Source organism: Kutzneria sp. NPDC052558, assembly GCF_044547355.1.
In the GTDB taxonomy this organism is placed as follows: domain Bacteria; phylum Actinomycetota; class Actinomycetes; order Mycobacteriales; family Pseudonocardiaceae; genus Kutzneria.
In genome coordinates, this window is sequence record NZ_JBIUAG010000001.1 from 181,913 (window position 1) to 291,271 (window position 109,359).

General features: G+C 71.4%; 116 protein-coding genes (2 of these 116 only partly in view). 62 read left to right on the forward strand and 54 right to left on the reverse strand.

What is annotated here, in order from left to right; all coding sequences use genetic code 11:
• Positions 1 to 267, forward strand: the 3' portion of a protein-coding gene (locus ACIG5F_RS00855) for an SCO1664 family protein (protein WP_396515232.1). 528 nt of this gene lie to the left of the window's left edge; 267 of the gene's 795 nt are visible here — the last part of the coding sequence; its start codon lies beyond the left edge, outside the window; the stop codon is at positions 265 to 267.
• Between the two features lie 81 nt (positions 268 to 348).
• On the opposite strand, the gene ACIG5F_RS00860 is transcribed toward ACIG5F_RS00855, so the two are convergent.
• Entirely contained in the window at positions 349 to 1,269 is a 921-nt protein-coding gene (locus ACIG5F_RS00860; protein ID WP_396515234.1) for a cupin domain-containing protein, read from the reverse strand.
• Between the two features lie 87 nt (positions 1,270 to 1,356).
• Between ACIG5F_RS00860 and ACIG5F_RS00865 the strand changes: the two genes are divergently transcribed.
• From ACIG5F_RS00865 to ACIG5F_RS00875, 3 genes are all read left to right on the forward strand, one after another.
• Entirely contained in the window at positions 1,357 to 1,782 is a 426-nt protein-coding gene (locus ACIG5F_RS00865; protein WP_396515236.1) for a nitroreductase/quinone reductase family protein, read from the forward strand.
• Positions 1,783 to 1,847: 65 nt separating this feature from the next.
• Positions 1,848 to 2,312, forward strand: coding sequence for a hypothetical protein (locus ACIG5F_RS00870; RefSeq protein ID WP_396515238.1), 465 nt, complete (start codon positions 1,848 to 1,850; stop codon positions 2,310 to 2,312).
• On the forward strand, positions 2,309 to 3,199 hold the full coding sequence (locus ACIG5F_RS00875) for a hypothetical protein (RefSeq protein ID WP_396515240.1): 891 nt from the start codon (positions 2,309 to 2,311) through the stop codon (positions 3,197 to 3,199). Before ACIG5F_RS00870 ends, ACIG5F_RS00875 begins: the two co-directional genes overlap by 4 nt.
• Here ACIG5F_RS00875 and ACIG5F_RS00880 read toward each other — a convergent pair.
• The 3 genes from ACIG5F_RS00880 to ACIG5F_RS00890 form a co-directional block, all read right to left on the reverse strand.
• Positions 3,196 to 3,651, reverse strand: a complete 456-nt coding sequence (locus ACIG5F_RS00880; protein WP_396515242.1) for a hypothetical protein — start codon at positions 3,649 to 3,651, stop codon at positions 3,196 to 3,198. The two genes, ACIG5F_RS00875 and ACIG5F_RS00880, sit on opposite strands and share 4 nt — an antisense overlap.
• A gap of 71 nt (positions 3,652 to 3,722) precedes the next feature.
• Positions 3,723 to 4,778 (reverse strand): trypsin-like serine peptidase, encoded by a 1,056-nt coding sequence (locus tag ACIG5F_RS00885; protein ID WP_396515244.1) that lies wholly within the window; start codon positions 4,776 to 4,778, stop codon positions 3,723 to 3,725.
• 364 nt (positions 4,779 to 5,142) lie between these two features.
• Complete coding sequence (locus ACIG5F_RS00890; RefSeq protein WP_396515246.1) at positions 5,143 to 5,292, reverse strand: hypothetical protein; 150 nt, start codon at positions 5,290 to 5,292, stop codon at positions 5,143 to 5,145.
• A 181-nt stretch (positions 5,293 to 5,473) separates the two neighbouring features.
• Between ACIG5F_RS00890 and ACIG5F_RS00895 the strand changes: the two genes are divergently transcribed.
• Entirely contained in the window at positions 5,474 to 5,800 is a 327-nt protein-coding gene (locus ACIG5F_RS00895; protein WP_396515248.1) for a YciI family protein, read from the forward strand.
• Positions 5,801 to 5,805: 5 nt separating this feature from the next.
• A complete protein-coding gene (locus tag ACIG5F_RS00900; RefSeq protein WP_396515674.1) occupies positions 5,806 to 7,479 on the forward strand; it encodes a DUF6596 domain-containing protein in 1,674 nt (557 codons plus the stop codon).
• A gap of 98 nt (positions 7,480 to 7,577) precedes the next feature.
• Here the strand turns inward: ACIG5F_RS00900 and ACIG5F_RS00905 are convergent, their stop codons facing one another.
• On the reverse strand, positions 7,578 to 8,228 hold the full coding sequence (locus ACIG5F_RS00905) for a helix-turn-helix domain-containing protein (RefSeq protein ID WP_396515250.1): 651 nt from the start codon (positions 8,226 to 8,228) through the stop codon (positions 7,578 to 7,580).
• A gap of 158 nt (positions 8,229 to 8,386) precedes the next feature.
• Between ACIG5F_RS00905 and ACIG5F_RS00910 the strand changes: the two genes are divergently transcribed.
• A complete protein-coding gene (locus ACIG5F_RS00910; protein WP_396515252.1) occupies positions 8,387 to 8,929 on the forward strand; it encodes a hypothetical protein in 543 nt (180 codons plus the stop codon).
• A 61-nt stretch (positions 8,930 to 8,990) separates the two neighbouring features.
• Here ACIG5F_RS00910 and ACIG5F_RS00915 read toward each other — a convergent pair whose 3' ends face one another.
• Positions 8,991 to 10,160 carry a trans-sulfuration enzyme family protein gene (locus ACIG5F_RS00915; protein WP_396515253.1) on the reverse strand — a complete coding sequence of 390 codons (1,170 nt, stop codon included), beginning with the start codon at positions 10,158 to 10,160 and terminating at the stop codon, positions 8,991 to 8,993.
• Between the two features lie 65 nt (positions 10,161 to 10,225).
• Here ACIG5F_RS00915 and ACIG5F_RS00920 point away from each other — a divergent pair, with 65 nt between their 5' ends.
• On the forward strand, positions 10,226 to 11,647 hold the full coding sequence (locus ACIG5F_RS00920; RefSeq protein ID WP_396515675.1) for a PLP-dependent aminotransferase family protein: 1,422 nt from the start codon (positions 10,226 to 10,228) through the stop codon (positions 11,645 to 11,647).
• Positions 11,648 to 11,825: 178 nt separating this feature from the next.
• Here the strand turns inward: ACIG5F_RS00920 and ACIG5F_RS00925 are convergent, their stop codons facing one another.
• From ACIG5F_RS00925 to ACIG5F_RS00935, 3 genes are read right to left on the reverse strand one after another with little or no spacing between them, the layout of a single operon-like run.
• Positions 11,826 to 12,179, reverse strand: coding sequence for an STAS domain-containing protein (locus ACIG5F_RS00925; RefSeq protein ID WP_396515255.1), 354 nt, complete (start codon positions 12,177 to 12,179; stop codon positions 11,826 to 11,828).
• Entirely contained in the window at positions 12,176 to 13,219 is a 1,044-nt protein-coding gene (locus ACIG5F_RS00930; RefSeq protein ID WP_396515257.1) for a B12-binding domain-containing protein, read from the reverse strand. The genes ACIG5F_RS00925 and ACIG5F_RS00930 overlap by 4 nt, the downstream gene beginning before the upstream one ends.
• Entirely contained in the window at positions 13,216 to 14,811 is a 1,596-nt protein-coding gene (locus ACIG5F_RS00935; protein ID WP_396515259.1) for a PP2C family protein-serine/threonine phosphatase, read from the reverse strand. The genes ACIG5F_RS00930 and ACIG5F_RS00935 overlap by 4 nt, the downstream gene beginning before the upstream one ends.
• A gap of 344 nt (positions 14,812 to 15,155) precedes the next feature.
• Here ACIG5F_RS00935 and ACIG5F_RS00940 point away from each other — a divergent pair, with 344 nt between their 5' ends.
• The gene (locus tag ACIG5F_RS00940) at positions 15,156 to 15,386 is read left to right on the forward strand and encodes a hypothetical protein (RefSeq protein WP_396515261.1); all 231 of its coding nucleotides are present in this window, start codon (positions 15,156 to 15,158) and stop codon (positions 15,384 to 15,386) included.
• Here ACIG5F_RS00940 and ACIG5F_RS00945 read toward each other — a convergent pair.
• Genes ACIG5F_RS00945 through ACIG5F_RS00955 form a run of 3 tightly spaced genes read right to left on the reverse strand, consistent with a single transcriptional unit; the run spans position 15,376 to position 17,343 of the window.
• Positions 15,376 to 16,137 (reverse strand): SDR family NAD(P)-dependent oxidoreductase, encoded by a 762-nt coding sequence (locus ACIG5F_RS00945; RefSeq protein WP_396515262.1) that lies wholly within the window; start codon positions 16,135 to 16,137, stop codon positions 15,376 to 15,378. The two genes, ACIG5F_RS00940 and ACIG5F_RS00945, sit on opposite strands and share 11 nt — an antisense overlap.
• Positions 16,138 to 16,147: 10 nt before the next feature.
• Positions 16,148 to 16,786: a hypothetical protein gene (locus ACIG5F_RS00950; protein WP_396515264.1), complete on the reverse strand. Its 639-nt coding sequence runs from the start codon at positions 16,784 to 16,786 to the stop codon at positions 16,148 to 16,150.
• Positions 16,783 to 17,343, reverse strand: a complete 561-nt coding sequence (locus tag ACIG5F_RS00955; protein ID WP_396515266.1) for an ArsR/SmtB family transcription factor — start codon at positions 17,341 to 17,343, stop codon at positions 16,783 to 16,785. Before ACIG5F_RS00955 ends, ACIG5F_RS00950 begins: the two co-directional genes overlap by 4 nt.
• An 87-nt stretch (positions 17,344 to 17,430) precedes the next feature.
• On the opposite strand from ACIG5F_RS00955, the gene ACIG5F_RS00960 reads away from it, so the two are divergent.
• Complete coding sequence (locus ACIG5F_RS00960; protein ID WP_396515268.1) at positions 17,431 to 17,934, forward strand: GNAT family N-acetyltransferase; 504 nt, start codon at positions 17,431 to 17,433, stop codon at positions 17,932 to 17,934.
• Positions 17,935 to 17,953: 19 nt separating this feature from the next.
• Positions 17,954 to 18,574 (forward strand): hypothetical protein, encoded by a 621-nt coding sequence (locus ACIG5F_RS00965; RefSeq protein ID WP_396515270.1) that lies wholly within the window; start codon positions 17,954 to 17,956, stop codon positions 18,572 to 18,574.
• A gap of 64 nt (positions 18,575 to 18,638) precedes the next feature.
• Here ACIG5F_RS00965 and ACIG5F_RS00970 read toward each other — a convergent pair whose 3' ends face one another.
• The 3 genes from ACIG5F_RS00970 to ACIG5F_RS00980 all read right to left on the reverse strand — a co-directional run bounded on the left by ACIG5F_RS00970 (position 18,639) and on the right by ACIG5F_RS00980 (position 25,024).
• Positions 18,639 to 21,635 (reverse strand): BTAD domain-containing putative transcriptional regulator, encoded by a 2,997-nt coding sequence (locus ACIG5F_RS00970; protein WP_396515272.1) that lies wholly within the window; start codon positions 21,633 to 21,635, stop codon positions 18,639 to 18,641.
• An 11-nt stretch (positions 21,636 to 21,646) separates the two neighbouring features.
• Positions 21,647 to 24,490 carry a GH92 family glycosyl hydrolase gene (locus ACIG5F_RS00975; protein ID WP_396515274.1) on the reverse strand — a complete coding sequence of 948 codons (2,844 nt, stop codon included), beginning with the start codon at positions 24,488 to 24,490 and terminating at the stop codon, positions 21,647 to 21,649.
• 132 nt (positions 24,491 to 24,622) lie between these two features.
• Complete coding sequence (locus ACIG5F_RS00980; RefSeq protein WP_396515276.1) at positions 24,623 to 25,024, reverse strand: hypothetical protein; 402 nt, start codon at positions 25,022 to 25,024, stop codon at positions 24,623 to 24,625.
• Positions 25,025 to 25,219: 195 nt separating this feature from the next.
• On the opposite strand from ACIG5F_RS00980, the gene ACIG5F_RS00985 reads away from it, so the two are divergent.
• A complete protein-coding gene (locus tag ACIG5F_RS00985; protein WP_396515278.1) occupies positions 25,220 to 27,991 on the forward strand; it encodes an AfsR/SARP family transcriptional regulator in 2,772 nt (923 codons plus the stop codon).
• Positions 27,992 to 28,072: 81 nt separating this feature from the next.
• On the opposite strand, the gene ACIG5F_RS00990 is transcribed toward ACIG5F_RS00985, so the two are convergent.
• Positions 28,073 to 28,546 carry a GNAT family N-acetyltransferase gene (locus tag ACIG5F_RS00990; protein WP_396515280.1) on the reverse strand — a complete coding sequence of 158 codons (474 nt, stop codon included), beginning with the start codon at positions 28,544 to 28,546 and terminating at the stop codon, positions 28,073 to 28,075.
• A gap of 42 nt (positions 28,547 to 28,588) precedes the next feature.
• On the opposite strand from ACIG5F_RS00990, the gene ACIG5F_RS00995 reads away from it, so the two are divergent.
• The 3 genes from ACIG5F_RS00995 to ACIG5F_RS01005 all read left to right on the forward strand — a co-directional run bounded on the left by ACIG5F_RS00995 (position 28,589) and on the right by ACIG5F_RS01005 (position 31,043).
• A complete protein-coding gene (locus ACIG5F_RS00995) occupies positions 28,589 to 29,119 on the forward strand; it encodes a TetR/AcrR family transcriptional regulator (protein WP_396515282.1) in 531 nt (176 codons plus the stop codon).
• Between the two features lie 49 nt (positions 29,120 to 29,168).
• Positions 29,169 to 30,197, forward strand: a complete 1,029-nt coding sequence (locus ACIG5F_RS01000; protein WP_396515284.1) for a hypothetical protein — start codon at positions 29,169 to 29,171, stop codon at positions 30,195 to 30,197.
• 87 nt (positions 30,198 to 30,284) lie between these two features.
• Positions 30,285 to 31,043, forward strand: a complete 759-nt coding sequence (locus ACIG5F_RS01005) for an isocitrate lyase/phosphoenolpyruvate mutase family protein (protein ID WP_396515286.1) — start codon at positions 30,285 to 30,287, stop codon at positions 31,041 to 31,043.
• Here ACIG5F_RS01005 and ACIG5F_RS01010 read toward each other — a convergent pair.
• Positions 31,024 to 32,106, reverse strand: a complete 1,083-nt coding sequence (locus tag ACIG5F_RS01010) for a helix-turn-helix domain-containing protein (protein ID WP_396515288.1) — start codon at positions 32,104 to 32,106, stop codon at positions 31,024 to 31,026. The genes ACIG5F_RS01005 and ACIG5F_RS01010 overlap by 20 nt on opposite strands.
• 83 nt (positions 32,107 to 32,189) lie before the next feature.
• On the opposite strand from ACIG5F_RS01010, the gene ACIG5F_RS01015 reads away from it, so the two are divergent.
• From ACIG5F_RS01015 to ACIG5F_RS01030, 4 genes are all read left to right on the forward strand, one after another.
• Positions 32,190 to 33,035, forward strand: a complete 846-nt coding sequence (locus tag ACIG5F_RS01015; RefSeq protein ID WP_396515290.1) for an acyl-CoA thioester hydrolase/BAAT C-terminal domain-containing protein — start codon at positions 32,190 to 32,192, stop codon at positions 33,033 to 33,035.
• 11 nt (positions 33,036 to 33,046) lie between these two features.
• Positions 33,047 to 33,850 carry a DUF3097 domain-containing protein gene (locus ACIG5F_RS01020; protein ID WP_396515292.1) on the forward strand — a complete coding sequence of 268 codons (804 nt, stop codon included), beginning with the start codon at positions 33,047 to 33,049 and terminating at the stop codon, positions 33,848 to 33,850.
• Positions 33,851 to 33,917: 67 nt separating this feature from the next.
• Complete coding sequence (locus ACIG5F_RS01025) at positions 33,918 to 34,349, forward strand: NfeD family protein (protein ID WP_396515294.1); 432 nt, start codon at positions 33,918 to 33,920, stop codon at positions 34,347 to 34,349.
• A complete protein-coding gene (locus tag ACIG5F_RS01030) occupies positions 34,349 to 35,515 on the forward strand; it encodes an SPFH domain-containing protein (RefSeq protein ID WP_396515296.1) in 1,167 nt (388 codons plus the stop codon). The genes ACIG5F_RS01025 and ACIG5F_RS01030 overlap by 1 nt, the downstream gene beginning before the upstream one ends.
• A 133-nt stretch (positions 35,516 to 35,648) precedes the next feature.
• Here the strand turns inward: ACIG5F_RS01030 and ACIG5F_RS01035 are convergent, their stop codons facing one another.
• Complete coding sequence (locus ACIG5F_RS01035) at positions 35,649 to 36,425, reverse strand: class I SAM-dependent methyltransferase (RefSeq protein WP_396515298.1); 777 nt, start codon at positions 36,423 to 36,425, stop codon at positions 35,649 to 35,651.
• 354 nt (positions 36,426 to 36,779) lie between these two features.
• Here ACIG5F_RS01035 and ACIG5F_RS01040 point away from each other — a divergent pair, with 354 nt between their 5' ends.
• A complete protein-coding gene (locus tag ACIG5F_RS01040) occupies positions 36,780 to 37,991 on the forward strand; it encodes a hypothetical protein (RefSeq protein WP_396515300.1) in 1,212 nt (403 codons plus the stop codon).
• A gap of 81 nt (positions 37,992 to 38,072) precedes the next feature.
• Here ACIG5F_RS01040 and ACIG5F_RS01045 read toward each other — a convergent pair whose 3' ends face one another.
• Positions 38,073 to 38,594: a CGNR zinc finger domain-containing protein gene (locus tag ACIG5F_RS01045; protein WP_396515302.1), complete on the reverse strand. Its 522-nt coding sequence runs from the start codon at positions 38,592 to 38,594 to the stop codon at positions 38,073 to 38,075.
• A gap of 59 nt (positions 38,595 to 38,653) precedes the next feature.
• On the opposite strand from ACIG5F_RS01045, the gene ACIG5F_RS01050 reads away from it, so the two are divergent.
• A complete protein-coding gene (locus tag ACIG5F_RS01050; protein ID WP_396515304.1) occupies positions 38,654 to 39,946 on the forward strand; it encodes an MATE family efflux transporter in 1,293 nt (430 codons plus the stop codon).
• Here the strand turns inward: ACIG5F_RS01050 and ACIG5F_RS01055 are convergent.
• Positions 39,933 to 40,787 carry a dihydrodipicolinate synthase family protein gene (locus ACIG5F_RS01055; RefSeq protein ID WP_396515306.1) on the reverse strand — a complete coding sequence of 285 codons (855 nt, stop codon included), beginning with the start codon at positions 40,785 to 40,787 and terminating at the stop codon, positions 39,933 to 39,935. The two genes, ACIG5F_RS01050 and ACIG5F_RS01055, sit on opposite strands and share 14 nt — an antisense overlap.
• Before the next feature lie 70 nt (positions 40,788 to 40,857).
• Between ACIG5F_RS01055 and ACIG5F_RS01060 the strand changes: the two genes are divergently transcribed.
• Complete coding sequence (locus tag ACIG5F_RS01060) at positions 40,858 to 41,805, forward strand: LysR substrate-binding domain-containing protein (protein WP_396515308.1); 948 nt, start codon at positions 40,858 to 40,860, stop codon at positions 41,803 to 41,805.
• On the opposite strand, the gene ACIG5F_RS01065 is transcribed toward ACIG5F_RS01060, so the two are convergent.
• Positions 41,802 to 43,214 (reverse strand): amidase, encoded by a 1,413-nt coding sequence (locus tag ACIG5F_RS01065; RefSeq protein ID WP_396515310.1) that lies wholly within the window; start codon positions 43,212 to 43,214, stop codon positions 41,802 to 41,804. The two genes, ACIG5F_RS01060 and ACIG5F_RS01065, sit on opposite strands and share 4 nt — an antisense overlap.
• A gap of 23 nt (positions 43,215 to 43,237) precedes the next feature.
• Positions 43,238 to 43,630 (reverse strand): DUF1707 domain-containing protein, encoded by a 393-nt coding sequence (locus ACIG5F_RS01070; RefSeq protein WP_396515312.1) that lies wholly within the window; start codon positions 43,628 to 43,630, stop codon positions 43,238 to 43,240.
• Positions 43,631 to 43,755: 125 nt separating this feature from the next.
• On the opposite strand from ACIG5F_RS01070, the gene ACIG5F_RS01075 reads away from it, so the two are divergent.
• From ACIG5F_RS01075 to ACIG5F_RS01085, 3 genes are all read left to right on the forward strand, one after another.
• The gene (locus tag ACIG5F_RS01075; RefSeq protein WP_396515314.1) at positions 43,756 to 44,496 is read left to right on the forward strand and encodes an SDR family NAD(P)-dependent oxidoreductase; all 741 of its coding nucleotides are present in this window, start codon (positions 43,756 to 43,758) and stop codon (positions 44,494 to 44,496) included.
• Positions 44,497 to 44,575: 79 nt separating this feature from the next.
• On the forward strand, positions 44,576 to 45,199 hold the full coding sequence (locus ACIG5F_RS01080; RefSeq protein ID WP_396515316.1) for a TetR/AcrR family transcriptional regulator: 624 nt from the start codon (positions 44,576 to 44,578) through the stop codon (positions 45,197 to 45,199).
• 86 nt (positions 45,200 to 45,285) lie between these two features.
• Positions 45,286 to 45,561, forward strand: coding sequence for a hypothetical protein (locus tag ACIG5F_RS01085; RefSeq protein WP_396515318.1), 276 nt, complete (start codon positions 45,286 to 45,288; stop codon positions 45,559 to 45,561).
• On the opposite strand, the gene ACIG5F_RS01090 is transcribed toward ACIG5F_RS01085, so the two are convergent.
• On the reverse strand, positions 45,562 to 46,446 hold the full coding sequence (locus tag ACIG5F_RS01090; RefSeq protein WP_396515319.1) for a sucrase ferredoxin: 885 nt from the start codon (positions 46,444 to 46,446) through the stop codon (positions 45,562 to 45,564).
• 139 nt (positions 46,447 to 46,585) lie between these two features.
• Here ACIG5F_RS01090 and ACIG5F_RS01095 point away from each other — a divergent pair, with 139 nt between their 5' ends.
• Both ACIG5F_RS01095 and ACIG5F_RS01100 read left to right on the forward strand, forming a co-directional pair.
• On the forward strand, positions 46,586 to 48,121 hold the full coding sequence (locus tag ACIG5F_RS01095) for an acyl-CoA carboxylase subunit beta (protein WP_396515320.1): 1,536 nt from the start codon (positions 46,586 to 46,588) through the stop codon (positions 48,119 to 48,121).
• Positions 48,122 to 48,137: 16 nt separating this feature from the next.
• Positions 48,138 to 51,212: a UvrD-helicase domain-containing protein gene (locus ACIG5F_RS01100; protein ID WP_396515321.1), complete on the forward strand. Its 3,075-nt coding sequence runs from the start codon at positions 48,138 to 48,140 to the stop codon at positions 51,210 to 51,212.
• 76 nt (positions 51,213 to 51,288) lie between these two features.
• On the opposite strand, the gene ACIG5F_RS01105 is transcribed toward ACIG5F_RS01100, so the two are convergent.
• Positions 51,289 to 52,677 (reverse strand): protein kinase, encoded by a 1,389-nt coding sequence (locus ACIG5F_RS01105; protein ID WP_396515322.1) that lies wholly within the window; start codon positions 52,675 to 52,677, stop codon positions 51,289 to 51,291.
• Positions 52,678 to 52,846: 169 nt separating this feature from the next.
• Between ACIG5F_RS01105 and ACIG5F_RS01110 the strand changes: the two genes are divergently transcribed.
• Positions 52,847 to 53,494 (forward strand): VC0807 family protein, encoded by a 648-nt coding sequence (locus tag ACIG5F_RS01110; RefSeq protein WP_396515323.1) that lies wholly within the window; start codon positions 52,847 to 52,849, stop codon positions 53,492 to 53,494.
• Here ACIG5F_RS01110 and ACIG5F_RS01115 read toward each other — a convergent pair.
• Complete coding sequence (locus ACIG5F_RS01115; protein WP_396515324.1) at positions 53,491 to 53,970, reverse strand: GNAT family N-acetyltransferase; 480 nt, start codon at positions 53,968 to 53,970, stop codon at positions 53,491 to 53,493. The genes ACIG5F_RS01110 and ACIG5F_RS01115 overlap by 4 nt on opposite strands.
• Positions 53,971 to 54,060: 90 nt before the next feature.
• Between ACIG5F_RS01115 and ACIG5F_RS01120 the strand changes: the two genes are divergently transcribed.
• A complete protein-coding gene (locus ACIG5F_RS01120) occupies positions 54,061 to 54,795 on the forward strand; it encodes an SRPBCC family protein (protein ID WP_396515325.1) in 735 nt (244 codons plus the stop codon).
• On the opposite strand, the gene ACIG5F_RS01125 is transcribed toward ACIG5F_RS01120, so the two are convergent.
• On the reverse strand, positions 54,782 to 55,588 hold the full coding sequence (locus tag ACIG5F_RS01125) for a phosphotransferase family protein (RefSeq protein WP_396515326.1): 807 nt from the start codon (positions 55,586 to 55,588) through the stop codon (positions 54,782 to 54,784). The genes ACIG5F_RS01120 and ACIG5F_RS01125 overlap by 14 nt on opposite strands.
• A 67-nt stretch (positions 55,589 to 55,655) precedes the next feature.
• Here ACIG5F_RS01125 and ACIG5F_RS01130 point away from each other — a divergent pair, with 67 nt between their 5' ends.
• Positions 55,656 to 56,417, forward strand: coding sequence for a putative protein N(5)-glutamine methyltransferase (locus tag ACIG5F_RS01130; protein ID WP_396515676.1), 762 nt, complete (start codon positions 55,656 to 55,658; stop codon positions 56,415 to 56,417).
• Here ACIG5F_RS01130 and ACIG5F_RS01135 read toward each other — a convergent pair.
• Positions 56,414 to 56,584 carry a hypothetical protein gene (locus tag ACIG5F_RS01135; protein WP_396515327.1) on the reverse strand — a complete coding sequence of 57 codons (171 nt, stop codon included), beginning with the start codon at positions 56,582 to 56,584 and terminating at the stop codon, positions 56,414 to 56,416. The two genes, ACIG5F_RS01130 and ACIG5F_RS01135, sit on opposite strands and share 4 nt — an antisense overlap.
• Entirely contained in the window at positions 56,581 to 56,991 is a 411-nt protein-coding gene (locus tag ACIG5F_RS01140; RefSeq protein ID WP_396515328.1) for a Uma2 family endonuclease, read from the reverse strand. Before ACIG5F_RS01140 ends, ACIG5F_RS01135 begins: the two co-directional genes overlap by 4 nt.
• A 362-nt stretch (positions 56,992 to 57,353) precedes the next feature.
• Here ACIG5F_RS01140 and ACIG5F_RS01145 point away from each other — a divergent pair, with 362 nt between their 5' ends.
• From ACIG5F_RS01145 to ACIG5F_RS01160, 4 genes are read left to right on the forward strand one after another with little or no spacing between them, the layout of a single operon-like run.
• The gene (locus tag ACIG5F_RS01145; protein WP_396515329.1) at positions 57,354 to 57,947 is read left to right on the forward strand and encodes a carboxymuconolactone decarboxylase family protein; all 594 of its coding nucleotides are present in this window, start codon (positions 57,354 to 57,356) and stop codon (positions 57,945 to 57,947) included.
• A gap of 14 nt (positions 57,948 to 57,961) precedes the next feature.
• A complete protein-coding gene (locus ACIG5F_RS01150; protein WP_396515330.1) occupies positions 57,962 to 58,969 on the forward strand; it encodes a tyrosine-type recombinase/integrase in 1,008 nt (335 codons plus the stop codon).
• A gap of 21 nt (positions 58,970 to 58,990) precedes the next feature.
• On the forward strand, positions 58,991 to 59,353 hold the full coding sequence (locus ACIG5F_RS01155; RefSeq protein ID WP_396515331.1) for a YciI family protein: 363 nt from the start codon (positions 58,991 to 58,993) through the stop codon (positions 59,351 to 59,353).
• Positions 59,350 to 60,558: an RNA polymerase sigma factor gene (locus tag ACIG5F_RS01160; RefSeq protein WP_396515332.1), complete on the forward strand. Its 1,209-nt coding sequence runs from the start codon at positions 59,350 to 59,352 to the stop codon at positions 60,556 to 60,558. The genes ACIG5F_RS01155 and ACIG5F_RS01160 overlap by 4 nt, the downstream gene beginning before the upstream one ends.
• Here the strand turns inward: ACIG5F_RS01160 and ACIG5F_RS01165 are convergent.
• Entirely contained in the window at positions 60,555 to 61,142 is a 588-nt protein-coding gene (locus ACIG5F_RS01165; protein WP_396515333.1) for a TetR/AcrR family transcriptional regulator, read from the reverse strand. The genes ACIG5F_RS01160 and ACIG5F_RS01165 overlap by 4 nt on opposite strands.
• 18 nt (positions 61,143 to 61,160) lie before the next feature.
• Here ACIG5F_RS01165 and ACIG5F_RS01170 point away from each other — a divergent pair, with 18 nt between their 5' ends.
• Positions 61,161 to 61,793, forward strand: coding sequence for a class I SAM-dependent methyltransferase (locus ACIG5F_RS01170; RefSeq protein ID WP_396515334.1), 633 nt, complete (start codon positions 61,161 to 61,163; stop codon positions 61,791 to 61,793).
• Here the strand turns inward: ACIG5F_RS01170 and ACIG5F_RS01175 are convergent.
• Positions 61,786 to 62,256 (reverse strand): GNAT family N-acetyltransferase, encoded by a 471-nt coding sequence (locus ACIG5F_RS01175; RefSeq protein WP_396515335.1) that lies wholly within the window; start codon positions 62,254 to 62,256, stop codon positions 61,786 to 61,788. The genes ACIG5F_RS01170 and ACIG5F_RS01175 overlap by 8 nt on opposite strands.
• Before the next feature lie 45 nt (positions 62,257 to 62,301).
• Here ACIG5F_RS01175 and ACIG5F_RS01180 point away from each other — a divergent pair, with 45 nt between their 5' ends.
• From ACIG5F_RS01180 to ACIG5F_RS01190, 3 genes are all read left to right on the forward strand, one after another.
• Positions 62,302 to 62,757 carry a PPOX class F420-dependent oxidoreductase gene (locus tag ACIG5F_RS01180; protein ID WP_396515336.1) on the forward strand — a complete coding sequence of 152 codons (456 nt, stop codon included), beginning with the start codon at positions 62,302 to 62,304 and terminating at the stop codon, positions 62,755 to 62,757.
• Positions 62,758 to 62,897: 140 nt separating this feature from the next.
• Positions 62,898 to 63,659, forward strand: coding sequence for a S1 family peptidase (locus ACIG5F_RS01185; protein WP_396515337.1), 762 nt, complete (start codon positions 62,898 to 62,900; stop codon positions 63,657 to 63,659).
• Positions 63,660 to 63,729: 70 nt separating this feature from the next.
• Positions 63,730 to 64,602 (forward strand): hypothetical protein, encoded by an 873-nt coding sequence (locus tag ACIG5F_RS01190; RefSeq protein ID WP_396515338.1) that lies wholly within the window; start codon positions 63,730 to 63,732, stop codon positions 64,600 to 64,602.
• Here ACIG5F_RS01190 and ACIG5F_RS01195 read toward each other — a convergent pair.
• The 4 genes from ACIG5F_RS01195 to ACIG5F_RS01210 all read right to left on the reverse strand — a co-directional run bounded on the left by ACIG5F_RS01195 (position 64,579) and on the right by ACIG5F_RS01210 (position 68,608).
• The gene (locus tag ACIG5F_RS01195) at positions 64,579 to 65,295 is read right to left on the reverse strand and encodes a class I SAM-dependent methyltransferase (RefSeq protein WP_396515339.1); all 717 of its coding nucleotides are present in this window, start codon (positions 65,293 to 65,295) and stop codon (positions 64,579 to 64,581) included. The two genes, ACIG5F_RS01190 and ACIG5F_RS01195, sit on opposite strands and share 24 nt — an antisense overlap.
• Before the next feature lie 135 nt (positions 65,296 to 65,430).
• The gene (locus ACIG5F_RS01200; protein WP_396515340.1) at positions 65,431 to 66,147 is read right to left on the reverse strand and encodes a hypothetical protein; all 717 of its coding nucleotides are present in this window, start codon (positions 66,145 to 66,147) and stop codon (positions 65,431 to 65,433) included.
• A 25-nt stretch (positions 66,148 to 66,172) separates the two neighbouring features.
• Positions 66,173 to 68,191 carry a putative bifunctional diguanylate cyclase/phosphodiesterase gene (locus tag ACIG5F_RS01205; RefSeq protein ID WP_396515341.1) on the reverse strand — a complete coding sequence of 673 codons (2,019 nt, stop codon included), beginning with the start codon at positions 68,189 to 68,191 and terminating at the stop codon, positions 66,173 to 66,175.
• A 66-nt stretch (positions 68,192 to 68,257) separates the two neighbouring features.
• A complete protein-coding gene (locus ACIG5F_RS01210) occupies positions 68,258 to 68,608 on the reverse strand; it encodes a hypothetical protein (protein WP_211769083.1) in 351 nt (116 codons plus the stop codon).
• 69 nt (positions 68,609 to 68,677) lie between these two features.
• Between ACIG5F_RS01210 and ACIG5F_RS01215 the strand changes: the two genes are divergently transcribed.
• The 17 genes from ACIG5F_RS01215 to hypB all read left to right on the forward strand — a co-directional run bounded on the left by ACIG5F_RS01215 (position 68,678) and on the right by hypB (position 82,539).
• The gene (locus tag ACIG5F_RS01215) at positions 68,678 to 69,460 is read left to right on the forward strand and encodes a glycerophosphodiester phosphodiesterase (protein WP_396515342.1); all 783 of its coding nucleotides are present in this window, start codon (positions 68,678 to 68,680) and stop codon (positions 69,458 to 69,460) included.
• A gap of 135 nt (positions 69,461 to 69,595) precedes the next feature.
• Positions 69,596 to 70,954: an MFS transporter gene (locus ACIG5F_RS01220; protein ID WP_396515343.1), complete on the forward strand. Its 1,359-nt coding sequence runs from the start codon at positions 69,596 to 69,598 to the stop codon at positions 70,952 to 70,954.
• A 108-nt stretch (positions 70,955 to 71,062) separates the two neighbouring features.
• Positions 71,063 to 71,653: an SIS domain-containing protein gene (locus tag ACIG5F_RS01225; protein WP_396515344.1), complete on the forward strand. Its 591-nt coding sequence runs from the start codon at positions 71,063 to 71,065 to the stop codon at positions 71,651 to 71,653.
• Complete coding sequence (locus ACIG5F_RS01230; RefSeq protein ID WP_396515345.1) at positions 71,653 to 71,883, forward strand: HypC/HybG/HupF family hydrogenase formation chaperone; 231 nt, start codon at positions 71,653 to 71,655, stop codon at positions 71,881 to 71,883. Before ACIG5F_RS01225 ends, ACIG5F_RS01230 begins: the two co-directional genes overlap by 1 nt.
• The gene (locus tag ACIG5F_RS01235; RefSeq protein ID WP_396515346.1) at positions 71,880 to 72,533 is read left to right on the forward strand and encodes an SIS domain-containing protein; all 654 of its coding nucleotides are present in this window, start codon (positions 71,880 to 71,882) and stop codon (positions 72,531 to 72,533) included. The genes ACIG5F_RS01230 and ACIG5F_RS01235 overlap by 4 nt, the downstream gene beginning before the upstream one ends.
• Complete coding sequence (locus ACIG5F_RS01240) at positions 72,530 to 73,573, forward strand: hydrogenase expression protein HypE (RefSeq protein ID WP_396515347.1); 1,044 nt, start codon at positions 72,530 to 72,532, stop codon at positions 73,571 to 73,573. Before ACIG5F_RS01235 ends, ACIG5F_RS01240 begins: the two co-directional genes overlap by 4 nt.
• Before the next feature lie 11 nt (positions 73,574 to 73,584).
• Complete coding sequence (locus ACIG5F_RS01245) at positions 73,585 to 75,342, forward strand: nickel-dependent hydrogenase large subunit (RefSeq protein WP_396515348.1); 1,758 nt, start codon at positions 73,585 to 73,587, stop codon at positions 75,340 to 75,342.
• Between the two features lie 21 nt (positions 75,343 to 75,363).
• Entirely contained in the window at positions 75,364 to 76,176 is an 813-nt protein-coding gene (locus tag ACIG5F_RS01250; protein WP_396515349.1) for a NifU family protein, read from the forward strand.
• Positions 76,173 to 76,754 carry a DUF5947 family protein gene (locus ACIG5F_RS01255; protein WP_396515350.1) on the forward strand — a complete coding sequence of 194 codons (582 nt, stop codon included), beginning with the start codon at positions 76,173 to 76,175 and terminating at the stop codon, positions 76,752 to 76,754. The genes ACIG5F_RS01250 and ACIG5F_RS01255 overlap by 4 nt, the downstream gene beginning before the upstream one ends.
• Positions 76,747 to 77,376, forward strand: coding sequence for a DUF6084 family protein (locus ACIG5F_RS01260; RefSeq protein WP_396515351.1), 630 nt, complete (start codon positions 76,747 to 76,749; stop codon positions 77,374 to 77,376). The genes ACIG5F_RS01255 and ACIG5F_RS01260 overlap by 8 nt, the downstream gene beginning before the upstream one ends.
• Positions 77,373 to 78,620 (forward strand): hypothetical protein, encoded by a 1,248-nt coding sequence (locus tag ACIG5F_RS01265; protein WP_396515352.1) that lies wholly within the window; start codon positions 77,373 to 77,375, stop codon positions 78,618 to 78,620. The genes ACIG5F_RS01260 and ACIG5F_RS01265 overlap by 4 nt, the downstream gene beginning before the upstream one ends.
• Before the next feature lie 2 nt (positions 78,621 to 78,622).
• Entirely contained in the window at positions 78,623 to 79,090 is a 468-nt protein-coding gene (locus ACIG5F_RS01270; protein WP_396515677.1) for a hydrogenase maturation protease, read from the forward strand.
• Complete coding sequence (locus ACIG5F_RS01275; protein WP_396515353.1) at positions 79,068 to 79,343, forward strand: HypC/HybG/HupF family hydrogenase formation chaperone; 276 nt, start codon at positions 79,068 to 79,070, stop codon at positions 79,341 to 79,343. The genes ACIG5F_RS01270 and ACIG5F_RS01275 overlap by 23 nt, the downstream gene beginning before the upstream one ends.
• A 3-nt stretch (positions 79,344 to 79,346) precedes the next feature.
• Positions 79,347 to 80,474, forward strand: a complete 1,128-nt coding sequence (gene hypD / locus ACIG5F_RS01280) for a hydrogenase formation protein HypD (protein ID WP_396515354.1) — start codon at positions 79,347 to 79,349, stop codon at positions 80,472 to 80,474.
• Entirely contained in the window at positions 80,471 to 81,544 is a 1,074-nt protein-coding gene (hypE, locus tag ACIG5F_RS01285; RefSeq protein ID WP_396515355.1) for a hydrogenase expression/formation protein HypE, read from the forward strand. Before hypD ends, hypE begins: the two co-directional genes overlap by 4 nt.
• Position 81,545: 1 nt before the next feature.
• Positions 81,546 to 81,899, forward strand: a complete 354-nt coding sequence (locus ACIG5F_RS01290; RefSeq protein WP_396515356.1) for a hydrogenase maturation nickel metallochaperone HypA — start codon at positions 81,546 to 81,548, stop codon at positions 81,897 to 81,899.
• On the forward strand, positions 81,877 to 82,539 hold the full coding sequence (hypB, locus tag ACIG5F_RS01295) for a hydrogenase nickel incorporation protein HypB (RefSeq protein ID WP_396515357.1): 663 nt from the start codon (positions 81,877 to 81,879) through the stop codon (positions 82,537 to 82,539). Before ACIG5F_RS01290 ends, hypB begins: the two co-directional genes overlap by 23 nt.
• Here the strand turns inward: hypB and ACIG5F_RS01300 are convergent.
• The 4 genes from ACIG5F_RS01300 to hypF all read right to left on the reverse strand — a co-directional run bounded on the left by ACIG5F_RS01300 (position 82,536) and on the right by hypF (position 87,437).
• A complete protein-coding gene (locus ACIG5F_RS01300) occupies positions 82,536 to 83,342 on the reverse strand; it encodes an alpha/beta hydrolase family protein (protein ID WP_396515358.1) in 807 nt (268 codons plus the stop codon). The two genes, hypB and ACIG5F_RS01300, sit on opposite strands and share 4 nt — an antisense overlap.
• Positions 83,343 to 83,402: 60 nt before the next feature.
• The gene (locus ACIG5F_RS01305) at positions 83,403 to 83,570 is read right to left on the reverse strand and encodes a hypothetical protein (protein ID WP_396515359.1); all 168 of its coding nucleotides are present in this window, start codon (positions 83,568 to 83,570) and stop codon (positions 83,403 to 83,405) included.
• Positions 83,557 to 84,285, reverse strand: a complete 729-nt coding sequence (locus ACIG5F_RS01310) for a PP2C family protein-serine/threonine phosphatase (protein WP_396515360.1) — start codon at positions 84,283 to 84,285, stop codon at positions 83,557 to 83,559. The genes ACIG5F_RS01305 and ACIG5F_RS01310 overlap by 14 nt, the downstream gene beginning before the upstream one ends.
• Positions 84,286 to 85,127: 842 nt before the next feature.
• The gene (gene hypF, locus ACIG5F_RS01315; RefSeq protein ID WP_396515678.1) at positions 85,128 to 87,437 is read right to left on the reverse strand and encodes a carbamoyltransferase HypF; all 2,310 of its coding nucleotides are present in this window, start codon (positions 87,435 to 87,437) and stop codon (positions 85,128 to 85,130) included.
• Positions 87,438 to 87,483: 46 nt separating this feature from the next.
• Between hypF and ACIG5F_RS01320 the strand changes: the two genes are divergently transcribed.
• Positions 87,484 to 88,212 (forward strand): thymidine kinase, encoded by a 729-nt coding sequence (locus ACIG5F_RS01320; protein ID WP_396515361.1) that lies wholly within the window; start codon positions 87,484 to 87,486, stop codon positions 88,210 to 88,212.
• Positions 88,213 to 88,693: 481 nt separating this feature from the next.
• Positions 88,694 to 89,038, forward strand: coding sequence for an RNA polymerase-binding protein RbpA (locus tag ACIG5F_RS01325; RefSeq protein ID WP_043714016.1), 345 nt, complete (start codon positions 88,694 to 88,696; stop codon positions 89,036 to 89,038).
• 127 nt (positions 89,039 to 89,165) lie between these two features.
• Here ACIG5F_RS01325 and ACIG5F_RS01330 read toward each other — a convergent pair whose 3' ends face one another.
• From ACIG5F_RS01330 to ACIG5F_RS01370, 9 genes are all read right to left on the reverse strand, one after another.
• The gene (locus ACIG5F_RS01330; RefSeq protein WP_396515362.1) at positions 89,166 to 89,927 is read right to left on the reverse strand and encodes a polyprenol monophosphomannose synthase; all 762 of its coding nucleotides are present in this window, start codon (positions 89,925 to 89,927) and stop codon (positions 89,166 to 89,168) included.
• A gap of 30 nt (positions 89,928 to 89,957) precedes the next feature.
• A complete protein-coding gene (lnt, locus tag ACIG5F_RS01335) occupies positions 89,958 to 91,547 on the reverse strand; it encodes an apolipoprotein N-acyltransferase (protein WP_396515363.1) in 1,590 nt (529 codons plus the stop codon).
• A gap of 52 nt (positions 91,548 to 91,599) precedes the next feature.
• Positions 91,600 to 92,682 (reverse strand): hypothetical protein, encoded by a 1,083-nt coding sequence (locus ACIG5F_RS01340; protein WP_396515364.1) that lies wholly within the window; start codon positions 92,680 to 92,682, stop codon positions 91,600 to 91,602.
• A 103-nt stretch (positions 92,683 to 92,785) separates the two neighbouring features.
• Positions 92,786 to 92,992, reverse strand: coding sequence for a hypothetical protein (locus ACIG5F_RS01345; protein WP_396515365.1), 207 nt, complete (start codon positions 92,990 to 92,992; stop codon positions 92,786 to 92,788).
• Entirely contained in the window at positions 92,989 to 93,375 is a 387-nt protein-coding gene (locus ACIG5F_RS01350) for a hotdog domain-containing protein (RefSeq protein ID WP_396515366.1), read from the reverse strand. The genes ACIG5F_RS01345 and ACIG5F_RS01350 overlap by 4 nt, the downstream gene beginning before the upstream one ends.
• Positions 93,372 to 94,118 (reverse strand): OAM dimerization domain-containing protein, encoded by a 747-nt coding sequence (locus ACIG5F_RS01355; RefSeq protein ID WP_396515367.1) that lies wholly within the window; start codon positions 94,116 to 94,118, stop codon positions 93,372 to 93,374. Before ACIG5F_RS01355 ends, ACIG5F_RS01350 begins: the two co-directional genes overlap by 4 nt.
• The gene (locus tag ACIG5F_RS01360) at positions 94,115 to 95,683 is read right to left on the reverse strand and encodes a lysine 5,6-aminomutase subunit alpha (protein ID WP_396515368.1); all 1,569 of its coding nucleotides are present in this window, start codon (positions 95,681 to 95,683) and stop codon (positions 94,115 to 94,117) included. Before ACIG5F_RS01360 ends, ACIG5F_RS01355 begins: the two co-directional genes overlap by 4 nt.
• Positions 95,680 to 97,278 carry an amidohydrolase gene (locus ACIG5F_RS01365; RefSeq protein WP_396515369.1) on the reverse strand — a complete coding sequence of 533 codons (1,599 nt, stop codon included), beginning with the start codon at positions 97,276 to 97,278 and terminating at the stop codon, positions 95,680 to 95,682. The genes ACIG5F_RS01360 and ACIG5F_RS01365 overlap by 4 nt, the downstream gene beginning before the upstream one ends.
• Entirely contained in the window at positions 97,275 to 98,315 is a 1,041-nt protein-coding gene (locus ACIG5F_RS01370) for an L-erythro-3,5-diaminohexanoate dehydrogenase (RefSeq protein ID WP_396515370.1), read from the reverse strand. The genes ACIG5F_RS01365 and ACIG5F_RS01370 overlap by 4 nt, the downstream gene beginning before the upstream one ends.
• Positions 98,316 to 98,417: 102 nt before the next feature.
• On the opposite strand from ACIG5F_RS01370, the gene ACIG5F_RS01375 reads away from it, so the two are divergent.
• From ACIG5F_RS01375 to ACIG5F_RS01385, 3 genes are all read left to right on the forward strand, one after another.
• A complete protein-coding gene (locus tag ACIG5F_RS01375; RefSeq protein WP_396515371.1) occupies positions 98,418 to 99,824 on the forward strand; it encodes a KamA family radical SAM protein in 1,407 nt (468 codons plus the stop codon).
• Positions 99,825 to 99,943: 119 nt separating this feature from the next.
• On the forward strand, positions 99,944 to 100,984 hold the full coding sequence (locus ACIG5F_RS01380) for a GDSL-type esterase/lipase family protein (protein ID WP_396515372.1): 1,041 nt from the start codon (positions 99,944 to 99,946) through the stop codon (positions 100,982 to 100,984).
• 40 nt (positions 100,985 to 101,024) lie between these two features.
• Entirely contained in the window at positions 101,025 to 101,741 is a 717-nt protein-coding gene (locus ACIG5F_RS01385; RefSeq protein WP_396515373.1) for an ArsR/SmtB family transcription factor, read from the forward strand.
• Here the strand turns inward: ACIG5F_RS01385 and ACIG5F_RS01390 are convergent.
• The 5 genes from ACIG5F_RS01390 to ACIG5F_RS01410 form a co-directional block, all read right to left on the reverse strand.
• Positions 101,690 to 102,658 carry a hypothetical protein gene (locus ACIG5F_RS01390; RefSeq protein WP_396515374.1) on the reverse strand — a complete coding sequence of 323 codons (969 nt, stop codon included), beginning with the start codon at positions 102,656 to 102,658 and terminating at the stop codon, positions 101,690 to 101,692. The two genes, ACIG5F_RS01385 and ACIG5F_RS01390, sit on opposite strands and share 52 nt — an antisense overlap.
• A 145-nt stretch (positions 102,659 to 102,803) precedes the next feature.
• A complete protein-coding gene (locus ACIG5F_RS01395; RefSeq protein ID WP_396515375.1) occupies positions 102,804 to 103,709 on the reverse strand; it encodes an MBL fold metallo-hydrolase in 906 nt (301 codons plus the stop codon).
• 159 nt (positions 103,710 to 103,868) lie between these two features.
• Entirely contained in the window at positions 103,869 to 105,194 is a 1,326-nt protein-coding gene (locus ACIG5F_RS01400; RefSeq protein ID WP_396515376.1) for a ricin-type beta-trefoil lectin domain protein, read from the reverse strand.
• A 183-nt stretch (positions 105,195 to 105,377) separates the two neighbouring features.
• The gene (locus tag ACIG5F_RS01405; RefSeq protein WP_396515377.1) at positions 105,378 to 105,827 is read right to left on the reverse strand and encodes an Lrp/AsnC family transcriptional regulator; all 450 of its coding nucleotides are present in this window, start codon (positions 105,825 to 105,827) and stop codon (positions 105,378 to 105,380) included.
• The gene (locus ACIG5F_RS01410; RefSeq protein ID WP_396515378.1) at positions 105,824 to 106,966 is read right to left on the reverse strand and encodes a M24 family metallopeptidase; all 1,143 of its coding nucleotides are present in this window, start codon (positions 106,964 to 106,966) and stop codon (positions 105,824 to 105,826) included. Before ACIG5F_RS01410 ends, ACIG5F_RS01405 begins: the two co-directional genes overlap by 4 nt.
• A 232-nt stretch (positions 106,967 to 107,198) precedes the next feature.
• On the opposite strand from ACIG5F_RS01410, the gene ACIG5F_RS01415 reads away from it, so the two are divergent.
• Positions 107,199 to 107,489: a hypothetical protein gene (locus tag ACIG5F_RS01415; RefSeq protein ID WP_396515379.1), complete on the forward strand. Its 291-nt coding sequence runs from the start codon at positions 107,199 to 107,201 to the stop codon at positions 107,487 to 107,489.
• Here ACIG5F_RS01415 and ACIG5F_RS01420 read toward each other — a convergent pair.
• Together ACIG5F_RS01420 and ACIG5F_RS01425 are read right to left on the reverse strand one after the other, a co-directional pair.
• Entirely contained in the window at positions 107,457 to 108,707 is a 1,251-nt protein-coding gene (locus ACIG5F_RS01420; RefSeq protein WP_396515380.1) for an MFS transporter, read from the reverse strand. The genes ACIG5F_RS01415 and ACIG5F_RS01420 overlap by 33 nt on opposite strands.
• Positions 108,704 to 109,252, reverse strand: coding sequence for an ArsR/SmtB family transcription factor (locus tag ACIG5F_RS01425; protein WP_396515381.1), 549 nt, complete (start codon positions 109,250 to 109,252; stop codon positions 108,704 to 108,706). Before ACIG5F_RS01425 ends, ACIG5F_RS01420 begins: the two co-directional genes overlap by 4 nt.
• A gap of 96 nt (positions 109,253 to 109,348) precedes the next feature.
• Here ACIG5F_RS01425 and ACIG5F_RS01430 point away from each other — a divergent pair, with 96 nt between their 5' ends.
• On the forward strand, positions 109,349 to 109,359 hold the start of the coding sequence (locus ACIG5F_RS01430) for a 5'-3' exonuclease H3TH domain-containing protein (RefSeq protein WP_396515382.1). It continues 931 nt past the right edge of the window; only the first 11 of its 942 coding nucleotides appear in the window; its start codon is at positions 109,349 to 109,351; its stop codon lies off the right edge, out of view.

The following is a 109,359-nucleotide window of genomic DNA, read 5'->3' on the forward strand; positions in this document are numbered from 1 at the left end:
GTCGACCACGGCATCTGCATGCACGCCGAGACCAAGCTGCGGTCGGTGCTGTGGGGCTGGCTCGGCGAGCCCCTGCCGGCCGAAGCCGTGGAGGCGCTGCGCAAGCTGCGGGCCGGCCTGGACGGCGACGTCGCCGAGCAGCTGGCCGAGCACCTCACCCGGCGCGAGGTGTCGGCCCTGATCGCCCGCACCGACCGCCTGCTGGCCGCCGGCGTCTACCCCGAGCCTTCCGGCGAATGGCCCGCCATCCCCTGGCCCGCCTTCTAACCCCTACCGCTCGCCCCCCCATTTGACGCTTGGAAGGGGGCTTTCCTTCACTCGGAGTGGAGGAAAGCCCCCTTCCAAGCGTCAGGGGGTGCGGATCGTGGCGCGGAATTGGCCGGGGGCTTGAGCGCGGGCGCGGCGGAAGGCACGGCTGAAGGCGTACACCGAGGTGTAGCCGACGGAGCGGGCGATGGAGTCGAGGGTGTCGTCGGTGTCGCGCAGGCGGGTCGCCGCGAGGTCCATGCGCCAGCGGGTCAAGTAGTCGGCCGGGGCGGAGCCGATCACGGCGCGGAAGCGGCGGGTCAGGGTGCTGCGGGAGATGGTCAGCTCGGCCGCCAGTGAGTCGGTGGTCCAGGGCCGGGCCGGCTCCTGGTGCAGCTGGGCCAGCGCGGCGCTGACCACCGGGTCGGTCAGGGCGCTGAGGCAGGTTCCGCGCACCTCGTTCGGCTTGCCGGCCAGCCAGGCCCGCAAGGCCTGGACCAGCAGGATGTCGACCACGCGGTTGAGCACGTACGAGGACGCGGCCTGCGGGCTGGCCAGCTCACGGGCCAGCAGCCGCACGGTGTCGTCCAGACCGGTGCCGGCATTGTCGGCCCGGATGTGCAGCACCGGCGGCAGCGCGTTCATGACCTGCGTGGTCACGCTCGGGTCGTACTCGTAGCAGGCGCCGACGACGTGGGTCCGCACCTCGCCGTCACCCAGCCGCAGCAGGCTGCCGTCGGTGAGCTGGCTGGTGTCGCAGCCTTGGTGCGGGACCAGCACCTGCTCTGGGCTGCTGACCAAGGCGTGGGGCGTCCCGCTGGGCAGCAACACCACGTCGCCCGGCATCAGCTGCACCGGCTCTTCGTCGCGCCGGCACAGCCAGGCGGTGCCCGAGGTGACCGCGTAGAACGCCGCGCCGCGCATCTTGTGCCAGGCCAGGCGCCAGTTGCCGCCCGCCTCGATACGCGCCCCCAGCGCCCCGCGCACCCCGCCGACCGCCAGCAGATCACCCAGTAGGTCCATGCGCGCCATCGTAGTGACTCAATCGGATATGGATTTGGGTGATTTGGCTATCGATCGGACCACACCGTGACCCATAGGGTTGATCACATGACCGACTCGATCGACTTCAACGAGATGAACCGGCAGGTCATCGCCAACTTCCGGGTCAACGGCGGCAAGGGCAGCGGCATGGCCGAGGGCTACCCGATCGTCCTCGTGCACCACATCGGCGCCAAGTCCGGCACCGCCCGCGTGACGCCCCTGGTGCCCTACGTCGAGGGCGACCGGATCTTCATCTTCGCCAGCAAGGGCGGCAGCCCCGAGCACCCGGCCTGGTTCCACAACCTGGTGGCCAACCCCAAGACCGAGGTCGAGTACGGCACCGACCGCTTCCCGGTGGTGGCCCGTGTCCTGACCGGCGCCGAGCGCGACGCCATCTACGAGAAGCAGATGGAGCTCCAGCCCCAGTTCCGGGAGTACGCCGACAACACCACCCGGGTCATCCCCGTGGTCGAGCTGGAGCGCGTCAAGTAGCACCGGAGTAACGCACCGCGACGGCAACACGACTGAGGAGACACGTCCTCGAGAAGGTGTTGCCGATGCCGAGGTTCATGTCCGCACGGTTGGCGTCGGCGATGGTCGAGAACGCCGTCGCCGACGACGACACCTACCGCGCGGTTCTCGACGAGATCAGCAGCGTGCTCCGCACCCGCGCGGCGGTGAAACCGGGCCGGAACGTCGAGGAACGACTGGCCTCGGTGCTGGACCTGCTCTCCGCGCGCTCTCCGGCCACGGTGCGGCGGGGTGGGGCCGAGTTGCAGGCCCTGCTCGACGAGAGAGTCGCCGCCGACCGGAGGCTGGAAGAGGCACTGGCCCGCCGCTCACGCGGATGGCATGAACGGCTCACGGCGTTCGGCAGTGGCCGACCCATGCCGGCCGGGGAGGCCCCCGGCGCCCCACGCAATCCGCCTGGCTCACCCATCGCCGGTGATTGGGGTGGGCCGCCGGACATCGCCTACGGCAAGCCACCCGGGCCGTCGCCCGACGAGGACGACGACTGGTGACCGAGCTCGTCAAGGGCATCCTCGGTGGCGGCTGGTCCCTGGTCGCCGGGTGGCTGCTGCCCACCGCCATCAACGGCTTCGTCGTGGTGTTCCTGGTGCTGCCGGGCCTGCTGGCCGGCGCGGGCGCGGTGGAGAACTCGATCGTGTTCGTGCTGGCGGTAGCGGCGATCGGTGTGGCGCTCAGCGCGGTGCAGATCCCGCTGTACCGCGTGTTGGAGGGCTACCTCGGCTGGCCCCAGTGGCTGCACCGGCGGTCCCGCGACCGCCAGCTGCGTCGCCGGCGGTTGTTGCTGGAACGGCGCGCCGAGGACGACCAGCCGACTACGACCCAGCGGGCACTGCTCGGCGAGCAGCTCGCCCGGTACCCCGCTGAGGAGCAGGTCGTCGCCACCCGGCTGGGCAACGCCATCCGACGGTTGGAGGTCTTCGGCTTCGACCGGTACCAGCTCGACTCCCAGACCCTGTGGTACGAGCTCAACGCCGCGGTCAACGAGACCGTCCGGCGCAACGTGGACACGGCTCGGACCGGTGTCGACTTCTTCGTCGCGTTGCTGTGGGGGCACCTCGTCGTCTGCGCGCTGGTGATCGGGCTGGTCTCGGCGGGGGCGCTGGCTGTATGGCCGGCCCTTGGCCTCGTGGTCGTGCTGCTGGTCCTGACCAGAGTCTGGTATCGGATGGCCGTGATCGGCACCGATGAGTGGGCCTCCGCTGTGCAGGCGCTGGTCAACGTCGGCCGCAAGCCGCTGGCCGAGTCGCTGGGCTACCGCCTGCCGGACACCCTGGCCGAGGAGCGGCAGTTGTGGAGGATGGTCGGGCGGCTGTCCCGTCGGCCTTACCACGAGCGCGCCGCTGCCCTCGACGAGTTCCGCGAGCACGGAGACGGTTAGGCGCCGCCGTCGCGGACCGGGCGGTCGCCGAGCGGGGCCTTGAGGGTGACGATGGTCTGGAAGGTGGCCGCGATCATGGGCTGCGGCCCGGAGCAGTCGACTCCCGGGGCCTGGCCCAGCCGCACGGTCACGGTGACGGCGTCATCGGCCTCGACGACGTCGACCCGACCGAGCTTGGCGCACTCGGGGCGGCCGCTCGCGGTGTACTGGACGACGAGCTTGTTGTCCGGGTTGGCGACCGTCTGGTCGAAGCGGACGGCCCGCAGGTTGACCACGCTGGGGTCGGGGACGGCTTGGTTGAGCGGCGGCGGCGCGTTCAGGGTCGGCGGTCCGACCTTCGTCGACATGACCGGGCCGCCGCTCGCGGACTGGGCGGGGCCGCTCGAACCCGGGTGGGCGGCGCCGCAGGCAGTGAGCAGCAGCAGGCCCATCAGGGCGGGAATTCTTCGCATCATGGCTCCGTGACGGCGTCGGCCGGCTTCGCGGTTGCACCCGAAGCCGGCCGACGCCCGGTCGGGCTAAATCACGTGGAAATGTAGCGAACGGTGTTGTAGAGGCTCAGGACCTGGTTCCCGTAATACGGGGAGTACATGTACTGCGGCAACGACGTGTACTTGAAGTCGTTGTGGCCGTTGATGTAACCCCAGTTGCCGTCGAAGGCCATCAGCCAGGCGCCGCCGGAGGAGCCGCCGGTCATGTAGTTGACCATGAATATGGTTCCGCCGCCGCCGTTGTAGGTGTAGCCGTTCTCGGCGTACAGGCAGCAGCCGTTGAACGGCGATGCCTGCGGGTAGCCGAAGGCGTACACGTACTGGCCGATCGGGTAGTTCCAGGCGATGCCCTGCCCGCCCAGGTAGTCGGTGATCCGCCAGCCGTTGTTGCGGTAGATGACCGCGGAGCCGACGTCGTTGGCGAAGTCGCTGTTGTTGTTGAACCACGCGGTGGTGGTCCACAGCTGGTAGGCGTACCAGTAGCCGTAGGGCGCGTAGCCGCTGGCGTAGTTGGGCACGAACGTCCAGTTGGTGTTCCAGGCCCCGCCGTCGGACACGCAGTGGCCGGCCGTCCAGACCTCGGACTTGCCCTCGGAGTTGACCACAGTGGCCGAGCAGACGTAGTTGAGGCCGAAGCTGGTGAAGAACACCTTGCCGGAGGTGCGGGCGACCGGGTGGCCGACCGGGTAGCCCGGCAGGTACGCCGCCGGCGCCACCTCGGAGGAGCCGCCGGTGGCCGACGCCTTGGGCTCGGCCTTGGGCGCGGCCGCCGAGACCGAGCCGGCCGGGCCGGCGGGCACGCTCTGCGCCGCCGAGGTGGAGCCGGTGGAGTTCTTCAGCGCCGGGATCTCGCTCTCGGGTCTGGCCGACTTCATGCGTTCCGGCGTCCAGTAGGCGGCCAGGGCCTGCTCGTGGGCGTCGGCGCCGGAGCCGTGCAGGGTGGCGGCCACGTCCGCGCTCAGGCCGGCCGGCCCGGACACCACGTCGGAGGTGGGGCCGGCGGTGGCGGTGGCGGTGGTCAGGGCCGCGGCGAGCAGGGCGGCCGCCGCGACCGCACCGAATGCGGTGAATTGTTTGCCGAGTTTCATGAATCCCTTCCTGTTTTCATCGAAGGAATTGTGCGCCACCAAGGTAGTCAGGATCTCACCGACCGAAACCCCCTGTTCGGGGGTAGGGGGCGATAACGAGAGTTACCCGCGCCGATCGCGGCAAGGGTCTTTGTCGGGTGGCAAACAATGGGCTCGGCCGTCCGGCGCAGGCGTCACAATTCCCTCGATCGGCCGCCGGGTGCGGAAAACACCGAGGTGCCCCACCACCTACGAACGGCGCGGACCGCCCGGCCGACGGCGGCCCTGGCCATCAGGGTCAAGGGTATGGGCCGGCCGTCTCACGACGAATGGCTGCGGACACGGCGCGGCCGCAGCCGACATCCGCAGCAAGGTGCGGCATCCTTCAGCGAGAATTCAGCGCGAAAAGGCGGTCGACCAACACGACCGGATCGGCCGGCGGCCGCCCCCACAAGGCGCGCAGATACGGCGGGACCAACACGATGTCGACGGGATCGGGCACGAACTCGCCGCAGGCGGCGGCGCGGTCGAACATCCGTTCCTGCATGGTCAGGATTCGGCGCAGCTGCTTCTACCGGGTCGACGACTCCGGCGCGGCCCGGCCGCCGCCGCGTCGACCGGGGTGCGCGATGGGGCGAGGTTCCCGGCGCGAAAGTGTCCGACGGGGGTGGTTCCATTCGACGTGTCGGTGCGAACACCGATCCGAGGAGGGACCCATGCAGTACGCGTTGCTGATCGCCGGTGACCACGAGCCCACGCCCGAGGAGCTGGCGATGGGCTGCGGCGGGTGGTCGGAGGAGATGGCCGCCCGGGGCGTGGTGCGGGGCGGGGCCGGGCTGCGACCGCCGGCCGAGTCGACCACGGTGCGGGTGCGAGACGGGCAGGTGCTGCTGACCGACGGCCCGTTCGCCGACACCAAGGAGCAGATCGGCGGCCTGGTGCTGATCGAGTGCGCCGACCTGGACGAGGCCGTGGAGATCGCGGCCCGGCACCCGGCGGCCGGCTACGGGATGATCGAGATCCGGCCGCTGTTCACGCCGTGACCTCGGTGTCCGTCGACGCGGCCGTTGCCGATGCCTTCCGCGAGGAGTGGGGCAAGGTCGTGGCCACGCTGATCCGGGTCACCGGCGACTGGGACCTGGCCGAGGAGTGCGCCCAGGAGGCGTTCGCGGCCGCGGTCCGGCAGTGGCCGGTCGAGGGCGTGCCGCGCCGGCCGGGGGCGTGGCTGACCACGATCGCCCGGCACCGCGCCACCGACCGGATGCGCCGGGCGGCGGTCGGCGCGGCCAAGCTGCGGGAGGTCGCGGTGATGTCGTTCGACCCGGAACCCGTTGCCGACACCGAGATCGAGGACGACCGGCTGCGGCTGATCTTCACCTGCTGCCATCCGGCGCTGGCCTTCGAGTCGCAGGTGACGCTGGCGCTGCGCACGCTGGCCGGGCTGAGCATGGCCGAGATCGCCCGCGCGTTCCTGGTGCCGGAGACGACCATGGCGCGGCGGTTGGGCCGGGCCAAGGCCAAGATCCGCAACGCCGGCATCCCCTACCGGGTGCCGCCCGCGCATCTGCTGCCGGAGCGCACCACCGCCGTGCTGGGCGTGCTGTACCTGATGTTCAACGAGGGCTACAGCACGCCCGAGCGCCGGCCGCTGTGCGACGAGGCGATCCGGCTGGCCCGGCTGGTGACCCGGCTGATGCCGGACGAGCCCGAGGCCGGCGGGCTGCTGGCGTTGATGCTGCTGCACGACGCCCGCCGGGCCACCCGTCTCGACGAGCACGGCGATGTCGTGCTGCTGGCCGACCAGGACCGGACCCGCTGGGATCGGGTGGCGATCGCCGAGGGCCGCGAGGCCCTGGCCCGGGCGTCGCGGCTGGGCCGGCTCGGGCCGTACCAACTCCAGGCCGCCATCGCCGACAGCCACGCTGCCGGTTCGGACTGGCCGCTGATCGCCGGCCTGTACTCGCGGCTGGCCGAGCTCGTGCCGTCGGCGGTGGTGCGGCTCAACCACGCGGCCGCGGTCGCCATGGCCTCCAGGCCCGAGGCCGGCCTTCGGCTGCTGGACGGCTTGGAGATCCCCGGCTACCACCTGCTGCCCGCGACCCGCGCCGACTTCCTGCGCCGGCTGGGCCGACACGCCGAGGCGGCGGTGGCGTACGAGCAGGCGCTCGGGTTGGCTACCGCCGAGGCCGACCGGCGGTTCCTGACCAAGCGAATCGATGAGACGAGAGGACGGGCCATGCAGCCCACCGTGATCGACCGGGCCGCGCAGCCCTACGTCGGCATCAGGCGCACCGTGACCATGCAGACCTTCCCCGAGATCGCCGACCGGATGGCCGGCATCGCCGGCTGGCTGGCCGCGCGCGGCCTGGAGCCGGCCGGCGCGCCGTTCTTCCGCTACCTGGTGATCGACATGGAGCGGGAGCTGGTGGTCGAGGCCGGCTTCCCGATCGCCGCCCCGGTCCAGGGCGACGGCGAGGTCTTCTCCGACGTGCTGCCGGCCGGCCGCTACGCGTCGGTCAGCCACGTCGGCCACCCGAGCGAGCTGATGGGCGTGACCGCGGAGCTGTTGGCCTGGCTCGATGGCCAGGGCCTGCGTGTGGACGCGGAGTCCACCCCGGCCGGCGACCGCTTCGCCAGCCGCCTGGAGATCTACAGGACCGACCCCCGCGTCCAGCCCGACATGTCCAAGTGGGAGACCGAGCTCGCCTTCAAACTCGCCTGACTTTCGCCACATGTGGCGTAGCCGCCGCAGTTGTGGCATATGCGGTCCGCACGTGCTGCTGGGAGGCCCGCGCGGACCGCATGTGACATCTGCCGTCGTCAGGCGCGGCCGGCGGTTCGCCGGAGGCGGGCCAGGTGTCCGCCGATCACCTGGGCCGCGTGCCGGACCGCCGGGATCATGCCCGGCACCCGCCGCTCGTCGAACACCAGGGCGGACACCACCCCGACGGCTTCTCCCGGGCGCGCCTGCACGGCGACCCCCACCCCGGCCACGCCGTTGTGGCAAGGGGATTGGGGGACAAGGACAACGCCGTCCCCCTCGCGGGCAGCCCGTTGCACCAGCTGCCACGCCTCCCAGACCGCGAACTTGCTCCCGGCCCGCACCGGCATGACCTCGTTGACCTCGCCACGACAGGCCCCGACCACCATGAGGTGCCCGTTGTCGGGCACGCTCACGCTCAATGTGGCGCTCGGCAGCGCGGAGGCCAGCTGCCGCAACGGGTGCAGCGCCGTCGAGCGCAGATCGACGCCCAGCGGCCAGCCTGATCCGAACCGGAACATCGTGACCCCCATCCGGTACCGGCCGTCCCGGCGCTCCACCGCGCCCAGCTGAACAAGCTGGTCCAGCAGTCGGTGCGCGGTCGCTTTCGGCAGTCCGGTCCGGGCCGCCAGTTCGCTGAGTCCGCTCTCCTCGGTGTCGAGAATCTCCTCCAACAACAGGAACGCGCCTTCCAGAACGCCCCGCCCCACGCCGCCTCCCCAGAGTCGATCATGACCGTAACAGCGGTCCGTTGAGTGGAACAAAGTCTTCTCGATCACCGCCCCGGCGCGGCATTCTCCTTTTCGCACGGTTTGAATTGAATTCACTGGAGGGATTTCTCGTGCGATTGACACAATGGGCTTCATTGGTGACGGCGGTGGTCGCGGCGGCGACACTGGCCACCGGCGCGACGGTGGGATCGGCCGCCGCGGCCACGGCGCACCCGGCCGCCACGGCGAGCGTCGCGTCCGCCTCCGACGGGTTCGAGGGCGACCCGTGGGCCCACTGGGAGAAGGGTTCCAGCGGCGAGGCCAACGCCGACGGCAACTACAACCAGGGCACGGCCCACACCGGCCTGAACAACGGCTGGTTGTACGCGGCGCACGGCTGGGCGGCCGAGCGGTACGGCATCGCCATCGACTCCTGGCCGAAGTCGAACTGCCGGGCCAGCATCTGGGCGTACCCGGTCGACTACGATGCGCAGGTCGAGCTCCAGATCTGGGACCCCAACGGCTGGCGCCTGGTGGGCACGACCGCGCCCTATCTCAAGAAAAACAGCTGGCAGCAGATCGTCACGTCGAGTATCAATCTCGCTGGCGTGAACAAGGTGTACGTCCAGGCCATCTACGGAAACGACACGGGCGTCGGACAATTCGTCAGGATTGACGACTTGGCGTTCACCTGCTCCTGATTCCACGCGTAGAAACTGCCCTTTCGGGTCGGGTCACCGACTCGAAAGGGCAGTTCCCTTTTCAGGCCAGCGCCTGGTCGAGGTCGGACCAGAGGTCGTCGACGTGCTCGATGCCGATGGACAGGCGGATGGTGCCCTCGCCGATGCCGGCGGCGCGCAGGGCGTCGGCATCGAGCTGGCGGTGGGTGGTGCTGGCCGGGTGCAGGGTCATGCTCTCCACGCCGCCGAGGGAGGCGGCCAGCTTGACCAGGCGCAGGCCCTTGGTGAAGCGGTAGCCGGCGTCGCGGCCGCCGGCCAGGTCGAAGGTGACGATGCCGCCGAAGTCGGACAGGAGCCGCTTGGCGACCTCGTGGTCGGGATGGGTGGGCAGGCCCGGATAGTGCACGGCCTCGACGGCGGGGTGGGCGTCCAAGAGCGAGGCGATGCGGCCGGCGTTGGCGCAGTGCTGGCGCATCCGCAGCGCCAGCGTCTGGATCCCGCGCAGGGTCAGCCACGCCGCGAAGGGATCGATGGCCGCGCCCATCTCCATGGTGTGGTGCCAGCCGTGCCGGTAGCGCTCCTGGTCGGCGAACACGAGGATGCCGGCGGTGACGTCGGAGTGCCCGCCCAGGTACTTGGTCACCGAGTGCACGACCACATCGGCGCCGTGCTCGATGGGCCGGCACAGCAGCGGCGTGGCGAAGGTGTTGTCCACGACCGTGAGCAGCCCGGCCTGCTTGCCGGCGGCGGCGAACGCGGGCAGGTCCACCACACGGGTCACCGGGTTGGTGATCGTCTCCAGGTACAGCATCTTCGTGTTCGGCCGGACCGCCCGGGCCACCTCGGCCGGGTCCTCGCCGGGGATGTAGCTGACCTCGACGCCGTAGTGCTCACGCAGGTAGGTCAGCGCCGCGTACGTGCCGCCGTACAGGCAGCTGTGGGCGATCACGTGGTCGCCGGAGCGCAGCACTCCCATCAGCGCCGAGCAGATCGCCCCCATGCCCGAGGCCGTCGCCACGGCCGCGGCGCCGCCCTCCAGCGCGGCGACGGTCTCCTCCAGCGCGCGGGTCGTCGGGTTGGCGTAGCGGCTGTAGGCGAAGCCCTGGTCGGGGGCGTTGAGCGCGTCGGCCAGGGCGTCCGGGTCGTCGAAGGCGAAGTTCGACGCCTGGTAGATGGGCACGCTGATCGGGCGCGAGGTGGGCAGCGCGGGCGTGTGCTGGTGGACGACGCGAGTGGCTGGGTGCTGGTCCATGGCATCGAGCCTGGCCGTGGCGGCGGAGTGGGGACAGCGCCAATCCCGGCTAGATTGGTTTGGTGATGGAGCCAATCCCGTGGCCGGCGGACCGGCTGGTGGCGCAGTTGGGTCGGTGGTCGGCCAGCCGAGGACCGCTCTACCTGCTGCTGGCCGAGCGTCTGCGGCTGCTTGTCGACTCCGGCCAGCTGCCGCCGTTGGCGATGTTGCCGCCGGATCGGGTGCTGGCTCAGCTGCTGGCGGTGGGTCGCAGCACCGTGGTCGCGGCGTACGAGCAGTTGCGCGCGGACGGCAAGGTCGACCGTCATCAAGGCCGAGGCACCTGGGTGAAGCCGGCCGTGAGCGCCGGAGTCCGGCCGAACGCGGTGCCGGCAGTGAACCCGCTGTTCTTGAACTACCTGGAGCCGTTCGACGACGTGTTGTCGCTGGGGTGCGCCGCGCCGCAGGATCCGCCGCCGGCGCTGGCCGCCGCCCTGACCAGGGCCATCGGCCGGCTGCCCACCGGCGACATCGGCTACTACCCGCTGGGGCTGCCGGCGCTGCGGGCGGCGCTGGCCGACCACTACTGCCGGCGGGACCTGCCCACGACGTCCGACCAGATCCTGGTCACCACCGGCGGGCAGCAGGCGCTGGCCCTGATCACCCGCCTGTTCCTGGCTCCCGGCGATCACGTGCTGGTCCAGGGGCCGACCTATCCCGGGGTGCTGGAGCTGTTCCGCGACGCCGCCGCCGTGATCCGCTCCGCGCCGGGGGACGAGCTGGCCTCGGCGCTGGCCGAGCACCGGCCGCGGCTGGCCTACGTCAACCCGAGCAACCACAACCCGACCGGCGCCACCCTGTCCGGGCTGGTCCGCCGGCGGCTGGTCGAGGCCGCCGCCGCGGCCGGCGCCGCGCTGATCGACGACGAGGTGCTGGCCGAGCTGTCTTTCGACGGCTCGCGGCCGCCGGGCCTGGCCTCGTACGGGCCGGCGCTGACCGTCGGGTCGATGAGCAAGCTGCTGTGGGGCGGGCTGCGGGTCGGCTGGATCCGGGGCTCGGCCGGCGAGATCGCCCAGCTCGGGCGAATCAAGGCCATCCACGACATGGGCGGCGCGGCGCTGGAGCAGCTGGCCGTCGCCGATCTGCTGCCGTCGCTGGAGCCGATCATCGCCGGCCGGGTCGCCGAGCTCCGCGCGCGGCACGACCATCTGCGGGCTGAGCTGGGCCGACTGCTGCCGGACTGGACGTTCGAGCCCGCGGCCGGCGGGCAGTGCCTGTGGGTGCGGCTGCCGGCCGGCGACGCCTCGGCGTTCGCCCAGGTCGCGCTGCGGCACGGGGTCGCCATCCTGCCCGGCGTCGCCCTCGGCGGCGGGCCCGAGTTCGTGCGGCTGCCGTTCACCGTGCCGGTGGACCAGATGACGGAGTGCCTACGGCGCATCGCCGCCGCCTGGCACGACTACCGCCCCGCCGCCGGTTCCGTGCCGGCCCTGCACGCTCTCGTAGTATAAGGTTAGGCTTACCTAATCAAGGGACGGGCATGGGGGATCTCGGCGGCAAGGGTGACGCCCTTTCTGGTAGGCCGGACGTATGAGGAAGACTCGTTTTGTCGCCGCCACCGTCCTGGCCCCGCTCACCTCCACCACCGCCGTCACCCTGACGGTCGTGAAGCTCGAGGAGATGTGCTGATCAGCTGCTCTGGCTGTGGTCGTCGGCGACGGTGTCGGCGGTGAGGTGCTCGACGGTGCCGGTGAGCTCCAGCATGCGGTCGAGGGCGGTGGAGCGGTTGTCCAGACGGAAGGCGACGCCGGCGGCCAGGGCGCGGCGGTGGGCCATGAGCAGCATCGACAGGCCGTAGGAGTCGCAGTGCGAGAGGCCGGCGCAGTCCACGTGAAGCCCACGCAGCGACGGGTGCTCCGAAAGCCGCGCGGTGACGGTGTCGAGCAGCTGAGCGGCGCAGGTGAAGTCGAGGTCGCCCTGAACGGTGAGCCGGGCTAGCCGGTCCTCGGGCATGGTCCAGTCGAGGCGTAGTGAAGGGGTCATGCGGGTCGTCCTTGGTCCAGCGTGGCGGTGAGCCGGTCACGGGCGGCGGCGAGCAGCCGGACGGCTCGGGGGAAGTCGCGGAGCTCGCCGTGGAGCAGGTCGAGAGTGGGCGTCAGGGAGGCGGCGGGCACGCCACGGGCCGCCAGGATGTCGCCGGTCCAGCCGATGAAGCCGGCGAAGAGCTCGTCGTCGTCGATGTAGAGGGCGGTGGACAGGAACTCCACGATGTGCGCGATGTCCTCGGCGGCGCGGCTGCGCTGGACCTCGGTGTACGCGCGCATCGCGGGATAGCGCTCGTCGAGCCCGGTGAACACCGCCTTGACCAGCTGGGCGGCGGTGCGGGACACCATCGTGTACTCCTGGTCGGCCAGGTGCGGCAGCAGGTCCAGGGCCGTGACGCCGACGCCCGGACGTGGCAGCGGCCCAACGGTCAGCCGGTCGGCGGCGGCGCGGGCGTCCGGGGCCCACGCGTCCGCGCCGAGCAGTGTGGCGTAGCGGCCGTCCGGTCCGAAGGCCGCGCCCCCAGCGAACACCGGGGTGCCAGTTGCCTGGCAGGCAGTGATCGTGGCGTGCGCTGTCGGCAGCCTCGTGGCGATGGAGCTGGACAGCGCCACGGCGTCGGGCCCGGTGCGGTGTAGGTGGGTGATGAGGTGCGGCGTCGGCACCTGCGCGCCGAGGTAGTCCACGCGCAGCCCTCGCAGCGTCAGCACCTCGGCCAGCAGCCGCGCCGGCAGCGCGTGCCATTCGCCGTCCACACAGGCCACGGTGACTCGTCCACGATGTGCAGTGGGTCGGGGATAGGCCTGCGAGAGGACGGTGATGGTCCGGTCGTTGATGGCGGTGGCCGCGTGCTCCTGCGCGACGGAGAGCCGGTTGGCGGCCCACTCCATGCCGACCCGGCGTTGCACGGCGCCGATGACGTCCAGCAGCACGTCCTCCAGGGCCATGCCGCTCTCATGGGCGTCGAGCACGACGTCGCCCGCCGCGTACGGGTCGCCGTCCACCACCGCGGCCCACAACCGGTCCACAGCGTCGGTCATGCGGTGTACCTGCCACGACCGTGACCGCCGACCGCGGTGAGGTGTTGTCCACGCGGGGAGGTGATCGCCAGCACAGCCATGTCGTCGTGGTTCTGGCGGCCCACCCACTGCGCCGCCACCATCTGCACGCGCTCCACCACCGCCTCGGCCGGCATCCCGCCGCATTCGGCCAGCACCGAGTGCAGGCGGGCTTCGCCGAACATCTCCTCGCCGAGCGGTCCGCCGCGGGCCTCGGCGATGCCGTCGGTGTAGAGCAGGCAGGTCTCGCCCGGCGCAAGGGTCGTCGTGGTGGTGGTCGTCCTGATCTCGGGCAGCACACCGACCAGGGTTCCCCGGGTGGCCGCCTCCTCAACCGTCCCGTTCGTGCGAACGATCAGTGGCGGTGGGTGACCGGCGGCGGTCAGCCGCAGCTCCAGGTCGTGGCCGCGGCGGACGGCCGAGGCCATCACCAGGGTCACGAAGCGGGCGCTGCTCGGGTCGAGCAGCGCGCCGTTGAGCAGCGTGAGCATGCGGTGGTGGTCGCCGCCCAGCGGGCGCACCGCGCGCAGCGTGTTGCGGACCTTGCCGTTCAGCACCGCCGCCTCCAGACCCTTGCCGCAGACGTCGCCGAGCACGGCCAGCGTCTCGCCGTCGCCGGGGAACACGTCGTAGAAGTCGCCGCCGACGTGCTCGGTGTCCTTCGACGGCCGGTACCGGGCGGCGAACTCGATGCCGTCGACCCGCGGCATCGCCGGCGGCAGCAGGTCCCTCATCAGCGCGTCGGTGATCGACGCCTGCTGGGCGAACAGCCGCGCCGCCGACATGGCCGTGCCGCTGCGGGCGGCGAACAGCCGGGCGAAGGTCTCCTCGTCCTCGCTGAACGCCTGGTGGTCGGCCCGGCGCAGCAGCACCAGCGCCCCGGCCGGCACGCCGTGGCCCGGCAGCGGCGTGACGACCATGGAGCCGACGTCGCCGAACCCCTCCGGAATCGCCCAGCCGGGGGCCGCCGCCGGGTCGATCCAGCGTGACGGCACCGGCGGGAAGCCCTGCAACGCCTCACTCAGCCCCGGCAACTCGTCCGGGTCCACGTCCAGGAGCTGCTGCGTGACCGCGCCGCCCCGCACGCACACCGCCGCCGGCCAGTGCTGCCGTGACGCCGGGGCGATGACCAGGGCCGCGTCGGCCAGGTGCTCGCAGGCCATCCGGCCCGCGATCTCCATGCATCGTTCGAGGTTCAGCGAGCCCAGCAGCGCCGTCGAGGCCCGGCTCAGGAAAGCCGCCCGCTCGCGCTCCAGCCGAAGAGCCTGCTCGGCCGCGCGGGCCCGCGTGTCCTCGAGCAACCACCAGGTGACCGTGTCGCCGTCGTGCACCGGATGCGCCGTGAAGCTCCGGTCGCCCACGCTTCCGTCCACCGGCCGGCCGGGGTCGGCGAGCCAACCCGACGTCACGGCGGCCAGGTCGGCCCCGGGCGTGCCCTGCGGGAACAGCACCATGGCCAGGTCGTTGAGCTGGAGGATTCGACCGTCCGAGCGGGCGAGGATCGCCGGGCAGGGAGCACCGACCCAACTCCCCAGGGCAGGAGTCCGGGTGCTCATCTCATCGCCATCGATCACGCTGCCGAGCCACCTGCGGCGGCCGTTCTCCTCTCATACCGACGTTCTGTTGACATCTCACCATCTCGCGTCGGCAGCGTAGCCGCAAGTCGTCTGGTCGCCCGGCGATGGCTGTGGGGGATTACTCCGCCGCCTCCACCCGTACGATGGGCTTATCGGGCGCGAAATGCCCAGTTCCTTGCCCAGAGTGACGTTCAGTGCACCTGTCCTGCGTCGTTGGGTGCAGGCATTTGGGCTAGTCGAGTGATCGCCATCGTCACGGAACGAGACGAGGCTGGCCTGACCACGGACCCGCGCACGCCGCGGCGCCGCAGCCGCCGCCTCACGTCAAGGAGCTGTTCGACATGGCCGGGAAGATGCCCAAGGTCGTCCACAAACGGGTCAGCGACATCCAGTGGGAGCTCCCGCTGCTGACCCCGGTCAAGTACCTCGACCACCAGGGCCGCGACGCCGGGATGATCCTGCCCCGCAACTGGACGGTCTGCCATCAGGAGCCCGCGCCCGGCACGAAGATCACCGGCACCGTGACGCTGACCGTGGTCAAGCACGGGGTGAAGTGCCCCGTCAGTCACTGACCGCGCCGGCGGTGATGTTGAGCGAGGTCGAGGTCATCGAGGCGGCCAGGTCGGAGGCGGCGAAGACGGCGACGTTGCCGACGTCGGCGAAGGTGGCGGCGCGCTTGAGCATGGTCTTGGCGACGATCATGTCGGTGATGACGGGGGCGGCCGGCATGTCGGCGGGCAGGCCCTCGGCGATGCCGCCGCAGTGCAGGCCGAGGACGCGGATGCCGTGCTGGCCGAGTTCGGCGGCGAGCTGGCGGCGGAGGAAGTCGACGGCGTTGAGGGCGACCTGGAGACCGCCGATGGAGTAGTCCCGCATGGGCTCGCCGCCGCCGTTGCCGCCGAAGGTAAGGATGACTCCGGAGCGCCGCGGGATCATGTGCCGGGCGGCCGCGCGGGCGGTGAGGAAGGTGGAGCGGACGGCCAGGCGGATGGGCCGTTCGAAGTCCTCCAACGCCATCTCGGCCAGGGGAGTGCCCTGGTGGTCGGCGATGCCGATGACGCAGACGGAGATGTCGACGCTGCCGTCGGCGGCCGCCACGGCGTCGGCGTGGGCGTTGACGGCGTCCTCGTCGAGCGCGTCCACGACGGCGGTCTTGGCCCGGCCGCCGTCGGCGCGGATCTTGTCGGCCAGGGCGTCGAGGGTCGCGGCGGTGCGGCCGGTGAGGTGGACCTTCGCGCCTTCACGGGCGAAGGCGGTGGACATCGCCGTGCCGATCCGCCCGGCGGCTCCGTAGACGATGGCGTTCTGGCCGGCCAGCAGCATGGGGTTCCTCTCAGAGTCGGGTCAGCCATTCCTGCCAGCGCCGGCGTTCCCGGGCGGCGTGGGTGGCGGCGTCGGGGCCGTAGAGACGGCCGGTGACGTTGACGGACAAGGCGATCGCGTCCATGGAGAAGCACGAGATGGCGAACATGCCCGAGGTCGTCCGGAGCAGGGTGAAGGCCGGGCCGCGGTGTTCGATCACGCCCTCGACTGGGAGGTTGTCCGTCAGGTCGACGTGCTTGTCGACCGGGTGGATCAGGTCCACGGCGGCCGAGGGCCGGCCGGCGAAGTGGGCGACGTAGCAGCGCAGGACGTGCAGGGTCATCGCCCAGCCCTTGCTGGCCTGCTCGGCGATGTCGTCCCAGCCTTCGCCCTCGACGCGCAGGCTGCTGACCACCCGTACGACACAACTGCCCTGGTCACGGGCGGTCACGAGGATCTCGGTGGCGAAGGTCGGGTCCTCGTAGGCGAAGCGGTGCGGCGGCTCCCAGGCCGTCACCGTGGCGGTGGCGTCCGGGGCGAACGGCTCCCGGCGGAAACGCGCCGTCTGGTCGTCGACGTCCACCTGGAACGACCACGCCCCGCTGTCGGCGGTGATCGCCGCCCAGACCTCCTCGGGTCCGGCCGGGATCTCGATGTGGTCCTCCGTCACGGCTTCGGGTGCACGCCGATGACGACCCGCTGCCAGCGGCCGTCGGACGCCTGCTCGTCGTGGTACTTGGCCGCCACCCTCGACACCGCGGCGGTCAGCTCGTCGGCGAAGGCCGCCCGGTCGGCCGGGGTGGCGAACCGGATCTCCGTGTCCAGCGCGAACACCGGCACCGCCCGCCCGCCCTCGGCCGCCCGCCGGGCCAGGCGGCCCACCTCCCGGACCATGCGGGCCGCCAGCGCGATGAGGAAGTCCGCTGACCTCGGGTTCGGCCGGGTCGGCGCGCCCACCGGCTCCGGCGCGACCACGAAGCCCGCCGCCGTCGCCCTCAGCAGCCGCTCCGTGAGGCCGCCCCAGGTCCGCGTCTCCGCCACCTCGACCAGACCGTGCGCCTCCAGCTGCTTGAGGTGGTAGTTCACCTTCTGCCTGGTCAGGCCCACCTTCGCCGCCAGTGTCGCCGCCGAGGCCGGCTCCCTCAGCTCGGCCAGCAGCCTCGCCCGCACCGGGTCCAGCGCCACCACCGCCGCCGCCGGCTCCTCGATCACCTCGATGTCCCGCACGAGCCCCACCCAACCCTTGACAACTTTTCTTGTCAAGGCCCGTATTCCGGTTGCCCCGATCGTCTCCGCTGGTTAGACCTGGTCCTCGTGCTGATCCGCCGCGAGACCCCCGCCGACGTCGACGCCATTCGCGCCGTCACCGCCGCCGCCTTCGCCCCCTCGCCCCTGGAGGCCCCTCTGGTCGACGAGCTCCGGGCCTGCGCGGGCTGGCTACCAGCACTTTCCCTCGTCGCCGTCGACTCGTCCGACGCCGTCATCGGCCACGTCGTCTGCACCCGTGGCCACATCGCCGCCGCGCCCGTCCTCGGCCTCGGTCCCCTCAGCGTCCATCCCGACCACCACACCCGTGGTGTCGGCAGCGCCCTCATGCACACCGTCCTCGGCGCCGCCGACGCCCTGTCCGAGCCCCTCGTCGCCCTGCTCGGCGATCCTGGCTACTACCACCGCTTCGGGTTCGTGCTCAGCGACGTCCACGGCATCCTCCCGCCCGACCCCGCCTGGCAACCCCACTTCCAGGTCCGCACCCTGGCGACCTACACCCCCGCCCTACGGGGCGCCTTCGCCTACGCCGAGCCTTTCGACCGGCTCTAACCGGCGGCATCATCACGTCATGACCCAGCGGGCGCCGAGAAGTTTCCTGATTCTGCTGGCGGTTGGCCTCGTGGTGTTCTTCTCCGTCGGCATGTACCTGGAGGAGTGGCAGCTGGCCTGGTTGCAGAACCACCCGATCAGCGTCAACCTGCTCTCCGCCGTGATCGGGTTCTGTGGGGGCTTCCTGACCATCGCCATCGTCTACAACTGGCTGGTGGACGCGGAGTGGATCAAGGTCCGCACCACCGCGGCGATGGAGCAGTGGTACCCGCTGTGCCAGGACATGGCCGACGCCTACGCCGCGTACGCCTCCCATCTCGCCGCATCCAACCTGGCCAATGCGAACTGGGCTCCCATCGATCCAGGCCACGAAGCGTCCCGGTTCCAGGCCCAGCGGCGAGCGGCTGACCAGTTCACCAGCGCGGGCCTGCGGGCCAAGGACGACCTGCTCCACTTCATCGACATCCACGCGCCGGCCGCCAACCAGGCGCCGGGCGCAGCGGCGCTGTTCTTCGGCGCGCTTGAGGACCGTGACGATGTGGAGATCGCACACCAGGCGTTGGACCGGCTGTCGAGGGCCGTCCAGACCGATGTGCGCCGCCGATACCGCGCCGAGCGCGCCAAGGACCCCAACCGGTGAGGTCGAAGCCCGCGAACGTGCGGTCTCAGGCGGAGTCGAGGTCTTCGCGGGACGAACGGGCTGGTCAGCTGGATTGGACGCCGGCGAGGGTGAGGGCTTCGGCGCGGGACAAGGCGAGCCCACGGCGGTGGTCGGCGTCGTGGGAGGGGCCGATGAGGGCGCGGATGCGGGCGATGTGGGTGTCGGCGACGGGCTCGGTGCCGCGGATGACGACGGAGGCGGCGAGCAGGAGGGCGGCCTGGGGGCGGTCGCCTTCCAGAGCGGCGAGGGTGGCGAGGCCCTCGGCGATGTCGGCGGCGGCCAGGAGGAGGCCGGGGGCGGCGGCGAGGAGTTGGGCCCGCAGGGAAGGGATGCGGGAAGGGTCGAGGTGGGCGAGCCCGACGAGCACGGCGCAGTGGACGCCGGAAGCCCCGACGGTGGAGGCGAGGGACGCACCGAGGGCGAGGTCGTAGTGGCGGCGGGCTGCGACGGCGTCACCGGTGAGGCGGGCGATGTCGCCGAGGCCGAGGTGGGCGGCGGCGATGGTCTCGGGGATGCCGGTGCGGCGGGCGAGGGCCTCGGCCCGGGTGTAGTCGGCAAGGGCGCCGGGAAGGTCGCCGGAGCGGAGCAGACGGGAGGCGCGGCGGCAGGTGAGGTCGGCCATGTCCTCCAAGGCCCCGAGCTCGGAGACGAGGGCGATGGCCTCGTCGGTGAGGCGGAGGGCCTCGTCGAAGGAGCCCCGCCACTGGGCAAGCATGGCCAGCGAGTCGACGGCGTTGGAGATGCCCCAGCGGTCGCCGACCGCCCGGTACGAGGCCAGGGAACGTTCGAAGGCCGACAAAGCCGCGGGGATGTCGCCGGCGAACAGGCCGTTCCAGCCGAGGGAGAAGTCCCGAAGGGCCCGCAGCCAGCCGGAGTCGTCGAAGTAGCTCTCGGGCGGGCGCAAGTCGAGGGGCCCGACGGTCAAGGCCCACAGCACGAGGATGGCGGGCAGCCGAGGCGGAGTGGTCTGCACGGAGACGATCCGGCGCGCGGCGGCCATGTGCGGCTGGAGCCAGGCGGCGGTGGCGCCGTGCACGAGGGCGGCGTTGAGCACACAGAGCACGTACTCCTCGGACAGCTCCGCCGGCGGCGTGGTGCCGATGACGTCGAGCAGCGAGGTGGCGATGGGGGCGACCTCGGCCCGTAGCCCACGCAGATACCAGTACGAGGCGAGCTCGCCGGCCAGCCGCAGCGCGGCCGATGGGTCGGTCTGCACGGCCCGGCGAAGGGCGGCGAGCAGGTTGGGGTGCTCGGTGTTGAGCAGCGCGAGCCAGCCCAACTGCTCGGCCTCGCGCAGGTGGGGCTCGGCGGTCTGGGCCAGCTCCAGGAAGTACGCGAGGTGGGCGTCCCGAGCCGCCGTCTCCTCCGCGGTCGTCAGGTGTTCGGCGCAGAAGGCATGGATGGTGTCGAGCATCCGATACCGGCCGTCGGCCACCTCGACCAGGGACTTGTCCACGAGGTCGGCCAGCAGGTCGAGGGTGTCGGGCAGCGCGCAGACGCGTTCGGCGGCGGCGAGGCTGGCTCCGCCGACGAAGACGGTCAGCCGCCGGGCGGCGGCCTGCTCGTCGGGGCTGAGCAGGTCCCAGCTCCAGCCGACGACGGCGTGCAGGGTCTGGTGCCGTTGCGCCTTGGTGCGGTCGCCGCGGGACAGCAGCCGGAACCGGTCGTCCAGCCGGGCGTCGATGTCGGCCAGGGACAGGGTCCGCAGCCGCGCGGCGGCGAGCTCGATGGCCAGGGGCAGCCCGTCCAGCCCGGCGCAGATCCGGTCGACTAGAGGCTCGTCCAGCACGAAGTCGGGGCGCACGGCCCGCGCCCGGTCGGCGAACAGCGTGCGGGCGGCGGAGGCGCTGAGCCGGGTGACGGGGTGGATGGTCTCGCCGGTGATGCCCAGCGCCTCGCGGCTGGTGGCCAGCACCCGCAACTGCGGGCACGCGGCCAGCAGCGTGTGCAGGAGCGCGGCGACTTCGGCGATGACGTGCTCGCAGTTGTCCACGACCAGCAGCAGCGACCGGTCCTCCAGCGCGCCGACGAGGCGCTCGACGATGTCGCCGCTGGGAACGGTCGAGTGCAGCCCGGCGTCGCGCAGCCCAAGCGCGGCGACAACGGCGTGCGCGACCTGGTCGCCGGCAGCCAGTGCGGCCAGATCGACGAAGCAGACCTCGCCGTCCACGATCCCAGCCGCCTCGACGGCCAACCGGGTCTTGCCCGCGCCACCAGGTCCGAGCAGCGTCACGAGCCGGGCGGCGTCGAGCAGCGCGGCGACTTGGTTCCGTTCGTCGGCACGGCCGACGAAGCTGGTCAGCTGGGCCGGCAGTCGGCGGCGGGGTCTGGTGGGCTCGGCGCGCAGCACCGCCAGGTGCATGGAGGCCAGCTCCGGCGAGGGATCGACGCCGAGCTCCTCGGCCAGCAACGCGCGGGCGTCCTCGAACACCTCCAGCGCCTCGGCCGACCGTCCACTGGAGTGCAGGGCCCGCATGAGCAGCGCCCGCGGCCGTTCCCGCAGCGGGTGCCGAGCGATGAGCTGTCGCAGCTCGGGCACGGTGGTGACGTCGTCCAGCGACGCCTCCAGCAGGTCCTCGGTGGCGGTGATCCGCAGTTCATCGAGCCGGGCGCCCTCCTCCGACGGCGCGTCAGCCAGCGCCGGCCCCCGCCACAGGGCCAGAGCCTCCCGCAGCAGCTTGGCCGCCCGCGGGTGATCGCCGCCGGACAGGGCGTGCCGGCCGTCCGCCGCGAGCTGCGCGAACACGTGGGCGTCGACCTCGATGGACGGCACGGCCAGTCGGTAGCCGGTCGGGTGGGCCTCGATCTCGCCGCCCGGCACGACCCGGCGCAGCCGGGACACCTGGGCCTGCAAGGCGTTGAGGGCGTTGGCCGGCGGCTCGTCCCCGTACAGGCCGTCGATGAGCCGCTCGGTGGTGACGATCTGACCGGCGTCCAACGCCAGCAGGGTCAGCAGGGCCCGCACCCGGGGTCCGCCGACGGGCAGCTGCTCCCCGTCGGCGGACCACATCAGGGTCGAACCCAGCACGCCGAACCGCACTGATCCATTATTCAGGAGGCCGACACGGCGAAGATGTGCATCGCCCCCTGGTTGGTCGAGGCCGGCAGGGTGACGCTGCGGACCTGCTTGCCGGCGGTCAGCGCCGCGGGCGTGGTGGCGAACAGGTAGGTCCGCAGGCTGGAGCCGTCGGTGGCGTTCCAGTGGGCCAGGGTCGCGGCCACGGTGTTGCCGGCCTGGGGTGTGGCGACGGCCCAGTCGGTCATGGTGATCGACACCGATGAGGTGGTGCCGTCGGTGTAGGTGACGGTCGCGGCGCCGGTGGCCGGGCCGTTGCTGGCCGAGCCGAGGAACGAGATCCGCGACGCCGACCGTCCGCCCAGGTCGATCACCTGCCCGTTGACCAGCCAGTTGTTCGGCTTGCCGGCGGCCGCCGACGGCCAGGTGAAGCTCATCCCGTTGGCGCTGACCGCGCTGCCGGGGTTGATACCGGCGGCGGCCAGGGCCTGAACCGAGTAGCTGTGGCCGGACGAGTCGAGGTTGGCGGTGGTGGGGCTGCCGTCGGCGGAGGCCCCGATGTTGTTGAAGCCGTTCTGCCCGTCGGAGAACGACGGCGGCGCGTCGCCGGCCCCGCTGCCCCACGAGGTGGGCGAGCCGGTCATGGTGAAGTCGACGGTGCCGCCGCTCGTCACGAACGACTCCGGCAGCCAGGTGCGGGTCTGCCCGACCCCGTTGACCGACAGCGCCGACACGTACTGGTTGCTGTCCGAAGTGGACGGTGCGTTGATCGTGAGCACCCGGCCGTTGTCGCGGGTGATCACGGCCTGGGTGAAGATCGGGCTGGCCACCGTCAGCTCGGCCCGGCCGGTGATCGACGGGTACAGGCCCAGCGCGCCCCAGACATAGCTGGCCGACAGCTCGCCGAGGTCGTCGTTGCCCAGCAACCCGGTGGGGGCGTTGGTGAACAGGCTGGACAGCACCCGGCGGACCAGGGCCTGGGTCTTGCTCGGCGCGCCGACGAAGTCGTACAGGTAGGGCGTGCCGATGGTCGGCTCGTTGGTCAGCCAGGCGTAGGCGCCGTTGACCACGCCGGCGTTGAGCTGGCTGAAGAAGGTGTCCAGCCGCGAGCTCACGGCCGCGTTGCCGCCCATCTTGGCCACCAGCGCGGCGATGTTCTGCGGCACCATCCAGCTGTACTGGGTGCCGGTGCCCTCCACGTACTGGTCGTTGTTGTCGGTGTTGAGGTTGTAGTCGGTGGCGAACTGGCCGTTCTGGTAGCGGGGCGTGATCGACTTGGTGGCCGGGCTGAACAGGTTCTGCCAGTTCTGGGCCCGCTGCATGAAGGCGGCGTAGTTCGCGGTGTCGCCGAGTCGGCCGGCCAGCTGGGCGATGCCGAAGTCGTCGATGGCGTACTCGAGCGTGGTGGCCGCCGGGCCCCACACGTTGCCGGTGCCGCGCGGGATGTAGCCGGTGCCGGCGTACTCGTAGAGGCCGCCGCGGATGGTCCGCGTGGCCGGCAGGGACTGGGTGGCGACCATGCTGGACAGGGCGCCGGCGGCGTCGAAGTTCGTGCCGCCGAAGGAGTAGATGCTGGAGACCACCGACTGTAGCGAGTCGCCGTTCATGATGTTGACGGCCACGTTGGCGTACGGCCAGTTGTACCAGCTGCCGGCCTGGTTGGCGTCGTTGACCAGGGACTGGGCCATGTCGGAGCCGACGCCGGGGAACAGCAGGGTGATCAGCTGGACCTCGGAGCGGTAGACGTCCCAGCCGGAGAAGTTGGCGTACTGGTGGTGGCCGGCGGCGACGGTGTGGGTGGCGCCGTCCATGCCGAGGTACTCGCCGTTGCTGTCGTCGAAGATGTTGGGGTGCAGCAGGGCGTGGTAGAGCGCGGTGTAGAAGACGCTCTGCTGGGTCGCCGAGCCGCCGGTGGTGCGGACCGCGCCGAGCTTGGCCGCCCACACGCTGGCGGCGTTGGCGGCCACGGTGTCGAAGCTGGCCGACGGGTTCTCGGCGGCGACGTTGGCCGTGGCGTTGCCGGTGCGCACGTACGACAGTCCGACCCGGACGGTGACGGTGGAACCGGCCGGGAAGGTCAGGTAGGTGCCGGTGGTCGTGCCCGACGCCGAGGCGCCGCGGGCGGTGACAGTGCCGCCGTTCCAGGTGCCGTAGTTGCTGACGGCCTGGTCGAAGCGGGCCGAGAAGTACACGGTGTAGCTGCCGCCGCCGCAGGTGCCGGTGGTGCGGGCCGAGCCGGTGACGGTGTTGCCGCTGATCGACACCGACGAGGCGCTGGTGCCGTTGGCCGAGCCGCCGGCGTTGATCAGCACCGTGGCGGGGCTGCCGGCCGGGAAGGTGAAGCGGGCCATGCCGGTGCGGGCGGTCGCGGTCAGCTCCACCTTGGCCCCGTTGGCCAGGGTCACGCCGTAGCGGCCGGGGCTGGCGGTCTCGGTGCTGTGGCTGAAGCCCTGCCTGTAGGCGGCGGCGTTGGTCGCGGGGGAGGACGGCAGCGCGCCGCTGCTGGTCAACGCGCCCGTGTACGGCATGAACGGCAGGTCGTGGAAGCCGAACGAGCCCTCGCAGCCGGTGCCGTCGAGGTGGGTGAGGCTGAAGCCGCGGATCTGGTTGGCCGGGTACTCGTAGCCGCCCCAGTTGTCCGCGCCCGACGCGGTGTTGTAGGTGTCGGGGCTGAACTGGACCATGCCGAACGGCGTGGTCGCGCCGGGGAAGGTGTTGCCGTAGCCCTTGCCGAACGGCGGGTAGCTGGCGCTGGGGTTGTTCTGCGTGCCGACGAACGGGTTGACCGAGCCGACCGGGTCGGCGCTCGCCGTCGCCGGCGCCGCGACCAGCACGGACAGGGCTAACAGGACCGAAACGATGAGTGCAGGGGGTCTCATCCGTCACCGCCTTCGCTGACATCGATGTCAGCGGGACGCTACGGCCACTTGATTGGTCTAGACAAGAGCCGAAGGGCGGCCGTCGACGGGCGGGCCGCCTGACCCGCCCGTCGACCTGCGCCCCCGGATGGGTCAGGCGGCCCAGCTCCCGCTGGACTGGGCGTCGGACCGGAAGTCGAACCAGAAGTCGGTGCTGTTGGCGACGTTGGTCGCGATCACGTTCCATTGCCCGCCGGTGGCGAGCTTGTAGGAGCTCTGGCAGTAGTAGCCGCCCGCGTCCGGCAGGAAGCACACCCGGACATAGCGGTTGGTGTTCGGTCTGAGGTTGATGTCGGAGCAGGCACTGGTGGTCGTGAGGTAGCCGGCGCCGGTCGGGTAGGCGAAGCTGCCCGAGGGCTTGGAGTAGGAGTGCGCGTGGTCATAGCAGGCCAGGACACTCGCCGGGCGGGGTTCGGCGTGCGCGGCGGTGGCCGGCAGCAGTCCCGCCCCGGCCAGTGCCGCTCCCGCCAGAATCGCCTTCAGTCGGTGGCTCACAATAAATCCTCCCCTGGGAAAACAACGAGGCACTCAGCCTCGGCGGACGGTGCACAGGTCCGGCACAGACGGCGCACAGACGGGCGCACAGGGATGGCCCGAGCAGCGCTAGAGGAACGCTCGCGGGACTGGGCACACTGGGCGGGCCACGTCCGAATTGGGGGGATCAGCTTGGAGTTTCGACTCCTTGGCCCGATGAAGGTGTGTCACACGGGCGAGCCGGTTGCGACAGGCGGCCGCCGGCAGCGCGCGGTGCTCGCCGCCCTGCTGTTCCACGCCAACTCCGTCGCCTCGGTCGACTATCTGGCCGCATCGGTGTGGGAGAGGCCGCAGGCCGCGTCGAAATCGAATATCCGCACCTATGTCTCCCAATTGCGGCGGACATTTCGCGACTGCGGTGAACCCGACTCCCGTCTGGTCACCGGCTCCGGCGGATACCTGTTGACCGTGCGGCCGTCGGAGCTGGACCTTCAGGTGTTCCGCGATCTCGCCGGGCAGGGTGAGCTGGCGCTGCAGCACCGCGACTTCGCGGCCGCGGCGACACATCTCGGCCACGCGCTCGACCTGTGGAGCGGACAGCCGCTCGCCGGTGAGCCGCTCGCGCCGGGTCTGCGGGCGAAGGTCGTGGGCGTGATGGAGCTGCGCCTGACCGCCGTCGAGCAGCACGCGCGGGCCCGCATCGAACTCGGGCAGCCGCAGTCGGTCATCGGCGACCTGCGGGCGCTGCTCGCCGAGAATCCGCTGCGAGAAGAGCTGTGGGCGCAGCTGATGCTCGCGCTGTACCGGTGCGACCGGCAGGCCGAGGCGCTGGACGCGTTCACCCGCGCCCGCCAGCACCTGGTCGAGGAGCTGGGCATCGAACCCGGCCCCCGCCTGCGACTGCTCCAGCGGGAGATCCTGTCCGGCGGCGCCGGCGCGGACCGGATGCCGACGGGGCCGGTGGGGTCGGACGCGGCCGGCGCGTGGCGGCAGCTGCCGATGGACATCACCGAGTTCACCGGCCGGCACACCGAGCTGAGCACGCTGCGCGCCCTGATCGCCGACGACGACCGCGGCGTGCCGTCGACGGTGGTGATCTCCGCGATCGAGGGCATGGCCGGCGTCGGCAAGACCCGGCTGGCGGTGCACTTCGCCCACGAGATGATCAGCGCCGGCCGCTGTGACGAGATCCAGCTGTGGACCGACCTGCGCGGGTTCGACCCCGAGCACCCGCCCGCCGACCCCGCGTCCGTGCTGGAGAACTTCCTGCGGCTGCTGGGCGTGCCCGGCCACCAGATCCCGCCGGGCCTGGAGTCGCGGGCCGCGCTCTACCGGGATCGCCTCATCGGCAAGCGGGCGCTGATCCTGTTGGACAACGCGGCCCGGGAGGAGCAGGTCCGGCCGCTGCTGCCCGGCGCGGCCGGCAGTGTCGTGTTGATCACCAGCCGCCGCCGGCTGACCGCCCTGGACGGCGCGCACGTCCTGCCGCTGGATGTGCTGCCCGGCGGTCAGGCGATCGCCCTGCTGGCTCGCATCAGCGACGACGGCCGGATCGCCGCCGAACCGGAGGCCGCGGCCACGGTGGTGGAGTTGTGCGGTCGCCTGCCCATCGCGGTCTCCCTGGCCGCCAGGCGACTGCGGAGCCGTCCGTTGTGGACGGTCCGACAGCTGGCCGACCGGCTGGCCCGCGACGAGCACACCCTGGACAGCCTCTCGCCGCACACACACGGCCTGCAGACCATCTTCGACCTGTCCTATCGAGCGGTGCCGGCGCAGCAGCGACGGCTGTTCCGGCTGCTCGGCCTGCACATCGGCGCCGACTTCACCGCCGAGTCGGCGGCCGCGCTGTCCGGCACCCGACCGGAGCACGCCGAACGGCTGCTCGAGGCGCTGCTGGACGAGCACCTGCTGCGGCAGGTCGTCGCGGGCCGGTACTGCTTTCACGACCTCATCAGGCCCTACGCCCGGGATCGGGTGCAGGCCGAGGAAACCACGGTCGAACGCGAGCAGGCGGTACAACGGCTGCTCGCGTGGTATCTGCACACTGCCGAATCGGCTCGCGGCGTGCTGGATCCGCATCGGGTCCGCATCATCGACCTGCATCCGCTGCCGGCGGACTGCGTGGTGTCGGCGTTCCGGGATCACGATGACGGCCTGGCCTGGTTCGAGGCCGAACGGGTCAATCTCGTGGCCGCGGTGCGCGCCGCCGCCCGATGGGGCCTGCCGGCCGTGGCCTGGCAGCTGCCCTGGGTGCTGCTGAGCTTCTTCTACCGGCGCAGCCACTGGCACGACTGGATCGCCACCTACCGGATCGCGCTGGAAGCGACCCGGTCCCTCGGCAAACTGCGTGAGGAAGGCGTCATCTGGCGCGGGCTCGGCGTCGCGCACAGCGATATCCGGGAATTCGACATCGCCATCGACTGCCATCGACGGGCGCAGACGATTCTCGAGGAGACCGGCGACCGGCACGGGCAGGCGTGGAACCTCAACAACCTGGGCGTGGCCTTCGTCGACCTGGATCGATTGCCGGCCGCGGCGGACTGTTTCGGCCGGGCCCTGCCGATGTTCCGGGAAACCGGCGACCGGCAGGGGGTGGGCATCTGCCTGAACAACCTCGGCGACACCCACCGCCGGCTCGGCGCGCCCGCCGTCGCCATCGGCCACCTCCAGGAGGCGCTGGCCGTGCAACGAGACATCGACGACCAGGCCGGCATGCAGTTCACCCTGACCAGTCTCGGCGACGTGCACCGAGATGTCGGGCAGTACGAGATCGCCCTGCGCCACTACCGGGACGCCTTGTCCACGAGCGAACGCATCGCGGACCGACGCGCCGTGGCCCGCACCCTGGCCAATCTCGCGCAGACCTACGACCTGACCGGCGACGCCGACCGTGCGGTCGAGCACCGTCGGCGGGCCTTGGCGATCTTCACCGAGCTCGGGGACACCCAGGCCGACGACATCCGTGTCCTGCTGCGCGGCCGCGACTGACGTCATGAAGGGCCCCATACTGACGTTGAACGTCATGATGGGGCCCTTCATGACGTTCAACGAGAGGTTTGGTCCCTTGATCTAGGCGAGGGCCAGGCGGTAGGTCTGGCCGACGAGGTCGGCGCCGAAGCTGCGATGGGGTTTCTCGTCGACGAGGGTGAAGCCGCGTGCCAGGTAGAGGCGCCGGGCGGCGTCGAGGCAGTCGTTGGTCCACAGCCGCACCCCGCGGAAGCCCTGGGCACGGGCGTGCTCCAGGCACGTGTCGACGAGACGGCCGCCGAGTCCGTGGCCGCGGCCGTCCGGGTGCACGAGCAGGATGCGCAGCACCGCCTCGCCGTCGTCGCCAGCCACACAGAGCACGCAGCCGACGCGGCGGCCGTCCAGCTCGGCGATCCAGCAGGCGTCCCGCTTCGGGTTGATGCCGCCGACGATCTCGGCGACCAGCCGCTCGAAGTCGGTGTCCCAGCCGTACTCGGCGGCGTAGACCTCGCCGTGGGCCTGCACGATCCACCCCAGGTCGCCCGGCCGGCCGGTCGGCCTGATCAGCACGTCCATGATCCCCTCCACTGAAACGACTGTTTCAGTACGATAGCGGCCATGACCGACCGACGCGACGACCTGCTGCGCCAGGCCTACGCCTACGCCCTGGAGCACGGCCTGGCCGACCTGTCGCTGCGCCCGCTGGCCGCGGCGATCGGATCCAGCCCCCGGGTGCTGCTGTTCCTGTTCGGCAGCAAGGACGGCCTGGTCCGCGAGCTGCTGGCCCGGGCCCGCGCCGACGAGCTGGCGCTGGTGGAACGGGTGCGCGGCGGCGGCCTGCCCGAGGTCGCCGAGGCGGTGTGGTCCTGGCTGGCCGCGCCCGAGCACCGGGCGCTGCTGACGCTGTGGCTGGAGGGCTACGGCCGTTCCCTGGTCGCGGGCGACGGCCCGTGGGCGGGGTTCGCCCGAACCACCGTCGAGGACTGGCTGGCCGTGCTCGCCGAGACCGGGGCGGATCCCACGGCGTGCACGCTCGCGCTGGCAGTGCTGCGGGGCGCGCTGCTGGATCTGCTGGCCACCGGCGATGTCGAGCGGACCACCGCGGCGGTGGCCAGCATGCTCCGAGAATTGCCGGTCGCAGGCCGTTGACCACCTGATAGGTTTTGCGACGTTCAGACACTTTTGGGGGGTATTCGCTTTGCGTAGCACAAGCATGTCCATCGGCGCCGTCACCGCGCTGGCCGCATCGCTCCTCGCGGCCGGCACCGCGGCGGCCGCGACCCAGCCGCAGCCGGTGGAGTTGCCGCATCTGACCTCGAACCCGGCCGACGGCGGCGGGGTGCGCGCGGTCAACGACGCCGGCGAGGCCGGTGGCACGGCCCGCACCGCCGACGGTGCGGTGCACGCCGTGCGCTGGGACGCCAGCGGCCGGATCACCGACCTGGGCACTGCCTACGGCTCGGCCTGGAGCAGCGTGTGGGGCATGAACAACGCCGGCGTCGCGGTCGGCGCGCACGACGGCGGCGGCCATCAGAACCCGACCCGCTGGGCGCCCGACGGCACGCCGTCCGATCTGCCGCTGCCGGCGGGCGCGGTGGGCGGGCAGGCGCTGGCCGTCAACAACTCCGGTGTCATCGTGGGCTGGACCAAGGTCGGCGCCGACGACCACGCGCTGCGGTGGGACCCGAACGGCACGGTCACCGACCTGACCGCCGCGGCCGGGGCCACCCGCGCCGACGCGTTCGGCATCAACGACGCCGGCGTGATCGTGGGCAGCGCCGAGGACGGCAAGGCCGAGTTCGGCGACGCGGTGCGCTGGAACCTCGACGGCACCGTCACCAGCCTGGGCACGTTGCAGGGCAACGGAAAGGGCTACGCCACGCCGAGCGGCATCAACGCCGCCGGCACGGTCGTCGGCCAGTCCAACGGCGCCGACGGCCACAGCCACGCGGTGGCGTGGACGGCCGACGGCAAGATCACGCAGCTGGCGGCGCTGGGCGACCCGCACGCCGACAGCCGGGCCACGGCGGTCAACGACGCCGGCGTCATCGTCGGCACCGGCCAGGCGGCCGACTTCTACCAGGTCGGGGCCCGCTGGAACACCGACGGCACGGTCACCGACCTGCGCTTCCTGCCCGGACGGGCCGGCAGCGCCGCCTACGACGTGAACTCCGCCGGCCTGATCGGCGGCGACTGCAACGCCGTGCCCACCAAGTGGATCGGATGATCATGTCCGAATCCGGCCAGACCTGAGGCCGGTGGCTTGGAATCCTCGTCTGGACAGGGAAAACGTGTCCGGAAGGGGATTGTCGAGATGAACGCGCTGCGTGAGCTGCCGCGGCCGCTGGTGCTGCCCAACGCCTGGGACCCGGCGTCCGCGGCGGCCATCCAGGCCGCCGGGGCCAAGGCCATCGCCACCACCAGCGGCGGGGTGGCGTGGTCGCGGGGCGTGCCCGACGCCGGCGGCCTCGGGCGGACCGTCGCGCTGGAGGCGCTGCGGCGCATCGTGCGGGCGGTGACCGTGCCGGTGTCCGCCGACATCGAAGGCGGTTACGGCGACACTCCCGACGAGGTCGCGTGGACGGTCGCCGAGGTGGCCTCGGCCGGGGCGCTCGGGGTGAACATCGAGGACAGCGCCGGCGGCGCGCTGCTGGACGTGTCGGCCCAGGCCGAGCGTCTGGCCGCGGCCCGGGGCGCCGGGGACCTGGTGATCAACGCCCGCACCGACACCTTCCTGATGGGATCGGGCGACGTGGACGAGACGCTGGCCCGGGCCGAGCGGTACGCGGCCGCCGGCGCGGACTCGCTGTTCGTGCCGGGCGTAGTCGACCCGGCAGTCATCAAGGTGTTGGTGGACGGGCCGTTGCCGCTCAACGTGATGGCGCATCCGGGCGCGCCGACGGTCGCCGAGCTGGCGGCGTTGGGCGTGGCGCGGATCAGTGTCGGCACCGGCATCGCCCAGGCCGCGTACGGGTTGGCTGCGGCGGCGGCGCGGGAGCTGGTGACCGCCGGCACCTACGACTCGCTGGCCGACGGCCTGTCGTACGGGGAGCTCAACGACCTGTTGCGGTGAGCCGGCGGGCGATGCGCTGAGCGGCCGGCGCTGGCACGCCGGCCGCCACCAGCTCGGCCGGCGAGGCCTCCTCCAGGCGGAGCCGGCCGTCCAGCACCGCGCGGGCCAGGTCGCCCACGACGCCCGGTTCGGCGGCCAGCGGCTCGGCGGCGGGAAAGGCATGTGTGAGCCCGAATCCGAGCCCGGCGACCGGGGCGCCGTGCCGGCGGACCAGCGCGGCGGTGTCCTCGGCGACGGCATTGACGGCGATCTCCAGCGGGGCCCACGCGCCCGGCGTCCCGGAGTCGATCCCGACCAGCCGCGCCGCCCGCTCGACGACGTGGATCACGCCCTCCCAGTGCGGCAGATGAGCCCGCAGCAGCAGGTGGTCGGCCCCGCCCGGGCCGATCTCCAGCAGGCCCGGGTCCCCGTCCAGGGTGATCGTCCGCCGGTACGTGTCGTCCACAATGGACTCCACACCCGGCACCTCCCCGGCTCGCAACTCCGCCAGCACCGCCGGCCAGTCGTAGGACGGCGCGAACGGCAGCCGCAGCGGCAGGCCGCCGTCGGCGACCAGCCGGTCGGCCTTGCGGCGGCGGGCCCGCAGCTCGCCGGGCGCGGCCTTGAACACCTCCCGCATGGCCCGGTTGAACTGGCGCAGGCTGCCGAAGCCGGAGGCGAACGCCACCTCGGCGATGCCCAGGTCGCTGTCGTCGAGCAGCCGGCGGGCGAAGTGGGCGCGGCGGGAGCGGGCGAAGCCGTCCGGGGTGACGCCGAGGTGGTCGCGGAACAGCCGTCGCAGGTGCCGGGCCGACAGGCCCAGTCGGGCCCCGACCGCGTCCTCGGTCGCCCCGTCCAGCATCCCGTCGATGATCAGCCGAACGGCCCGGCAAACGAGCTCCGGCGCGTCGTCGGGGACCGTGCCGGCCACGCGGTAGGGCCGGCAGCGCAGGCAGGCGCGGTAGCCGGCCGCCTCGGCCGAGGCGGCCAGTTCGAAGGTGCGGACGTTCTCCGCGAGAGGTTTGGCGCCGCAGCCGGGCCGGCAGTAGATGCCGGTCGTGCGCACGGCCGAATACGTCGTCACCCTCTCCATGGTCGGCCGGGGTCTGACAGTTTCGGTCCGGGGGCCGATGATCGGCCGGTTGCCGGACCCGGGAGACTCGGGTGGTGACGGAGAGCCTGCTGCTGACCCAGCCCGTGTCCGCGCCCGGGGTGCTGCTGCTCGGCGGGGCCGAGGGCGGCCTGCACGAACGGGACGCGCGGGCGCTGCACGCCGAGGGCTACAACGTGCTGGCGTTGGCCTACTTCGGGTTGCCGTCGCTGCCGCCGGGGCTGGTGGAGATCCCGTTGGAGTACTTCTTCGCCGCGGTGGACAAGATCGCCTCGTTGTCCACGGGCAGGATCGGCGTGGTCGGCGGGTCGCGGGGTGGGGAGGCGGCGCTGCTGATCGGCGCGCATGACCGACGGGTCGGGGCCGTGGTCAGTGTGGCCGGCGGCGGTCTGCTGACCCAGGGCGTCGACTACCGCGCCGGCGGGCTGCTGGACATCCTCGACACGCCGGCGGCGTCGTGGACGCTGCGCCGCAAGCCGTTGGACTACCTGCCATATCAGGTACGGGACGAGCTGCGGGAGCAGGTCGCCCAGGGCGAGCCGGTGCGGCTGCGGCTGGCGTTCCCGGACGTGCCGGCCGATGTGGCGCGGTACCGGATCCCGGTGGAGCGCATCGACGGCCCGGTGTTGATGCTGTGCGGCAGCGACGACCAGAACTGGCCGTCGGTGGCCTACAGCCAGGCCGCCGCCGACGGGGCCGACAACGTGGAGCTGCGGATCTACGAGGGCGCGGGGCATCCGCTCAACGGCCCGCCCGGGCAGCCCTACACCGACACGCTCTCGCCGGGGCCGGGTGTCCTGTTCGAGATGGGCGGCACGCCGGAGGTCAACACCAAGGCGCGGGCGGCGGCGTGGTCCGCCACGCTGGAGTTCCTCCAAGAGAACACCGGCATCACCCGATAGGGTCCGGCGCTGTGCGTTCCCACGACTACGGCCGCGACGTGCTGGCCGGACCGAAGAAGCGCCGGGAGATCCCGGAGGTGGCGGCCGAGCCGGGGGTGGTGGTCGAGGATGCGGCGTCCGGGTTCTGCGGCGCGGTGGTCCGGTTCGAAGCCGGGAACGTGGTGCTGGAGGACCGGCACGGCCGGCACCGCCTGTTCCCGCTGACCCCGGCCGGGTTCCTGATCGACGGCCGCCCGGTCACCCTCGTCCGTCCGCAGGCAGCCCCGACTCGGCGGTTGTCGGCGTCCGGGTCGGTGAAGGTCGAGGGCCTGCGGGCGCGCACCGCGCGGGACAGCCGGATCTGGGTCGAGGGCCTGCACGACGCGACGCTGGTGGAGCGGGTGTGGGGTCACGACCTGCGGGTCGAGGGCGTGGTGGTGGAGCCGCTGGACGGCGTGGACGTGCTGGCCGACCGGATCGAGGAGTTCGGCACCGGGCCCGGTCGCCGGCTGGGCGTGCTGGTCGACCACCTGGTCGAGGGGTCCAAGGAGTCGCGGCTGGTGTCGTCGATCCGGGACGAGCACGTGCTGGTGACCGGGCACCCCTACGTCGACATCTGGCAGGCGGTCAAGCCGGCCTCGGTCGGCATCCGGGCCTGGCCGGCCGTGCCGCGCGGGATCCCGTGGAAGGAAGGCATCTGCGAGACGCTGGGCTGGGGCGAGCCGGCCGAGGGCTGGCGGCGGGTGCTGGCCGGCGTGTCGGGCTTCCGCGACCTGGAGACGCCGCTGCTGGGGGCGGTGGAACGGTTGATCGACTTCGTGACCGAGCCGACCTAGGTCACGCGCGGGTCACGTGCGGGGCGGTCGCCCGATGGTGTCGCGTCGACCGTGCCACGATGGAGGCATGGCCGCTGTGCTGTGGCTCCTGTTCGGCGTCGCGCTGGTGCTCGCCGAGGTCCTGTCCGGGGATTTCGTCCTCGTGATGCTGGGCGTCGGGGGGCTGGCGGCGGCGCTGGCCGACGTGGTCGGGGGCAGTCTGCTGGCCGACGCCATCGTGTTCGCGGCGACCACCCTGGTCGGGTTGTTCGCGGTCCGGCCGATCCTGCGCAGCCGGCTGATGGCGGGCGGCCACGACCACCGGACGGGGATCGAGGCGCTCAAGGGTGTTCAGGCCGTGGTGGTCTCGACCGTCGACGAGCACGACGGGCGGGTCCGCATCAACGGCGAGGTGTGGTCGGCTCGGACCTTCGAGCCGACCCAGCGGTTGGAGCCGGGCCGCCAGGTGATCGTCATGGACATCTCGGGAGCGACGGCAATCGTGTGGGCGGAGAACTGATGGAGGCAGCGACAGTGACCACGATCATCGTCGTGATCGTCATCATCCTGGTGGTGTTGACGATCGCGGTGAAGTCCGTGCTGATCATCCCGCAGGCGCAGGCTGCGGTGATCGAGCGGCTCGGCCGGTACCGGGCGACCGCGACGCCCGGGCCGAAGCTGCTGATGCCGTTCCTGGACCGGGTGCGGGCCCGCATCGACCTGCGGGAGCAGGTGGTGTCCTTCCCGCCGCAGCCGGTGATCACCGAGGACAACCTGACGGTCTCCATCGACACGGTCGTCTACTTCCAGGTGACCGACCCGCGGGCGGCGGTCTACGAGATCTCCAACTACATCGTCGGTGTGGAGCAGCTGACCACCACGACGCTGCGCAACGTGGTCGGCGGCATGAGCCTGGAGCAGACGCTGACCTCCCGCGACTCGATCAACAACCAGCTGCGCGGGGTGCTGGACGAGGCGACCGGCCGGTGGGGCATCCGGGTGGCCCGGGTGGAGCTCAAGGCGATCGACCCGCCGCCGTCCATCCAGGACTCGATGGAGAAGCAGATGCGCGCCGACCGGGAGAAGCGCGCGATGATCCTGACCGCCGAGGGCCAGCGGGAGTCGGCGATCAAGACGGCCGAGGGCCAGAAGCAGGGCCAGATCCTGGCGGCCGAGGGCGCCAAGCAGGCGGCGATCCTGGCCGCCGAGGCCGACCGGCAGTCCCGGATCCTGCGGGCCGAGGGCGAGCGGGCGGCCCGCTACCTTCAGGCGCAGGGTCAGGCCAAGGCGATCGAGAAGGTGTTCGCGGCGATCAAGGCGGGCCGGCCGACGCCGGAGGTGCTTGCCTACCAGTACTTGCAGACGCTGCCGCAGATGGCGCAGGGCGACGCCAACAAGGTGTGGCTGGTGCCGACCGACTACGGCAAGGCCCTGGAGGGCTTCGCCCGGCTGCTGGGCGCGCCCGGCGAGGACGGCGTGTTCCGCTACGAGCCGCCGGCTCCGGACACCGCCGCGCCCGCGCCGGAGGAGATGGACGAGACGGTGGCCAACTGGTTCGACCCGCCGGCCGAGACCGAGGCCACGCACGCGGTGCGGGCCGCGGAGAAGGCGGCGGCCGAGATCACCTCGGACGAGCCCGGGCCCAACGCCGGTTACACCGAGTTGTCGGACGGTCCGCGGGCCTGAGAGACGACGGAGCCCCCGGACCCGCGTGGGGTCCGGGGGCTCCGCATTTCACCGATTTCGCTTCCGGTTCGCCCTGCCGGCCGCGTGAAAAGCGTTTCGTGAGATTTTCGGCACACTGACCGTGGGTGCGCGACTACGTGTCGACGCGCTCCAGGACGAGCAGGTCCGCCGTTTGGATTACCGGCTCGGGCGGCGTGCCTTCCGCCGCGGCGGCGGCCCGCGCCATCGCCGCCATGCCGGTGGCGATCTCCTCTTCCGACATATGCTGCAACGTCGAAAAGGAGCGGTGTCGAAATCGTTCGAAATAGGCCGGCAGGCTGGCCGCGACCTGCTGGTCGACCTGGTCGAGGCCGACGTAGGCCAGGCCGGCCTCGGCGAACTGCGCGATGACCTCGTCCAGTCGGGGGAACACCAGGTCGTCCACTTCGCGGGCGCGGGCGAAGTAGCGGTACCACACGTGGTCGTGCATCTGGCCGGAGAAGCCGCTGTGCACGCACAGCCGGGCGCCGGGCCGCAGCACCCTGGCCAGTTCCTTGACGCCGAGCATGCGGTGTTCGACGTGGTGCAGGACCAGGAACAGGACCGCCAGGTCGCAGCTGTGGTCGGGCAGCGGGATGGCCTCGGCCCGGCCGTCCAGATAGGTGACGGCCGGGTGCGGGTGGACGGCGGCGGCGACCTCCCGCATCCGGGCCGAGGGTTCTACGCCGTACACCGGGCCGCCGAACGTGTCGGCGATGGCGTCGCTGAACCGGCCGGTGCCCGAGCCCAGGTCCAGCACGGTCAGCGGGCGGTGTTCGGGGGCGTTGCGCGCCAGGGCGGCCATCCACGTGGCGACGGTCTCGGGCGGCAGCGCGCGTCCTCGTTCGTAGACTGCGTGCAGCCCCTCGTCGTAATCCACGCGAATATGCATGGAACAACCCTAGAGATGCCCATATGCGGCCGCACTGCTCCGGACGAGTGATAAGGCGCAATTGGTTGCGTGCGCTTCACCTTCGTGACCGAACGGCAACAATTGACAGTTCTTGGTCCCCCGAAAAACGCGTCACGATCGGCTCACGCGTGCTATCGATGGGTGCCGGCCAATTCGGTGGGCCACTGGGCGGGCGCGGCCACCGTCGGTCACTCCCAGCGGCCTTTCGCGTCCGGGCGGTGACCGCGCTGCTCCGAACGGTTCTTCCGCGTTCACCTGCCGTGTGATGTGGGGTTTGATTGTGCGGTGATCAGCGGCCAACCCGGTGGCGCCGGGGCGGAGGGTGGGGACGCGGTGCGCACGCGCGTCGCCGTGGAGGCCGCGCTCACCGGCGGTGACGATCCGGGGCAGGCGCTGTCGGAGGTGGTCGCGGCGCTGGAGGGTCTGGTGCGGGCGGCCAAGGTCACCGACGCCGTCGAGCTGGCCGAGTACGTGGTGGAGTCGTTGGCCTCGGCGCTGGCGCGGCTGCCGGAGCGGGTGACGGTGTTGCGGGAGCTGGCCGACCGGGCGTTGGCCGCGCACGCCACGGCGTGCCGGCTGCACCAGGGCGATCCGCTGCGGCTGGCCCGGTGGCTGCTGTCGTTGCAGGTGGAGCATCCCGAGGGGCCGCAGGTCCAGTTGACCGACTACGCCGGCGCGCTGGGCGCGGCCGGGCTGGCGGCCTACCGGGAGGCGGCCGAGGCTCTGTGCGTGGCGTTGCCGGTGTTGGAGTTCGCGCAGCGGCCGGTGTTCGACCGGCGCCGGTGGGCGGTGCTGCGCGTGGCCGAGGACCTGGCCGAGCATCTGGGCGACGTGGACCTGCACGTGACGGCGCTGGCCAAGGACCTGTCCTCGGGCTGGCACTACCTGCGCATCGCCACGCTGCTACAGGAGGCCGGGCGGTCCGAGCAGGTGCTGGAGTGGGTGGGGCGCGGGCTGACCGCCAGCGGCTGGCGCGGGGTCGCCTCGCGGCTGGTCGACGTGGCCGTGGACGAGTGCGTGCGGATGGGCTGGTTCGACCGCGCGGTGTCGATGCGGATGCGGATCTTCAGCAACCAGCCGGCGATGGACACCTACCTGCGGCTGCGCACCGTGGCCGAGCACGCCGGCAGCTGGCCCGAGCAGCGCGACCTGGTGCTGCGGCGGCTGGCCGAAGGCTCCGGCGACGTGGCCGTGAACTCCGTGCTGGTCCGGGTGCTCATCCACGACGAGCAGCCCGAGGCCGCGTGGCAGACCGCCGTCGCCCACGGCTGCACCGACGAGGTGTGGGCCGAGCTGGCCCGCGTGCGCTCCGCCGACCACCCCGGCGACGCCATCGCGGTGTACCGCGGCCTGGTGGAGCAGGCGTTGGACGACGACACCCACGCCCACAACGAGGCCCTCGTGGTCGAGTTGCTGGCCCAGCTGCGCACCCTGTTCACGCGCACCGGCCGCCAGGACGCCTTCAACTCCTACCTGGACGGCGTCAAGGGCCGCCACATCGCCGACCGCCAGCTCCTCGACGAACTCACCAAACGCGGCCTCTGACCCTCGTTTTTGTGTCATGAAGGGCCCCATCCTGACGTTCAACGTCAGGATGGGGCCCTTCATGACATCGGACCGGGGTGGTCAGTCGCGTTGGCGGGAGCGGAAGGCGGCGACGTGGACGCGGTTGGCGCAGCGGGCCGAGCAGAACCGCTTGGCGCGGTTGGTGGAGGTGTCGAGGAAGAAGTTGCCGCAGTCCTCGGCGGCGCAGCGGCCCCAGCGCTCGAGTCCGTAGTGGACGATGCCCTGGGCGATGCCCCAGGCCGCGGCGGCGGCGACCTCGGTGGCGGGCGGCTGGCCGGGGTCGGCCACGTGGACGTGCCAGTTCTGCTTCTCGTCGTGGCCGGAGGACAGCTGCGGCCGTAGCGGGTGCGCGGACAGCAGGGCGTTGGCCTCGGCCTGCACGCCGTGGCGGTCGGCGGCGACGGCGGCGGCCAGGACGCGGCGCAGGCCCTCGGCGACCGGTCGCAGCGCGAGCAGGTCGCGGTCCTCGGTGCGCTCGGCCCACCACGGCTCCTCGTAGAGGGCCGCGCGGAGGTCCTCGACTTCGGCCAGGTCGGCGTTGGCCAGCCGCAGAGCGACGTCCAGGTAAGCAGCGTTGTCCACGAGCGGACCTTACCGTAGGCTCCGGCCGTCAGGGGTCAAAGCGGAGAGGAGTCATTACCGTGCGGGTGCTGAGACTGGCCGTGCCGGCGCTGGGCGTGCTCGCCGCCGAACCCCTGTACCTGCTCGTGGACACGGCCGTGGTCGGCCACCTGGGCGCGGTGCAGCTGGCCGGGCTGTCGGTCGGGTCGGTGGTGTTGTCGCAGGTCGCGCAGCAGATGACCTTCCTGAGCTTCGGCACAACGGCCCGGGCCGCGCGTCTGCACGGGGCCGGTCGGCGGGCCGACGCGGTAGCCGAGGGCGTGCAGGCGACGTGGGTGGCGGTGCTGGCCGGGCTGGTGCTGCTCGGTCTGGGGCAGCTGCTGGCGGCGCCGGTCGCCGGGTTGCTGGCCGGGTCGGCGGAGTCGGCGGCGGCCGCGGTGGGGTGGTTGCGGATCGCGCTGTTCGGGGCGCCGCTGGTGCTGATCACCATGGCCGGCAACGGGTGGATGCGGGGCGTGCAGGACATGCGCCGGCCGCTGCGTTTCGTGTTGGCGGGCAACGGGATCTCGGCGGTGCTGTGTCCGGTGCTGGTCTACGGGCTCGGGTGGGGGTTGAACGGCTCGGCCATCGCCAACGTGCTGGCGCAGCTGATCTCCGCCGGCCTGTTCGTGTGGGCGCTGCGCGCGGAGGGGGTGTCGCTGCGGCCGGCGCCGTCCCGGCTGCGGGCGCAGCTGTCCTTCGGACGTGAGGTGGCGATCATGGGGTTGGCGTTTCAGGCGTGTTGGGTGTCCGGCACGGCCGTCGCCGCCCACACCTCGGCCGCGGCGGTCGGCGCGCACCAGATCGTGTTCCAGCTGTGGATGTTCCTCGCCTTTGTGCTGGACGCGCTGGCCATCGCCGCGCAGGCCCTGGTCGGCTCGGCGCTGGGGGCCGGCGACCGTTCCAGCGCGTCCGCCGTGGCCTGGCAGGTCACTCGCTACGGCCTGGTGTTCGGCCTGGCCCTGGCCGCGCTGTTCGCCGCCCTGGCCCCGGTCCTGCCGCACCTGTTCACCAGCGACCCGGCGGTGCTGGCCCAGATCCCGCGGGCCTGGTGGTTCTTCGTCGCCCTGCAACCGGTCGGCGGCGTCGTGTTCGTGCTTGACGGCGTCCTGCTCGGGGCCGGCGACGCCCGGTTCCTACGCACGGCCAACGCCCTGGCGGCGTTCCTCGGCTTCCTGCCGGTGGCGTGGGCGTCGCTGGCCTTGGGCTGGGGCTTGGTCGGCATCTGGTGCGCGTTCACGGTGTTCGTGCTGGTCCGGCTGGGCAACAACCTCGCGCGCCTGCGGTCGGGGCGGTGGGCGGTCACGGGCGCGGAGTTGGCTAGAGCAGCGTGAGCGCCGTGGCCACCGACTGCTCGCTGGCCGGCAGCAGCGGCAGGCGGACGTCGGGTGTGGGGATGCGGCCCTGGGCGTGCAGCACGCCCTTGAGCACCGTGGGGTTGGGCTCGGCGAACAGCGCCGACGCGAGGCGGGCCAGGGCGTGGCCGAGCGGGCGGGCGGTGTCCACGTCCCCCTTCTGCCACGCCGACACGAGCTGCGTGAAGCGGTCGGTGGCCAGGTGTGCCGACGCCGTGATGCCGCCGCGCGCGCCGAGGGCCAGCATTGGCGACAGGTAGGCGTCGTCCCCGGCGAACACGGCGAAGTCGGGGTCGCAGCCGCCGAGTAGCGCGACGGCGTCCTCGGTCATGCCGCTGGCGACCTTCGCGCCGACGACGTTGGGCAGTCGGCTGAGCTGGAGCAGCGTGGCGCCGCTGAGCGGCTGGGCCGTGCGGTGCGGCACGTGGTAGACGAGCAGCGGCACGGGGCTGTCGGCGGCCAGGCGCGTGAAGTGGGCGATGACGCCGGCCTCGCCGGGGCGCACGTAGTACGGCACCGGCACCAGCGCGGCGTCGATGCCTGGGTGCGCGGCCAGCGCGGCGGCGCTGGAGCGGGTGTCGGCCCCGCCGACGCCGAGGACCAGCGCGGCGCCGTGGTCGCGGCACACCCGCGTGCAGACATCGAGCACCAGCCGGCGCTCGTCGGCGTCCAGGGCAAAGGCCTCGGCGGTGGTGCCCAGCGCGACGAGGCCGGTCGCGCCGTCGGTCAGCGTCTGGTCGGCCAGGGCCGCCAGCGCGTCGGCGGCCACGCTGCCGTCCGCGGCGAACGGGGTGATCAGGGGGAGCAGGATGCCGTCCATGCCTCCAGCGTGCCGACCGCGATCGTGCAGGTCCAGTTCGCGTTCGCACGGTAATACGTAAGCTGGGCTGATGCTTGAGGTGCGCCGGCTGCGGCTGCTGCGGGAACTGGCCCATCGCGGCACCATCGCCGCGGTCGCCGAGGCGGTGGCGTTCACGCCGTCAGCGGTGTCCCAGCAGTTGTCGGCGCTGGAACGCGAGGCCGGTGTGCCGCTGCTGGCCCGCAGCGGCCGCCGCGTCGTGCTCACGCCGGCCGGCCGCACGCTGGTCCGACACACCGAGGCCGTGCTGGCCCAGCTGGAGCGCGCCGCCGCCGAGCTGGACGGCGCGCGGCGGGGTCTGTCGGGGTCGCTGCGGATCGGCACGTTCGCCAGCGCCGGCCGCGCCATGGTGCCCGCGGCCCTCGCCGAGCTGGCGCGGCGGCATCCCGGGCTGGAGCCCATGGTCGTGGAGCTCGACCCGGCGCTGGTGGCCGACGCCCTTCGGGCCGGCGACCTGGACGTCGCCCTCGTGCACGAGTACGACTTCGCCCCGGTGCCGCCCGAGCCTGGTATCGCGGTGACACCGCTGTGTCGGGAGGCGATGTTCCTGGCCACCGCCGACCCCGCGCTCACCACCGTCGCCGACTGCCGCGACCAGCCGTGGATCCTGGCCGTGGCCGGCACCCTGTGCCACCGCATGACCGTGCACGCCTGTCAGGCCGCCGGCTTCACCCCGCACGCCCGCCACCAGGTCGACGACTTCGCCACCGTGCTCGCCCTGGTCGCCGCCGGCCAGGGCGTGGCCCTCGTGCCGGAGCTGGGCCTGGTCGACCGCCCCGACGGCGTCACCCTGACCCGCCTGTCGCTGGGGCGGCGCACCCACATCGCCCACCGCCTCGGCGCCGAGGACCACCCCGCCGTCCGCGCCCTCACCACCGCCCTCACCACCGCCGTCCCCGCCGGATTGGCGCTTGGAAGGGGGCTTTCCTCCACTCGGAGTGGAGGAAAGCCCCCTTCCAAGCGGTTGGGTGGGGGTTAGAAGCCGGAGGGGCGCAGGTCGGCCCAGGGGCGGGCGGCTTCGATCTGGGACGAAAGGGACAGCAGTGTGCACTCGTCGTGCGGGCGGCCGACCAGCTGCACGGCCAGGGGCAGGCCCTCGGGGGTGAAGCCGGCCGGCAGTGAGGCGGCGGGGTTGCCGGCGATGTTCCACTGCGGCAGGAACGCGGTGTACCGGTTGGCGGCCAGCAGCGTGGCCAGCGTGGAGCGGCCCTGCCACTCGCCGACCCGGATCGGCGGCCGGGTCAGGGTGGGCGTGAGCAGGACGTCGGCGTGGGTGAAGACGTCGTTGGCGGCCTGGGAGAACCGCTGCCCGAACCGCCGCGACCGCGTGACCAGCCAGCGCGGCACGGCCCGGCCGAGGGCGGCGACCTGGCGGGTGCGGCGCTCCAAGACGTGCGGGCGGTCCAGCCCGGCGGCGGCCTCGGCGGCGCTGGACAGGTAGCGCGGGGCCAGCGCCAGCTGCGTGGTCGGGTCGAGCAGCGTGGGGTCCCGCTCGATGACCTCGTGCCCCAGCTCCCGCAGCAGCTCGACCGTGGCGGCGACGGCCGCGCGCACGCGAGGGTCGATGCGCACGCCGGCGACCCACGGCTTGAGCGACACGGCGACCCGCAGCCGGCCGGGCGGGGTGGCGGCGGCCTCGACGAAGCTCATGCGGGGCGGGATCGCGGCGACCGGGTCGCTGGGCAGCGAACCCCGGATCTGGTCGGCGACCAGGGCCCAGTCCCGCACGTGACGGCTGAGCGGACCGGCCACCACCATGCCCGTCCACAGCTCGCCGTTGGGGTGCAGCGACACCCGCCCACGCTGCGGCTTAAGGCCGAACACGCCGCTGGACGCGGCGGGGATGCGGATCGAGCCCGCACCGTCGGTGCCGATGGCCGCGCCGGCCAGGCCCGCGCACACGGCGCTGGCCGAGCCGCCGCTGGAGCCGCCGGGGGTGTGCGCGAGCGACCACGGGTTGCGGGTCGCGCCCGCGGACGCCGACTCCGTGTACGGCCACAGCCCCAACTCCGGCATGCGCGTGCGGCCCACGATCACCGCCCCCGCAGCCCGCAGCCGACGCACCACCTCGGAGTCGAACGGCTCGGTCCGGTCCACGGCGTAGGTGCCGGTGGTGGTCGGCAGGCCGGCGATCGCCAGGTCCTCCTTCACGGCGATCGGCACGCCCAGCAGCGGCGCGTCCTCGCCGTGGGCCCGCCGCTCGTCGGCCTGCGCCGCCTCCTCCAACGCCCGCTCGACGAACACCAGGCGGTAGGCGTTGAGGTCACGGTCGTGGCGCTCGACGCGCCGTAGCGTGGCGGCCACCAGCTCCCGTGACGACAGCTCGCCGGCGCGCAGCAGGTCGGCCTGGTCGGCGGCGCCGGCGAAACACGCGTCATCGAGGTCCATGTACTCGACAGTAGGGCTGTTGCCTACATCCGGGCAGAGTGTCCCCAGTCGCGCCCGCCCCAGCCGCCCCGCCGGGCCCCGAACTTCAGCGCCACGACGGCCAGCACGATCAGCGGGAAGGCGAAGCCGTGGCTGAGCACGACGATGCCGGTCAACGCGGCCACCACCACCAACACGCGGGGGTCCAAGCCCGGCCCTCGGCGGCGGCCGGGCGCCGGCTCGGGCCGGGGCGGTGGAGTCGGGTCGGGCAGGTCGGCGGTCAACGGCGGCAGGTCGTCGAGGAACCGGGCGGCGTAGGCGGCGGCGATGCGCTCCTCGGCCTCGGGCAGGGTCAGCAGCCCCTTGCCGACAGCCTCGTTGAGCCGCTCCACGACCCGTGCCCGGTCCTCGTCGGACGCTCTCATCTGAGTGGTCATGTCCTCCATGCTCCGCGCCCCTTGGGGCAGAGACGTCGGTCGGGAAGCGGCATATCGGCGTACGTCGGCGGGCGTAGGGCCATGATCGGACCATGGGGCAGACACTTGTCGGGAAGAGAGCGCTCGTGACGGGCGCAGGCCGCGGCATCGGGCGCGCGGTGGCCGTCGGGCTGGCCGCCGAGGGCGCGGACGTGGTGCTGGTCGCGCGCACCCGCAGCGAGCTGGAGGAGACCGCGGCGCTGGTGTCCACGTCGGCCCAGGTCATCCCGGCCGACCTGGGGGACCTGGCGCAGGTGGCGGCCGTGGCCGAGCAGGCCGGGCCGGTGGACGTGCTGGTCAACAACGCCGCCGTGCCTTGGCCGATGGGCCCGACCGCGCAGCTGGACCCGGCCGAGTTCGCGGCCACGCTCGCGGTGAACGTGACGGCGGTGGTGGCGCTGAGCATCGGGCTGCTGCCGGGCATGCTGGCCCGCGGCTGGGGGCGGGTGGTGAACCTGTCCAGCGGGGCCGCGCAGGTGCCGGACTTCCTGCTCGGCGGCAACGCGTACACGACGTCGAAGACGGCGGTCGAGGGCCACACCATCAACCTGGCCGCCGAGCTGGCCGGCACCGGCGTGACGGCCAACGTCTATCGGCCGGGCACCGTGGACACCTCGATGATGGCGTGGGTCCGGGAGCAGGGCGGCGACTACATCGACGACCGGTCGGCGGAGTTTTTCGCCCAGATGAAGGAGCGGGGCGACCTGCTGACGCCCGAGCAGGCGGCCGACTTCCTGATCGCCCAGCTGCCCGGCGCGGACAACGGGCGGATCTGGCACAACGACGACGGCGTGATCGACCGGCTGGCCGAGGAGGAATCGGCCTAGCCGACTGTGATCCACATGGCTGCTGGCCTGCGGCGCGTCGTGATCACCACAGGCGTGGTACCACAGCTATGGTGATCATGTGGGTGATCGACGTCCTGGCAACCGGCGGGCGCTGCTGGGCGACGCCGCCATCGCGATCCTGGCGCGGGAGGGCGGCCGTGGGCTGACCCACCGCGCCGTGGACCGGGAGGCGCAGGTGCCGCAGGGCACCACCAAGAACTACTTCCCGACCAGGGAATCCTTGCTGGAGGCGGCGGCCGCCCGGATGGCCGAGGAGCACCGGGCGGCGGTCGAGCGGCTGCACAGCACCACGCCGGCGCAGGTGTCGCCGAGCCAGCTGGGGGAGCTGTACCCGGCGCTGCTGCACCGGGCTGTCAACGGGGATCCGACGCAGCTGCTGGCCATGGCCGAGCTGTACCTGGAGGCGGTCCGCCGGCCGGGCGTGCGGCAGGCGCTGGGGGAAATGGCGATCGCCAATGCCGAGTCGGCGGTGGCGCTGCACCAGGTCGCGGGGCTGGACAGCTCGACCCGCGATGTCGGGGTGCTCGACGCCTATCTGTTGGGAATCTCGTTGTCCCTGCTGGCTTTGCCGCCGGAAGCGTTGCGCCGGATCGGTCTCGACGACCCCTATTCACTCGGTCTCGGCGTGTTCGCGGCGGCGGTCACGACACCCGCGGAGTCCGCACAGTCGGAATGCTCCTAAACGCGTTTCACCCGGCTGGACGAATTGTTTTCCGGTATTCGTGTGTCATCCTGGCGTTTGTGCGAGACCGGCCGGTGAGCACGTCCGTGCTGGTGGACGTGGTCTACGCGCTGGGCGGGGACGTGGTTGTCAGCCCCTCCGCCCAGCGCTTTGTCGACCCGGCGCTGTGTGATGCCGAGACCGCGGAGCGACTGCTGGCTGCGGCGGCCCTGATGGGCATTGCTCGTCAGATTATGCATGAAATCGTCGTGGCGAACGGTCTGCCGATCGACCAGGCCCGCCGACTGGCCGCCGACGCGGCCGCGGCCGCCGGGTGGATTTCCGGTGACGAGGGCGGAACGGAATGGCAACGCGCCGGCTGATCAGCGGGTGCGAATGACCTCGCCGACGACAAAGGCGCTCGGTACTGTGGGCTCCTTGCCACAACTGGCCGGCCGCGCCGGCAACTGGGGTTGTTCCGTCACGGTGACGGCCCATTCCCGGCCATCCGAATGAGTGACGACGGCGCCGTCGGGGGATACCGACAACAACTCCGGGTGCAGTTCCCCGTGCCGTTCCCGCACCGCCAGCTCCGCCACCTGCGCCGGCCGTGACCAGCACGAACGCCCCCGATTGCCGGCCAGCACCACCTCGTCGGAATCGAGCAGCCGCTGCCCGACCTCCGGCGAAAGCCACCCGTAGAGATAACCGGTCGGCAGCAGCACCGCGGTCGGCGCGAAACGGTGCCCGCCGGTGTGCGTGGTCTCCCAGACCAGCCCCGGGTTGGCCGCCGCCAGCGCCCCGGCCAGCGGACGCCCCTCCACCGCGCAGCACACGTCCCGGCGGCCGTTGGTGCACACCAGCAGCACCCGCTCGTCGATGCGCGTGCCCAGGCCCACGTGCTGCCCCGCACCGGCGGCCCGGAAGTCCAGGTCCAGCAGCTGCTTGGGATCGCTGAGCACCGTCGACTCCAGCCAGCACGCCCCCGGCCGCGTGGACGCCAGGTACACCTGCCGGGGCTGGGCGTGGTGATGGTCGGCGTGCTGGCCCGGCCGCCGGATCAGCACGATCCGCACGCCGCTGTCTTCCGCGCGCTTGGACAGCTCCGCCGCCAAGCCGCCGTCCATGTGGCTGTCCAGGAGGGCGTCACGTCCCCACGGACCAGGCTGCTCGACACACAGCCACGCGGTCGCCTCGGAGGCGGTGCCGGCGGCCGGCTCCCCGAGGGCAGCGGCCAGCGCCGAGCAGCTGCCGGACGTGTCGCGCACCTTCACCACCCTACCTCCGGGCGATCTCCCGCACCGCGCTCCAAAGCCACATGTGGCCCACATTCGACTCCCAGTGCCACATGTGGAGCACATGTGTCAGAGGAATCGGGGTGGGGGCGGGGCGCTTAGGGTGGCGGGCATGATCGAGGACTGGTCGGAGGAGGTCGCCGGGATCCGGCGCCGGCGGGAGCGCGCCGCCGAGCTCGGCGGCACCGACAAGATCGCCCGTCAGCACGCCAGCGGCCGCCTGACCGTGCGGGAACGCATCGACGCCCTCGCCGACCAGGGCAGCTTCGCCGAGATCGGGGCACTGGCCGGCTTCGCCAATCCCGACGGCACGGTCACCCCGGCGAACTTCGTGGCCGGCACCGCGCGGCTGGACGGCCGCAAGGTGGTGCTCGGGGCCGACGACTTCACCGGCCGCGGCGGCTCCGGCGACGCCGCCATCCACGCCAAGCAGGTGTACGCCGAGCAGCTGGCCGGCCAGTTCCGGCTGCCGATGATCCGGCTGCTGGACGGGGCCAGCGGCGGCGGCAGCGTCAAGATGGTCGAGCAGGCCGGCTACAGCTACGTGCCGGTCAACCCGGGTTGGGACCACGTCGTCGACAACCTGTCCACGGTGCCGGTCGTGTCGGCCTGCCTGGGCCCCGTGGTCGGCCTCGGCGCGGCACGGGCGGTCATGTCGCACCTGTGCGTGCTGGTCGAGGGCCTCGCGCAGCTGTTCGTCGCCGGCCCGCCGGTGGTCAAGGGCGGCATCGGCGAGGACGTCGACAAGGAGCAGCTCGGCGGCGCGGAGGTGCACCGCCGCAACGGCAACGTGGACCGCTTCGTCGCCACCGAGGCCGAGGCGTTCGCGGTGATCCGCCGGTTCCTGTCCTACCTGCCGTCCAGCGTGCATGAGCTGCCACCGGTCACGACCAGCGGCGACGCCCCCGACCCCGAGCCGCTGCTGTCGGCGATCCCGCGCAACCCCCGCCGCCCCTACCGGATCGCCCCGATCCTGGACGCCGTGTTCGACGCCGGCTCCGTGTTCCGCTACGCCGACTACGGCGGCGCGACCGTCACCGCCCTGGCCCGCCTCGACGGCCACCCCGTGGGCGTGGTCGCCACCGATCCGTACCGCGGCAACACGCTGTCCGCCGCCGGCGCGCTCGCGCTGACCCGGCTGGTCGACCTGTGCGAGACCTTCCACCTGCCGATCGTCAGCCTCACCGACCAGGGCGGCATGACCATCGGCACCGTCGCCGAACGCGCCGGCACGCTGCGCGCCGGGGCCCGCGCCATCAGCGCCGTCTACCAGGCCCGCGTGCCCCAGGCCGAGCTCATCCTGCGCCGCGTGTACGGCGTGGGCGGGGCCGGCATCGTCAACCGCCACCGCGGCGGCCGCAGCTGGGCCTGGCCCTCAGGCGACTGGGGCTCGCTGCCGGCCAAGGGCGGCATCGAGGCCGCCTACCGGGCCGAACTCGCCCGCTCCGACGACCCCGAACGGGACCTCGACGCCATCCAGCAACGGCTGGCCGCGCTCACCTCCCCGTTCCGCACCGCCGAGCACTTCGGCGTGCAGGACATCATCGACCCCCGGGAGAGCCGGGCCCTGCTGTGCGAGTGGGCGCACGACGCGTACCGACTACTGCCCGCACAGGTGGGACCACCCAACTGGGGAACCCGGCCCTAGTGGCAAGATCGAGCCGGTGCGCTTCTACGCCGACCTGCACATCCACTCGAAGTACTCCCGGGCATGCAGCCGAGACTGCGATCTCGAGCACCTGACCTGGTGGGCCCAGCGCAAGGGCATCAGCCTCGTCGGCACCGGCGACTTCACCCATCCCGCCTGGTACGACCACCTGCGCGAGACCCTGGTCCCGGCCGAGCCGGGCCTGTTCCGGCTGCGCCCCGAGCTCGACCGCGACATCGCCCGCACGCTGCCGGCCAGCTGCGTCGGCGACGTCCGGTTCATGCTCAGCGTGGAGATCAGCACGATCTACAAGCGGGACGACCGCACCCGCAAGGTCCACCACCTGATCTACATGCCCGACTTCGACGCCGCCGCCGAGTTCAACCGGCGGCTGGGCAAGATCGGCAACCTCGGCTCCGACGGCCGCCCCATCCTCGGCCTGGACTCCCGCGACCTGCTGGAGATCACCCTGGAGAGCGGCGAAGGCTCCTACCTGGTGCCGGCCCACGTGTGGACGCCGTGGTTCGCGGTGCTGGGCTCCAAGTCCGGCTTCGACGCCATCGCCGACTGCTACGCCGACCTCGCCGACCACGTGTTCGCCGCCGAGACCGGCCTGTCCAGCGACCCCGAGATGAACTGGCGCGTCTCCGGCCTGGACAAGTACACGCTGGTCAGCAACTCCGACGCGCACTCGCCGCCCATGCTCGGCCGTGAGGCCACCATGTTCGACACCGACATGGACTACTACGCCGTGCGCCGCGCCCTGGAGACCCGCGAGGGGTTCGCCGGCACCGTCGAGTTCTTCCCCGAGGAGGGCAAGTACCACTCCGACGGGCACCGCAAGTGCGACGTGCGCTTCGGCCCGGCCGAGACCATCGCCCACAACGGCCTGTGCCCAACCTGCGGCAAGCCGCTCACCGTCGGCGTGCTCAGCCGCATCCAGGAGCTGGCCGACCGCGAGTTCGGCTACCAGCCGGCCGATCCGGTCGACTTCCGCAGCCTCATCCCGCTGCCGGAGATCATGAGCGAGCTGCTCGGCGTCGGGCCCAAGAGCAAGAAGGTCATGGCCGAGATCGCCTCGCTGACCGCCGCCCACGGCCCCGAGCTGGGGATTCTCGACGACGTGCCGCTGGAGGACCTGACCGCGTCCAACCCGCTGCTCGGCGAGGCCATCGGCCGGCTGCGCCGCGGCGAGGTGATCCGCGAGGCCGGCTACGACGGCGAGTACGGCGTGATCCGGCTGTTCGAGCCGGGGGAGCTGGCCAAGGCCTCCGGCTCGGTGTCGCTGTTCGACGACGACCTGTTCGCCGCGCCGGCCAAGCCCGCCACGAAGCCGGCCGGCAGCGTCCGGCCGCCGGAGCCGGCGGACCTGTTCGAGCCGGAACCCGCTCAACCGGTCTCGCCGGCGCTGGTGCCCGAGCCCGCTGGTGTCGTCGCGTTCGAGGAGCCCGAGCTCCCGCTCATCGACCCCGAGCCGTCCCTGCTCGACGGCCTGGACCCCGACCAGCGCGCCGCCGCGGCCGTCGCCGCCGGGCCGCTGCTGATCATCGCCGGACCCGGCACCGGCAAGACCCGCACCCTGACCCACCGCATCGCCCACCTCGTCACCGAACGCGGCGTGCCGGCCTCGCAGTGCCTGGCCATCACCTTCACCCGCCGCGCCGCCGCCGAAATGGCCGAACGGCTGGAAGCCCTGGTCGGGACACAGGCGCACGACCTCACCGTGGCCACCTTCCACTCGCTGGGCGTGCGGATCCTGCGCGAGCAGCACGCCCGCGTCGGCCTCACCGCACGCTTCGGCATCGCCGACGAGACCGTCGTCCAGGAACTGCGCGACGAACACGGCGAGACGTACAAGAAGGAACTGCACGCCCGCGACCTGGTCGACTTCGACGACCTGGTGGAGATGCCGGTCGAGCTGCTGGCCGGCGACACCGCCCTGATCGAGCACTACCGGACCCGCTGGCCGTGGGTCAGCGTCGACGAGTACCAGGACGTCGACGAGACCCAGTACCGCCTGCTGCGCCTGCTGTGCGCGGCCGACGGCAACCTCACCGCCATCGGCGACCCCGACCAGGCGATCTACCGCTTCCGCGGCGCCGACGTCGGCTTCTTCCTCCGCTTCCAGGAGGACTTCCCGGGCGCGACCCGCGTCCAGCTCGGCCGCAACTACCGCTCCGGCCGGCACATCCTCACCGGGGCCGTGCAGGCCATCACCCCGACCACCCTGGTCGAGGACCGCACCCTCCAGCCCTGCGGCCCGCACACCGAACACGCCCTCATCGGCCTGCACCACGCCATCGACGAGCAGGCCGAGGCCAGTTTCGTCGCCCGCACCATCGACCAGCTGCTCGGCGGCTCCTCGTTCCACTCCCTCGACAGCGGCCGCGTCGCCGGCGACGGCACCCAGGGCCTGTCGTTCAACGACTTCGCCGTGCTCTACCGCACCAGCGGCCAGGCCAAGGCCGTCATGGAAGCGCTGACCCGCTCCGGTCTACCGTTCCAGAAACGCTCCCACGACCGGCTCACCGACCGGCCCGGCGTGCGCGCCCTCGCCCGTGAACTCGCCCTGGTCGGACTGCACGGATCCGTCGTCGAACGCGTCCGCCAGGCTGCTCACGGCCTCGACGACGAGGACGCCTTCACCGCCCTGGAACTGCTCATGCCGCTGGCCACCCGCTTCGGCGACGACGTGGCCGGCTTCCTGTCCGAGCTGGCGCTGGGGGCCGAGGTCGACACCTGGGACCCCCGGGCCGACCGCGTCTCGCTGCTGACCCTGCACGCCTCCAAGGGCCTGGAGTTCCCGGTGGTGTTCCTGGTCGGCTGCGAGGACGGGCTGCTGCCCATGCGCTGGCCGGGGGAGGACCCCGACCCCGAGGCCGTCAACGAGGAACGCCGCCTGTTCTTCGTCGGCATGACCCGCGCGCAGCAGCACCTCTACCTCAGCCACGCCACGTCCCGCATGCGCCACGGCGCCGTCCGCCAGGCCGGCCCGTCCCCGTTCCTGTCGGCCATCAGCCCCTCGGTCACCAACCGTATCGGCGAACCCGTCCCCAAAAAACGCAAACCCCGCCAAGAAAGCCTTTTCTAAGCCCCTTTGGCGCTTGGAAGGGGGCCTTCCTCCACTCGGAGTGGAGGAAGGCCCCCTTCCAAGCGATTACGCGGGGTTAGTGGGAGAGGGGGGTGCAGGTGAGGTGGGGGGCGGGCGGGGAGGAGCCGGGGGAGCCGGCGACTAAGCCGAAGCTGGTGGAGGTGTTGGCGGCCAGCACCGCGTTCCACGAGGCGTTGCGGACCACCAGCACCGACCCCTCCTGCGAGAACGTGCCGTTCCACAGGCTCGTCACCCGCTGACCGCCCGGCAGCCGCCACGTCACCTGCCAACCGGTCAGCTGCGCGCCGGTCAGGTTGGTGATCGTCACCGCCGCCTGGTAGCCCGATGACCAGCTGTTCATCACGTCATAACGGGCCGAGCACGACCCACCCGTCGACACCGGATCGGCCGCCGACGACGTGGTCGTCGACGGCGGGGCAGCCGCCACCACCGGCGGCCTGCCGTGCGCAGGCGACGCCACCGGACGCACCCCGAACTGCTGCGCGACCAGCAAACTCACCGCCACCACCGCGGCCGCCACCGGCACCCCCAACGCCAGCCACCGGCCCACCGGCGAAGCCCGCCGCGGCTGGGGCAGCGACGCCATCCGCTGCGTCGGCGGCCGCACCGACACCGACGGCGGCGCGGGCAGAGGAGACGAACCGGCCAGGACCTGCTCGAACCGGCTCGCCACCTCCGCCATCGTCGGACGCGTCTGCGGATCGCGCCCCAGCATCCGCACCAGCAGCTCCGCCACGGCCCCGCCCCGCTTGGGCGGCGTGATCTCCCCGTAGGCGATCTGGTGCAGCAACGCGATCGTGTTCTGGCCCATCCCGTGCGGCGGCTTGCCCTCGAAAGCCGCGTACAAGGTCGAACCCAGCGAGAACACGTCCGAACGCGGGCTGCTCTCCGACCCGGTCGCCACCTCCGGCGCGAGGTAGGCCGGAGTGCCCGCGAGAATGCCCACCGCGGTCACCGCCCCGTCGTCGGGCGCCCGCGCGATCCCGAAGTCGGTGATCTTGGCCGTGCCGTCCTCGGCCAGCAGGATGTTGTCCGGCTTCACGTCCCGGTGCACGATCCCCAGCTCATGCGCCGCCGCCAGCGCCGAGGCCACCTGGAACCCGACCGTGGCGACCTCCGTCGGGGCCAGCACCCCGCCGGACTCCACCACCTCCGACAGGCTCCGCGACGGCAGGTACTCCATCACCAGACACGGCCGGCCGTCGTGCTCCACCACGTCATGCACCGAGATCGCGTTGGGATGCTGCAACCGCGCCGTGATCCGCCCCTCCCGCCGCGCCCGCTCCACCGCCTCCCGCTCCGAGGCGTCGTCCGGCGCCAGCCCGCGCACCACCACCAGCTTGAGCGCGACCTCCCGGTCCAGCCGCTCGTCCCGCGCCCGCCAGACCGCGCCCATCGCGCCACGGCCGATGCACGACACCAGGCGATACCGCCCGTCGATCAACTCACCACTGTCCGGCACACCGCTACCTACGCGGCGATCGCACAACCGGATCAGTGAACCCGAACCGGGCCTCGGACGTCTCCCTCACAGAGACCCCGCACGAGCGTCAGCTAGCATTCGCCCACCCCGACAACGACTGCGAGACGGCCGACCAACCATGCCCGAGCACATGACGGTCCACCTCCCCGCACCACTGGTCCTGCTCCGCCGTGGCGCCCAGCACCTGCTGGAGACGACACTGGTGCCGCTCGGCCTGTTCTACATCGTGTTCACCCTCGTCGGCCTCCAGGGCGCGTTATTCGCGGCCCTCGGCTGGTCGCTGGCGGCGCTCGCGCGCCGCGTGGTGCTGCGCAAGGAGATCCCCGCGGTGCTGTGGCTGACCACAGCCCTGCTCTGCGTGCGCACCCTCATCGGCTACGTCACCGGCAGCGTCTTCCTCTACTTCCTGCAACCGACCGTGCAGAACTTCGCCTTCGCCGCGATCCTGCTGGCCACCCTGCCGCTCAACCGGCCGCTGCTGGCCAAACTGGCCGACGACTTCTGCGCGTTCCCCACCACCATCACCGGCCACCCCCACATCCAGCGCTTCTTCCGCCAGGTCTCCTTCCTGTGGGCGCTGGTGTTCATCACCAACGGCGTCACCACCCTGTGGGCCCTGGCCAGCGCCACCGTCGGCAACTTCCTCATGGTCAGCACCGCTGGCTCCTACAGCATGGTCGCCCTCGGCATCGCGGTGTCCCTGCTCTGGTTCCGCCGCCTGCTGCGCGCCCACGGCATCACCCTGCGCCTGGGCCACAAGGCCGTCGCCGCCGCCTAGACCAGGCGTTTCTCGAACCAGTGATCCGCGTACGGCGAGTCGTTGAACGCCGGAATCTCGACGTAGCCGTGGCGCGCGTACAGCCGCCGCGCCTCGACCAGGTCCTTGCGCGTGTCCAGACGGGCGGTCGTCAGGCCCAGGCCGACGGCCGCCCGTTCCAGTTCGGCCAGCAGCACCGGGGCGCCGCCTCGGCCCCGTAGCGACGGGCGCAGGAAGACCCGCGTCAGCTCGGCGATGTCGGGGGAGAAGACCCGGAAACCGCCGCAGCCGGCCAGCTCGCCGTCCTGGAAGAGGGCCAGCAGCAGGCCGGTCGGCGGCGTCAGGTCATGACTGGGCTCCTCGACCAGCACCTGCTCCACGATCTCGGGCGGCTGCGGCTCACCCCAGTACCGGTCCACGATCTCCGTGTAGTACTCCCGCAGCAGGCCCAGGCCCACCGGCCCGTCCGGGTCCACCGGCTCGACTGTCCACCCCACCTGCGCATCCTCACCGAGCGGTCGCCGCCGGGCGAGCGAATTTCGCGCATGCCGTTGCCAGCATATTCCCGTACAGCTATATTCGCGGCCATGGAACTCGGCACCCACCACGACGGCCGCCCGGCCCTGCGTATCGAACGCCACCTCAAGCACCCGCCCGAGCTGGTCTGGCGCGCCCTCACCGAACCCGAGCAGCTCAACGCCTGGTACCCGATCCGCGCCCTGACCATCGACCTGCGCGTCGGCGGCCGCATCGAGTTCGAGGGCATGCACGCCGTGGTCACCGAGCTCGACCCGCCCAAGGTCTTCGCCTTCTCCGAACACGCACCGCCCGAGATGAAGCGCGAGAGCGACGACCTCATCCACTTCCAACTCACCCCCGACGGCCCCGGCTGCCGCCTCGTGTTCACCCACGTCTTCGACGACCGTCCCGCCGCCGCCAGCTACGCCAGCGGCTGGGCCGTCTGCCTCGACGCCCTCGAAGCCCTCGTCCACGGCGACACCGACTTTCGCCCGGGACGCCCCTCCGACGAGCACCACGAGCAGCTCATCCACCAGTTCGGCCTGGACCAGGGCACCGTCGAACGCATCGGCGACGGCTACCAGGTCCGCTTCGAACGCCAGCTCACCCGACCGGCCGACGTCGTCCGCGCGGCGCTGGGGGAGTTGGTGGCCGATCCCGCCGTGCACATCGAACTCTCCGACGGCACCGGACACGGAGCACGCCTCGAACTCACCCGAACCGTCGCCAGCGAAGCCGACGCAGACCTCGACGGCTGGCGACAGCGCATCGAGGACCTCGTCCACCGCATCACAGCCGACTGAGCGCCGCCCTCAGGAACGCGTCCCGCCGAGCGTTCAACGTCGGCCCATCGAGATCGGGTCGCCCCTGGTCGACCGCGTTCGGCAGCCACTCGCCGACGTCCGGCGGGGTGCTCAGCGACGCCACCACATCCCAGTACGCCACGTCCGGAGCCTCCCGGCCGGCCTGTTCCTGCCAACCTTCCAGCACCAGATCGGTGTGCTCCGGACCGTGGAACAGGGCGATGTCACAGCGCAGCGACCCGAGATCCACGCCCGGATGGCCGACGCCGGAGCAGTCCCAGTCGATGATCGCCGACAGCTCGTCGTCCACCCACATCGTGTTGCCCTGCCACAGATCCCCGTGCACCAACACCGTCGGATGCGGCGGCTCCGGCCGCGTCCCGACCGCCTCCATCGCCGCCAACAGCAGGGGAGAGGCGGTCCGACGCGCCCGCCAGTCGTCGAAGTCCACCAGCTCGATCGGCCGATGCCGAGGCGGCAAGTCCTTGGTGGGAGCCAACTCCACGGCATGGATCACCGCCACCGCCGCGCCCGTCGCCCGGATCCGAGCCGGCTCCGGCCTCGCCGGGATCTTGCTGCTGCCCGGCACCACCGAGATCAACAGCCCGTCCGCGCCGGTCTCGAGCACCCTCGGCGCGGCCACCCCGTTCGCCTCCGCGACCGTCAGGGCCGCGATCTCCGTGTCGAACGGGCCCTGGTCGCGCAGCACCGCCTGGCGGCCGTCGGCGTAGGTCAGCAGCCATGGCGACTTGCTGCCCTCGCGCAGGCCCACCCGGGAGATCACCGTGTCCATGGGGCGGCAGCGTAGGGGAGACCCGCTACTGTTTGCCGACCATTTTCACCATTCGGGGAGTCCCGCGATCGACATCGTGACCAGGCTTCGGGCGGCGGGCTGTGTGTTCGCCGAGGACGAGGCCGAGCTGCTGCTGGGAGCCGCCGCCGCGCCGGCCGAGCTGGAGTCCATGGTGGACAGACGCGTCGCGGGGGAGCCGCTGGAGTACATCGTCGGCTGGGCCGAGTTCCGCGGCCTGCGCATCGCCGTCGAGCCCGGCGTCTTCGTGCCCCGCCGCCGGACCGAGTTCATGGTGGAGCGGGCCTCGAAGCTGGTGCCGCCGGGCGGCGTGGTCGTGGACCTGTGCTGCGGCACGGGGGCCATCGGCGTCGCCGCCACGACCGGTATGTCCGATTTTGAGCTGTACGCGGGGGAGATCGACCCGAACGCCGTCCACTGCGCCCGCCGCAACGTCGAACCCGTTGGCGGACAGGTGTTCCAGGGCGACCTGTACGACGCCTTGCCGGTCACGCTGCGAGGCCGGGTCGACGTGCTGCTGGTCAACGCCCCGTACGTGCCGACCGACGAGATCGCCATGATGCCGCCCGAGGCACGCGATCACGAGGCCCGGGTCGCCCTGGACGGCGGTTCGGATGGCCTGGATCTGCACCGACGAGTCGCCTTGGACGCGCCGACGTGGCTCCGGCCCGGCGGTCACGTGCTCGTCGAGACCAGCGCTCGCCAGGCGGCCACCACACAGCGTTTGCTCACCGACGCCGGCCTGGAGGCCGGGGTAGAGCACTCAGAAGAGGTCGACGGCACGATCGCGGTGGGCCGGCGGCCGATTTAGCTCCGCTTACGGCGGGGACCGGTCAGCGCATTGAGGTCGACCGTGACCTCGTGGCCAGCGACCGGGCCGGTGTAGGTGCCGGTGATCAGCGAGGTGAAATGGTATCGGCCCATGTCATCGAGGGTGTAGACGGTCAGAGTCGGAACCTTCTCCTGGATGTCGATCACCCGGTGGTGGGGATGCCGTTGGCGGCGTACTCAGCGGGCTTCTTGATGTAGCCGCGGGCAGCGGACTCACCAGGCGACACGACTTCGACGGCCAAGAGGATCTGATCGGCTCGCACCCGCGCCTGTTCGCTGGCTTCCTCAGTGCAGACCACGACATCAGGCACTCGTCGAGATGACGGCTCGGCCAGATCCGCCTCGAACGCTGGCAAAGCCTCGAACTCGACGGGCAGCTGGTCGACGAGGCAGATGGCCAAGCGTTGCCTGGCGATGAGATGCGGGCCGGCTGGCCAGTCGGTGACAAGCAGCCGACCGTCTTCGATCTCCAGGCGGCAGGGATCGGGCATGCGCAGCTCGTCGAACGCGGCGGTGCTGATCGGGTCGCCGGAGCGCGGAGGTGCTGTGGTCACGGGGCACGGTAGCAGGGGTCCCGATCACCACGACTTAACATAATGTAGATTATCGGCCCTGTAGCGACCAGCGTGTCAGCCTGGGCTGAAGGCGTTCTGGACGGCTGTCTGGCTGGTTCGCCTCTACGGGCAATCCGTGCCGTGGCGTCGGCGCTGACGGCTATCGTCGGCGGCGTGGCGGCGTCTGGGACCGGGCCGGGAGGGTCGACGGGGCGGTCGAGGACGGTGTGAGCGTGGCGGATCCCCCTGGTGGGACCGGCCGGCGGCCCGCCCGGGACAGGCGGACTTTTCATGCATAATCGCCATTATGCAGCAAAACGGGCAGTGATCCAGTCTAGACCAGGAACCCAGGGGAGTCACGCATGTCGGACGAGATGGCACGGCTGCACGAGCGTGGGCGTGACACCTTCGCCGGCCTGGTGGACGGCGGCAGGGACCGGCTGGACCAGCTGTTCCGGGCCGCTCCCCAGCTGGCGGAGGTCGCGGTCGGCACGGTGTACGGCCACCTGGCCCACCGCCCCGCCCTGGACGAGCGCACCCGCGAGGCGGTGGCCATCGCGGCGATCGTGGCGGCCGGCTGCTGGGAGTCTCCCCTGTCGGTGCACGTCAGGACGGGCCTGGCCGCCGGCCTGACGGCGGCGGAGATCAGCGAGATCCTGGTGGAGACGGCGGCGTTCGCGGGCTTCCCGCGCGCGGTGAGCGCGGTGTCGAAGCTGCCGGACCTGTTCGCGGAGGCCGGCTCCCCCGTGCCGCCCGAGCCGGCGCCCCGAGAGGTGCTGCTCGACGCCCTCGACGGCGAGGAGCTGCGAGACCTCAGCGGGTACGAGGTGCAGGTGCTGACGACGGGCCCGAACACGGCGGTGGCGCTGTTCCGGGACGCCGACGGCACGCTCAGGGCCTCGGCGCAGGCCGACACGACCGGCGGGAAGATCTCGGGGATCACCGTCGTGCGCTGAAAACTGTCAGGGGCGTGCGGTACAAGATCCACATGAGGCTTGTGGACGCGCACGAGGCGTTCTTCGCGGCCCGGCGGCCGCGCAAGGACTCGCCGCACACGACCGACGCCTACCGGCGCGACCTGGCCGGCATCACGGCGCTGCTGGTGGAGGAGATCGGCGGCGAGGCGGAGATGCTGCTGGTGGAGGACCTGACGGCGCAGTCGCTGCGGACGGCGTTCGGCGCGTTCGCGGACACCCACGCCAAGTCCTCGGTGCTGCGGGCCTGGTCGACCTGGAACCAGTTCCTGACCTTCTGCGTGGCCGACGGCCTGTTGCCGGGCAACCCGATCGGGGCGGTGGCCCGCCCGCGCACCCCTCCCCTGTCCCCCAAGCCGTTGCGCGGCGAGGACACGCCGGAGCGGCTGCTGCGGGCGGCGGCGCACGGCGAGCGCAAGGCCCGGGATCCGTGGCCGGAGCGGGACGTGCTGGTGATCGCCCTGGGGCTGCTGGCCGGCCTGCGCAGCGCGGAGATGCGCACGCTGACGGTGAACTCGCTGGTCGGGCGGTCGGGTGAGATGCGGTTGCACGTCCACGGCAAGGGCAGTCGGGACCGGTCGATCCCGGTGGAGCCGTCGATGGAGAAGGTGATCGACGCGTATCTGGCGTCGTGTCGGTCCCGGTTCCCGCAGCAGCGGTTCGGGCGGGGCGCTCCCCTGCTGCGGGACCGGTCGGGCGAGGCGATCGGGCGTGGTGCGCTGGAGTACCTGGTGAAGTCGTGCTATCGGTGGGCGGGCCTGCACGACCGGGTGCCGGTGGGGGCAAGTCTGCACGCGTTGCGGCACACCTTCGCGACGCGGTTGGCCGAGGACGGGGCGACGGCGTCGGAGATCATGGCTCTGCTGGGCCATGCCAGCCTGGCCACGAGTCAGAACTACATCGAGGCCACGGGTCGTGAGCAGCGGGCGGCGGTGGCGAGCAATCGGACGTACCGTGCGCTCGAGGATGTCGAGACTCCCCCGTCGGCGTCGACCCCCTCGTGAGTCCACACCGAGGAGGATCGCGTGAAGTACCTGTTGATGATCTACCTGAACGACGAGACGTGGGCCGGGTTGTCGGCGGCGGAGCGGGACGCGGTCATGGCCGGGCACGAGGAGTTGCAGCGGATCACGCGTGAGTCCGGGGAGCTGTTGGACACCAATGCGTTGGGCGGTCCGGCGACGACGTCGGTGGTGCGGGTGCGGGACGGGGATCCGGTGGTGACCGACGGCCCTTTCCTGGAGGCGAAGGAGTACCTGGCGGGGTACTACCTGGTGGACTGTGAGTCGCGGGAGCGGGCGTTGGAGTTGGCGGCGATGATCCCGGACTCGCGGCATGGAGTGACGGAGGTGTGGCCGGTGATGATGTCGTCGGGGGTGGATGTGTGAGCGGTGAGGTGGCGGGGCTGCTGCGCGAGTTGGCGCCGCAGGTCCTGGCCGCGTTGACGCGGCGGCACGGGCAGTTCGACGCGTGTGAGGACGCGGTGCAGGAGGCGTTGCTGGCGGCGTCGCAGCAGTGGCCGGTGGAGGGGGTGCCGGACAATCCGCGGGCGTGGCTGTTGACGGTGGGGTCGCGGCGGCTGGCGGATGCGTGGCGCAGTGAGAGCGCGCGGCGGCGGCGTGAGGAGGCGGTGTTCGCCGCGGAGGTGGATGACGCGGAGGTGCCGGCGCGGGACGACACGTTGGCGTTGTTGTTCCTGTGCTGCCATCCGGCGTTGACGCCGGCGTCGCAGGTGGCGTTGACGGTGCGGGCGGTGGGTGGGTTGACCACGGCGCAGGTGGCGCGGGCGTTCCTGGTGCCGGAGGCGACGATGGCGCAGCGGATCTCGCGGGCCAAGCAGAAGATCAAGAAGGCGGGGGCGCAGTTCTCGCTGCCGCCGGAGGGCGAGCGGGACGAGCGGCTGCGGGCGGTGCTGCACGTGCTGTATCTGATCTTCAACGAGGGCTACACGGCGACCGCTGGGGATCGGTTGTCGCAGGTGGAGTTGACTGGTGAGGCGATTCGGCTGACGCGGGCGGTGCGGGGGTTGCTGCCGGGTGACGGCGAGGTGGCGGGGCTGTTGGCGTTGATGCTGTTGACGGAGTCGCGGCGGGCGGCGCGGTCGCGGCCGGACGGGTCGTTGGTGCCGCTGGCCGAGCAGGATCGGTCGTCGTGGGACGCGGCGGCGATCGCCGAGGGCGTGAAGTTGGTCAGCGACGCGTTGTCCACGACCCGGTTGGGCCCGTATCAGGTGCAGGCGGCGATCGCGGCTGTGCACGCGGAGGCGGCGTCGCCGGAGGAGACGGATTGGGTGGAGATCGCCGGTCTGTACGCGTTGTTGGCGCGGATGGCGCCGAATCCGATGGTGACGTTGAACCATGCGGTGGCGGTGGCGATGACGCGGGGGCCGGCGGCGGGGTTGGCGATGGTGGCCGATCTGGAGGGTGACGAGCGGGTGTCGGAGCATCACCGGGTGGCGGCGGTGCGGGCGCATCTGCTGGAGATGGCCGGGGACGTGGCCGGGGCGCGGGAGTCGTATCTGGCGGCGGCGCGGTTGACGTTGAGCATGCCGGAGCAGCGGTATCTGCTGGCCAAGGCCGAGGGCCTGGGTTAGGGGCGGGTGGCGCGTTCGAAGGTGTCGGCGAGTTCGCGGCCGAATTGGGTGGCGTCGAGGTCGGGGAAGGTGATGAGGCCGCGGACGGTGGCGTCGATGGCGCCGATGATGGCGACGGCCATGGCTTCGGGGTGGAAGGGGCCGAACTCCCCCGCTTGTTGGCCTTCGCGCAGGTGGGTGGCGAACAGGGTGAAGCGTTCGTCGACGAAGTCGGGGGTTTTGGGGGCGTTGAGGGCGATCTCGATCAGGGCGCGGACGTGGTCGGGGTGGGCGCGGACGAGTTCCATGTTGGATTCGAGGCGTGCGCGGAGTTTGGCGGCGTAGCCGGTGGCGGCGTCCATGCGGGGGCGCATGTAGTCGGCGGCGACGGTGGTGGTCTCGATGAGCACTTCGCGGATGAGGTCGTCCTTGTTGGCGAAGTGGTAGGAGATCATGCCGGTGCTGGACAGGCCGGCGTGTTTGGCGATGCGCGTGAAGGAGGCGGCGGCGTAGCCGTGTTCGGCGATCACGGCGATGGCGGCGGCGACGATCTGGGCGCGGCGGGCGCTTTCGGTGAAGGTCCTCCCCCGGGTGTTTGCGCGCATGAGCAATATGTAGCACGGGTGAGCTGGGAGGTGGCGGTGGAGGCGTTCGTGCGGGAGCACACCACGGCTCGGGCGACGGGGTTCGTGCCGGAGATCGTGTTGCGGGTGGCTGAGGACGTGACGCCGCTGTGGGAGCTGACCGGGGCGCCGGAGCCGCCGTTCTGGGCGTTTCCGTGGGCTGGTGGGCAGGGGGTGGCGCGGTTCGTGCTGGACAACCCGGAGTTGGTGGCCGGCAAGCGGGTGTTCGATCTGGCGTGTGGGTCGGGGTTGGTGGGGATCGCGGCGGCGTTGGCCGGGGCGTCGGCGGTGACGGCGTGCGATGTGGACGAGATGGCGTTGGTGGCGGCCGGGATCAACGCGGCGGCGAACGGGGTGTCGCTGACTCCCCTGGTGGCCGATGTGTTGGGGTCCACTGTGGACGCCGAGGTGGTGGTGGCCGGGGATGTGTTCTATGACAAGGACATGGCCGCGGAGGTGGGGCCGTTTCTGAGTCGGATGGCGGCGGGCGGGGCGGTGGTGTTGGTGGGTGATCCGAGCCGGCCGTATCTGCCGAGGGAGCGGTTCGATCTGCTGGCGCGCTATGACGTGCCGGTGCCGCGGTCGTTGGAGGGTGTGACGGTGTTGTCGACGACGGTGTGGCGGGCTAGGTGACCGGTCCGGTTCGGACGAAGCCGAGCGAGGTGAGCAGGCGTTCCGAGGGTGTGTTGCCGTCGGTGACGCCGGCGAGCACGACGGCGCCGGGCAGGGCTTGCAGCGAGGCGGCGACGACGGCGGTGCCGAGGCCTCGGCCTTTGCACTGAGGGTCGGTGATGACGTAGGCGATCATCGCCGTGCCGTCCCGTCCGGGAGAGACCAGGGAGGCGGCGAGCGGCTGGTTGTCCTCCCCCACGGCGACGAAGCTGGCGTCGGCGATCGCGCGCTGTCGCCAGGCGGCGATCTCCACTGCCCCGTCGTTGTTGTCGCCGAGGTCGTCGTCGATGGTGCCGGCGTAGGCGCGTTCCATGAGCGTGCCCAGCGCCGTGTCGTCGTCTGGGGTCAGTGGGCGCAGGGTGACGCCGTCGGCCTGCCGGGCCGGGGTGGGTCCGGGGTCGCGTCGGTACAGGCTTCGGTCCACGGCTTCATCCTGGCGGTGGTGTCGAACGGTATTAGGGTCTGGATCATGGCTGTTGCGACCAACGAAGCGGTGGACCGCGCCGCGCTGACCGAGTTCCTGCGCACGCGGCACCGGGCGATCATCATCACCACGCGGGCCGACGGCAGTCCGCAGTCCTCCCCCGTGACGTGCGGGGTGGACGGGCAGGGCCGGATCGTGGTGTCGACGTATCCGGAGCGCGCCAAGGTCCGCAACGCGCGGCGGGATCCGCGGGTGTCGTTCTGCGTGCTGTCGGACGAGTGGGATGGCCCGTACGTGCACGTGGAGGGCCGGGCCGAGGTGCTGGATCTGCCGGAGGCGCTGGAGCCGCTGGTGGAGTACTTCCGGGGCATCTCGGGCGAGCATCCGGACTGGGACGAGTACCGGGCGGCGATGGTCCGTCAGGGCAAGTGCCTGATCCGGGTGACGCCGACGCGCTGGGGTCCGGTGTCGACCGGCGGTTTCCCGGCCCGACTGGCCTGAGGCGGCTACACCAGGTGACGCCGCCGAATGAGTGCAATTGGCACACGACGGCGTGAACTGCGCTGTTCACCCCTGTCCCGTTGCACCGTTCGGAGCAGACTCGCTCTTGGTTACGGACAGCGACGAGAGAGGTGGATCCCGTGGCCAAGAGATGGACACTGCTCGGCACCGTCCTCGCGGCACTGCTGGTCGGCTCGGCCGCACCCGCGGTGGCGCAGCCCGACATCGTGGGTGGCCAGATAGCCACCGCCACCTACCCGTGGATGGTGGCCCTGCTGACCGACGAGGACACCGACTCGAGCGCGCACTACTGCGGCGGCGAGTTGATCGCAGCGGGATGGGTGTTGACGGCCGCGCACTGCGTTGACGAGAACACGGCCAACCACACGGTCAGGATCGGGTCCAACAACCGGAACAAGGGCGGCACGGAACGCGGCATCGTCCGGGCGCTCCAGCATCCCGACTACGACCCGACCACCGGTCACAACGACATCGCGCTGGTGCAGTTGCAGCAGCTCGTGCCGGAGAATCCGGTGGTGCTGGCCACCGCGACGAACTGGGACAACAAGACGCTGCGGCTGTTCGGCTGGGGGCAGACGTGCCCGACCAAGGGCTGCGATGACGGCTCGGATCGGCTGAAGCGGGTGGATGCGACAGTGACTCCGGCGGCGAAGTGCCGGGCCGACGCGAGCATGAACTTCGACTCGGTGCACGAGCTGTGCATGAACAGCACCACCAAGAATACCGCGTGCTACGGCGACTCAGGTGGGCCGGCGATCAACATGGCCACCGGTCGGCTCGTCGGCGTCACCAGCCGGGGCAGCCTGAAGTGTGGCGACCAGGACACCTTGTACACGCGGGTGCAGCCGTACCGGGCCTGGATCAAGGGTTACACCGGCTAGGTAGTTCTGCGCTGTCACCTCTCCCCCGTCCCGTCGACCCTGGACGGTGACATGGGGAGGGGTGGTGGCGATGCGCCCGATCTGGGCGGTGGTGATGACGGTCGCCGCGGCGGTGGCGGGGTGGGAGTTGCGGACTCTCGCGCCCGGCTGGGCCGCGTTGATCTACTTGTACGCCATCGTGCCGTTGCTGCTGGCGTTGAGCTTGTTGCTCCGGCCGCGGCTGGGTCGGTGGACGTCGATCCTGTTCGTGGCTCAGGCGGCGGCGATGGTGCTGTTCGGGCTGCTGATGCCGGAGGAGAGCTATGGGGCGGTCCGTGCGCCGATCGCGGCGCTGCTGGGCCAGTCCGAGGTCTCACCGGGGATGGCGGATGTGGTGCGGCCGATCGGTTTCGTGTGTGGTGTGGCATGGCTGCCGCTGGTCGTGTTGGCCGGGTTGGTGGCGTTCACGGTGGAGCGGACGCTCGGGCCGCTGGGGTATCCCGTTCCGTACGAGCTGGAGGTGGACAGCGGCGAGGCGGGGCGGGTGGCCGCGCGGTCGCGGTGGGCGATGCCGATCACGGTGGCCGCGGTGGTGGTGGCGGTGGGACTGCGGTGGATCGGGGGTGGCTGGTGGTCGGTGGCCTTCGTGGCCGGCGTCGGGGTGGCGATCCCGCTGGTGCCGGTGGTGATCGCCTACTGGCGACCGTCGAAGTGGCTCGTGGTGCAGGCCGGGGTGTTGGTGTTGACGAGTCTGGTGCTGCCGGATCGCGCGGACATGCTGCGGGCCCCGGCCGCGGTGTTGCTGGGACACCCGGCGATATCCGAGCACACTGCGGCGGTGTTGACCCCGGTGGGGTGGACGCTGGCCGCGGTGTGGGTGGTGTTGATTCCGGTGTCCTGGTGGCGGGCGCCCGGTCGTCGGACGCCCGCCAGGGTGGGGCTAGCGGCGGGCGAGGATCAGTAGCCGGTGGCTGCCGAGGCCGAATGCGGTTCGGTCGGTGTCGGCGTAGCGGTCGACGTGCCGGTAGCCGGCGGAGTGGAGTATGCGGGTGAGTTCGCCGGCGGTGTAGACGTGCTGGACGCAGTTCGCCTGCTGGGTCCGCTCCCCCCTGGTGAAGGTGAAGTCGATCAGCAGGCGGGCCTGGGTCGCGTCGTAGTGGTTGACGGCGATCATGTCGACGCCGCCGGCGGTCATGCGGATCTCCCCCGGCGGGTGGGGCAGGATGGCCTCGGCGGCGCAGCCGTAGTCGATCACGAGCGTGGGCGCGGCGGCGGCGAGGTCGGCCAGGAGCCGCTGGTTGGCGGCGTGGTCGAGGTAGCCGAAGCTGTTGCCCATGCAGATCGCCAGGTCGGCGGTGAGGTCGAGACGGCCCAGGTCGTGCAGGTCGGCCTGGATCCACCGCACGTCCGAGTCGGTCGACCGGGCGTGCTGGAGGGCCTCGGTGGAGATGTCGACGCCGGTGACGCTGAAACCTCGTCGGGCCAGCTCAAGGCTGTGCCGGCCGCTGCCGCACGGGGCGTCCAGCACGCGTGAGCCGGGGGCGAGGTCGGTGAGGTCGGTGACGAAGTCGATCTCGTTGATGGTCATGTCCGGAGGGACGGCGCCGCGCCAGAACGAGTTGGCGAGGTCGGTGAAGAAATCCGTGTACCACGGCAAGGTGAAAGCTCCTGGTGAATGCGAAGAGACAGTTCGCAGAAGTCACCGGGCAGCGGAGAGCGCACGCCCGGTGGGTCCGGGGGTGCCCATGGCATCAACCTTTGTGTCGAAGCGGGTGGTACGTCCGGTCCGATACTACACGGCGGCCCAGGCGCCGCCCCAGCCGACGGGGTCCTCCAGCAGGGTGCAGACGGCGCCGAAGGGGTCGGCGACGGCGGCGATGACGCCGGTGGGGACCTCGCGGGGCTCGATGAGCACGGTGCCGCCGCCTTCGACGGCGGTGTCGGTGACGAGCTTGATGTCGGTGGCGGCGAGGTAGCACATCCAGGAGGCGCCGACGTCGGCGGCGGTGGCCTCGTCGACCAGGAGGCGGCCGGCGATGCGGCGGGCGGAGCCGGGCTGCTCGTCGGGGGCGTCGAACAGGGCGAGCGGCTTGATGTCGGTGCCCTCGCCCGGCGCGCGCGGGGTCCAGCCGAGGTGCTGGGCCCAGTAGTCGTCGGTGGTGTCGGCGGTCATCAGCTCGATCCAGCAGGGTTCGCCGTGCCGGGGCGGCGGGGCCCAAGGTCCGTGGCGGACGCGGCCGGGGTCGAGGGTGACGGTGACGCCGGCGGGGTCGGCCAGCAGCGCGGTGGGGCGGCCGCCGAGCACGAGGTGCCAGCCGGGGGTCTCCCAGTCGGCGGGTCGCCGGATGAGGGCGGCGAGGCGGTCGCCGACCCAGCAGCGCAGGGTGCCGTCGTCGGCGGGCATGACGATCCAGCCGAACAGCCGGCGGTAGTACTCGGCGGACCCTGCCGGGTCGTTGCTGCGCAGTTCGACGCGGCGCAGTCCCTTGACGGGGACGTCCTCGGACACGGGTGGCGGGCCCTTCATGGGGATGCTAGGAGCGTCCATCCTCGGCCGTGGGCAGCGGGTCGGACAATGCGCCATCCGGCCGCTTCAGCACGCTGCCCAGGGGTTTGGGCTTGCCGAGGTGGAAGCCCTGGCCGACCGAGACGCCGAGCTTGGACAGCATCTCGACCTGGGCCGGGCGTTCCACCCATTCGGCGACCACGGACAGGTCGAAGCCGCGGGCGATCTCCAGGATGCCGGAGACCAGCACGGCGTCGCGGGTGCCGGAGTCGATGCCGCGGACGAACTCGCCGTCGATCTTGAGGCCGGTGATGGGCAGGTGCTTGAGGTGGACGAAGGAGCCGAAGCCGGCGCCGAAGTCGTCCAGGGCGATGCGGCAGCCGGTGGCGCGGACCTGGTGGGCGAGGCTGCGGGCGGCGTCGAGGTTGGTGACGGCCGCGGTCTCGGTGATCTCGAAGCCGAGCCGGCCCGGGGCGACGCCGGAGGAGGCGAGGCGGTCGAGCACGAAGTCGGCGAAGTCCTCGTCCTCCAGGGTTCGCCCGGAGACGTTGACGTCGAAGCGCAGGTTGGGGTCGGGGTGGGCGACGAGGGTGTCGATGGCCTTGCCGAAGACCCAGCGGTCGATCTCCAGCACGAGGTCGCTGCGTTCGGCGGCGGGCAGGAAGTCGGCGGGGCCCAGCAGCGGGAGTTGGCCGTCCTCCAGGCGCAGCAGCAGTTCGTAGCCGAGGGTGCGGCCGGAGGACAGGGCGACGATGGGCATGGCGTGCAGGGCCAGGTCGCCGTGTTCCAGCGCCTTGCGCAGGCGGTCCTGGACGGAGACGCGCTTGGCGGTGTCGGCGTAGTGGCCGGGGTCGTAGACGGTGACGCGGTTGCGGCCGGCGGCCTTGGAGGCGTAGAGGGCGAGGTCGGCGTTGGCCAGGACGGCTTCCCAGCCTTCGCCGGAGGTGAAGCCGGCGACGCCGGTGCTGACGGTCATGCGGGTGGTGGCTCCGCCGGCGACCAGGGGCAGGCCGGCGACGGCGTCGCGCAGGCGGGCGGCGACCTCGGCGGCGTCGGATTCCTCGCAGCCGGGCAGCACGACGGCGAACTCGTCGCCGCCCAGGCGTCCGAGCAGCTGGCCGGGGTCGAGGCGTTCGCGCAGGGCGGCGGCCATGGTGCGCATGAGGCGGTCGCCGACGGCGTGGCCGCGCAGGTCGTTGACGTCCTTGAAGTTGTCCAGGTCGAGCAGCAGCAGGGAGCCGGAGCCGCCGGTGGCCAGGTGTCGTTCCAGCTCGCGGGTCAGGGCGCGGCGGTTGGGCAGGCCGGTGAGGGGGTCCTCCTCGGCGAGTTGGCGCAGCTCGTCCTGCAGGCGCCGGTCCTGGGTGACGTCGTGGCAGGTGCCCATCATGCGGACGGGGGTGCCGTCCTCGTCGGCGATGACCTCGCCGAAGCACTCGAAGTAGCGTTCGGTCTCGCCGCCGACGAACATGCGGTGGGAGAAGGTGAACCGGTCGCCGGTGGCGCGGGCCACGGCGAGGCTGGTGGCGATCATGTCGCGGTCGTCGGCGTGCACGCGGGTCATGTAGCCGGCGAAGTCGAGTTCGGTGCCGGGTTCGAGGCCGAACATCTCCAGCAGGGCGTCCGACCACAGCACGCGGTCGGTGGTGATGTCCCATTCCCAGTTGCCCATGCGGCCCAGGACCTGGGCCCGGCGCAGGGCGTTGGCCTGCTGGGTGGCCTCCAGCTCGCGGTCGCGCCACGAGGTGATGTCCATGATCCGGTAGAGCAGCCGGTCGCCGCCGGGCAGCTGCGTGCAGCTGATCTCCAGCCAGCGGTGCTCGCCGTCGACCGGGCCCGCGGCCTGCACGACCAGGCCCGGCTGCGGGCTTTCGGGCGCGCCCGGCACCAGCGCCGGCAGGGACCGGCCCAGCGCCTGGTCGAAGGGCACGCCGATGAGCGTGCCCAGCGCCGGGTTCGCCCAGCTCAGTTTGCCGTGCAGGTCCGTGACCCCGAATCCGACGTCCGCCCAGCGCAGGACGTGGTTGTGCACGGCGCCGTGGTCCGCCACCAGCTCCTCCTTGCCACCCGGCGCCATAGTTGTCGGTTCACCGGCCACTGGGCAAGTCCGTGCCGGTCACCGGAGGCGTTCCAACCCGGTCGCGGTGCCCAGCAGTGCCCGCGCCATCGAGTGCAGTTCGTCCGGTTGCGCCCCGTCGGCGGCCGCGGTGGCGATGTCCTCGGCGGCGCAGCGCAGCTGGAAGAGCCGGTCCTGGAGGTTGGCCAGCTCGGTGCTGGACAGCACCACGGCGTCCTCGGGCAGGCCGCCGCGTTGCACGGCGCTGCGCCGCTCGTAGGCGCGCTGCCGGCAGGTCTGCGCGCAGTACTGGCGGCGGCGGCCGTACTGGCCGTCCGCGGGCAGCCGTTGGCCGCACCAGGCGCAGTGCCGGGCCGCCTCCCGTCGCCGGGTGCTGGTGGTGACCTCCATGGCCGCGGAGGTTATCCGCACACCTGATGGTGATCGTAAGCGCCACGCCGCTAGGGCAGACTGCGCACTGTGCGAAGTGGACATCCGTATCTGGCCGACGGCCCGTATCCGCGCGCGCTGGCGCACCGGGGCTGGCACCTGGGCGAGCTGGCGGCGATGGAGAACTCGATGAGCGCGTTCCGGCGCGCGGTCGAGGAGGGCTACCGGTACATCGAGACGGACGTGCAGGCCACCACGGACGGGGTGGTCGTGGTGCAGCACGACGACGTGCTGGACCGGACCACCGACCGGCAGGGGGTGATCGCGAGGCTGCCGTGGTCGGAGGTGGGGCGGGCCAAGGTCGGCGGGCGGGAGGAGATCCCGACGCTGGAGGCGGTGCTGGAGGAGTTGCCGACGGCGTTGCTGAACGTGGACGTGAAGGCGGACAACGCGGCGGGTCCGGTGCTGCGGGTGCTGGAGCGGTGCAACGCCTGGGACCGGGTGTGCCTGGCGTCGTTCTCCGACGCGCGGCTGGCGCGGCTGCGGAAGGTGGCGGGGCCGAGGCTGGTCACGTCGATGGGTCCGGGCACGGCCGGGGCGCTGTGGGCGGCGGGGCGGTGGCCGTGGTTGGGCACGGGCCGGTTCGTGCGGGGGCAGATGGCGCAGGTGCCGATCCGGCAGGGGCCGTTGCGGGTGGTGGATCACCGGTTCGTGGCCGGCGCGCACCGGTTGGGGTTGGAGGTGCACGTGTGGACGGTCGACGACGAGCCGACCATGCGTGAGCTGCTGGACACCGGCGTGGACGGCATCGTCACCGATCGTCCGGACGTGTTGCGGGACGTGCTCAAATCCCGCGGCTCCTGGGCGGCCTGAATCCGTTGCCAGGAAAGACCCGATACTGGCGTTGGGTGACGGGGGGCAGTCACAAGTTGGTGACCCGTGTCGACCGGTGGCGGTGATCACTTGTAGGGTCCGGCGACACCCGCCACACCGCCGGAAGGCAGCACGATGACTGAGGCCCCCACCCAGGCCGCCGGCGATCCGGCGACCAAGCGGCTGCGGTTCGGCTGGTACAGCTACGGCTGGTCGGCGCAGGTGTTCGAGACCACGGTGCTGGCGGTGTTCATGAGCCGCTACCTGCCGGCGGTGGCGGCCAACGCGGTCGGCGAGAACGGCCGGCTGTTCGTGCTGGGCATCCCGATCGCGCCGGGGTCGCTGTTCACCTACACGGTGTCGCTGGGCTCGGTGCTGCTGATCGTGCTGATGCCGATCGTGGGGGCGTTCGCCGACCGGACCGGGCGCAAGCGGGAGCTGCTGTTCGCGTTCGCCTACCTGGGCGCGTTGTCGTGCGCGGCGATGGTGTTCGTGGGGTTGACCGACTGGGTGCTGGGCGCGGTGCTGTTCATGGTCGCGTTCCTGACCTACAAGTGCGCGCGGGTGGTCTACAACTCGCTGCTGCCGGAGCTGGCCGGGGCCGACGAGCGGGACGCGGTGTCCTCGATCGGGTGGGCCGCGGGCTATCTGGGCGGCGGGGTGCTGCTGGCGCTGAACTTCGTGGCCTCGTTCCTGATCGCCGACAGCGCGGTGCTGGCCCGGTTGTCGCTGTGCAGCGCGGGCGTGTGGTGGGCGGCGTTCATGATCGTGCCGGCGGTGATCCTGCGGAAGCTGCCGCGCTCGGCCGACGCGCACGCGCCGAAGGCGGGCTCGGCGTTCACGGCGGGGTTCAAGGAGCTGGGCGACACGCTCCGGCACCTGCGGCTGTACCCGTGGACGCTGCTGTTCCTGCTGGCCTACCTCGTGTACTACGACGGCATCGCGACCACGACGACGCTGGCCGCCGACTACGGGCAGAACGAGCTGAAGCTGGGTGAGACGACGCTGCTGTCGGCGATCCTGGTGGTGCAGTTCGCCTCGTTCGGCGGGGTGCTGCTGCTGGGGCGGCTGTCGCGGCGGTGGGGCGCGAAGGTGGTGGTGGCGTGGTCGCTGGTGGTGTGGTCGGTGCTGATCACGCTGGCGTACTTCCTGCAGGCCGGGCAGCCGGTGCAGTTCTACCTGCTGGCGGTCGGGATCTCGCTGGTGCTGGGCGGCAGCCAGGCGCTGTCGCGGTCGATGTTCGCGAGCATGATCCCCACCGGCAAGGAGGCGGAGTACTTCAGCCTGTTCGAGATCTCCAGCTCGGGGACCTCGGCGCTGGGGCCGCTGGTGTTCGGGCTGGTGTTGCAGAACACCGGCAGCTACCGGTCGGCGATCTTTTCGCTGATCGCGTTCTTCGTGCTGGGGCTGATCCTGTTGCTGCTGGTGAACGTGCGCAAGGCGATCACCGCGGCGGGCAATCCGCTGCCGACCACCCTGGACCGTGAGCGATAACAGATTGAGCGTTCAAAATCAATTCCCTTGTTGTGTGATGTTGGCGACAGTTCTAGGCTGAGACAGTTCTGTCCCCGCTCTCTCACACCGCGAGGGAAGTGACCACCCATGGGCAGCGTGACGCCCCGCGCGCTGTTCGACCGCCGCACCGCTCCCCTCGACGACCTGGCCGAGCACGCCGAGGACGTGGCCCGCGCCTGTCACGCCATGGCGGTGCGCTTCCACCGGGGCGGCAAGCTGGTGGTGTTCGGCAACGGCGGCGCCAGCACCGACGCCCAGCACGTGGCCGTGGAGTTCGTGCACCCGGTGATCGTCGGCAAGCGGGCGCTGCCGGCGGTGTCGCTGGCCTCGGACGTGGCCACGCTGACCGGCGTGGGCCTGGACGAGGCGTTCGCCCATCAGATCCGGTTCCTGGCCGAACCCGCCGACGTCGCGCTGGCGCTGTCGGTCGACGGCCACTGCCGCAACGTGCTGCGCGGCCTGGCCGAGGCGCGGGCGTTGGGCATGCTGACCGTGGCGCTGGTCGGCGGGGACGGCGGCCGGATCGCGGCCACGCAGGCAGCCGATCACGTGCTGGTCGCCCGTAGCGACGACCCGCGGGTGGTCAAGGAGGTGCACGTCACCACGTACCACGTGCTGTGGGAGCTGGTGCACGTGTTTTTCGAGCAGCCGGGGGTCCTCGATCCGACGGTGCTGTGATGACCACCGGATCGGGTGACGGCCTCACCTGCCCCGCTAACGGGTGTGTCACCTGCGGCGACACCGCGGTGGTGGTCACCGTGGTGGAGCTGCGGCCCGACGCGCTGGCGGTCGTCGACACCGGCGCCGGGCGGGAGGAGATCAGCGTCGCCCTGGTGGACGCCGCGGTCGGCGCGAGCGTGCTGGTGCACGCGGGCGAGGCGATCGCCGTGATCGAGGACCGGCCATGACCGGGGTGGAGTCCCTCTACCCCTTCCTCTACGCCGACAAGACCGATGTGGCGGCGGTGTTGGCGCAGGTCAGCGCGTCCACGGTGGCCAAGGCCCGGGAGATCACCGAGCTGCGCCGCCGGGTGCTGGCCGAGCAGGGCGAGCGGCTGGCCCGGTGCGCCGCCGAGATGGCCGAGCGGTTCGTCGCGGGCGGGCGGCTGCTGTCGTTCGGCAACGGCGGCTCCTCCACCGACGCCCAGGAGGTCGCCGGCCTGTTCCTCTCCCCCGGCGGCGGCTGGCGTCCGCTGCCGGCGCTGTGCCTGACCAACGACATCGCCGTGGTCACGGCGCTGACCAACGACATCGGCTTCGACGTGGTGTTCGCCCGGCAGCTGGCCGCGCTGGCCCGGCCCGGCGACATCGCGGTGGGCCTGTCGACCAGCGGCAACTCGGCCAATCTGCTGGCCGCGTTCGACGAGGCGGCCCGCCGCGGGCTGCTGACCGTGGGCGTGGCCGGCTACGACGGCGGGCGGATGGCCGAGATCGACTCCGTCGACCACCTGTTCACCGTGCCCTCGGCCTCCGTGCACCGCGTGCAGGAGGCGCAGACCACCGTCTACCACGTGTTGTGGGAACTCGTTCTCGACCGGCTCAGAGGTGAGACCGCATGAGCACAACCGAAGAGCAGCCCATCCACATCCTCTGGATCAACGCCGGCCTGAGCTGTGACGGGGACTCCGTCGCGCTGACCGCCGCGACCCAGCCGTCCATCGAGGAGATCGTGCTCGGCGCGCTGCCGGGCCTGCCCAAGATCGCCGTGCACTGGCCGCTGATCGACTTCGAGTGCGGGCCGGTGCAGGGCGCGGACAACTTCGTCGACTGGTTCCACCGGGCCGACGCCGGCGAGCTGGAGCCGTTCGTGCTCGTGGTCGAGGGCTCCATCCCCAACGAGTCGATCAAGTCCGAGGGCTACTGGTGCGGGTTCGGCAACGACCCGGCGACCGGGCAGCCGATGACCACCAGCGAGTGGCTGGACCGGTTGGCCCCCAAGGCGTTGGCGGTGCTGGCGGTCGGCACGTGCGCGGCCTACGGCGGCATCCACGCCATGGCCGGCAACCCCACCGGCGCGATGGGCGTGCCCGACTACCTGGGCTGGGACTGGAAGTCCAAGGCCGGCATCCCGATCGTGTGCGTGCCGGGCTGCCCCATCCACCCCGACAACCTGTCCGAGACGATCCTGTACCTGCTGTACCTGGCCGCCGGGCAGGCCCCGATGATCCCGCTGGACGAGCAGCTGCGGCCGCAGTGGCTGTTCGGCAACACCGTGCACGAGGGCTGCGACCGGGCCGGCTACTACGAGCAGGGCCAGTTCGCCTCCGAGTACGGCGACCCCAAGTGCCTGGTGAAGATCGGCTGCTGGGGGCCGGTGGTCAAGTGCAACGTGCCCAAGCGGGGCTGGATCAACGGCATCGGCGGCTGCCCCAACGTGGGCGGCATCTGCATCGGCTGCACCATGCCGGGCTTCCCCGACCAGTTCATGCCGTTCATGGACGAGCCGCCCGGCGCGCGGGTGTCGGCGGCGGCCAGCGGCGCCTACGGGTCGGTGATCCGGCGGCTGCGCGGGATCACGCTGCGCAAGGCCAACCGCGAGCCCACGTGGCGGGCCAAGGGCAAGGAACTGCACACCGGCTACACGTCGTCCTGGCGCTAGGAGGCCCCGCGATGACAACCTCCGACAACCTCGTCGAGATGTCGTGGGACCCGATCACCCGGATCGTGGGCAGCCTGGGCATCTACACCAAGATCGACTGGGCGGCCAAGCGCGTGGTGGAGTGCCACTCCACGTCCTCGGTGTTCCGCGGCTACAGCATCTTCATGAAGGGCAAGGACCCCCGCGACGCCCACTTCATCACCAGCCGCATCTGCGGGATCTGCGGCGACAACCACGCCACCTGCTCGGTCTACAACCAGAACATGGCCTACGGCGTGCGGCCGCCGCACCTGGGCGAGTGGATCATCAACCTGGGCGAGGCCGCCGAGTACATGTTCGACCACAACATCTTCCAGGAGAACCTGGTCGGCGTGGACTACTGCGAGCGCATGGTCCGCGAGACCAATCCCGGGGTGCTGGAGCTGGCCGACCGCACCGAGTGCCCGCACGCGGGCGAGCACGGGTACCGGTTCATCGGCGACATCATGCGTTCCCTCAACCCGCTGGAGGGCGAGTTCTACCGCGAGGCGTTGCAGGTGTCGCGGTCCACGCGGGAGATGTTCTGCCTGATGGAGGGCCGGCACGTGCACCCGTCCACGCTGTACCCGGGCGGGGTCGGCACGGTCGCCACCGTGCAGCTGTTCACCGACTACCTGACCCGGCTGATGCGGTACGTGGAGTTCATGAAGCGGGTCGTGCCCATGCACGACGACCTGTTCGACTTCTTCTACCAGGCGCTGCCCGGCTACGAGGAGGTCGGCCGCCGGCGGGTGCTGCTGGGCTGCTGGGGTTCCCTCAACGACCCGGCGTTCTGCGACTTCTCCTACCGCGCCATGGCCGACTGGGGCCGCAAGATGTTCGTCACGCCCGGCGTCGTGGTGGACGGCAAGCTGGTGACGACGTCGCTGGTCGACATCAACCTGGGCATCCGGATCCTGCTCGGCTCCTCGTTCTACGAGGACTGGGAGGACCAGGAGATGTTCGTGACCGAGGATCCGCTGGGCAACCCGGTGGACCGCCGGCACCCGTGGAACCAGCACACCATTCCCCGGCCGGCCAAGCGGGACTTCGACGACAAGTACTCGTGGACGATGTCGCCGCGCTGGTTCGACGGCACCGACCACCTGGCCCTGGACACCGGCGGCGGGCCGATCGCCCGGCTGTGGACCACGGCGCTGGCCAACCTCGTGCACACCCCGTACGTCAACGCCACCGGGCACTCGGTGAAGATCGACCTGCCTCGCACGGCGACCAAACCCGAGGCCAGCTTCGAGTGGACCATTCCACAGTGGAGCAACGCCCTGGAACGCAACCGGGCCCGCACCTACTTCCAGGCCTACGCCGCCGGGCTGGCCCTGCACTTCGTGGAGCAGGCGCTGGCCGAGATCCGCGGCGGGCACACCAAGACGTGGGAGAAGTTCACCGTGCCGGACGAGGCCGTGTCCTGCGGCTTCACCGAGGCGGTGCGGGGCGTGCTGTCGCACCACATGGTGATCCGCGGCGGGAAGATCGCCAACTACCACCCGTACCCGCCGACGCCGTGGAACGGCAGCGTGCGGGACTCCTTCGGCACCGCCGGCCCGTACGAGGACGCCGTGCAGAACACGCCGATCTTCGAGGAGAACACCCAGGAGAACTTCAAGGGCATCGACATCATGCGGGCGGTGCGCAGCTTCGACCCGTGCCTGCCCTGCGGGGTCCACATGAACCTGTCGACCGGCAAGGTGATCGACACCGTGCACACCCCCCACGCGTTCCTCGGGGCCTGAGCGGTGGCCTCCGCCGGTGAGGTGGGCGACCGCGTCGAACGGCTGTTGGCCGAGTTCGAGGCGGCCGCCGACCCGACCATGGCCGCCCGCGCCGAGGAGCTGGTCCGCACGGTGGTGGAGTTCTACGGGGCCGCGTTGCAGCGGGTCGTGGAGCTGGTGCCGGAGCCGGTGCTGGAGCGGCTGGCCGCCGACGGGCTGGTGTCGGGGGTGCTGGTGGTGCACGACCTGCACCCGCACAGCCTGCACCAGCGGGTCCAGCACGCCCTGGACGCGGTGCGGCCCTATCTGGGGTCGCATTCGGGGGACGTGAGCCTGGTGGAGATCACCGACGACGGGGTGCTGCGGCTGGCGCTGGGCGGCAGCTGCGACGGCTGCCCGTCGTCGATGGTGACGGTGAAGCTGGCGATCGAGCAGGCCATCGAGCACGCCGCCCCGGAGATCGTCCGCATCGACGTCGAAGGCGTGGTGCCGGTGGAGACCGGGCCCGGCGGGCGGCCGCTGCTGCCGATCGTGACGGCGGAGAAGGCGTCGTGGGTGGAGCTGGGCGAGGCGGAGATGGTCGCCCCGGGCACGATGTCCTCGGCGCGGGTGCGGGGCGCGGCGACGGTGGTGTGCAACGCCGGCGGATCGCTGTACGCGTATCGGGACCAGTGCTTCCGGTGCCGGGAACCGTTGTCCGGCGGGCATTTCGACGGCCGGGTCCTGTCCTGCCCCTCGTGCGGCGCGGGCTACGACGTGGTGCTGGCCGGGCGGGCCGTGGACGGCGAGGGGCACCTGGATCCGCTGCCGCTGCTGACCGAGGACGGCACGATCCGGGTGGCGGTGCCGGCATGACTTCCGGCCTGAGACGTTTCGCGCAGCGGCCGCCCGTCGATCCGCGGGAGCGGTGCGAGATGTGCGCGACGCCGATCGAGCACGAGCACTCGCACGTGGTCAACGTGGAGTCGCGGGCCATCCTGTGCGCCTGCCGGCCCTGCTACCTGCTGTTCACCCACGGCGGCGCCGGCAAGCACCGGGCCATCCCCTCCCGGCACGTGCACGTGCCGGCGCTCAAAGGCGGCCGGGAGTGGTGGGAGTCGGCCGGCATCCCGGTGCGGATGGCGTTCGTGTTCACCAACTCCGAGCTCGGCGGCCCGGTCGCCTTCTACCCCAGCCCGGCCGGGGCCACCGAGTGCCTGCTGGCGCTGGACTCGTGGACCCAGCTGCTGGCCGACAACCCGGCGGTGGCCGATCTCGCGCCGGACGTGGAGGCGTTGCTGCTCAACCACGACGGGGAGGGCTTCCTGGTGCCGATCGACGCCTGCTACCGGCTGGTGGGCCTGGTTCGGCTGCACTGGAAGGGTTTCGACGGCGGCGCCGAGGCCTGGCGGGCGATCGACGCCTTCTTCGCGGAACTGCGGGCTCATGGCTGAGCTGGCGTTCGACTGCCTGCAGGTGCGGCCCCTGCGCTACGGGGTCGGGCCGGCGCTGGTGTTCCGTCTGCACATCGCCGAGGTCAACGCCGCCGCCGTGCACGCCATCGCGCTGCGGGTGCAGATCCGCATCGAGCCGCGGCTGCGGCACTACGCCGAGCACGAGGCCGAGCTGCTGACCTACCTGTTCGGGGAACGGGCGCGGTGGGGCGAGACGCTCAAGCCGATGCAGTTCACCACCGCCTCGCTGATGGTGCCCAGCTTCACCGGCTCGACGGAGGTGGAGTTGGAGGTGCCGTGCACCTATGACCTGGAGGTGGCGGCCGGCAAGTACTTCCACGCCCTCGACGACGGGGTCGTGCCGATGGTGCTGCTGTTCTCGGGGACGGTGTTCGCCAAGGGCGACAAGGGCTTCTGGGTGCACCCGATCCCCTGGCACCAGCAGGCGTCGTATCGGATGCCGGTGTCGGTGTGGCGGGAGCTGATGGACGCCTACTTCCCGCACGAGGCGTGGATCCGGCTGGACCGCGACACCGTGGACGCGATGCTGCGCTACAAGAACGCGCACGCCATCCCCACCTGGGACGAGGCGATCCGGTCCCTGCTCAAGGAGTCGCCATGAGCGTCGAGCAGGCCCGGGCCGTCGCGGACGCCGTGCTGTACGAGGGGTATCTGCTCTACCCGTACCGGGCGTCGGCGACCAAGAACCAGCTGCGCTGGCAGTTCGGCGTGCTCATGCCACCGGGATACCCGGAGGAGCCCAGCGCTTGCGTCACGCAGCTGCTGGTGGAGCCGTCCCTGCACGCGGTGTTGCACCTGCGGGTCCGGTTCCTTCAGGTGCAGGCCCGCACGGTTCTGGTCGACGGGGCCGAGGTGGCGTCGGCGGTCGTGGACGACGTCGAGTGGACCGCGTGGGACGAGGCCGTGGCACAGGAGGTCGACGCCGTGCTGCGGTTCGCCGACCTGCTGGCCGGCGACAACACCGTGCCGTTCACGGCACCGGGCGGGGTCGAACGGGAACAGATCTCCCCGGAAGTCTGCGTGGTGCGTACTCGGTGGCCGCTGTCCGGTTCGCTTGCGGTGCGGGCCGATGCGTTGCCGGGGCCGTATGGGGCGTCCCGGCTTTCCGTCACCGTGTCGAATGTCTCCGGCTGGACGGGCTCGGGCCGCGACGAGGCGTTGCGGCACGCGTTGATCGCCGCGCACACCGTGATGTCGGTGTCGCCCGGGCGGTTCGTGTCGATGGTGGACCCGCCGCAGTGGGCCGCGCCGGCCGTGCAGGAGTGCCGGTGCGAGCGGACGTGGCCGGTGCTGGTCGGCGACGCCGGCACGGTGCTGTCCTCGCCGATCATCCTCTACGACTACCCCTCGATCGCCGCGGAGAGCGCCGGGGAGCTGTTCGACGGGCTGGAGATCGACGAGATCCTCACCCTGCGCACCATGGCGTTGACCGACGAGGAGAAGCGGCAGGCCCGCGCCACCGATCCCCGGGCGGCGGCGATCGTGGACCGGGTCGACGCGATGCCGCCGGAGCTGCTGGACCGGCTGCACGGCGCCATCCGCTACCTCGAGTCGGTGCAGAAGCCGTGGTGGGATCCGGGGGCCGACGCCTCGGTGGATCCCGACACCGACAGCGTGCTGGTCAACGGCGTGCCGGTGGCGCGCGGCTCGCGGGTGGTGCTGCGGCCGGGCCGGCGGCGCGCGGACGCGCAGGACATGTTCCTGGCCGGGCGGGAGGCGACCGTGCAGGCCGTGCTGCACGACGTGGACGGCGACTTGCACGTGGCCGTGACCGTGGATGGCGACCTCGACCCCGCCTACGGGCGGTTCCGGTACTTCTCGGCCGAGGAGGTGGAGCCGTTGTGAGTCTGCTGATCGCGGGTGTGGGCAACATCTTCCTCGGCGACGACGGCTTCGGCGTCGAGGTCGTCCACCGGCTGTCCACAGTGGACCTGCCGGACTCGGTGCATGTCCGCGACTACGGCGTGTCCGGCATGCACCTGGCGTTCGATCTGCTGGAGGGCTACGACACCACCATCCTGATCGACGCCACCTCGCGCGGCGAGGTCCCCGGCACCGTCTACGTCGTCGAGCTCGACCCCGTCACCGAGCCGGCCGGCTCCATCGACGCCCACGGCATGCAACCCGAGCTGGTGATGCAGCTGCTGGCCATGCTCGGCGGCTCGGCCGGCCGGGTGCTGCTGGTGGGCTGCGAGCCGGCCAGCGTGACCGACCACATCGGACTGTCCCCGCCGGTCGCGGCGGCCGTGGACGCGGCCGTGCGCGCCGTGCTCGAACTCGTGGAGGTGTGTGATGTGCCTGGGCATTCCCGGTGAGGTCATCGAGATCCTCGCCGACCGGCCCGACCTGGCCAAGGTCGACGTGTCCGGGGTGAAGCGGGCCATCAACATCGGCCTGCTGGAGGGCGAGTCGGTGGCGCCAGGGGACTGGGTGCTCATCCACGTCGGCTTCGCCCTGTCCAAGATCGACGAAGAGGAGGCGCGGGCCGCGCTGGAGTTCCTGGAGTCCATCGGCAAGGCCTACCAGGACGAGATGGCCGCGCTGGCCGCCTCCCGGATCGAGGAGTGAGCCGTGCGTTTCGTCGACGAGTTCCGCGACGCCGACAAGGCCCGCGCGCTGGCCGCCAAGATCGCCGGGCTGTGCCAGCCGGGGCGGCGCTACAAGTTCATGGAGGTCTGCGGCGGGCACACCCACACCATCTACAAGCACGGCCTGGAGGACTACCTGCCCGAGCAGGTGCAGCTCGTGCACGGGCCGGGCTGCCCGGTGTGCGTGATCCCGATGGGCCGCGTGGACGACGCCATCCACATCGCCCGCCAGCCCGAGGTGCTGATGACCTCGTTCGGGGACATGATGCGCGTGCCCGGCTCGGGCGGGAACTTCTTCGACTCCAACGCCGAGGGCACCAGCATTCGCATGGTGTACTCGCCGCTGGACTCGCTGAAGCTGGCCCGCCAGCACCCCGACCGGCAGATCGTGTTCATGGCCATCGGCTTCGAGACCACCGCCCCCTCCACCGCGATGACCCTGCTGCGGGCGGCGGCCGAGGGGCTGGAGAACTTCTCGGTGTTCTGCAACCACGTGACGATCGTGCCGGCGATCAAGGCCATCCTGGACTCCCCCGACCTGCGGCTGGACGGCTTCGTCGGGCCCGGGCACGTGTCCACGGTGATCGGCTGCCGCCCGTACGAGTTCATCGCCGCGCAGTACGGGAAGCCGGTGGTGGTGGCCGGGTTCGAGCCGCTGGACATCCTCCAGTCCATCTACCTGCTCATGCTCCAGCTGCACGAGGGCCGGGCCGAGGTGGAGAACCAGTACTCGCGGGTCGTGCCGTGGGACGGCAACCCGGTGGCGCTGCGGGTGATCAACCAGACCATGCGGCTGCGGCCCTACTTCGAGTGGCGGGGCCTGGGCTTCATCTCCCACTCCGCGCTGCGCCTGCGCGACGAGTACGCCGCCTTCGACGCCGAACGGCGCTTCACGGTGCCCGGGCTGCGGGTGGCCGACCCGAAGGCCTGCCAGTGCGGTGAGGTGCTCAAGGGTGTGCTGAAACCGTGGGAGTGCAAGGTCTTCGGCACCGCCTGCACGCCGGAGACGCCGATCGGCACATGCATGGTGTCGCCCGAGGGCGCCTGCGCCGCGTACTACAACTTCGGCCGGTTCAGCCGGCAGCGCGTGCAGGAGGTGACGATCGGATGATCGACCGCGAGCAGCAGGTGCTGGACCGGATCGAGCGGCAGCGGCGGCGCCCGGCCAAGGTCCGGGAGGAGCGGATCACCCTGTCGCACGGGGCCGGCGGCAAGGCCTCGCACACGCTGGTGGAGGCGGTGTTCCTGGAGGCGTTCGGCAATCCGCTGCTGGCGCCGCTGGAGGACGCGGCACGGCTGCGGGTCGGGGACGCGCGGCTGGCGCTGACCACCGACTCGTACGTGGTGTCGCCGCTGTTCTTCCCCGGCGGGGACATCGGGGATCTCGCGGTGAACGGCACCGTCAACGACCTGGCCGTGTCCGGGGCGACGCCGCTGTATCTGACCTGCGGGTTCATCCTGGAGGAGGGTTTTGCCATCGCCGACCTGACGCGGATCGCCGCCTCCATGCGGGCCGCCGCGGACCGGGCCGGGGTCGTGATCGTCACCGGCGACACCAAGGTCGTGCAGCGGGGCAAGGCCGACGGCTGCTACGTCAACACCGCCGGCATCGGGGTCGTCGAAGGCACGACGGAGTTCGGTGTCTCCGCGGTTCGGCCGGGAGATGCGATCTTGGTTTCCGGGCCGATCGGGGAGCACGGCGTGACCGTCATGCTGGCCCGCGGCGAGCTGGACATCGAGGCCGACCTGGTCAGCGACACCGCGCCGTTGAACGGGCTGATCGCCTCGCTGCTGGCCCAGTGCCACGGCGTGCACGCGATGCGGGACGCCACGCGGGGCGGGGTGGCGACGATCCTCAACGAGATCGCCGCCGACGCGCAGGTGTCGGTGATCGTCGACGAGGACGCCATCCCGGTGCGGCCCGAGGTCCGGGGCGCGTGCGAGCTGCTGGGCATCGATCCCCTGTACGTGGCGTGCGAGGGCCGGTTCGTCGCCGCCGTCGCCGGTGACCAGGCCTCGGCGGCGTTGGCGGCGCTGCGCCGGCATCCGCTCGGGGCGCAGGCGGCGATCATCGGGCGGGTCGCGGCCGACCAGCCGGGCATGGTGCTGCTCAACACCGCGTTCGGCGGGACCCGGATCGTGGACATGCTCGTCGGCGACCCGCTGCCACGGATCTGTTGACATGCATGAGCTTTCGCTGACCCAGGGCATCGTGGAGACGATCACCGACCGGCTCGGGCCGCGCCGGGTGGTGATGGTGCGGCTGGAGATCGGCACGCTGGCCGGGGTGGTGGTCGACTCGGTGCGGTTCTGCTTCGACCTGGTCGTCGCCGGCACGCCCATGGAGGGCGCTCGGTTGGAGATCGTGGAGCCCGGCGGCCGGGCGCGGTGCCGGGACTGCGGCGTCGAGTTCGCGTGTGACGACCCGATCCTGTTGTGCCCGTGCGGTTCCAGTGATGTCGAGGTGTTGGCCGGACGAGAACTGTTGATCAGAGCGGTGGAGGTGGCGCCCGATGTGCGCGACGTGCGGGTGTGAGCACTCCGGCGTGGTCATCGATCTGGAGGAGCGGCTGCTGGCCCGCAACGACCACCTCGCCGGCCACAACCGCGAGTGGCTGGCCTCGGTGGACGTGCGGGCCTACAACCTGATGAGCTCCCCCGGCTCGGGCAAGACCACCCTGCTGGAGCGGACCGTGCGCGAGCTGGGCATGCCGTGCTCGGTCGTGGAGGGCGATCAGGAGACCACGTTCGACGCCGACCGGATCAGGGCCGCCGGGGTGCGGGCGGTGCAGGTCAACACCGGCGCGGGCTGTCACCTGGACGCCGTCATGGTCCGCAGGGCCTTGGCCGAGCTCGACCCGCCCGCCCATTCCGTGGTGTTCGTGGAGAACGTGGGCAACCTCGTCTGCCCGGCCCTGTTCGACCTCGGCGAGACCGCCCGGGTCGTGATCGTCTCCGTCACCGAGGGCGAGGACAAGCCGCTGAAGTACCCGCACCTGCTGCGCACCGGCGACGTCGTGCTGCTCAACAAGGTGGACCTGCTGCCGTATGTCGACTTCTCGACGGAGCGCTTCCTGACCTGCCTACGCCAGGTCAACCCGCACGCCCCCGTGCTGCCGGTGTCGGCCCGCACCGGCGAGGGCCTGTCCGACTGGTACGCCTGGCTGTCCGGCTAGCTCACCCGGTTGAGCAGGATCTTGGGCAGGTCCGGCAGGTCGAGGTGCTCGGCCAGGAACCGGGCGCGGTCGGCGAACGCCGCCGGGTCGTTGACCACGTGCCCGGTGTCGTACCAGCGCTGCTGCTTGGGCTCGCTGGCCGCCGCGTAGAAGGCCTGCGACTCGGCCTCGGTCACGCCGATGTCGAAGCGGGCGAACTGGAACAGCTTCGGGCCCCGGGCCTGGCCGACGAACCGCACCGAGTCGTAGGGCTTCAAGGCGTCCAGCCCGGCCTGGAACACCTCCGGCGGGGTGGACTCGCGGATGGCCCTGATCGACGGGTGCTGGCTGTCGCGGTAGTGGAACGACATCCCGGACAGGCCCACCTCGAACACGAAGCACACGTAGCGGTGGTCGAGGCCGCTGACCGTGGCCGCCGCCATCGACGCCCCGCTGTGCCCGACCAGCGCCACCCGCTCCACCTCACGCCGCAGGATGTCGGTGCCGCGACGGATCGCGAAGATCGACTGCCGGATCATCGCCCTCGGGTCGCCCAGCGCCACGAACGGCAGGCAAATCGAGCTCGCCCCGGCCTCGGCCAGCTGGATCGCCTCGGGCAGAAACGCCTCGCGGCCGCTGGTCGTGTGCTGGAACACCACTCCCGCCGAGGCTTTCCGGGTCGGCCGCACCAGGTAGCCGCGGACCGGGTCGCCTTCCACGTTGTCGAACCGGCACTCCGCGATCGTCACCCCGGGCCGCTCGGCGACCGTCTCCACACCCAGCTCGAACTCGGCGTTCCGGTCGTACTCCAGGTTGTCCCCCATGCGGCGATTAAACCCCGCGGCGCCGGGCCGGCGCCGATGTTCGACCCCTTCGGGCGGTGATCAGCCGAGTGCCGCCGCGACCAGCCCCGTGACCGTCCGGATCGTGGCGCCGGCCGGGTCAGCCGTCCTGGGCTGCGGGGCCGGCTCGTCGTCGATGATCGGGATCTCCTGGGTGTCCTCGACGGTGTTGCGGTACCAGTCGCTGCGCCGGTCGTCAGTCCTGGCCACTGGTGTCTCCTCGGTTCAGTTCGGGGTGTGGCACGACGGCCACCGTCACATCATCACGGCTGCCGGCCTCCCGGGCCGCCATGATCAACCGATCGGCGCAGCCCTGCGGGCCGTCGGCGGCGGCGATCACCGCGGCCAGGGTCTCCGCGTTCAGGCGGGTCGGGGCGGCCAGTCCGTCGGAGGCCAGGATCAGCCATTCGCCGGTGACTTCCACGCCGTCCACGCCGTGCACGGGGACCCGGGAGAGGCTTTTGGTCAGCACATTGTCCTTGGCCCGGGCCTCGTCCTCGGACTCGCCCTGCTGCCGGAGGCGTTCGCCCAGGGTGTGCGGGGTGGTGGCCCGCCGGACCGCGCCGTCGCGGACCGTCCACGCGGTCGAGTCCCCCACCCATGCCACGCGCCACTTCAAGTCGGTGTGCGGGGAGGCCACCACGATCGCCCCGGTCGGCTTGGGCAGCTCCACCGACGGGTCCGCGCACAGCTCCGCCGCCGCCAGCACCCCCCACACCGGCGTCCGCCGCGCCGCCGCGCGGGCCGCCACTCCCGCCGCGAGCGGGGCCAGCTCGGCCGCCTGCGGACTCCGTCCGGCCCCGTCGGCCAGCGCCACGGTCAGGCGCCCGTGAAACAGCTCGGCCGCCACCGCGTCGGCGTTGCGCTCCCGGTCCGGGCCCCGCTCTGTCGCCCAGCCCCACACCGGCGGGTCCGAAGAAGTCATCGCGCCACAGTAGCGGCGGACGGCCGAATCCCCGCTGTGCCAGGCTGGTTGGCGTGGTGGTTCCGGTCGAGCAGTGGCTGGCCGTGCGGCGGCGGCTCAACCAGTCCCGCGGGCAGCTGACTCGTAGTGCCGCGCTGCTGTATCCGGCGGAGTGGTCGGTGGCGGGGTCGCCGCTGCTGGCGTTGTGGCGGCCGGAGCGGCCGGTGCCGGTGGACGATCTGCGGCTGGTGTGGACGGTGTCGCCGCCCGTGCCCGCGCCGGCGCTCGACGGTCTCCCCGACGGGTTTTCCTCTTACAGCGCGGCGATCGGCGGCATCGACCGGCCGGCGTTGTTCGCGAACCGGCCGTGCTACCGGCTGGTGGCCGTGCGAGACGGCCGTCTGACCTTCGGGCCGGGCCGCTACTTCGACAAGCTCGACTCGGCCGAGGCCCTGGCCCACGAGCACTGCGCGGGCGGCACGGCCTTGCGCTCGCGGATCCGGGATCCGTTCGATCTGCTGGCGCGGTCGGTGATCCCGGACGTGCAGACGCTGGTCGTGAGCCGGGACGGGCGGTTCCTGGTGCAGTGGCGGGATCCGGCCAAGGTCGCGACCAACGGCGGCGTCTACGGCCTGGCGCCCAGCGGCGAGTTCCAGCCCTCCGGGGCCGACGTCCGAGGCGACCTCGATCTGCGTCGCCTGATCGCCCGCGAGTACGCCGAGGAGCTCCACGGCGCACTCGAGCTCGTCGACCCGCCCGCGTCCTTCTACGAGCCGTTCCGGGACGTGCCGGTGCACGTCCTCGGCATCGGTCTCGACCCGCTGACCCTGGCGGCCAGCATCCTGACCGTGGCGGTCGTCGAGTCACTCGACGGTGTCGTCGGGTCGAACGCCGAGGGCCGGGTCGTCCGCGCGGGCCTGCCCTTGAGCGACGTCGCGCGGTTCCTGCGGGAGGAGCAGGTCACCGCGCCCGCTGCCGCGGCCCTCGCCCTGGTCGCTCGCCGGTGACGGCTCGCCGCAAGCGGCCACGGCGGCTTGGCCGAGGCTGACGCCGCCGTCGTTGGTGGGCACACGGTGGTGGGTGAGCACCCGGAAGCCGTTGTCGGACAACGACCTCACCACACGGGTGAGGAGCAGGGCGTTCTGGAAGACGCCGCCGGACAGGGCGACGGTGGTCAGGCCGGTGTGGTCGCGGGCCTGGCGGCAGGCGGCGAGGATGGCGGCGGCGACGCCGTTGTGGAAGCGGGCGGCCCGGGTCGGCCGGGGGCTGTCCTGGTCGTCGAGGAGGCCGTGCAGGAGATCGATGCCTTGCACGATCAGATCATCGACGCGGACGGGGTAGGCGTCCGGGACGGCCGGGTCGGCGAGTTGTTCGAGCTCGATGGCGGCCTGGCCCTCGTAGTTGATCTCGTCGCGGACGCCGAGCAGCGCGGCGGCGGCGTCGAACAGGCGGCCGGCGCTGGAGGTCAGGGGCGAGTTGATTCCCTTACGGGCCATGGCGACCACGGTGTCCCACTCGGGTCGCCAGCCGGGCGCCGAGGTGCCGAGGTAGGCGGCGGCCATCCGCCACGGCTGGCGGATCGCGGCCGCGCCGCCGGGCATGGGCACGGTGGCCAGATGCCCGATTCGCTCAAAGCCGGTGAACGAGGCGAGGAGAAACTCGCCGCCCCAGACGGTGCCGTCGGGGCCGTGGCCGGTGCCGTCGAAGGCCACGCCGATGACCGGGCCGGATTCGCGGTTGTCGGCCAGGCAGGAGGCGATGTGGGCGTGGTGGTGCTGCACGCCGACCAGCTCCACGCCGTCCAGGTCGAGGGCGTGCTTGGTGGACAGGTAGTCGGGGTGCAGGTCGTGGGCCACGACGCGCGGGGTGATCTCGAACAGGCGGGAGTAGTGCTCGATGCCCTCGGTGAACGACCGGTAGGTCTGGGCGTTGGCCAGGTCGCCGATGTGGTGGGAGAGGAAGGCGTGGTCGTCCTTGGCCAGGCAGAAGGTGTTCTTCAGCTCCGCGCCGCAGGCCAGCACCGGCCGTGGGCAGTGAAACGCCAGCGACACCGGCTCGGGGGCGTAGCCGCGGGAACGGCGCAGCAGGGCCCCGGCGCGGACCACGGAGTCGTCGGTGCAAATGTGGATGGGCCGGTCGTGGTCGAGCACGGCGTCGGCGATGCCGGCCAGCGGCGCGCTGTCCCGGTAGGCGATGGGCTCGTCGGAGCGGTTGCCGCTGGTCAGCACGATGGGTTCGCCGAGGTCGCGTACGAGCAGGTGGTGCAGCGGCGTGTACGGGAGCATCACGCCCAGCTGCCGGTTGCCCGGGGCCACCGCCGCGGCGATCGGGGTGTGGGGCCGGCGGGGCATGAGCACGATGGGCCGGCGGTGGCCGGCGAGGTCGCGGGCCGACTGCTCGTCCACCTCGCACAGCAGTCGGGCCTGGTCGAGGTCGGCGGCCATCACGGCGAACGGCTTGTCCTCGCGGTGTTTGCGGGCCCGCAGCACGCCCGCCGCCGACGGGTGAAATGCGGCCACGGCCAGGTGATATCCGCCGAGTCCCTTGACGGCCAGCACCTCGCCGCCGCGCAGCCGGCGCACGGCCTCGGCCAGCGGATCGGGGGCGTCACCCAGCGTCAGCCGGGGGCCGCAGGCCGGGCAGCAGGTGGGTTGGGCGTGGAAGCGCCGATTGGCCGGGTCCTCGTACTCGGCCCGGCATGGCTGGCACAGGGTGAAGCCGGCCATGGTGGTCAGCGGCCGGTCGTAGGGGACGTCGCGGACGATGGTGAACCGCGGTCCGCAGTTGGTGCAGTTGACGAACGGGTACCGGTAGCGGCGGTCGGCGGGGTCGAGCAGTTCCCGCAGGCAGTCCGCGCAGGTCGCCGAGTCGGCCGAGACGAGGGTGTTGCGCGCTCCCCGGGCGTCGCTGGCGGCGATCTCGAAACCGGCGATCCCGAGCGGGGTGGCGGGTCGGACGTGGACGTGCTCGATGCGGGCCAGCGGCGGGGCGCCGCGGGGCAGGGCCGCGAGGAACTCCCCCACATCCTCGGGCGCGCCCTCGATCTCGACGAACACGCCGGCGACGTCATTGCCGACGCGGCCGGCCAGCCGCAGGCGGGTGGCCAGCGCGTGCACGTAGGGGCGGAAGCCGACCCCCTGCACGACCCCGTCGACCCGAACGTCCCTGCGGATACGCCGGTCCACGCGGCCAGTGTCGCACCCGTTAGGGTCACCCGCCGTGAGCGAAACCGGTTCGATCATCGACGCCACCGACGCGCTGTCCTCGGTGCCCGCGGCGGGTTCGCGCCGCTGCGCCCCGCAGACCGGCCGGATCCGCTGGTATTTCGGGCCGATGGACTGCGGCAAGTCCACGCTGGCCCTGCAGATCGACCACAACCAGGCCCGGCAGGGCCGGCACGGCCTGGTGCTGGTGCGCCACGACCGGTCGGGGCGGCCGCAGATCTCCAGCCGGATCGGCATCTCGCGGCAGGCCACCGAGGTCGCCGACGACGCCGACCTGCGGGTGCTGGTGCGGTCGCGGTGGGCGGCGGGGCTGCGGGTGGACTACCTGGTGGTGGACGAGGCGCAGTTCCTGTCGGCCGCGCAGGTGGAGCAGCTGGCCGAGCTGGCCGACGACAGCCAGGTGGACGTGTACTGCTTCGGCATCGCCACCGACTTCCGCAGCCGGATGTTCCCGGGGGCGCGGCGGCTGTTCGAGCTGGCCGACGAGCTGCATCCGGTACAGGTGGAGGTGCTGTGCTGGTGCGGGCTGCCGGGCCGGTTCAACGCGCGGGTCAACGGCGGGCGGGTGGTCCGGGAGGGCGACACGGTGATGGTCGCCGACACCGACCACGCCGGGCCCGAGCCTCATCAGGAGGTGCGGTATCAGGTGCTGTGCCGGCGGCACTTCCGGCTCGGGGAGCTGGCGCGGGACCCGGTGTCGCCGCAGCAGCTGAGCCTGACCTGAGGCGAGTCTCACAACAAGGCCCCTCCGGCGGTTGCGATCCGTGCCGTTCGGGTACACGCCAAGACTTGTGGGGCCGTCATGGGCCTGCCGATCGGGCAGTTTCCGGGGGCGCCACGCACCGTGAACAGCTTCGCATGGGCCATCTATGCTACGCTCTGTCATCGAAAGTCGGGGAAAATGTCACTCATTGAGGTCTTGTCAGCACGCTTGGTTGCGGAATGCAGTCAGATGTGCCGGCCGTGTCGGCCGGAAGCGGCACGGACTAGGCCATTAGAGTGATAGTTGCACTCGGTAGCTGGATAACGCGTCACGACGTCCGACCGATTGCATCTCTGAGACGGGACACTCTGGTTGACACGTGAACGACGTCACCCAGGGTGCCGAAACCCCTCGCCGGGGAACGATTGGACCAGTCCCGTCGTTGCACTCGGTAAGCACAACCCGGGGCGTCACGCCCCGAGCCGAGCGAAAGGACACCGTCATGGCCGACCGCGTTCTGCGTGGTAGCCGGCTCGGTGCGGTCAGCTACGAGACTGACCGCAACCACGACCTCGCGCCGCGCCGGTCGGTGCGGTACGCGTGCCCGAAGGGGCACGACTTCGAGGTGCCGTTCTCCGACGACGCCGAGATCCCGCCGGTCTGGGAGTGCCGACTGCACGGCCTTGAGTCGAAGATCATGGACGGCAACGAGCCGGAGCAGAAGAAGATCAAGGCGCCGCGCACGCACTGGGACATGCTGCTGGAGCGCCGCAGCATCCCGGAGCTGGAGGAGCTGCTGACCGAGCGCCTCGAGGAGCTCAAGGGCCGCCGCACCCGCACCGCGTGAGCTGGGAGACCGGCGGCTCGGCCGCCGGGACCCGGCGAGGCCGGCGTGAGATCGTCACCGAGCCCACCACGAAGTAGAAAGACCCCCTGGCCTTCGTGGCCAGGGGGTCTTTCGCGTCGAGACCAAGCTAGCGCTTGATGACGCCGACCTGCTCCAGGCGGCGGCGCACGCCCCACTTGGTGACCCGCCACAGGGCCTCGCGCACGATGTCGCCGCTCATCTTGGACTGGCCGATGGCGCGCTCGGTGAAGGTGATCGGCACCTCCACGACCTCGAAGCCGGCCTCGATGGTGCGCCAGGTCAGGTCGATCTGGAAGCAGTAGCCCTGCGAGGCGACCGAGGCGATGTTGATCTTCTCCAGGACCTCGCGGCGGAACGCCTTGAAGCCGCCGGTGATGTCGCGGACCTTCGCGCCCAGGGCCAGCCGGGAGTAGATGCCGCCGACCCGGGAGATCAGCTCCCGGTACTTGGGCCAGTTCACCACCTTGCCGCCGGGCACGTAGCGGGAGCCCAGGGCCAGGTCGGCGTCGGTGAGCGCGTCCAGCAGCCGGGGCAGGTCCTCGGGGCCGTGCGAGCCGTCGGCGTCCATCTCCACGATCACGCCGTAGTCGCGGTCCAGGGCCCAGCCGAAGCCGGCCACGTAGGCCGCGCCGAGGCCGGCCTTCTCGGTGCGGTGCAGCACGTGCACCCGCTCGTCGGCCGCGGCCATCTCGTCGGCGAGCTGCCCGGTGCCGTCGGGGCTGCCGTCGTCCACCACAAGCGCGTGCGCCTCGGGCAGCGCCTCGTGCAGCCGCGCGACGATGGGGCCCAGGTTCTCCCGCTCGTTGTAGGTCGGGATCACCACCAGCACCTGGCCGAGCTCCGCGCGGCTGTCCCGCTGGTCCGCCATCTAAGATCCTCTTCCGGTGTTCTCGTGTCGTCAGGTCGTGCTGCCGGCGCGGTGGCGCAGGCGTGCGCCGACCGCCAGCGCCAGGGCCGCCAGACCGGCCAGCGACGCCACCCGTTCGGGCCAGCCGCCGAGCCGGGTGGCCAGCGTAGCGGTCGTGCGCAGCGGCACCTTCGCCACCAGGGTGGCCGCCGTGTAGAGGCCACTCTGCCGGGTGATGGAGCCGTCGGGCTGGACGATCGCGCTCACGCCGCTGGTCGCCGAGACCGCCACCGCGCGCCCGTACTCGACCGCCGCCACCCGCGACATTGCTAGCTGCTGGTAGCTCATCTCGCCGGGCCCGTACCAGGCATTGTTTGTGGGAACCGCCAGCATTGTCGCACCGGCGCGGACCGCGTCGCCGACCACCTGGTCGTAGGCCACCTCGTAGCAGATGGCCACACCGACGGTGGTGTTGTCGACGGGCAGGGCGCCGGGCTTGTCGCCGGGGATCATGTCCCGGGTGTCGGCGACGAACGGCGTGACCGCGGCGGAGATGGAGCGCAGCGGGATGAACTCGGCGAACGGCACCAGCTTCTGCTTGGCGTAGCGGGCGCCGGGGCCGGTGGCCGGGTCCCAGACCTGGACCACGTTCTGGATGGTCTGGGGGTTCTGGATCAGCCGCCCGCCGATCAGGAACGGCACGCCGACGTCGGCGATGGCCTTGGCCAGCTCGGGATCGTCGGTGGGGTCGGGGTCCAGGTCGGTGACGACCTCGGGCCAGATGACGAGGTCGGGCTTGGCGACCTTGCCGGCCTTGATGTCGGCGGCCAGCTGCTCGGTGGCGGCGAGGTGGTTGCGGCGCAGGATCGGCGTGTCGTACATGAGGTTGATGCCGTCGTCGGGGGCGTTGCCCTGGATGACGGCGACGGTGCGCGTGCCGGCCTGCGCGTCGGTGCCGACCAGCGACCAGCTGGCCGCGCCGGCCGCGATCGGCAACACCAGCAGCGCCGCCGGCAGCACGAGGGCGCGCCGCCGCCGGCCGTCACGGACACGGGCGACCAGTTCGGTGGCGCCGGCGCCGGTGACGATGACCGCGAAGCCGAGCAGGGCCGTGCCGCCGATGGAGGCCAGCGGCAGGAACAAGCCCTCGGGCTGGCCGAAGGCGACCTTGCCCCACGGGAAGCCGTCGAACGGGAAGTTCTCGCGCAGCACCTCGCTGCCGATGAACAGCGCCGCCATCCACACCGGGCCGCCGCGCAGCTTGCTGACCGTGGCCATCGCCGCGCCGGCCAACGCCATGTAGAGGGCCACCACGAACGACAGGCCCACCCACGGGAACGGGCCGAAGTCCGCGCCCAGGAAGCTCTGCAACCAGGTCAGCAGGGGCAGCGTGAACGCCAGGCCGAAACACAGGCCGTAGAGGAAGCCGCCGCGGGCGCTGCGGTGCCGCAGGGCCGCCGCGAGCAGCGCGAAGGCCAGCGGCGCGAGGTACCAGTCGGTGCGGGGCGGGTAGCTGGCGTAGAAGATGCCGCCGCCGGCCAGGGCCGCGACCACGCGGACCAGCACGGGCAGGGCGCGGCGACGTCGAGAAGGCGTCGGGAGGGGGGTGTCGGGTTCCGACGTCACAGCGGGTGCGGCCACCCGTTCAGCCTACGGGCCGGTTGTGAGGCCCTTGTACGCACGGTGACCGGCGTCAGCGGCCGGTGCGAAGTTGTGACCGTTGGTCCATCGCCGCGCACACCCCCAGGCCGACCAGCAGGAATCCGACGCCCGCGGCCAGCAGGCGGGCCTCGGAGTAGTCGCTGGCCAGCAGGTAGCCCGCGGCCGCGCCGACGATCCCGGCGACCGTGGCCATGGCCAGGCTCCCCAGCCGCCGGTGGTCCCAGCCCCGCCACACCGCCGCCGCCGTGACGACCAGGCCGGCGGCCATCGACAGGAAGGGCAGGCCGAAGTTGAAGCCGTAGCGCAAAGGCAGCGCCGGCAGCATGAACAGCAGCAGGAACCAGCCGAGCGAACCCGCCACCGACGCCAAGGTCGGGCCGTGGGTCACCGGGCCGCGGGCCCATCGCCGCGCCACCGCCAACACCGCCAGCGCCACGGCCACCGTCGGCAGCCACGACACCGTGTGCCCGAGGTTGTAGAGCGTGACCGTGTCGTAGACCGCCAACACGATGACCCCCAGCGCCCCCATCGACGCCACGAACGGCAGCAGCCGGGGCTGCCCCGCCGCTCCCTCCGACAGCAGCGGCAGCAGCAACGGCGTGACGATCCCCGACACCACGCGGATCACGAGGTCCCCGGCCGTGTAGGGGCTGGGCAGGTCCAGCTCGATCAGGCAGAACGTCACCGTGAACGACGCCGACAGCAGCCACCGCGCCTGCACCGCCCGCCGGTAGACCTCCGCCCCGAACCACCGGCACACCAACAGGTAGGCCAACACCCCGAACGGCAGCTCGATCGCCGACTGGGCGTGCAGCACCGTCCACGGCCACGCCGGCAGCTCATACTGCACGCCGCCCAGATCGGCCAGGTCGAACCACCCCGGCGGCATGTACCGGGCGACAAACGAGGCGTCCCCGTGGTGTGCCTGCGCCACGTAGGCCGTGAACAGCACCTGGTTGACGAAGAACAGGCCGATCACCACCGCCAGCCACGTCCCCGGATGCCGCCGCCAGCCCCCGCCCGGCCGCTCCGGCGCTCCCCCGCGCGGCACCCACCACACACCCGCCACCGTCGTCGCGACGATCACCGCCGCCAAGGTCAACTCCCCCATCACGCCGCGAGGCTACCCAACCCGACCCCGCCCCCGGGGCCCCTTTCCCATGCCAGGACGCGGGCGAAGGGACCCTTTCGAGCGTTGGGCGTCAGGAAGGGCCCCATCATGACGGCGCGCGGAACGCATGGACGCCGCCGTCCCACGCGACGTTGACGAAGCCGACGAGCGTGCCGGCGGAACGGGCGCAGACCCAGCCGAGGCTGTGGCGCTGCACCCGCCCCCACCAGTCCACCGAAGTAACCGGGTGAGAGAACGCCGAGGCGTGCAGGGCGTTGACCTCGGTGTTGGTGAACTCGCCGCGCCAGATCACGCCTGGGGCACGACCACGGTGCCGGTGGCGCGGGTGGCGACGACCGGCTCGGGCAGGACCTCGGCGGCGGAGGCGCCCTTCTCGGGCGTGGCCCGGCAGACCACGCGCAGTTCGAAGGTGACGCCACGCGAGCGGGTGCCGATGCGGGTGAGGGTGGCGGTGGCCTCGACCACGTCACCGGCCTTCAAAGGCGACACGAACTGCACGGAGTCGTAGCCGGCGAACAGGCCCTCGTCGCCGTCGGTGCGGATGCACAGCTCGGTGGCGACATCGCCGAACATGCCCAGACCGTAGGCGCCGTCGACGAGGTTGCCGCCGTAATGGGCGTGCGAGTACGGCACGTACCGGCGGTGGGTGACGGAGAAGCCCTCGACCAAGCTCACGCTGCGACGCCCTTCTGGGAAATGGTGTGCACGAGGTACGAGGCGACCTCGCCGGGAGTGGTGCCACGGCCGAAGACCCGGTCCACACCGAGCTCCCCGGCCATCAGGGGATCGAACCGGGGCCCGCCGGCGACCAGGGTCGGCCGCTCGGAGCCCATGGCCTCCCGGAACGCTGCGGACATCTCCTGGGTGTTGAGGATGTGCGCGTCGCGCTGGGTGACGACCTGCGACACCAGCACGGCGTCGGCCTTCTCCGACCGGGCCCGCTTGACCAACTCCGGCACGGAGACCTGGGCGCCGAGGTTGATCACCCGCAGCTCCCGGTAGTACTCAAGGCCCTTCTCGCCGGCGAAGCCCTTGATGTTGAGAATGGCGTCGATGCCGACGGTGTGCGCGTCGGTCCCGATGCACGCCCCGACGACAACCAGCTTGCGCCCCAAGGAGTTCTTCACGGTCGCGTTCACGTCGTAGGGCGAGAGCAGCGGGTACTCCCGCTCCACGACCTTGACCTCGTCCAGGTCCACGAGGTGGCTGACCGAGCCGTACACGACGACGAACGTGAAGTCGGCGCCGATGGCGTGCGAGTGCACGACCATGGCCGGGTCCATGCCCATCTTGTTGGCCAACTGCTGGGCCGCGCCCTCGGCCCGGGGCCCGTGCGGCACGGGCAGCGTGAACGACATCTGCACCATGCCGTCGCCGGTGGTGTCGCCATACGGCCGCACATAACGCTTTTCGGTCACAGCCCCGCCTCCAGGAGCTCACTGGCCGGGTTGACGTACCCGTCGGCCTTGGCCACCACACCGTCCGCGCCCTTGCCGCCCTCGGCCGGCCGCTTCATCAACCCGAACGTGCCCTCGCCGATCGCCCGCAGCAGCCCGTCGTCGACGATCCGCTCCAGCAGGTCCACGGCCTCGCCCAGCACCTGCTTGGCCCGCTTGACGATGAACCCGTCCGGCGAGGGCCGGAAGTCCTCGGCCAGGTTGCCGGCCGCGCCCAGCACGTACTTCACGTTGGCCAGCGCCAGGTCCCGGTCGGACAGGAACGGCGTCACCACCGCCTCGGTCATCATGCCGACCAGCAGGATCGACTGCCCGGTCAGGACGCCGGCGAGGTTGAAGAACCCGTCCAGCAGGTAGCCGTTGAACACATCGCCGGTCATGTGCTTGGTCGGCGGCATCCACTTCAGCGGCGCGTCGGGGAACAACTCCCGCGCCAGCAGGGCATGCGCGAGTTCGAGACGGAACGAGTCGGGGACCTTCGGGTTGATCTCGAAGGCGTGCCCGAGGCCCAGCAGCTCATCCGGCAGCCCGGCCTCGTGCGCGAACCGCTCGTTGAGCAGCTGCGACACGGTCACGGTGTGCGCGGCCTCGACCGCGTCGGCGGTGGTGAGGTAGTTGTCCTCGCCGGTGTTGATGATGATGCCGGCGCGGGCGTGCACCTGACGGGAGAACCGCTGGTCCACGAAGGTCCGAATGGGGTTGATGTCGCGGAACAGGATCCCGTACATGGAGTCGTTGAGCATCATGTCCAGCCGCTCCAGGCCGGCAAGCACCGCGATCTCCGGCATGCACAGGCCCGACGCGTAGTTGGTCAACCGCACATACCGGCCGACCTCCTTGGACACCTCGTCCAGCGCCGCCCGCATGATGCGGAAGTTCTCCTGCGTCGCATACGTGCCGGCGAACCCGTGGTGGGTGGCGCCCTCCGGCACGTAGTCCAGCAGCGACTGCCCGGTGGAACGGATCACCGCGATGATGTCCGCCCCGGCCCGCGCCGCGTTGCACGCCTGCACGACGTCCTCGTCGATGTCGCCGGTGGCCACGATCAGGTAGATCCACGGCCGCTGCGGCGGATCACCCAGCTTCGCCACCAACTTGTCGCGCTGCCCGCGGTTGCGGTCGACGGTGCGCAGCCCCTTCGCCACCGCGCTCTTCGCGGCCTTGGCCGCGGCGGTGGCGTCCTTGCCGGTGGGCACCGTGAACTGGATCTGCCCGGCCGCGGTGGCCTCGGCGAGCTCGGTCAGCGAACCCAGATCGTGCTCGCGCAACGCGTGGAACGCCGGCAGCACCGAGCCGTGCTCCAGCCCGCACTGCTCCCGGATCGTGTCCACCACCCGGTTCACCCACGGCACGTCGCCCGCACGATGCGTGGTGTCCGCGCCGGCGATGCCGGCCAGCCGCAGCGTGGCCCGCTCCACCGCGACCGTCGTGTGCGCCCGCGCCAACTCGATCACCGGCTCCGCGGCCCGCGCCGCCAGCTCCCGAGCCCGCGCCGCGACCTCCGGGTCCAGATCCAGCAACGTCACCCCAGCGCCCCTTCCCGTTCGTAGATCACCTGACCGCACAGCACCGTGCGCAGGCACTCCGGCAACGCCACCCCCGGCTCCAACGCCGGCAGCGCCGGCACCCGCGACCGCGGGTCCGTCGACCACCGCTGCACCCGAGAATCCGGCGCCGCCACCAACAGCTCCTCGGCCCGCCACACCGCATACGTGGCCGGCGCGCCCGGGGCCAGCGTGCCCGTGACGCCGTCATCCACGCCCGCGGCGCGCCAACCCCCGCGCGTGTGCGCCGTGAACGCCGCCCGCGGCGACACCCCGAAACCGTCGGTGCGGTGATGCACCGCCGCCCGGACCGCGTCCCACGGGCTCACCGGCGTCACGGGCGTGTCCGAGCCCAGCGCCAGCAGCATGCCGGCCGCCGCGAGCTGGGAGAACGGATTAAGCCGCGTGCCCCGCTCCGCCCCCAGCCGCCGCACGTACATGCCGTCCGGGCCGCCCCACGTGGCATCGAACAACGGCTGCACCGACGCCACCACACCCCAGGACGCCAGCTTCGCCGCCTGCTGCGCCGACACCATCTCCACGTGCTCCAGCCGATGCCGGCACGCCGCCAGCTCCGGCGCGCCGACCTGCTTCTCGGCCAGCTCGAACCCGGCGATCACCTCGGCCACAGCGGCGTCGCCGATCACGTGGAAACCGGCCTGCATCCCGGCAGCGGTGCACGCCAACACGTGCTCGGCGATCCCATCCGCGTCCAAGTACAGGGCACCGGAATTGCCGTGATCGTCGGCGTAGTCGGCGCACAACGCGGCCGTACGCGAACCCAACGCGCCGTCCACGAACAGATCGCCGGCCGCGCCGCGCGCGCCCAGCGCCTTCGCCGTCTCCACGCCGCCCAGCTCACCCCAGTAGCCCACAACCTGCGGGCCCGTGCCCAGCGCCAGCAGCTCGGCGAGATCCTCGGTGCTGGAGATGTCCGGCCCCGCGCACTCATGCACGCTCGCCACGCCCCGCGACGCCGCCAACGCCAGAAACGCCTCCTGCGCCTGCCGCCGCTGCGCCGGCGACACCGCGTCCTTCGCCGCCCGCCGCACCTCGTGATGCGCCGCCCGCGACAACGCACCACTGTCCGACCAGCCGTCACGCTCACGCGCCTCAGGCGCCAGCTCGATCAACGCGGACGACGCCAACGCCGAATGCACGTCGATCCGCGACAAGTACACCGGCCGCCCATCGGCCGCCTTGTCCAACTCCGCCCGCGAGGGCGCACGGCCCTCAGCGAACCGCGTCTCGTCCCAACCGTGACCCCACACCGCCGCTCCCGGGGCCCTCCGCACCGCCGACAACACATCGGCCACCGACCGCGCCCCGGTCAGATCGACCCCGGTCAGCAACAACCCCGCCGAGGTCGCGTGCACATGCGCGTCCACGAACGCCGGCGCCACGAACGCCCCGTCCAGATGCACGACCTCGGCGCTGTCCCCGTACAGCGCGATGCCCGGAGTGTCCTGACCCACCCACACGACCTGGCCGTCGGCCACCGCCATCGCGGTCGCGTCCGGCGAGGCCGTCGAGTAGATCCGGCCGCCGACAAGCAGAGTTGTGTTCACAGTGCTCACGATCCGGCAGTCTGCCGCTCACGGCCCCGGAACAACGCCAGCACCCCCGGCGTCCGCCGCGCCAACTCCAGCGCGAACTCCGCGTGCCCCGGCACATAACCGTTCCCGATCAGCATCTCCACGTCGGCAGCCACCCCCTCGGCCCCCAACGCCGCCGCCGAGAACGACGTCGCCATCGAGAAGAAGATCACAGTCCCGCCCGGCGCCGTGGCCAAGATCGCCCCGTGCTCGCAGCCCGACACGTCCACACACACCACCGTCACCTCAACCGGCTCACCCACAGCCTCGGCAACCGCCACCGGATTACGCGCGTCGACGACCACGACCTCATCGGCCAGGCCCGTCTCCCGCACCGCCGCCGCCTCACCCTCGGTCGGCACCAACGCCACCAACCGCGTCGCCCCCGCCGCCCGAGCCGCCGCCAACGACAACGACCCCGACTTGCCGCCGCCACCCAGCACACACACCGACTTCGCGGCCTTCGCCCGCACCACCCGATCCGTCAACGCCGGCGCGCCACACACGTCCAACACCGACAACGCCAACTCATCCGGCATGTCCCCGGGCAACACCGCCGCGATCGACCGCCCGAACAACACCGCCGTCCCCCTGCACGGCACCTGCTCGCCCAAGCCGTCCCACTCGGACAACCCGTCGGTGATCCGCAGCGGCGTCAACGTCAACGACACCAACGTCGCGACCCGATCGCCGACCCTCAACCCGAGCGGAGAGTCCGGCCCCACCGCCGACACGGTTCCTAGCAACATCCCGCCAGAACCTGTGACCGGATTCTGCATCTTGCCCCGCGCCGCCACGATGTCCAGCACGGCCTGGCGCACGGCAGCCCCGGAGCCGTGCGCCTCCCGCAACTGCCGATACGACGCGGCATCCAGATTCAACCGCTCCACCGCCACCACGACCTCGTCCGGCCACGGCGACGGATCCGCGTCCAGCACCTCGGCCTGCTGCGGCAGCACGCCCGACGGCGCCAACACCCGGTGCAACCCGATCGGCGACCCGGTCACGTCACCAGCCATCCCGAACTCCTTCGTCACTGGACGCGGCCACGCCGGAAGATTTACGCTCAGCCGACGTTCCGACAGCATATCTTTACGGAACCCTGAGGGCGAGGAGTAGGGATGACAGCGCTGTACGAGACCCGTGCCGCCGCGGTTACCTCGGTGGCCACCGCCACCGAACCCCAGCCGTACGAGTACGTCCGGCGCGAACTGGTCGAACCCGACTGGCGACGCCTCCCCGGCTGGCGCGACATCACCGAAGCCCAATGGCGCGACGCCCAATGGCAACGCGTGCACTGCGTGAAGAACATCAAACAACTGCGCACCGTCGTCGGCGACCTGCTCACCGACCGCTTCTACGACGACCTCGCCGACGACCAGCAACGCCTGGCCACCATGTCCATGCTGCTGCCGCCCCAGATGCTCAACACCATGGCCGTCGACGCCGACCTCACCCCCGACGCCTTCACCGACGCCTTCTACCGCGACCCCGTCCGCCGCTACATGCTCCCCGTGGCCAGCGACCGCATCACCGACTGGGCCAGCCACCCCCACAGCTCCCGCGACTCACTGCACGAAGCCGAGATGTGGGTCGTCGAAGGCCTCACCCACCGCTACCCCACCAAGGTCCTAGCCGAAATGGTGCCCACCTGCCCGCAGTACTGCGGCCACTGCACCCGCATGGACCTCGTCGGCAACTCCACCCCCCAGATCGACAAGCACAAACTCACCCTCAAACCGGTCGACCGGCAAGACGCCATGATCGACTACCTCAAGCGCACCCCCGGCGTCCGCGACGTCGTCGTCTCCGGCGGCGACGTCGCCAACATGCCCTGGCCCCAACTCGAGTCGTTCCTCATGCGCCTGCTGGACATCCCCACCGTGCGCGACATCCGCCTGGCCACCAAGGCCCTGGCCGGCATGCCCCAGCACTGGATCCAGCCCAAGGTCGTGGAAGGCCTGGAACGCGTCGCCCGCACCGCGCGCCGGCGCGGCGTCAACCTCGCCATCCACACCCACGTCAACCACGCCCAGTCCGTCACCCCACTGGTCGCCGAAGCCGCCCGCACCGCCCTCGACGTCGGCGTCCGCGACGTCCGCAACCAGGGCGTGCTCATGCGCGGCGTCAACAACACCCCCGAAAACCTGCTCGACCTGTGCTTCGCACTCCAGGGCGAAGCCAACATCCTCCCGTACTACTTCTACATGTGCGACATGATCCCCAACGCCGAACACTGGCGCCTGGCCGTCTGGGAAGCACAGGAACTCCAGCACGCCATCATGGGCTACCTGCCCGGCTACGCCACCCCCCGCATCGTCTGCGACGTCCCCTACGTCGGCAAACGCTGGGTCCACCAACTCTGCGAGTACGACCGCGAACTCGGCATCTCCTACTGGACCAAGAACTACCGCACCGGCATCGAACTCGACGACGCCGAAGCCCTCACCCGCCGCTACCCCTTCTACGACCCCATCTACACCCTCCCCGAACACGGCCAGAACTGGTGGACCACCCAACAACCCTGACCCCCACAACCCACACGCGTGAACTTTCACGCTTGGAAGGGGGGCTTTCCTCCACTCCAAGTGGAGGAAAGCCCCCTTCCAAGCACCAAGCCGGAGCCGTGACCTAGAATCCAGCAGCGATGCGGAACATGCTCCGCCGGGCCGCGGTCATCCTGATCGTCTTCCCGGTCCTCGCCCTCCTCCTGCTCACCGGCGACAACCGCATCACGCCGCCCCCACGGCCCCCCGACAACGCCCCCCACGCCATCGTCGCGCTGGGCGACTCCACCATGTCCGGCGAAGGAGCCGGCGCCTACACCCCCGACACCGACGGCGCCGACAACGACTGGTGCCACCGCTCACCCCAGGCCATGCCCCAGCACATCAAACTGGCCGGCATCACCAAGATCTTCAACTTCGCCTGCTCCGGCAGCAACGCCCAGGCCATCCGCCTCGACGGACCCCACACGGTCGAACCCAGCCAAGCCGCCCAACTCGCCGCGGTCGCCGGCCAGTACCGCATCGACGCCGTCGTCATCGCCGTCGGCGCCAACGACGACCCCCAGTTCGGCTCCCTGCTCACCAACTGCGTCGACGCCATCTTCACCAGCACCCAACCCGGCTGCGGCAAACAGGTCGACCCCCAATGGCAGAACCGCGTCGACGCCATGGTCCCCAAGGTCGCCGCCGCCCTGCGCGACGTCCGCCGAGTCATGATCGAACACGGCTACCCCGACACCGCCTACAACCTCGTCCTCCAGTCCTACGCCGCCCCCGTCGCCCCCGACATGCTGCGCAGCCTCCAGAACGTCGGCGGCTGCCCCATCCGCACCGACGACCTGCGCTGGGTCCAGGACCGCGGCGTCCCCATCCTCAACGACGGCATCCGCCGCGCCGCCCAACAAGCCGGCGCCCGCTTCCTCGACCTCTCCCGCGCCGGCGTCGGCCACGAGGCCTGCCACGGCGGCCAGGAATGGTTCACCCGCCTCACCGTCAACTGGCAGGACTTCCAGGACAAGGCCCGCTACGCCCACGCCCTGCAACAGTCCTTCCACCCCAACTCCGCCGGCTACACCGCCTTCGCCCAGTGCATGAGCCAGTTCCTCACCCTCACCGAACGCCAGGCCGCCTGCGTCCCCGACGGCCACGGCTCCGTGCAACTGGCCCTGCCCGCACCATAGTTCGGCAGCCGCCGAACCCCAGGGTGTCTAGCCTCGACCCATGCCCGCCAACCCCCTGGCCGAGGTCGCCGCCGTCTTCGCCGACCCCACCCGGGCCGCCATGTGCACGGCCCTGCTCGACGGCCGCGCCTGGACCGTCGGCGAACTCGGCCGCGCCGCCGGCGTCGCCCCACCCACCGCCACCGAACAGGTCGCCCGCCTGTCCGCCGCCGGCTTCGTCGACACAGTCCGCCAAGGCCGCCACCGCTACGTCCGCCTGGCCGACCCCCGCATCGCCGAACTCATCGAACAACTCACCGAACTCGCCGAGCACCCCGTCCCCCGCCCGAACAGCCTCCGCACCTCACGCCGCGCCGAACGCCTCGCCTACGCCCGCACCTGCTACGACCACCTCGCCGGCCACCTCGGCGTCGCCCTGCGCACCGGCATGCTCACCGCCGGCCTCATCGACACCTCCGGCGGCCTCGCCCTCACCGAACGCGGCCACCAGGTCCTGGCCGACCTCGACATCACAATCCCCGGCGGCCGCCGACCCCTGCTCAAGGACTGCCTCGACTGGACCGAACGCCGCGAACACCTCAGCGGCTCCCTGCCCGCCGCCCTGCTCGACCACGCCGTCGACCACGGCTGGCTGCAACGCGGCCCCGACCGCTGCGTCACGCTCGTCGACGCCGACGCCTTCGCGATCCTCGGCATGGAAGCCGACTACCCCACGAACGGCGCCAGCCGCGACCGCAGGATCTCCTCGTCCGGATAGTTGAAGACGTCCTCGGACTTCTCGTCGTCAGGCGTCCAGATCATCGGCGCGCAGTTCCCGTTGAATTTGCTGCCCTCGGTGGTCAACGACCCCAGCAGCCGACCGGTCCGCGCCTCGAAGACCCTGACCCGGAACTGGCCATCGTAAAGCGTCCGCGTGTAGCTGGACTGGTACTCGCACCGCTTGACCAGCTGACCACCGATCGCGTCGACGCACGCGACCAACTCCACCGACGCCGGCTCCACCCGGGGATCCGATGAGTACAGCTGCGTGCCGTCACCGAACGCCACCACCGGATGCGGGGCCTCACTGTCGTACGACGCGGACTGGCCGAACGCCCGGCCGCCCTGGCACAGCCGCTGCAACTGGTCGACCTTCGCCGGCTGATCCCCGATCACGTAGTTCCGCACGATCGGCACCGCCGTGAACAAGGTCGCGACCACCGCGAACACCGCGATCGCCCCCAGGCCGCCGACCCGCCGCGAGGTCCACGCACCCACCGGCGCCCGCCGTAGCCGCGAGTCCTCCACATCCCTTACACCGCACAGGGAACTCTCCTCCAGCCGCGGCGCATCGGCCCAGGTCGCGGTCCACACCGAGTCCCGCTCCCAGAACACCAGCCCGCCCCGCGCCACCCCGACCCAGTGCCGCCCACCGAACATCGGGCCGACCTGCGGCAGCACCAGGGCCAGCCCCACCAGGAGACTCCACCCCAGCAACGGCCATTGCCACGTCGTGGATCCCTCGTAGACCTGGATGATCGTCATGATCACCGCCACCACGAAGGACACCACGACCAGCGCCCACAGCCCCACCGCCAGCGCTCGGCTGTAGCTGCGGTGGATCCGCACCACCTCGCCCAGCCCGGCCTCGCGGGCCGCCTCCCTGATCGCTCGCCGCCGCTGTAGCGGTCCCATGCCCACATCCCCTTGCCGCCAGGAGAAAGCAGGGTAAGAGCGGTGATCAGGGACGGGTCCCCGCCTCGTCGTTGGCGTTGTGGTTTGTGGTGTTCAGTGGAGTATGGATTTCAATCGTCACTGAAGCTATAGTGATATTATTCAACTAGAGCACACGAGGGGTCGCCCGGACGTGCTCCGTCTCGACGGGCTGCCAGGTGGCGACGCCGGCCTCGTCCCGGGCCACCCGGCCGAAGGCCTGGTCCCCGAAGTGGATGCCGAAGCCGAGGGTGCCGGGCCGCTCCAACTCCCCCAGCAGCCGGACCCGGGCCTTGAGCACGCCGTCCGTGTCGGTGTCGGGCAGCGAACCCCACTCCGGATGCGCGATCTGGGCCGGCGCGTGGAAGGCGTCGCCGAACGCGACGATCCGCCCGGCCCCGCTGTCGATCACGAACGACGAGTGCCCCGGGGTGTGCCCGGGCGTGACGACGGCGTGCACGCCGGGCCACACCTCCTCCCCCTCCCGGATCAGCTCGTGGTTGCCGCGCATGGGCGCCACGGTCATCTCCGCGATCACGCCGGGCACGGCGATCCCATGCTCGTGCGGGGCCCACTCCTCCGTGGCCACGAGGTACCGGGCGTTGGGGAAAACCTTGCTGCCGTCCCGAAAAGCCCAGCCGACGTGATCCACGTGCAGGTGCGTGAAGGCGACCGCGTCGATGTCCTCCGGCGCGACGCCCACCTCGGCCAGGACGTCCAGCATCGAGCCGCTGTCCGCGGTTCCGAACGGCTCCTCCCCCACCGACATGTCGCCCTGGTACGGCCCGAGGCCGGCGTCCACGAGCAGCTTCCGCCCGTCCCGCTCGACCAGCAGCCCGCCGGCGGACATCGCGATCCGGCCCCCGGCGTCGACGGCTTCGGGGTGCTCACGCCAGTACTCCCCCGGCACCGCCGGCAGGAAGGCGCTCGCGACCAGCGCCATCGCGCCGTCCACCACGTAGGTCAGGCGCACGTCGCCGAGCTGGATCCGGCGCACGGCGGACTGATCGTTGAGAAGCCCCAATTCAGACATGGATCTTGTTGTACCGGGTCTCGCCCGTTCGGTGTCGGCAGTTGGTCCTTTTCGACGCCACGTGAGCGCGATCAGGCATTGCCTTCACTCGTCACTGAAGTCATAGTGATACATCAACCAGAAGGAAGGGGCCCCGCGGCGCAGGACCCCTTCTCCGACCTACGGCAGGTGCCAGACCTGGTTGGCGGTGCCGGCGCAATCCCAGATCTGCACCTGGGTGCCGGGTGTCGTGGAGTACCCCGGATCGTCGAGGCACTTGTTGGACTGCGGGTTGTAGAGGGTGCCGTTGGACTGCGGCACCCACACCTGCGCCCCGGTGTTGTTGCAGTCGTACAGCTGGACCAGGGTGCCGTTGGCGGTGCCGCCGCTGGCGATGTCCAGGCACTTGCCCAGCACGTGCAGGGTGGTGCCGGCCTGCACGAAGGTCCACTGCTGGGCCGTGGTGCCGTTGCAGGTGTAGATCTGGATCGGGTTGCCGTTGGCCGTGCTCGCCGACCGGTCGTCCAGGCACAGCCCCTGATAGCCGGTCACCGCGCCGCCGCCGGGCGGCGGGGTCGTGCCGCCGCCGGTGGTGGTGTACGCGGCGACGTACTGCACGGCCATGGTGCCGCCAGAGGTGGTCGAGCCGCTCGGGCTGGTGCAGCCGCAGACGCCGTTCGGGAAGCCGCCGCCCATGGCCAGGTCGAACAGGATGGTCAGGTTGTGGTCGAACGCCTGCTGCCAGGTGCTGGCGCCGACCTGCCCCTCGGTGACGGTGAAGTACGAGGCGCCGTCCAGGTAGAACGTGATCGACTCGGCCGAGGTGTTGGTCCGGTCCAGGATCATCGTGTACGTGTGGAAGCCGGTCTGGCAGCCGCCGCAGCCGCGCAGCCCGCTGCCGATGCCGTTGCCCTCGTTGCACGGGCCGCCCGGGTACACGCCGCAGTGGATGGTGCCGGCGACCTCGGACAGGGCGTTGACGTCCTCCATGATGTCGATCTCGCCGTTCTCTGGCCACTGTCCCTGCCCCAGCATCCAGAACGCCGGCCAGTAGCCCAGGCCGTTGCCGGGATTGGGCTGCTGGATGGAGGCGGTCACCTCGAGCTTGCCGCCGGCCGGCGCGCCGGCCACGGCCGTGGGCGTCTGGATCCGGCCCGACGTCCAGTTCGAGCCGGAACCGAGCGCGGTGATGTCGAGATTGCCGTTTCCGTCGAGATGGACATTGCTGGCCGAATTGGTCATCGTCTCGATCTCACCGGTGCCGAAATTCGAGCCGGGGCCGGTGTTGTACGTCCAGTTCGCGGTGTTCACACCGCTGCCGGCGGCGCCGTTGAAGTCGTCGCTGAACACCGTGGTCCAGCCGGACGGCGGCGCGGGCACGGCGGCCTGAGCGGGGGCGAAGCCGAACGCGGTGAGCAGCACCGTCAGTCCGCCGGTGGCGAGCATGGCGACGCCGCGTCGGACCGAGTTTCTTCGGGACAGGGATTTACGATGCGCAAGAATCATCGTCGACTCCAGGCTCTTTTTCGCAGGGTGCAGGGTGCGACCGGTTTCATGGAAGCGCTCCCACGCAATCCCCGGCAATAGCCCGTTCGACCGCCGTGTGCGGCCTTTCGGCTCAGCGAAAACGGACTTGTCGGACGGAAAAACAGAAAGGGCGCCGTGCCCAGACGGCCACGGCGCCCTTTATCACACCCCTGGCGGACGGTCCTCGTACGGCGTCGACAGCACCACCGTGGTCCGGGTGGACACGTTGGCCTGTTCCCGGATCTGCCGCAGCAGGTCCTCCAGCGCCGTCGGCCCGGCCACCCGCACCTTCAGCACGTACGAGGCGTCGCCGGCGACCGAGTAGCAGGCCTCGATGGCGTTGAGGTGCTCCAGCCGGTGCGGGTAGTCGTCGGGGGCGGCCGGGTCGATCGGCGTCAGCGAGATGAACGCCGTCAGCGGCAGGCCCACCTGCTCGCCGTCGACCCGCGCCGCGTAGCCCTTGACCACGCCGCGCTGCTCCAGGCGTCGCACCCGCTGGTGCACGGCGGACACGCTCAGGCCGACGCGCTCGGCGAGGTCGGTGAAGCTGCACCGGCCGTCGGCGGTCAGCTCCCGCAGGATGGCCTGGTCGATCGGCTCCAGCGCGGTCACGGGTGCAGCACCGCCAGCTCGTGCGGCCGGGTGTTCAGACGCACCGCGCCCTCCTCGGTGACCACGACGATGTCCTCGATACGCGCGCCCCAGCGGCCGGGTAGGTAGATGCCGGGCTCGACGCTGAAGGCCATGCCGGCCTCCAGCACCAGGTCGTTGCCGCTGACGATGTACGGGTCCTCGTGCACGTCGAGTCCGATGCCGTGGCCGGTGCGGTGCACGAAGAACTCGCCGAAGCCGGCGTCGGCGATGACGTCGCGCGCCGCCGCGTCCACCGCCTCGGCGGTCACGCCCGGCCCGGCGGCGTCGACCGCCGCCTGCTGCGCGGCCTGGAGCACGGCGTAGGTGCTGGCCACGTCGTCGAAGGCGGGCGTGCCGACGGCGTAGGTGCGGGTGGAGTCGGAGTTGTAGCCCTCGGGCACCGGGCCGCCGATGTCCACCACGACCACGTCACCCTGCTCGATGACCCGGTCGGAGACGCCGTGGTGCGGGCTCGCGCCGTTGGGGCCGGAGCCGACGATGACGAAGTCCGCCACCGTGTGCCCCTCCTCGACGATCGCCGCCGCGATGTCCGCGCCCACCTCGGCCTCGGTGCGGCCGGCGCGCAGCCACTCGCCCATCCGCGCGTGCACCCGGTCGATCGCCGCGCCGGCCTTGCGCAGCGCCTCGATCTCGCCGGCGTCCTTGCGCATCCGCAGCTCGCGCAGCACCGGTCCGGCCAGGCTCTGCCGCGCGTCGGGCAACGCGTCGCGGAGGCCGAGGGTGTGCAGTGCCGGCATCATGTCGGTCACCGCGACCGATTTCGAGGCCTTGAGCACGTCGGCGACCAGTCGGTACGGGTCCTCGCCGTCCACCCAGGTGGACACGTGTACGCCAAGATCGTCGGTCGGCACACCGGCGTAGCCGGGGTACTCCAGCTTGGGCACCACCAGCGCCGGCTCGGCCGCGCTGCCCGCCGCCGGCAGAACCAGACAGGTCAGCCGCTCGAACGACGAGCCGCCCGCGCCGAGCAGATAGCGCAGGTCGGAGCCGGGGGACACGAGCAGGGCGTCGACGCCGGCCGAGGCCGCCGCCTCGGCGGCCCGGCGGAACCGGTCACGAAGGGAATCGACGTCGATCATGGCAGTGCTGACGGACATGACACAGGAGCCTAGCGAGGTCGACGCGCGAGCGGATCATGCGATCGTCCGGGCCCGCCGTCCGATGAGGTACTTCTGGATAACTTTCCGGTCACCGCAGGTGCACGCGTCCAGATGGCGGATGTTTCTACGCGCGATCACCGGTTAACTCCATAGGTGTCACCCGATTGGGGGCTCAAGGTGCCAGCTCCCGATCAAACGGTAAACCGAGAGTGACCGCGAGGAGTCGACGATGTTCCTTATCTGGACGTCAGTGCTCGTAGTGGTGGCGCTCGGCTGCTGGGCGCATATCCTGCACCCCGCGCCGACACGGGCGGTGACCAGGCCGCTGAGCCTGTGGCGCACCCGTCGGACCACCGACCGGATGCTGCGGGAGCTGGCCGAATCCGGCCAGCTGGTCCCGCCGCTGCCGCGCCGCGAGGACGACGTGCTCAACTCCTCCGCCCAGGTGACCATCGTGTGCCGCAAGCGCACCCCCGAGACCGAGGTGTCAGGCGATCGCACCCCCGACGTGGTCGCCTGACGCCTCTTCCACCGGCTCGTCGAGCCGGCGCCAGACCCGGAACACGAACGGGCACAACGTCATCACGAAGTAGAGCGCCGCCGCGCCCAGCAGCGCCGACCTCAGGCCGGCGAACTGCACCAGCACCCCGGCCAGCAGCGCCCCCACCGGTATCCCGGCCAGCGCGCCCGAGGCCACCACGCCGAACACCCGGCCGCGCAACGTCTCCGGCACCCGCGAGTACAGCTGGCCGAGCAGAATCGGGTTGATCATGCCGAACGCGAACGCCGACACCGCGAGCCCCGGCAGCAGGACCAGCATCGACGGCTCCAGCGCCATCAGCACCAGCTTCGGCGTGCCGGCGATCAGGAACGCGACCGCGTAGGTCCCCCACTTCGGCAGCCGCTCGCCGACCGCGCCGTACGCCATGACCCCGCACAGCGTCGCGGCGCTGGACACGCTGGCGACCACGCCGAGCAGGACGCTGCTGTGCAGGATCAGCGTGCCGTACGACGGCAGCAGGACCGAGACGTACGCGCCGTCCAGCATGTTCGTCACCAGGACCATGCCGACCACCGCTGCCAGCAACCGGTCCCGCATCAGGTAGCGGAAGCCCTCCCGGAGCTCGGCGAGGTGGCCGCCGACCGTCCAGGCCTTCGGCTCGTCCTGGTGCAGGCGCACGTGGATGAACACCGCGGTGAGCAGCGCCGAGACCAGGTAGCTGACCGAGTCGACGTACAGCACCTGCGCCGGGCCCAGGAAGGCGATCAGCGCGCCGGCCGACACCCCGCCCACCAACCGGCCGATGCGGAACGCCCCCTCGAACCAGCTCGCCGCCCGGGTGATGGGCGTGCCCGCCAGCTTCGCCGCCGACGGCAGCAGCATGTCCGCCGCCGTCGACCCCGGCCCTCGGGTCAGCCCCAGCAGGGCGGTGAGCAGCACCAACCCCCACAGCGGCAACAGGTTGAGCATCGTCAGCGCCGGCACCAGGCCGACCGCGACCGCCGCCAGCGTGTCGGAGGCGATGCTCACCAGCCTCGGCTGGATCCGGTCCGCGATCGGGCCACCCAGCCCCGTCGCCACCGCCAGGCCCGCCACCTCCGCCGCCGCGACCAGTCCCGTCTGGGCCGCGCTGCCGGTGGTGTGCAGCACGAACCACGGGATCGCCAGCACCGTCATCGACGTGCCGGCCGAGGACACCACCGAGCCTGTGAGCAGGGCTAACAGCGGCGTCCTCATCGCTTGGTCTTCCGCGGGAATCCCTGGATCTGCGTCACCACGATCTCGTCCCCCTGTCGCTCCGGCCGGCGGTACTTGTCGACGACCTCGTGCAGTTCCGTGCGCATCGCCTTGAGCTCGTCCGGAGTCAGCGGCAGCTCCTGGGTCGACATCACGAACGACTCGCGCCACTCCTGCGCCCAGTCCTCGGCCAGGAACGTCGTCATCCGGCGGTAGGCGCCGGCGGCGATCTCGTACAGGAAGGCGGCCAGCGCTCCCGCCGACTCGTCGTCGCCGCGGAAGTCCTCCATGCGCAGGTCAGTGCCTTCATAGGATGCCTTCCACCAGCGCTCGCGCTTGTTGCCCAGCGCCGTTTCCTGCTCGATGAGGCCGTTGTCGGCCAGCTGCCGCAGATGCCAACTCGTCGTGCCGCTCGACTCCCCCACCCGCTGGGCCAGGCCCGTCGCGGTCGCCGGGCCGTCCAGTTGCAGCAGGCCCAGCAGCCTGATCCGCAGCGGATGCGCCAGCGCGCGCAGCGTCTTCGCGTCGAGCCTGATCTCCGTCACGGGCTCAGCGTAGCGATCGCAGAGACTTCTTTGCAAAGGATTCTCTGCGATTGAACCCGGCTCGATGTTGTCGGGGGCAGCTGGTTGACTTGAGCGATGACCGCCGC

Excerpts from the sequence above, each read along its gene's own strand:
- ACIG5F_RS00860 (WP_396515234.1), bottom strand. The coding sequence starts at position 1,269 with ATGGACCTACTGGGTGATCTGCTGGCGGTCGGCGGGGTGCGCGGGGCG.
- ACIG5F_RS00865 (WP_396515236.1), top strand. The coding sequence starts at position 1,357 with ATGACCGACTCGATCGACTTCAACGAGATGAACCGGCAGGTCATCGCC.
- ACIG5F_RS00870 (WP_396515238.1), top strand. The coding sequence starts at position 1,848 with ATGCCGAGGTTCATGTCCGCACGGTTGGCGTCGGCGATGGTCGAGAAC.
- ACIG5F_RS00880 (WP_396515242.1), bottom strand. The coding sequence starts at position 3,651 with ATGCGAAGAATTCCCGCCCTGATGGGCCTGCTGCTGCTCACTGCCTGC.
- ACIG5F_RS00885 (WP_396515244.1), bottom strand. The coding sequence starts at position 4,778 with ATGAAACTCGGCAAACAATTCACCGCATTCGGTGCGGTCGCGGCGGCC.
- ACIG5F_RS00890 (WP_396515246.1), bottom strand. The coding sequence starts at position 5,292 with ATGTTCGACCGCGCCGCCGCCTGCGGCGAGTTCGTGCCCGATCCCGTC.
- ACIG5F_RS00895 (WP_396515248.1), top strand. The coding sequence starts at position 5,474 with ATGCAGTACGCGTTGCTGATCGCCGGTGACCACGAGCCCACGCCCGAG.
- ACIG5F_RS00915 (WP_396515253.1), bottom strand. The coding sequence starts at position 10,160 with ATGGACCAGCACCCAGCCACTCGCGTCGTCCACCAGCACACGCCCGCG.
- ACIG5F_RS00920 (WP_396515675.1), top strand. The coding sequence starts at position 10,226 with ATGGAGCCAATCCCGTGGCCGGCGGACCGGCTGGTGGCGCAGTTGGGT.
- ACIG5F_RS00925 (WP_396515255.1), bottom strand. The coding sequence starts at position 12,179 with ATGACCCCTTCACTACGCCTCGACTGGACCATGCCCGAGGACCGGCTA.
- ACIG5F_RS00930 (WP_396515257.1), bottom strand. The coding sequence starts at position 13,219 with ATGACCGACGCTGTGGACCGGTTGTGGGCCGCGGTGGTGGACGGCGAC.
- ACIG5F_RS00940 (WP_396515261.1), top strand. The coding sequence starts at position 15,156 with ATGGCCGGGAAGATGCCCAAGGTCGTCCACAAACGGGTCAGCGACATC.
- ACIG5F_RS00945 (WP_396515262.1), bottom strand. The coding sequence starts at position 16,137 with ATGCTGCTGGCCGGCCAGAACGCCATCGTCTACGGAGCCGCCGGGCGG.
- ACIG5F_RS00965 (WP_396515270.1), top strand. The coding sequence starts at position 17,954 with ATGACCCAGCGGGCGCCGAGAAGTTTCCTGATTCTGCTGGCGGTTGGC.
- ACIG5F_RS00975 (WP_396515274.1), bottom strand. The coding sequence starts at position 24,490 with ATGAGACCCCCTGCACTCATCGTTTCGGTCCTGTTAGCCCTGTCCGTG.
- ACIG5F_RS00985 (WP_396515278.1), top strand. The coding sequence starts at position 25,220 with ATGAAGGTGTGTCACACGGGCGAGCCGGTTGCGACAGGCGGCCGCCGG.
- ACIG5F_RS00990 (WP_396515280.1), bottom strand. The coding sequence starts at position 28,546 with ATGGACGTGCTGATCAGGCCGACCGGCCGGCCGGGCGACCTGGGGTGG.
- ACIG5F_RS00995 (WP_396515282.1), top strand. The coding sequence starts at position 28,589 with ATGACCGACCGACGCGACGACCTGCTGCGCCAGGCCTACGCCTACGCC.
- ACIG5F_RS01005 (WP_396515286.1), top strand. The coding sequence starts at position 30,285 with ATGAACGCGCTGCGTGAGCTGCCGCGGCCGCTGGTGCTGCCCAACGCC.
- ACIG5F_RS01025 (WP_396515294.1), top strand. The coding sequence starts at position 33,918 with ATGGCCGCTGTGCTGTGGCTCCTGTTCGGCGTCGCGCTGGTGCTCGCC.
- ACIG5F_RS01030 (WP_396515296.1), top strand. The coding sequence starts at position 34,349 with ATGGAGGCAGCGACAGTGACCACGATCATCGTCGTGATCGTCATCATC.
- ACIG5F_RS01035 (WP_396515298.1), bottom strand. The coding sequence starts at position 36,425 with ATGCATATTCGCGTGGATTACGACGAGGGGCTGCACGCAGTCTACGAA.
- ACIG5F_RS01055 (WP_396515306.1), bottom strand. The coding sequence starts at position 40,787 with ATGGACGGCATCCTGCTCCCCCTGATCACCCCGTTCGCCGCGGACGGC.
- ACIG5F_RS01060 (WP_396515308.1), top strand. The coding sequence starts at position 40,858 with ATGCTTGAGGTGCGCCGGCTGCGGCTGCTGCGGGAACTGGCCCATCGC.
- ACIG5F_RS01065 (WP_396515310.1), bottom strand. The coding sequence starts at position 43,214 with ATGGACCTCGATGACGCGTGTTTCGCCGGCGCCGCCGACCAGGCCGAC.
- ACIG5F_RS01070 (WP_396515312.1), bottom strand. The coding sequence starts at position 43,630 with ATGACCACTCAGATGAGAGCGTCCGACGAGGACCGGGCACGGGTCGTG.
- ACIG5F_RS01095 (WP_396515320.1), top strand. The coding sequence starts at position 46,586 with ATGATCGAGGACTGGTCGGAGGAGGTCGCCGGGATCCGGCGCCGGCGG.
- ACIG5F_RS01110 (WP_396515323.1), top strand. The coding sequence starts at position 52,847 with ATGACGGTCCACCTCCCCGCACCACTGGTCCTGCTCCGCCGTGGCGCC.
- ACIG5F_RS01120 (WP_396515325.1), top strand. The coding sequence starts at position 54,061 with ATGGAACTCGGCACCCACCACGACGGCCGCCCGGCCCTGCGTATCGAA.
- ACIG5F_RS01125 (WP_396515326.1), bottom strand. The coding sequence starts at position 55,588 with ATGGACACGGTGATCTCCCGGGTGGGCCTGCGCGAGGGCAGCAAGTCG.
- ACIG5F_RS01145 (WP_396515329.1), top strand. The coding sequence starts at position 57,354 with ATGTCGGACGAGATGGCACGGCTGCACGAGCGTGGGCGTGACACCTTC.
- ACIG5F_RS01165 (WP_396515333.1), bottom strand. The coding sequence starts at position 61,142 with ATGCGCGCAAACACCCGGGGGAGGACCTTCACCGAAAGCGCCCGCCGC.
- ACIG5F_RS01180 (WP_396515336.1), top strand. The coding sequence starts at position 62,302 with ATGGCTGTTGCGACCAACGAAGCGGTGGACCGCGCCGCGCTGACCGAG.
- ACIG5F_RS01190 (WP_396515338.1), top strand. The coding sequence starts at position 63,730 with ATGCGCCCGATCTGGGCGGTGGTGATGACGGTCGCCGCGGCGGTGGCG.
- ACIG5F_RS01210 (WP_211769083.1), bottom strand. The coding sequence starts at position 68,608 with ATGGAGGTCACCACCAGCACCCGGCGACGGGAGGCGGCCCGGCACTGC.
- ACIG5F_RS01220 (WP_396515343.1), top strand. The coding sequence starts at position 69,596 with ATGACTGAGGCCCCCACCCAGGCCGCCGGCGATCCGGCGACCAAGCGG.
- ACIG5F_RS01225 (WP_396515344.1), top strand. The coding sequence starts at position 71,063 with ATGGGCAGCGTGACGCCCCGCGCGCTGTTCGACCGCCGCACCGCTCCC.
- ACIG5F_RS01230 (WP_396515345.1), top strand. The coding sequence starts at position 71,653 with ATGACCACCGGATCGGGTGACGGCCTCACCTGCCCCGCTAACGGGTGT.
- ACIG5F_RS01235 (WP_396515346.1), top strand. The coding sequence starts at position 71,880 with ATGACCGGGGTGGAGTCCCTCTACCCCTTCCTCTACGCCGACAAGACC.
- ACIG5F_RS01240 (WP_396515347.1), top strand. The coding sequence starts at position 72,530 with ATGAGCACAACCGAAGAGCAGCCCATCCACATCCTCTGGATCAACGCC.
- ACIG5F_RS01245 (WP_396515348.1), top strand. The coding sequence starts at position 73,585 with ATGACAACCTCCGACAACCTCGTCGAGATGTCGTGGGACCCGATCACC.
- ACIG5F_RS01255 (WP_396515350.1), top strand. The coding sequence starts at position 76,173 with ATGACTTCCGGCCTGAGACGTTTCGCGCAGCGGCCGCCCGTCGATCCG.
- ACIG5F_RS01260 (WP_396515351.1), top strand. The coding sequence starts at position 76,747 with ATGGCTGAGCTGGCGTTCGACTGCCTGCAGGTGCGGCCCCTGCGCTAC.
- ACIG5F_RS01265 (WP_396515352.1), top strand. The coding sequence starts at position 77,373 with ATGAGCGTCGAGCAGGCCCGGGCCGTCGCGGACGCCGTGCTGTACGAG.
- ACIG5F_RS01275 (WP_396515353.1), top strand. The coding sequence starts at position 79,068 with ATGTGCCTGGGCATTCCCGGTGAGGTCATCGAGATCCTCGCCGACCGG.
- hypE (WP_396515355.1), top strand. The coding sequence starts at position 80,471 with ATGATCGACCGCGAGCAGCAGGTGCTGGACCGGATCGAGCGGCAGCGG.
- ACIG5F_RS01290 (WP_396515356.1), top strand. The coding sequence starts at position 81,546 with ATGCATGAGCTTTCGCTGACCCAGGGCATCGTGGAGACGATCACCGAC.
- hypB (WP_396515357.1), top strand. The coding sequence starts at position 81,877 with ATGTGCGCGACGTGCGGGTGTGAGCACTCCGGCGTGGTCATCGATCTG.
- ACIG5F_RS01300 (WP_396515358.1), bottom strand. The coding sequence starts at position 83,342 with ATGGGGGACAACCTGGAGTACGACCGGAACGCCGAGTTCGAGCTGGGT.
- ACIG5F_RS01310 (WP_396515360.1), bottom strand. The coding sequence starts at position 84,285 with ATGACTTCTTCGGACCCGCCGGTGTGGGGCTGGGCGACAGAGCGGGGC.
- ACIG5F_RS01325 (WP_043714016.1), top strand. The coding sequence starts at position 88,694 with ATGGCCGACCGCGTTCTGCGTGGTAGCCGGCTCGGTGCGGTCAGCTAC.
- ACIG5F_RS01330 (WP_396515362.1), bottom strand. The coding sequence starts at position 89,927 with ATGGCGGACCAGCGGGACAGCCGCGCGGAGCTCGGCCAGGTGCTGGTG.
- ACIG5F_RS01370 (WP_396515370.1), bottom strand. The coding sequence starts at position 98,315 with ATGGCTGGTGACGTGACCGGGTCGCCGATCGGGTTGCACCGGGTGTTG.
- ACIG5F_RS01375 (WP_396515371.1), top strand. The coding sequence starts at position 98,418 with ATGACAGCGCTGTACGAGACCCGTGCCGCCGCGGTTACCTCGGTGGCC.
- ACIG5F_RS01380 (WP_396515372.1), top strand. The coding sequence starts at position 99,944 with ATGCGGAACATGCTCCGCCGGGCCGCGGTCATCCTGATCGTCTTCCCG.
- ACIG5F_RS01385 (WP_396515373.1), top strand. The coding sequence starts at position 101,025 with ATGCCCGCCAACCCCCTGGCCGAGGTCGCCGCCGTCTTCGCCGACCCC.
- ACIG5F_RS01390 (WP_396515374.1), bottom strand. The coding sequence starts at position 102,658 with ATGGGACCGCTACAGCGGCGGCGAGCGATCAGGGAGGCGGCCCGCGAG.
- ACIG5F_RS01395 (WP_396515375.1), bottom strand. The coding sequence starts at position 103,709 with ATGTCTGAATTGGGGCTTCTCAACGATCAGTCCGCCGTGCGCCGGATC.
- ACIG5F_RS01400 (WP_396515376.1), bottom strand. The coding sequence starts at position 105,194 with ATGATTCTTGCGCATCGTAAATCCCTGTCCCGAAGAAACTCGGTCCGA.
- ACIG5F_RS01410 (WP_396515378.1), bottom strand. The coding sequence starts at position 106,966 with ATGTCCGTCAGCACTGCCATGATCGACGTCGATTCCCTTCGTGACCGG.
- ACIG5F_RS01415 (WP_396515379.1), top strand. The coding sequence starts at position 107,199 with ATGTTCCTTATCTGGACGTCAGTGCTCGTAGTGGTGGCGCTCGGCTGC.
- ACIG5F_RS01420 (WP_396515380.1), bottom strand. The coding sequence starts at position 108,707 with ATGAGGACGCCGCTGTTAGCCCTGCTCACAGGCTCGGTGGTGTCCTCG.